At 58.7% G+C, this 91783-nt stretch carries 75 protein-coding genes, 1 tRNA gene and 3 pseudogenes; 26 read left to right on the top strand and 53 right to left on the bottom strand.

What is annotated here, in order from left to right:
* The first annotated feature begins 455 nt into the window (after positions 1-455).
* From nirB to cobA, 4 genes are read left to right on the top strand one after another with little or no spacing between them, the layout of a single operon-like run.
* Positions 456-2924: a nitrite reductase large subunit NirB gene (nirB, locus tag QK293_RS16355; RefSeq protein ID WP_282378732.1), complete on the top strand. Its 2469-nt coding sequence runs from the start codon at positions 456-458 to the stop codon at positions 2922-2924.
* Positions 2921-3238, top strand: a complete 318-nt coding sequence (gene nirD / locus QK293_RS16350; RefSeq protein ID WP_282378730.1) for a nitrite reductase small subunit NirD — start codon at positions 2921-2923, stop codon at positions 3236-3238. The genes nirB and nirD overlap by 4 nt, the downstream gene beginning before the upstream one ends.
* Positions 3238-5955 carry a nitrate reductase gene (locus QK293_RS16345; RefSeq protein WP_282378728.1) on the top strand — a complete coding sequence of 906 codons (2718 nt, stop codon included), beginning with the start codon at positions 3238-3240 and terminating at the stop codon, positions 5953-5955. Before nirD ends, QK293_RS16345 begins: the two co-directional genes overlap by 1 nt.
* Before the next feature lie 10 nt (positions 5956-5965).
* Positions 5966-6730, top strand: coding sequence for a uroporphyrinogen-III C-methyltransferase (gene cobA, locus QK293_RS16340; protein WP_282378719.1), 765 nt, complete (start codon positions 5966-5968; stop codon positions 6728-6730).
* A gap of 85 nt (positions 6731-6815) precedes the next feature.
* Here cobA and QK293_RS16335 read toward each other — a convergent pair whose 3' ends face one another.
* The 8 genes from QK293_RS16335 to ppsA form a co-directional block, all read right to left on the bottom strand.
* Positions 6816-7850, bottom strand: coding sequence for an OmpA family protein (locus QK293_RS16335; protein ID WP_282378717.1), 1035 nt, complete (start codon positions 7848-7850; stop codon positions 6816-6818).
* A gap of 107 nt (positions 7851-7957) precedes the next feature.
* Positions 7958-8548 carry an RNA polymerase sigma factor SigX gene (gene sigX, locus QK293_RS16330; RefSeq protein ID WP_282378716.1) on the bottom strand — a complete coding sequence of 197 codons (591 nt, stop codon included), beginning with the start codon at positions 8546-8548 and terminating at the stop codon, positions 7958-7960.
* An 86-nt stretch (positions 8549-8634) separates the two neighbouring features.
* A complete protein-coding gene (locus QK293_RS16325; RefSeq protein WP_008027407.1) occupies positions 8635-9459 on the bottom strand; it encodes a mechanosensitive ion channel domain-containing protein in 825 nt (274 codons plus the stop codon).
* A 2-nt stretch (positions 9460-9461) separates the two neighbouring features.
* Entirely contained in the window at positions 9462-9710 is a 249-nt protein-coding gene (locus QK293_RS16320) for a hypothetical protein (protein ID WP_045060997.1), read from the bottom strand.
* 63 nt (positions 9711-9773) lie between these two features.
* Positions 9774-10769, bottom strand: coding sequence for a zinc transporter ZntB (locus tag QK293_RS16315; RefSeq protein WP_282378708.1), 996 nt, complete (start codon positions 10767-10769; stop codon positions 9774-9776).
* 27 nt (positions 10770-10796) lie between these two features.
* Positions 10797-11288: a ribonuclease E activity regulator RraA gene (gene rraA / locus QK293_RS16310; protein ID WP_282378706.1), complete on the bottom strand. Its 492-nt coding sequence runs from the start codon at positions 11286-11288 to the stop codon at positions 10797-10799.
* 121 nt (positions 11289-11409) lie between these two features.
* Entirely contained in the window at positions 11410-12399 is a 990-nt protein-coding gene (locus tag QK293_RS16305; protein ID WP_282378704.1) for an alpha/beta fold hydrolase, read from the bottom strand.
* A gap of 91 nt (positions 12400-12490) precedes the next feature.
* A complete protein-coding gene (gene ppsA / locus QK293_RS16300) occupies positions 12491-14866 on the bottom strand; it encodes a phosphoenolpyruvate synthase (protein ID WP_282378702.1) in 2376 nt (791 codons plus the stop codon).
* Positions 14867-15040: 174 nt separating this feature from the next.
* On the opposite strand from ppsA, the gene QK293_RS16295 reads away from it, so the two are divergent.
* Entirely contained in the window at positions 15041-15859 is an 819-nt protein-coding gene (locus QK293_RS16295; protein WP_131062994.1) for a pyruvate, water dikinase regulatory protein, read from the top strand.
* A gap of 95 nt (positions 15860-15954) precedes the next feature.
* Here the strand turns inward: QK293_RS16295 and QK293_RS16290 are convergent, their stop codons facing one another.
* Positions 15955-17364, bottom strand: coding sequence for a PLP-dependent aminotransferase family protein (locus tag QK293_RS16290; protein ID WP_282378695.1), 1410 nt, complete (start codon positions 17362-17364; stop codon positions 15955-15957).
* Positions 17365-17501: 137 nt separating this feature from the next.
* On the opposite strand from QK293_RS16290, the gene QK293_RS16285 reads away from it, so the two are divergent.
* Positions 17502-18413 carry an EamA family transporter gene (locus tag QK293_RS16285; protein WP_282378751.1) on the top strand — a complete coding sequence of 304 codons (912 nt, stop codon included), beginning with the start codon at positions 17502-17504 and terminating at the stop codon, positions 18411-18413.
* A gap of 2 nt (positions 18414-18415) precedes the next feature.
* Here the strand turns inward: QK293_RS16285 and prpD are convergent, their stop codons facing one another.
* From prpD to QK293_RS16255, 6 genes are all read right to left on the bottom strand, one after another.
* Positions 18416-19900, bottom strand: a complete 1485-nt coding sequence (gene prpD / locus QK293_RS16280; RefSeq protein WP_282378693.1) for a 2-methylcitrate dehydratase — start codon at positions 19898-19900, stop codon at positions 18416-18418.
* Between the two features lie 191 nt (positions 19901-20091).
* Complete coding sequence (gene prpF, locus QK293_RS16275) at positions 20092-21282, bottom strand: 2-methylaconitate cis-trans isomerase PrpF (RefSeq protein WP_282378692.1); 1191 nt, start codon at positions 21280-21282, stop codon at positions 20092-20094.
* Between the two features lie 53 nt (positions 21283-21335).
* The gene (gene acnD, locus QK293_RS16270; RefSeq protein WP_282378690.1) at positions 21336-23927 is read right to left on the bottom strand and encodes a Fe/S-dependent 2-methylisocitrate dehydratase AcnD; all 2592 of its coding nucleotides are present in this window, start codon (positions 23925-23927) and stop codon (positions 21336-21338) included.
* A 203-nt stretch (positions 23928-24130) separates the two neighbouring features.
* A complete protein-coding gene (prpC, locus tag QK293_RS16265) occupies positions 24131-25258 on the bottom strand; it encodes a 2-methylcitrate synthase (RefSeq protein WP_282378687.1) in 1128 nt (375 codons plus the stop codon).
* A 200-nt stretch (positions 25259-25458) separates the two neighbouring features.
* Complete coding sequence (gene prpB / locus QK293_RS16260) at positions 25459-26349, bottom strand: methylisocitrate lyase (protein ID WP_282378685.1); 891 nt, start codon at positions 26347-26349, stop codon at positions 25459-25461.
* Positions 26346-27065, bottom strand: coding sequence for a GntR family transcriptional regulator (locus QK293_RS16255; protein ID WP_282378749.1), 720 nt, complete (start codon positions 27063-27065; stop codon positions 26346-26348). The genes prpB and QK293_RS16255 overlap by 4 nt, the downstream gene beginning before the upstream one ends.
* Before the next feature lie 302 nt (positions 27066-27367).
* Between QK293_RS16255 and QK293_RS16250 the strand changes: the two genes are divergently transcribed.
* From QK293_RS16250 to pabB, 4 genes are all read left to right on the top strand, one after another.
* On the top strand, positions 27368-27904 hold the full coding sequence (locus QK293_RS16250) for an ATP-dependent zinc protease (RefSeq protein WP_282378683.1): 537 nt from the start codon (positions 27368-27370) through the stop codon (positions 27902-27904).
* Between the two features lie 5 nt (positions 27905-27909).
* On the top strand, positions 27910-29445 hold the full coding sequence (locus QK293_RS16245; RefSeq protein ID WP_282378681.1) for an inactive transglutaminase family protein: 1536 nt from the start codon (positions 27910-27912) through the stop codon (positions 29443-29445).
* Positions 29445-30431 (top strand): alpha-L-glutamate ligase-like protein, encoded by a 987-nt coding sequence (locus tag QK293_RS16240; protein WP_282378679.1) that lies wholly within the window; start codon positions 29445-29447, stop codon positions 30429-30431. Before QK293_RS16245 ends, QK293_RS16240 begins: the two co-directional genes overlap by 1 nt.
* A 228-nt stretch (positions 30432-30659) precedes the next feature.
* Positions 30660-31997 carry an aminodeoxychorismate synthase component I gene (gene pabB / locus QK293_RS16235; protein WP_282378677.1) on the top strand — a complete coding sequence of 446 codons (1338 nt, stop codon included), beginning with the start codon at positions 30660-30662 and terminating at the stop codon, positions 31995-31997.
* A gap of 87 nt (positions 31998-32084) precedes the next feature.
* Here the strand turns inward: pabB and thrH are convergent, their stop codons facing one another.
* Positions 32085-32702 (bottom strand): bifunctional phosphoserine phosphatase/homoserine phosphotransferase ThrH, encoded by a 618-nt coding sequence (gene thrH / locus QK293_RS16230; protein WP_282378675.1) that lies wholly within the window; start codon positions 32700-32702, stop codon positions 32085-32087.
* 173 nt (positions 32703-32875) lie between these two features.
* Between thrH and QK293_RS16225 the strand changes: the two genes are divergently transcribed.
* The 3 genes from QK293_RS16225 (at position 32876) to QK293_RS16215 (ending at position 36399) form a co-directional block, all read left to right on the top strand.
* Entirely contained in the window at positions 32876-33616 is a 741-nt protein-coding gene (locus tag QK293_RS16225; RefSeq protein ID WP_282378673.1) for a phosphoadenylyl-sulfate reductase, read from the top strand.
* A gap of 454 nt (positions 33617-34070) precedes the next feature.
* Complete coding sequence (locus QK293_RS16220) at positions 34071-35612, top strand: NCS1 family nucleobase:cation symporter-1 (RefSeq protein WP_282378671.1); 1542 nt, start codon at positions 34071-34073, stop codon at positions 35610-35612.
* Between the two features lie 58 nt (positions 35613-35670).
* Positions 35671-36399, top strand: coding sequence for an aspartate/glutamate racemase family protein (locus QK293_RS16215; protein WP_282378668.1), 729 nt, complete (start codon positions 35671-35673; stop codon positions 36397-36399).
* A gap of 16 nt (positions 36400-36415) precedes the next feature.
* Here the strand turns inward: QK293_RS16215 and QK293_RS16210 are convergent, their stop codons facing one another.
* Positions 36416-37030 (bottom strand): YitT family protein, encoded by a 615-nt coding sequence (locus tag QK293_RS16210; protein WP_282378665.1) that lies wholly within the window; start codon positions 37028-37030, stop codon positions 36416-36418.
* Between the two features lie 169 nt (positions 37031-37199).
* Positions 37200-37502: a hypothetical protein gene (locus tag QK293_RS16205; protein ID WP_282378663.1), complete on the bottom strand. Its 303-nt coding sequence runs from the start codon at positions 37500-37502 to the stop codon at positions 37200-37202.
* A 185-nt stretch (positions 37503-37687) separates the two neighbouring features.
* On the opposite strand from QK293_RS16205, the gene QK293_RS16200 reads away from it, so the two are divergent.
* Positions 37688-38434 carry a 3-oxoacyl-ACP reductase family protein gene (locus QK293_RS16200; protein WP_282378660.1) on the top strand — a complete coding sequence of 249 codons (747 nt, stop codon included), beginning with the start codon at positions 37688-37690 and terminating at the stop codon, positions 38432-38434.
* A 70-nt stretch (positions 38435-38504) separates the two neighbouring features.
* Here QK293_RS16200 and QK293_RS16195 read toward each other — a convergent pair whose 3' ends face one another.
* Positions 38505-39200: an HAD-IA family hydrolase gene (locus tag QK293_RS16195; RefSeq protein WP_282378657.1), complete on the bottom strand. Its 696-nt coding sequence runs from the start codon at positions 39198-39200 to the stop codon at positions 38505-38507.
* 263 nt (positions 39201-39463) lie between these two features.
* Between QK293_RS16195 and QK293_RS27600 the strand changes: the two genes are divergently transcribed.
* Both QK293_RS27600 and QK293_RS16170 read left to right on the top strand, forming a co-directional pair.
* On the top strand, positions 39464-43750 hold the full coding sequence (locus QK293_RS27600) for an RHS repeat-associated core domain-containing protein (RefSeq protein WP_348775354.1): 4287 nt from the start codon (positions 39464-39466) through the stop codon (positions 43748-43750).
* Between the two features lie 107 nt (positions 43751-43857).
* Positions 43858-44665: pseudogene (locus tag QK293_RS16170) on the top strand (IS256 family transposase); the annotation flags it as partial.
* A 212-nt stretch (positions 44666-44877) separates the two neighbouring features.
* Here QK293_RS16170 and QK293_RS16165 read toward each other — a convergent pair.
* The 8 genes from QK293_RS16165 to QK293_RS16130 all read right to left on the bottom strand — a co-directional run bounded on the left by QK293_RS16165 (position 44878) and on the right by QK293_RS16130 (position 48313).
* A complete protein-coding gene (locus tag QK293_RS16165; protein WP_282378655.1) occupies positions 44878-45090 on the bottom strand; it encodes a hypothetical protein in 213 nt (70 codons plus the stop codon).
* Positions 45091-45197: 107 nt separating this feature from the next.
* Positions 45198-45374 carry a hypothetical protein gene (locus QK293_RS16160; protein ID WP_282378653.1) on the bottom strand — a complete coding sequence of 59 codons (177 nt, stop codon included), beginning with the start codon at positions 45372-45374 and terminating at the stop codon, positions 45198-45200.
* A gap of 128 nt (positions 45375-45502) precedes the next feature.
* Complete coding sequence (locus QK293_RS16155) at positions 45503-45937, bottom strand: glycine zipper domain-containing protein (protein ID WP_282378652.1); 435 nt, start codon at positions 45935-45937, stop codon at positions 45503-45505.
* Positions 45938-46120: 183 nt separating this feature from the next.
* Positions 46121-46492, bottom strand: a complete 372-nt coding sequence (locus QK293_RS16150; RefSeq protein WP_282378650.1) for a bacteriocin — start codon at positions 46490-46492, stop codon at positions 46121-46123.
* 325 nt (positions 46493-46817) lie between these two features.
* Entirely contained in the window at positions 46818-47003 is a 186-nt protein-coding gene (locus QK293_RS16145) for a hypothetical protein (protein WP_282378648.1), read from the bottom strand.
* Positions 47004-47147: 144 nt separating this feature from the next.
* Positions 47148-47468: a YbjQ family protein gene (locus tag QK293_RS16140; protein WP_282378646.1), complete on the bottom strand. Its 321-nt coding sequence runs from the start codon at positions 47466-47468 to the stop codon at positions 47148-47150.
* A gap of 243 nt (positions 47469-47711) precedes the next feature.
* Positions 47712-47894, bottom strand: a complete 183-nt coding sequence (locus QK293_RS16135) for a hypothetical protein (protein ID WP_282378644.1) — start codon at positions 47892-47894, stop codon at positions 47712-47714.
* A gap of 329 nt (positions 47895-48223) precedes the next feature.
* Positions 48224-48313 (bottom strand) — tRNA-Ser (locus tag QK293_RS16130).
* Between the two features lie 308 nt (positions 48314-48621).
* On the opposite strand from QK293_RS16130, the gene QK293_RS16125 reads away from it, so the two are divergent.
* The 3 genes from QK293_RS16125 to QK293_RS16115 all read left to right on the top strand — a co-directional run bounded on the left by QK293_RS16125 (position 48622) and on the right by QK293_RS16115 (position 51383).
* A complete protein-coding gene (locus tag QK293_RS16125) occupies positions 48622-49311 on the top strand; it encodes a crotonase/enoyl-CoA hydratase family protein (protein WP_282378643.1) in 690 nt (229 codons plus the stop codon).
* A 214-nt stretch (positions 49312-49525) separates the two neighbouring features.
* Positions 49526-50248, top strand: a complete 723-nt coding sequence (locus QK293_RS16120) for a 1-acylglycerol-3-phosphate O-acyltransferase (protein ID WP_056744165.1) — start codon at positions 49526-49528, stop codon at positions 50246-50248.
* A 163-nt stretch (positions 50249-50411) separates the two neighbouring features.
* A complete protein-coding gene (locus QK293_RS16115; RefSeq protein WP_282378637.1) occupies positions 50412-51383 on the top strand; it encodes a magnesium and cobalt transport protein CorA in 972 nt (323 codons plus the stop codon).
* A 51-nt stretch (positions 51384-51434) separates the two neighbouring features.
* Here the strand turns inward: QK293_RS16115 and QK293_RS16110 are convergent, their stop codons facing one another.
* The 3 genes from QK293_RS16110 to QK293_RS16100 form a co-directional block, all read right to left on the bottom strand.
* The gene (locus tag QK293_RS16110; protein WP_282378634.1) at positions 51435-52157 is read right to left on the bottom strand and encodes an amidotransferase; all 723 of its coding nucleotides are present in this window, start codon (positions 52155-52157) and stop codon (positions 51435-51437) included.
* Between the two features lie 94 nt (positions 52158-52251).
* Positions 52252-54396 (bottom strand): 3-hydroxyacyl-CoA dehydrogenase NAD-binding domain-containing protein, encoded by a 2145-nt coding sequence (locus QK293_RS16105; protein ID WP_282378632.1) that lies wholly within the window; start codon positions 54394-54396, stop codon positions 52252-52254.
* A gap of 25 nt (positions 54397-54421) precedes the next feature.
* Positions 54422-55627: an acetyl-CoA C-acetyltransferase gene (locus tag QK293_RS16100; RefSeq protein WP_282378628.1), complete on the bottom strand. Its 1206-nt coding sequence runs from the start codon at positions 55625-55627 to the stop codon at positions 54422-54424.
* A 581-nt stretch (positions 55628-56208) separates the two neighbouring features.
* On the opposite strand from QK293_RS16100, the gene QK293_RS16095 reads away from it, so the two are divergent.
* Complete coding sequence (locus QK293_RS16095; protein ID WP_282378741.1) at positions 56209-57030, top strand: cytochrome c; 822 nt, start codon at positions 56209-56211, stop codon at positions 57028-57030.
* A gap of 43 nt (positions 57031-57073) precedes the next feature.
* Here the strand turns inward: QK293_RS16095 and QK293_RS16090 are convergent, their stop codons facing one another.
* From QK293_RS16090 to QK293_RS16055, 8 genes are all read right to left on the bottom strand, one after another.
* Positions 57074-57883, bottom strand: a complete 810-nt coding sequence (locus QK293_RS16090) for a transglutaminase family protein (protein ID WP_282378623.1) — start codon at positions 57881-57883, stop codon at positions 57074-57076.
* Positions 57880-58830 (bottom strand): alpha-E domain-containing protein, encoded by a 951-nt coding sequence (locus QK293_RS16085; protein WP_282378621.1) that lies wholly within the window; start codon positions 58828-58830, stop codon positions 57880-57882. The genes QK293_RS16090 and QK293_RS16085 overlap by 4 nt, the downstream gene beginning before the upstream one ends.
* Before the next feature lie 12 nt (positions 58831-58842).
* A complete protein-coding gene (locus QK293_RS16080) occupies positions 58843-60252 on the bottom strand; it encodes a circularly permuted type 2 ATP-grasp protein (RefSeq protein WP_074874854.1) in 1410 nt (469 codons plus the stop codon).
* A gap of 396 nt (positions 60253-60648) precedes the next feature.
* Positions 60649-60990, bottom strand: coding sequence for a ribonuclease E inhibitor RraB (locus QK293_RS16075; RefSeq protein WP_059404670.1), 342 nt, complete (start codon positions 60988-60990; stop codon positions 60649-60651).
* A gap of 214 nt (positions 60991-61204) precedes the next feature.
* Entirely contained in the window at positions 61205-61438 is a 234-nt protein-coding gene (locus QK293_RS16070; RefSeq protein ID WP_282378609.1) for a hypothetical protein, read from the bottom strand.
* Positions 61439-61599: 161 nt separating this feature from the next.
* On the bottom strand, positions 61600-62475 hold the full coding sequence (gene speE, locus QK293_RS16065) for a polyamine aminopropyltransferase (RefSeq protein ID WP_282378606.1): 876 nt from the start codon (positions 62473-62475) through the stop codon (positions 61600-61602).
* Between the two features lie 181 nt (positions 62476-62656).
* Positions 62657-62848 carry a PLDc N-terminal domain-containing protein gene (locus QK293_RS16060; RefSeq protein ID WP_282378604.1) on the bottom strand — a complete coding sequence of 64 codons (192 nt, stop codon included), beginning with the start codon at positions 62846-62848 and terminating at the stop codon, positions 62657-62659.
* 82 nt (positions 62849-62930) lie between these two features.
* Positions 62931-63461 (bottom strand): hypothetical protein, encoded by a 531-nt coding sequence (locus tag QK293_RS16055; RefSeq protein ID WP_282378602.1) that lies wholly within the window; start codon positions 63459-63461, stop codon positions 62931-62933.
* A gap of 178 nt (positions 63462-63639) precedes the next feature.
* Here QK293_RS16055 and QK293_RS16050 point away from each other — a divergent pair, with 178 nt between their 5' ends.
* Entirely contained in the window at positions 63640-65121 is a 1482-nt protein-coding gene (locus QK293_RS16050) for a methyl-accepting chemotaxis protein (RefSeq protein ID WP_282378600.1), read from the top strand.
* Positions 65122-65325: 204 nt separating this feature from the next.
* Positions 65326-65541 (top strand): annotated as a pseudogene (locus tag QK293_RS16045) (Mpo1-like protein); the annotation flags it as partial.
* A gap of 12 nt (positions 65542-65553) precedes the next feature.
* Here the strand turns inward: QK293_RS16045 and QK293_RS16040 are convergent.
* From QK293_RS16040 to QK293_RS16030, 3 genes are all read right to left on the bottom strand, one after another.
* Complete coding sequence (locus tag QK293_RS16040; protein WP_282378599.1) at positions 65554-66351, bottom strand: acyl-CoA thioesterase domain-containing protein; 798 nt, start codon at positions 66349-66351, stop codon at positions 65554-65556.
* Between the two features lie 268 nt (positions 66352-66619).
* The gene (locus QK293_RS16035) at positions 66620-67387 is read right to left on the bottom strand and encodes a CHAD domain-containing protein (RefSeq protein WP_282378596.1); all 768 of its coding nucleotides are present in this window, start codon (positions 67385-67387) and stop codon (positions 66620-66622) included.
* A 45-nt stretch (positions 67388-67432) separates the two neighbouring features.
* Positions 67433-67711, bottom strand: coding sequence for a hypothetical protein (locus QK293_RS16030; protein ID WP_282378593.1), 279 nt, complete (start codon positions 67709-67711; stop codon positions 67433-67435).
* Between the two features lie 222 nt (positions 67712-67933).
* Here QK293_RS16030 and QK293_RS16025 point away from each other — a divergent pair, with 222 nt between their 5' ends.
* The gene (locus QK293_RS16025; RefSeq protein ID WP_282378590.1) at positions 67934-68974 is read left to right on the top strand and encodes a patatin-like phospholipase family protein; all 1041 of its coding nucleotides are present in this window, start codon (positions 67934-67936) and stop codon (positions 68972-68974) included.
* Between the two features lie 338 nt (positions 68975-69312).
* On the opposite strand, the gene QK293_RS16020 is transcribed toward QK293_RS16025, so the two are convergent.
* Positions 69313-70305, bottom strand: coding sequence for a diaminopimelate epimerase (locus QK293_RS16020; RefSeq protein ID WP_282378588.1), 993 nt, complete (start codon positions 70303-70305; stop codon positions 69313-69315).
* Positions 70306-70658: 353 nt separating this feature from the next.
* On the opposite strand from QK293_RS16020, the gene QK293_RS16015 reads away from it, so the two are divergent.
* Positions 70659-70892: a hypothetical protein gene (locus tag QK293_RS16015; protein ID WP_282378586.1), complete on the top strand. Its 234-nt coding sequence runs from the start codon at positions 70659-70661 to the stop codon at positions 70890-70892.
* The gene (locus QK293_RS16010) at positions 70889-72040 is read left to right on the top strand and encodes an MFS transporter (RefSeq protein WP_282378584.1); all 1152 of its coding nucleotides are present in this window, start codon (positions 70889-70891) and stop codon (positions 72038-72040) included. Before QK293_RS16015 ends, QK293_RS16010 begins: the two co-directional genes overlap by 4 nt.
* A 38-nt stretch (positions 72041-72078) precedes the next feature.
* On the opposite strand, the gene QK293_RS16005 is transcribed toward QK293_RS16010, so the two are convergent.
* From QK293_RS16005 to QK293_RS15955, 11 genes are all read right to left on the bottom strand, one after another.
* Positions 72079-74502: a TonB-dependent receptor gene (locus QK293_RS16005; protein ID WP_282378582.1), complete on the bottom strand. Its 2424-nt coding sequence runs from the start codon at positions 74500-74502 to the stop codon at positions 72079-72081.
* Positions 74503-74599: 97 nt separating this feature from the next.
* Positions 74600-75583, bottom strand: coding sequence for a FecR family protein (locus tag QK293_RS16000; protein ID WP_282378580.1), 984 nt, complete (start codon positions 75581-75583; stop codon positions 74600-74602).
* Between the two features lie 40 nt (positions 75584-75623).
* Positions 75624-76124: a sigma-70 family RNA polymerase sigma factor gene (locus QK293_RS15995; RefSeq protein WP_282378578.1), complete on the bottom strand. Its 501-nt coding sequence runs from the start codon at positions 76122-76124 to the stop codon at positions 75624-75626.
* A 177-nt stretch (positions 76125-76301) separates the two neighbouring features.
* The gene (locus QK293_RS15990; protein ID WP_282378575.1) at positions 76302-82814 is read right to left on the bottom strand and encodes a S8 family serine peptidase; all 6513 of its coding nucleotides are present in this window, start codon (positions 82812-82814) and stop codon (positions 76302-76304) included.
* 31 nt (positions 82815-82845) lie between these two features.
* Positions 82846-83352 carry a DUF5625 family protein gene (locus tag QK293_RS15985; protein ID WP_282378573.1) on the bottom strand — a complete coding sequence of 169 codons (507 nt, stop codon included), beginning with the start codon at positions 83350-83352 and terminating at the stop codon, positions 82846-82848.
* A 277-nt stretch (positions 83353-83629) separates the two neighbouring features.
* The gene (locus tag QK293_RS15980; protein WP_282378571.1) at positions 83630-84136 is read right to left on the bottom strand and encodes a DUF5625 family protein; all 507 of its coding nucleotides are present in this window, start codon (positions 84134-84136) and stop codon (positions 83630-83632) included.
* A 341-nt stretch (positions 84137-84477) separates the two neighbouring features.
* On the bottom strand, positions 84478-84954 hold the full coding sequence (locus QK293_RS15975; RefSeq protein WP_282378569.1) for a DUF5625 family protein: 477 nt from the start codon (positions 84952-84954) through the stop codon (positions 84478-84480).
* Positions 84955-85499: 545 nt separating this feature from the next.
* The gene (locus QK293_RS15970) at positions 85500-85946 is read right to left on the bottom strand and encodes a hypothetical protein (protein ID WP_282378567.1); all 447 of its coding nucleotides are present in this window, start codon (positions 85944-85946) and stop codon (positions 85500-85502) included.
* Between the two features lie 27 nt (positions 85947-85973).
* Positions 85974-87389, bottom strand: a complete 1416-nt coding sequence (locus QK293_RS15965; protein WP_282378565.1) for an HlyD family type I secretion periplasmic adaptor subunit — start codon at positions 87387-87389, stop codon at positions 85974-85976.
* A gap of 95 nt (positions 87390-87484) precedes the next feature.
* Positions 87485-89623: a type I secretion system permease/ATPase gene (locus QK293_RS15960; protein ID WP_129437111.1), complete on the bottom strand. Its 2139-nt coding sequence runs from the start codon at positions 89621-89623 to the stop codon at positions 87485-87487.
* A 133-nt stretch (positions 89624-89756) separates the two neighbouring features.
* Positions 89757-91169 carry a TolC family outer membrane protein gene (locus QK293_RS15955; protein WP_282378561.1) on the bottom strand — a complete coding sequence of 471 codons (1413 nt, stop codon included), beginning with the start codon at positions 91167-91169 and terminating at the stop codon, positions 89757-89759.
* A 174-nt stretch (positions 91170-91343) separates the two neighbouring features.
* On the opposite strand from QK293_RS15955, the pseudogene QK293_RS15950 reads away from it, so the two are divergent.
* Positions 91344-91537: pseudogene (locus QK293_RS15950) on the top strand (NADP-dependent glyceraldehyde-3-phosphate dehydrogenase); the annotation flags it as partial.
* Positions 91538-91783: the final 246 nt, after the last annotated feature.

Raw genomic sequence — 91783 nt, 5'->3', positions numbered from 1 at the left:
GGGCGAGTCCATACATAGCAGCTGGCGAAGCCTGCGTTCGGCTGCGAAGCAGTCGCGATTTCATTCACCGCGGTGTGCCTGATGCACTGTGTATGTAGGAATTACGACTGCTTCGCAGCCGAACGCAGGCTTCGCCAGCTGCTACAGAGACCGCTCCAATTGCGGGCAACGTGCATTGATTCGGTGCAAAAACATCCCAATCAAATACCGAGACCGCGACCAACCCCAGTAAACCCTGGCATCTGAGGAACTTGGCACAACCACTGCATTACCTCTCTCATCAACTATAAAGCCCAGCCTTCAACGACGAAGGATGCGCTTCCCGAGAGAACGGGACCAGGACAAAGGCGTCCTCGCTAGGCAACTAGCGGGACGCCTTTTTTTGTTTGCGCAAAATGTGTCGAGCAAGACCTGAAAGCCCTGATGAGGCGGGTCTGAGCTCCCCGGAGAACCTGATGAAAAAACTAAAACTGGTGATGATCGGCAACGGCATGGCCGGGGTTCGTACCCTGGAAGAGCTGCTCAAGCTGAGCAATGAGCTGTACGACATCACGGTCTTCGGCGCCGAACCCCATACCAACTACAACCGCATCCTGCTGTCGCCCGTGCTGGCCGGTGAACAGACCTTTGAAGACATCGTGCTGAACGATCTGGACTGGTACCTGGACAACAACATCAAGCTGATGTTGAACCGCAAAGTGGTGGAGATCGATCGGGTCAAACGCCGGGTCATCGCCGAAGACGGCAGCGAGGCCGAATACGATCGCCTGCTGATCGCCACCGGTTCGACCCCGTTCATCCTGCCGATCTCCGGCAACACCTTGCACGGCGTGATCGGCTACCGCGACATCGCCGATACCCAGGCAATGATCGACACCGCGAAAACCCACAAGCACGCCGTTGTGATCGGTGGCGGCCTGCTCGGCCTGGAAGCCGCCAACGGCCTGATGCTGCGCGGCATGCACGTCACTGTGGTGCACATCGGTGAGTGGCTGCTGGAACGGCAACTGGACAAAACCAGCGGCCAGTTGCTGCAAACCGCCCTGGAAGCCCGCGGCCTGCATTTTCGTCTTTGCGAGCAAACCCAGGCCCTGCACGATGCCGGCAATGGCCGGGTCGGTTCGGTTGAGTTCAAGAATGGCGACATCATCCCCGCCGATCTGGTGGTGATGGCCGCCGGCATTCGCCCCAACACCGAACTCGCGGAAAAATCCGGCATCCCTTGCAACCGCGGGATTCTGGTCAACGACACCCTGCAAACCTACGACCCACGCATCTATGCCATCGGCGAATGCGCCAGCCACCGCGGCATCGCCTACGGCCTGGTGGCGCCGCTGTTCGAACAGGCCAAGGTCTGCGCCAACCACCTCGCCCAACTGGGCTTCGCCACCTACAAGGGCTCGGTGACGTCGACCAAATTAAAAGTCACCGGCATCGACCTGTTCTCCGCCGGCGACTTCATGGGCGGCGAAGGCACCGAAACCATCACCCTCTCCGACCCGATCGGCGGGGTCTACAAAAAACTGGTGATCAAGGATGACGTGCTGGTCGGGGCCTGTCTGTACGGCGATACGGCGGACGGTGGCTGGTATTTCCGGCAGATCCGTGAGAATCACGACATCGCGCAGATCCGCGATCACCTGATGTTCGGCGGCTCTTCATCCATGGAGCTGGCTCTCGGCGACGTAGGACATCAAGGCCAGGACAAAGCCATGAGCATGGCCGACACCGCCGAAGTCTGCGGCTGCAACGGCGTGTGCAAAGGCACCATCGTCAAGGCGATTCAGGAACACGGATTATTCAGCGTCGACGACATCAAGAAACACACCAAGGCGGCCAGCTCCTGCGGTTCCTGCGCAGGGTTGGTGGAACAGATCCTGATCAACACCGTGGGCGGCGCGGCGGACGTCAAACCGAAAAGCGAAAAAGCCATCTGCGGTTGCAGCGACCTCAACCACGGGCACATTCGTCAGGCCATCCGCGAGCAGCATTTGCTGACCATCGCTGGCACTCTGAGCTACCTGAACTGGCGCACTCCGAACGGCTGCGCCACGTGCCGCCCGGCGCTCAACTATTACCTGATTTCCACCTGGCCCGGCGAAGCCAAGGACGACCCGCAATCGCGCCTGATCAACGAACGGGCCCACGCCAACATTCAGAAAGACGGCACTTACTCTGTAGTCCCACGGATGTGGGGCGGTGTGACCAATCCCTCGGAGCTGCGGCGCATTGCCGACGTGGCCGACAAATACAACGTGCCAATGGTCAAGGTTACCGGCGGCCAGCGTATCGATTTGCTGGGGATCAAGAAGCAGGACCTGCCGGGCGTCTGGAAGGATCTCGACATGCCATCCGGCCACGCTTACGGCAAATCCATCCGCACCGTGAAGACGTGCGTCGGCAGTGAGTTCTGCCGCTTCGGCACCCAGAACTCCACGCAACTGGGCATCGAGCTTGAGCACGACCTGTTCAACATGTGGTCGCCGCACAAAGTGAAACTGGCCGTCTCCGGTTGCCCACGCAACTGTTCGGAAGCGGGCATCAAGGACGTCGGAATTATCGGCGTGGATTCCGGCTGGGAGATGTACATCGGCGGCAACGGCGGGATCAAAACCGAAGTCGCGGAATTCTTCGTCAAGCTCAAAACCGCCGAAGAAGTGCGCGAGTATAACGGCGCCTTCCTGCAGCTCTATCGCGAAGAAGCCTTCTACCTCGAGCGCACCGTGCATTACCTGCAACGGGTCGGCATGGAGCACATCAAGAAAGCCGTGCTGGAAGACCCGGAGCGACGCAAGGCACTCAACGATCGCCTGCAATTCTCTCTGTCTTTCGAACAGGATCCGTGGAGGGAACGCCTGGAGCAGCCGCTGCTGAAAAAAGAATTCGACGTCATCGCGGTGAAGAACCTGGAGGTGCCGGCATGAACTGGCTGGATATCTGCGCACTGGAAGAAATCAATGCCCTCGGCTCCCGGATCATCGCGGGCCCGACAGGTGACATCGCGATTTTTCGTACAAGCGACGATGAGGTTTTCGCACTCGACGACCGCTGCCCGCACAAGGGCGGTCCGCTGTCCCAGGGTTTGATCTACGGTAAACGGGTCGCCTGCCCGCTGCATAATTGGCAGATCGATCTGGAAACCGGCGAAGCACAGGCTCCGGACATCGGTTGCGCTCACCACCATTGCGCACGGGTCGAGAATGGCCGGGTGCTGCTGGCTCTGCGGGAAGCAAGCTGATGAACAGTCAGATCACCGCTTCCACCTGCTGCTACTGCGGGGTCGGCTGCGGCGTGCTGATCGAGCATGACGGCGAGCGCATTCTCGGCGTCAGCGGCGATCCGGCGCACCCGGCCAACTTCGGCAAACTGTGCAGCAAAGGCTCTACATTGCACCTGACCGGCGACCTGACGGCTCGGGCGCTATACCCCGAACTGCGCCTCGGCAAAGGCTTGGCCCGCAGCCGCACCGATTGGGACACCGCCCTTGATCACGCCGCCAGCGTTTTTGCCGAGACCATCGCCGAACACGGCCCGGACAGCGTGGCGTTCTACATCTCCGGGCAATTGCTGACCGAGGATTACTACGCGTTCAACAAACTGGCACGAGCGCTGGTGGGCACCAACAACATCGACAGCAATTCGCGCCTGTGCATGTCTTCGGCAGTGGTCGGCTACAAGCGCAGCCTGGGTGCCGACGCACCGCCGTGCAACTACGAAGACCTGGAGCTGAGCGACTGCGTGATGATCGTCGGCAGCAACATGGCCTACGCCCACCCGATACTTTTCCGTCGGCTGGAGGAAGCGAAATCCCGTCGGCCGCAGATGAAAGTCATCGTCATCGACCCGCGTCGTACCGACACCTGCGATTTGGCTGACCTGCACCTGGCCATTCTGCCGGGTACCGATGTCGCGTTGTTCCATGGGATTTTGCACCTGCTGTTGTGGGAAGACTGGGTCGACCGGGACTTCATCAAGGCCCACACCGAAGGCTTGGCCGAGCTGAAAAACCTGGTGCGCGATTACACGCCGCAGATGGTTTCGCAGCTCTGTGGGATCAGCGTCGAGCAACTGCAGCAATGCGCCAAATGGGTCGGCACCTCGAAGAGTTTTCTGTCGCTATGGTGCATGGGGCTGAACCAGTCCACCGCCGGCAGCGCAAAGAACAGCGCACTGATCAACCTGCACCTGGCCACCGGGCAAATCGGCCGCCCCGGTGCAGGGCCTTTCTCCCTGACCGGTCAGCCGAATGCCATGGGTGGCCGCGAAACCGGCAGCTTGTCGAACCTGCTGCCAGGCCATCGCGAAGCCGCCAATGCTGAACATCGCGCGGAAGTGGCAGCCTATTGGGGCGTTGAACAACTCCCCGAGAAGACCGGGCTAACCGCCATTGAACTGTTCGAGCAGGTGCGTAGCGGGAAAATCAAGGCGCTATGGATCGCTTGCACCAACCCCGCGCAGTCAATGCCGGATCAAACCGCCGTGCGCGCGGCACTGCAAGCCTGTCCGTTCGTGGTGTTGCAGGAAGCTTTCCGCACCACCGAAACCGCAGCGTTCGCTGACCTGTTGCTGCCCGCCGCCAGTTGGGGTGAAAAGGACGGCACGGTGACGAACTCCGAGCGGCGAATTTCCCACGTTCGTCGAGCCGTCGTCGCACCGGGCGAAGCCCGCTCCGACTGGGCGATCACCGTAGATTTCGCACAACGCCTGGAACAACATCTGCGTCCGGGGCAAACCAGCCTGTTTACCTTTGAAACGCCGGCGCACGTCTTCGATGAGTACAAACAACTGACCCGCGGGCGTGATCTGGACTTGTCCGGCATCAGTCACGCGCTGCTCGACCGCCTCGGCCCTCAGCAATGGCCCTTCCCTGCGGGTGCCAGCGAAGGCACGGCTCGGCTGTACCTGGACGGGATTTTCCCGACTGCCAGTGGACGCGCGCAATTCGTGGCCGACCCGTATCGCGCCGCCAAGGAACAACGCGATGCGCACTTCCCGCTGACCCTGATCACTGGCCGCCTGCGGGATCAATGGCACGGCATGAGCCGCACCGGCACCGCCGCGCAGCTATTCGGCCACGTCAGCGAAGCAGTGTTGAGTCTGCACCCGGAAGAACTGCGTCGGCATCGGCTGCAACCGGGCGACCTGGTCAGCCTGAAAAGTCGCCGTGGCGCGGTGATTGTCGCCGTCGGCAGCGACGACAGCGTGCGCCCGGGCCAGGCCTTTCTCCCCATGCATTGGGGTGACCGCTTCCTCAAGGGTGGCGTAAATGCACTCACCCAACCGGCTTTCGACCCGTTGTCGAAACAACCCGAACTCAAGCACAGCGGCGTGCGCCTCGAACCTGTGCAACTGCCGTGGAACCTTTTCGCCCTGGTCGAGGACGATGTTCAACAGCATTTTGAGACGCTACGACCGCTCTGTGAGGCGTTTTCCTACGTAAGCCTCAGCTTGGCTGGCCGTGAACGCCCCGCGCTGCTGATACGCGCTGCGAGCACCGGCGCACCAGATCCGCAACTGCTGCGTGATATCGATCAATGCCTGGGGCTCAACGAAGGCCCGGTTTTGGCTTACGACGACCCACGGCGCTCCATCGGCAAACGCGTGCGGATCGAGAACGGTCGGATCACCGCGATTCGTCTGGCCGGCGAAACCCTCGCCCAACACTGGCTGCAAAGCCTGTGGCTCGAAGGTCGCGCGGATGAACAACTGCGGCGCTGGCTGCTGGCCCCGCTGAGCGCACCACCGGGCAACGCCAATACACCGGCCGTCGATCACAAAACCCTGTGCAACTGCAAAAACGTCAGCCAGAGCGCGGTCTGTGCGGGCATTAGCCGCGGCCTGGATCTGCAGGGTCTGAAACAAGAATTGGGCTGCGGCACGCAATGCGGTTCCTGCGTCCCGGAAATCAAGCGTTTGCTGGCCGCCACAGCGCAGCCGATCGCCGTCATCTCGTGAGGAAAACACTATGAGCGCAAAAGTCTGGCTGGTGGGTGCGGGCCCCGGGGATCCGGAATTGTTGACCCTCAAGGCTGTGCGAGCGTTGAGAGAAGCGGATGTGGTGCTGATCGATGATCTGGTCAACGACGCAGTGCTCGAGCATTGCCCGCAGGCGCGGATCATTCCCGTGGGCAAGCGCGGCGGCTGTCGCTCTACGCCTCAGGCATTCATTCATCGACTGATGCTGCGTTATACCCGCCACGGTCAATGCGTGGTGCGGCTCAAGGGTGGTGATCCGTGCATTTTCGGCCGTGGCGGTGAAGAGGCGCAGTGGCTTAGCGAACGCGGGGTTGAGGTTGAGCTGGTCAACGGCATCACGGCAGGGCTTGCCGGCGCAACGCAATGCGGTATTCCGTTGACCCTGCGGGGCGTCGCGCGTGGCGTGACGCTGGTCACCGCCCACACTCAGGATGGCAGCAGCTTGAACTGGCAAGCCTTGGCGCAAGGTGGCACGACGCTGGTGGTGTATATGGGTGTCGCAAAACTGAGCGAGATTCGTGAGCAGCTGCTGGCCGGCGGAATGGCGGCGGATACACCGGTGGCGATGATTGAAAATGCTTCCCTGCCACACCAACGGGACTGTCGGAGCGATCTGACAGCGATGGAAGACGATGCCTACGCCTTTGAGTTGAAGAGTCCGGCAATCCTGGTCATCGGCGCGGTCGCGGCCTGCGCAGAAGTATCCCTGTCGGTATCTGATTTTCCCGCGAATGCAGTCAATCAGTCAGCCTGACTCGCCCTGCTTCAACCCTGCCCTCACCAAATCGCTGACAAAGAAAAGCCCGGCCTAAGCCGGGCTTTTCAGAGCTGCGAGCTAATTACTTAGCGTTAGTTTCTACCTGCGCTTCTACGCGACGGTTTACAGCGCGACCAGCGTCAGTTTTGTTGTCAGCAACTGGGCGGGATTCGCCGTAGCCAACAGACTGAACGCGAGTCGATTCAACACCGTACTGGTTGGTCAGAACTTGCTTAACGGCGTTTGCACGACGCTCGGACAGTTTCTGGTTGTAAGCGTCAGGACCGACGGAGTCAGTGTGACCTTCAACAGTAGTGCTGGTGGATGGGTACTGCTTCATGAAGTCAGCGAGGTTTTTGATGTCGCCGTAGCTGTTAGGCTTGACTACCGACTTGTCGAAGTCGAATTTCACATCCAGCTCAACACGAACAACTTCAGCAACTGCTGGGCAGCCATCAGCGTCAACAGTTACGTTGGCTGGGGTGTCCGGGCACTTGTCAACGTTGTCGCATACGCCATCGTTGTCGCTGTCGGCGCAAACTTCAGCTGGTGCAGGAACTGGCGCAGCAGCAGGCTTGGAGCCGCCACCGAAGTTCACACCGATACCGACGCTTGGAGCCCACTCGGTGTCGCCCTGGTCGATGTTGTACTGAGCTTCAACGCCGGCACGGGCGTAGAAGTTGTCGGTGAAGTACAGCTTGGCACCGCCGCCAACGTTGGCGAAGGTGGAACCGTTACGACCGCTTTTGCCGTTCTGGCCGATGCTTTGATCGGAGAAGCCAGCCGATACGTACGGACGCAGCATGTCGCCCGGGTTGTTGAAGTGGTACAGAGCGTCCAGAGCGGTGTTGGAGCCCTTGATGTTACGGCCGTCTTCGGCACGTGCATTGTGCACTTCGTCGTAAGCCAGACGCAGTTCAACGTCGTCGGTCAGGAAGTAACCAACAGAACCACCGAACAGGTTGCCGTTGTTCTTGAAGTTACGAGCGCTGTCGAATTGTTCTTTCTTTGCGAAGCCTTCGATTTCAACTGCGCCTTGGCCTTGTGCCAGAGCGCCGAACGAAGTGGCGGCAATCAAAGAACCAATGGCCAAGCCCAAGGTGTTTTTCAGTTTCATCCGTTAAATCCCCATCTGGTGATTGTGAAGCAGTCCCGCAAACCGGGGGACAACTCGGCGGCAAGTCTATCAGAACTTGCCTACACGTAAGAGATATTTGCGCCGAACTAAGTTTCAGCAATGCCTGCAAATTTCTCACGCAATTTATCTAGAGCACGTTTGTATCGCATTTTTGTCGCACTCAAACCCATGTGCATGATGTCTGCGATCTCCTGAAACTCCAGCTCTGCGACAAATCGTAGCACCAGAATTTCACGGTCAATCGGGTTCACATACACCAACCAGCGATCAAGTCCACCCGTTTCCTCAGGTTTCGGCGCCTTTTCTTCAGACGCTTCCTCGAGGGGGTCCAGACTCAAAGCATCCATCAAGCGACGCTTTCGCCGTTCTTTCCGATACTGCGTGATGCATTCGTTGTACGTGATGCTATATAGCCACGTCTTGAACTTCGATTTACCTTCGAAGTTCTTCAGGCCGTACAGCACCTTCAACATCACTTCCTGACAGACATCGTCTGCATCACGATCGTTCCCAAGATATCGCGCACAGACGTTAAATAATGTTCGCTGGTAACGCCGCATCAGTTCTTCATAGGCGCGCGTTACGTGAAACAGCTCGGTATGCGAGCGCGCGACCAACTCCTCATCAGAGAGCTCGCGGGGGTCGTAGCGCGTGGACAGCGATTGAGCTTTATTCAAAACAAGTCGGGCCGACAGTCAGGTCAATGTCCGCCGCGCCCTTTCAGGGCACTTTGCGGCGGCATACATTAGCAGGGTTTGCCGGATTAGCGGCTACTCACATGCTGCTCCAGGAGGATCCGATTGGAGAGAGAGACTAGCTCACCCTCATCGGTCAGCAATGTGGTTTTAACCGTGCCGATCTCTTCGATCTGGCCTTCGACCTCGCCAACACGCACTTGTTGCCCAACCTGATATAACTCACGCACATAGATTCCCGCAAGAATCTGACCGGCAATTTCCCGGCTTCCCAACCCCATGGCCAGCGCAACCGCCAGACCAACGGTAATCAATACGATCACAATCACATGGTTGAGCAGGTCAGTCTTGACCTCCAACTGGCTGATTGCGACCGAAATACTGATGATAATCACCAGGCCCTGGGCAATTCGCCCCAGACCCGCAGCGTAATCCAGTCCTACGCCCTCTGCCGCCCCACGCACCAGCCCATTGGCCAGTTGCGCGAGCAGTACACCCACCAGCAGCACCAGCGCGGCGCCGAATACTTTCGGCAAATACAGCGCAAGCATGTCAAGCGTAGCCGAAACTCGCTCAAGTCCAAGGGATTCTGCGGCAGAAACCAGAAAAATCAGCAGAACGAACCAATAGACGATCTTGCCGATCAACGTCGAGATCGGCACTTGAAGGCCGGCCCGGGACAGCAATTTAGTCAGACCCGTGCCACCCATCAGGCGATCAAGGCCCAGCTTGGCGAGCAACTTGGACAACAAAGTATCCAAAAGTTTCGCCACGACGAAACCCAACAGCAGCACAACCAGTGCGCCGAACAGGTTCGGGATGAAATTTGCAACCTTGGTCCATAACGCAGTCATGGCAGTGACGAGGCTCTGAGTCCAGAGATCAAGTTCCATATTCAATCAGCCTTATCAGCAGTGCGAACGGTAGGTTTACGGTGGCGGGATACCGGCGAGACGTGGGCCGAGCCGTTGTTAAGGGCAATCATCAGCGCGGGCAGCCAACGGCCCAGCAGACTGAACAGATCACCGGCGCCGACCTGACGGTTGGCGGTTTTCAGTACACGCCCCAGGCACGCATCGTCGTCCCGGGTGGACGGTGATGCCTTGAGCATGTCACGCAAAGACTGTTCAAACGGATCGTGCATACGCACCTCTCGTGATGTCTGTGAAAGACGCGATCAAATTTGGTCGGGTCACATGACTCACCCTCAGACCCAGCGCAAACGTCGGAATAACCACCACTGACCCAGTGCCACCGAGACCATCATCAGGCAGGCAATCGGGAAGCCATAAGGGCTTGCGGAGAACGGAATCCCGCCGACGTTGATACCCAAGAGACCGGCCAGAAAACTCATTGGCAAAAAGATCCCGGTGATGATCCCGAAGCGGTACATCGTGCGGTTCATGCGCACGCTCAAACGTCTATCTTCGGCCTCGAGGACCAACCCCACCCGCTCCCGGGTCAATTCAAGCTCCTCGAGATACCGGGTCAGGCTGTTGTTCAATTCGTTCCAGTAGTCACCGTCATCTTCGACGAACCAAGGCAGTTTTATTCGTGTCAGCTGACCAAAAATATCCCGCTGCGGCGCAAGAAATCGTTTCAGTGCGGCAGCCCTGCGACGGATCTGCAGAACGGCTCCGTGCTCGGGTGTATACCGTTCGTCGGCATCCAGCTTTTCTTCTTCCTCATCGACCACTTCCGAGAGGCAACTCACCAGATCCTGCACCTTGTTGGTGAGGTATTGCGCCATATAAAGGATGAGTTCTGACGCAGTTTTCGGTCCTTTACCTTCGGCGATTTGCACCAGCAATTCATCGGTGGCGCGCAACGGACGCAAACGCAGAGAAATAACCCGCTGGGCCGACGCAAAAATCCGCACCGAGACCATGTCTTCCGGCTCGGCGCCCGGGTTCAGATTGACCCCACGCAAAAATAGCAGCAGTTCGCTGTCCGAAAGCTGTACAAGACGCGGCCGGGTGTTTTCTTCAAGCAACAGGTCACAGCTGAACTCACTCAGACCGCTGGATTTACGCAGCCAGGTCTGGGTTTGCGGGTGACTTCGATCCCAGTGCAGCCACAGGCTTTCATGGGCCTGCAGCTGCAAGTCATCGAGTTCAGTCCGGGCTATCGAACGCGCACCGCCTTTACCGTCCAGCACCAGGGCATGCACCAGCCCCCACTGCGCGTTTTCTTCCTCGAACATCCTCACCCCTTTGTTAGTAAAGCGCTTTTATTCAGGCATCTTCAGCGGGCTAGGCGAGATGATCACGCCGTTATTGTCCGCATAGATGTAGTGACCTGGATGGAAGGTCACGCCAGCAAAGGTCACCGCAATGTTGATATCGCCGAGCCCACGCCTGTCGGATTTCCTCGGGTGGCTGGCAAGGGCCTGAACGCCCAGATCGGTTTGCGCGATGATATCGACGTCACGGATGCAACCGTAGATCACCAGCCCTTCCCAACCGTTTTTCGCGGCTTTTTCGGCCAGCATGTCGCCCAGCAACGCATGACGCAGGGAACCACCGCCATCGACCACCAGCACCTTGCCATTACCCTTGAGCTCGACCTGCTCCTTGACCCGCGAGTTGTCTTCGAAGCACTTGATGGTCACGATTTCGCCGCCGAAGGAATCTCGACCGCCGAAATTGCTGAACATCGGTTCCAGCACCTGCACCAGTTCCGGATAGGCGTCGCACAGGTCAGGCGTGAGGTAATGGTTCATCGAGAAACTCCTGTAAAGAGGAAGACAATCGAGTGTGTCGCAAAGTGACCAGAAAAGCTCAATGCGTCATATCTTAGCCGCAAGCCGAACGGAGCGAAATGCCCTTGTTAGAGCATCCAGCTTAGATCGCCGCCGCCAGATCCGGTTCTTCACCGAGCAATGGCGTCTGCTGATCTACCAACCAGCGCGCCACCAACGGCCAGACTTCAGCCTGGGCGGCTTTGCTGACAAGCATTTGCACATGACCGAAATTATCACCGAAGCCCTGCTCGCGACCCAGGTTGATAAATTGCTTTTGCTCGCAACCGATCTGATCGAACAGTTTACGGCAAGCCCACGTCGGGTCCTGATGATCGCTGGCTGCACTTACCGCCAGTATCGGCACCTGAACATCAGCCAGACCGGCCCACCAATCCTTGTCGGCATCGCCGAAGCGCCCGAACAGGCCATACCAGCGCATGCTTTCCAGGGCCAGGCCAATCGGCTCGTCCTCCGGGCCGCGCTTGAGCCTTGAACCGGACAACTGGGCAAAGCGTTTAAGAATGAAGCGTCCGCTCCACTCCACCGGCGGAATCTTCAACGGCCAGTAGGTGCGACTGACTTGTGTACCAAAAAATGCCGCGGAAGCCACGACCGGCTCGCCGATGTACTTGCCACCCAGCGCCGCCGCCAGCGTAATCCCGCCCAGCGAATGACCGATCCAGTGCGGGACCTGGCCGCTCTGCTCACGCACGAACGCGCCAATGGCCGGCAGATCGTAACGAGCGTAGTCGGCGACGCGGTTCTTGCGGTAGTTCTGGTTGCGCTGGGACAGGCCATGACCGCGCATTTCCGGAATCCATACATCGAATCCCAGACGCGTCAGATAGGCGCCCAGACCCAGGCCTTTTGGGGAAAACCAGAACCGGCGATTGGAAAAGCTGCCGTGCAACAGGATCACCGGCACGCCACGCACCGCAGGCTCGTCGGCCATACCGAGTCGTGTCACAGCCAGTTCGACGGTGCCATCAGGGCTGTTGCCGGGTTTCAGACGATAGACGTCTTCGCTCAGATCGCCGCGCCGCTCGGCGCTGATCAGGGCGACAGGAAATAGGTTGCTGCTGCTTTGCATAATGCTCTTGCACAAAAAAGGGCGGCGTCCAGAGGAGCCCGCCCTACTTGATTCTTAAAACCTCGGCCACTTGACCGAGGCTTCATTCACATCAGGCCGGAGCTTGACCTTCAGCCAGGAAGAACCAGGTTTCCAGTACGGAATCGGGGTTCAACGAAACGCTTTCGATGCCCTGTTCCATCAGCCATTTGGCCAGATCAGGGTGGTCCGAAGGGCCCTGACCGCAAATGCCGATGTACTTGCCAGCCTTGTTACACGCCTGAATCGCGTTGGCCAACAGCTTCTTGACCGCCGGATTACGCTCGTCGAACAGGTGAGCGATGATCCCGGAGTCACGGTCCAGACCCAGTGTCAGCTGAGTCAGGTCGTTGGAGCCGATGGAGAAACCGTCGAAGAACTCGAGGAACTCTTCAGCCAGAATCGCGTTGGACGGCAGTTCGCACATCATGATAATGCGCAGGCCGTTTTCGCCGCGCTTCAGACCGTTCTCCGCCAACAGGTCGATGACCTGGCTGGCTTCGCCCAGGGTACGGACGAATGGCACCATGATTTCGACGTTGGTCAGGCCCATCTCGTTGCGCACGCGCTTGAGGGCACGGCATTCGAGTTCGAAGCAGTCACGGAACGCTTCGCTGATGTAACGCGAGGCACCACGGAAGCCCAGCATCGGGTTTTCTTCTTCCGGCTCGTAGAGCTTGCCACCGATCAGGTTCGCGTATTCGTTGGACTTGAAGTCCGACAAACGCACGATGACCTTTTTCGGCGTGAACGCAGCGGCCAGGGTGCTGATGCCTTCAACCAGCTTCTCAACATAGAAACCGACCGGATCGTCGTAGCCGGCAATGCGCTTGTCGACGCTGTCTTTGATTTCCTGCGGCAGCCCGGCGTAGTTCAGCAGCGCCTTGGGGTGAACACCGATCATGCGGTTGATGATGAACTCCAGACGGGCCAGGCCCACACCGGCGTTCGGCAGTTGCGCGAAGTCGAAGGCGCGGTCCGGGTTGCCGACGTTCATCATGATCTTGAACGGCAGATCAGGCATGGCGTCCACGGAGTTTTTCTTGATGTCGAAGCCCAGTTCGCCTTCGAAGATGTAACCGGTGTCGCCTTCAGCGCAGGAAACGGTCACGCCCTGACCGTCTTTCAACAGCTGGGTGGCGTTGCCGCAACCGACCACGGCCGGGATACCCAGCTCGCGAGCGATGATCGCCGCGTGGCAGGTACGACCGCCACGGTTGGTGACGATGGCGCTGGCGCGTTTCATGACCGGTTCCCAGTCCGGGTCGGTCATGTCGGAGACCAGAACGTCGCCGGGCTGGACTTTGTCCATCTCGGACACGTCCTTGATGATCCGCACCTTGCCGGCGCCGATGCGCTGGCCAATGGCGCGACCTTCAACCAGCACGGTGCCGGTTTCTTTCAACAGGTAGCGTTCCATGACGTTGGCCGAGGTACGGCTCTTCACGGTTTCAGGACGGGCCTGAACAATGTAGAGCTTGCCGTCGTCGCCGTCTTTGGCCCATTCGATGTCCATCGGGCACTTGTAGTGCTTCTCGATGATCATCGCTTGCTTGGCCAGTTCGCTGACTTCGGCGTCGCTCAGGCAGAAACGTGCGCGATCAGCCTTGTCCACGTCGATGGTCTTGACCGATTTACCGGCCGTGGCGATTTCGCCGTAGATCATCTTGATGGCTTTGCTGCCCAGGTTGCGACGCAGGATGGCCGGACGACCGGCTGCCAGCGTGCCTTTGTGGACGTAGAACTCATCGGGGTTCACCGCGCCTTGTACGACGGTTTCACCCAGGCCGTAGGCGCCGGTGATGAACACCACGTCACGGAAGCCCGACTCGGTATCGAGGGTGAACATCACGCCGGCGGTGCCGGTTTCGGAGCGGACCATGCGCTGCACGCCAGCCGACAGGGCCACCAGCTTGTGGTCGAAGCCCTGGTGCACGCGATAGGAAATGGCGCGGTCGTTAAACAGGGAAGCGAACACCTCTTTGGCGGCGCGAATAACGTTTTCGACACCACGGATGTTCAGGAAGGTTTCCTGCTGACCGGCGAAGGAAGCGTCCGGCAGGTCTTCGGCGGTAGCGGAAGAGCGCACGGCCACGGCCATGTCAGGGTTGCCGGCCGACAGCGTAGCGAACGCAGTACGGATCTCGGCGTTGAGCTTCTCGGGGAATTCGGCTTCCATGATCCATTGGCGGATCTGGGCGCCGGTCTTGGCCAGGGCGTTGACATCATCGACGTCCAGGGCGTCGAGGGCGGCATGGATCTGATCGTTCAGGCCGCTCAGTTCCAGAAAATCACGATAAGCCTGAGCTGTCGTGGCGAAGCCACCGGGCACCGATACACCGGCACCTGCAAGGTTACTGATCATCTCGCCGAGGGATGCGTTCTTGCCCCCCACGTGCTCTACATCATGGACGCCGAGCTTATCGAGGGAAACTACGTACTCTACCAAGGTGATCTCTCCACTAACTGTGTTGGAAAAGCTCAGAAGCCGGCTGCTACAGGGAGCGTTTGCCAGCTGTATGGCCTGGACCTGGAAAATAAGTGAGAATGCGGGCCACTGGCGGCCGGCAAATCGCGCCTACTATATCCAAGATTCGTCACTAGCTTAAGGCCCAAGGTGCAAATGAAACGATCTGCTTTCTTTATTTCCGACGGCACCGGCATCACAGCCGAGACCCTCGGCCAAAGCCTCCTGGCGCAGTTCGAAAACATTACCTTCAGCAAATTCACGCGGCCCTACATCGACAACGTGGATAAAGCGCGGGCCATGGTACAACAAATCAACAAAGCCGCCGAAAACGACGGCTTTCGGCCGATCATCTTCGACACCATTGTCAATCAGGACATCCGTGAGATCCTCGCAACGTCCAATGGTTTCATGATCGACATTTTCTCGACCTTTCTGGCGCCGCTTGAACAGGAACTGACCGAGCATTCTTCCTACACCGTCGGCAAATCCCACTCGATTGGCAGCAACTCCAATTACATGGAGCGGATCGAGGCGGTGAACTTCGCCCTCGACAACGACGACGGTGCGCGCACGCATTATTACGACAAGGCGGACCTGATCCTAGTGGGCGTGTCGCGTTGTGGTAAGACGCCGACGTGCCTGTACATGGCCATGCAATTTGGCATCCGTGCGGCCAACTATCCGCTGACCGAAGACGACATGGAGCGCCTGCAACTGCCAGGCACCCTGCGTGCCCACCAGCACAAACTGTTCGGCCTGACCATCGACCCGGACCGCCTCACCGCGATCCGCAACGAGCGCAAGCCCAACAGCCGCTATTCGAGCTACGCCCAGTGCGAATTCGAAGTGCGCGAGGTGGAAAATCTGTTCCGCCGCGAGAACATTCCGCACATCAATTCCACGCATTTTTCGGTGGAAGAGATTTCGGCGAAGATCCTGGTGGAGAAAGGCGTGGAGCGGCGATTCAAGTAGTTCTTTAGCGCCTGTTACACCGCTTTCGCGGGCAAGCCTCGCTCCTACAAGGGCACCTACATCCTGTAGAAGCGAGGCTTGCCCGCGAAGAACGATTACTCGGTCTCCCTGAGTGCCCCCGCCAGCGCTTCAAACCCTCGCAGCAACAACCGATCATCCCCCGCCGAATGACAAACACTCGCCCGAACAAACTGCGGCACCGCCCCATGCCCGATCGCAAACGCCTCGGCGGTGGCGACCAGATAACTATTCTCCTTGAGCTCCGCTGCAATCTGCGACGCCCGCCAAGGCTCAGGCACTTCAATCCAGAAGTGCGGACTATGGGGATGGGTTTTGTACGCCAAACCCTCCAGCAGCCCACTGACCAACGCCTTGCGTCGACTGATCTCAACAATCTGCTGGCCCAGCAACTGCTTGGCAATCTCGTTTTCTATCCACAGACTAGCCACTTCCAGCGACAGCGGGCTGGCCATCCAGCACGTCCCGCGCACCGCTGCGCTCAAACGTCCGATCAACGGTTGCGGCGCATGCAGGTAACCGACCCGCAAACCTGCCGATACGGCCTTGCTCAAACTGCCGATCAGCACCGAGCGCTCCGGGGCGAAATGACTGAGCGGTAACGGGCGCTGTTGCGCCAGCACGGCATGGGCTTCGTCTTCGAAGATCAGCAAATTGTGCTGACGACACAGCTCAGCAATCGCCTCGCGTCGTGCGACGGACATCACTGCAGCCGTAGGATTCTGGATCGTCGGCGTGCAATACAGTGCTGAGACACGATGGTTGCGGCAAACCTCCTCCAGGGCATCGGGCATCAGCCCTTCATCATCCATCCCGACGCCGATGAGTTTTATCCCGAGTTGGCGTGCGACGCTGATCAGCCCCGGGTAGGTCAGGTGCTCCGTCACCAACGTATCGCCCGCCTTGAGCAACCCCATCAAGGTACACAACAGACCGTGCTGGCCGCCGTTCACGCAAACAATCTGCTCGGCGCTCGGGACAAATTCTTGATGGCTGAGCCATTTCGCGCCCGCCGCACGATAGCGTTGCAAACCGACATCGGCGGTGTAGCCGCTGATGTGTTGCAACGCCTCAGGATCTAGGGACAACGCTTGCAGGCTCTGACTCAAAAACAGCGCTTCCTGCCCAGGAATCGGTTGATTGCGGCTCATGTCGAAAAACGGTTGCGGTTCATCGCTGACATTGCGAAAGCCACTGTCCCGTGGTCGTTCCATCCCTCGCTGACGCACATACGTGCCATCTCCTACGCGAGCGACTACCAAACCAACACGTTCGAGTTCCCCGTAAGCACGGCTGATGGTGCCGATGGTCACTTGGAGGCTGTCGGCCAACAGTCGATGAGGCGGCAATTTGCAGCCGGGCTCGATCAGCCCCTCGGCAATGCCTTTTTCGACAGCCTCAGCAAGGCGTTTGTATTTCACACCCAGACCGTTGGCGAGGCCGTCGCGCAGGATTGACACCATGGCAATACTTGTTTTGACAATCATTACAGTCCCGAATAGCGTGCTTAAAACAGGTTCAATCATGGATAAACCTTTTGCAGATGAAGGTCAATTCCGACAACAACAGGAACTCGATCATGTCCATTGCCGTCAGTGCACCTTCAAGTACTGCAACCCCCCGGCTGGCCGCCCTGGTCACCAGCGTGTTGTTCCTGATCGTTTGCTTGAGCTGGGGCACGACGTGGCTCGGGATCAAGATTGCAGTTGAAAGTGTGCCGCCACTCACTGCCGCCGGACTGCGGTTCCTGATCGCCTTTCCATTGTTCCTCAGCTTTGCCCTGCTGCGCCGCGAACCGCTGCTGTTTCCGAGGGGAAGCCGCGGGTTCTTTGTCTTCGTCACGCTGTCGTACTTCAGCCTGCCGTACTACTTGCTCAACTACGGCGAGATGCACGTTTCGTCGGGTCTGACGGCGCTGCTGTTCAGCTGCATGCCGGTGTTCATCCTGATGTTTTCCGCGCTGTTTCTGCGGGAGAAAATCTACCCCTCACAACTGCTCGGCATCGCCATCGGGTTCGGCTCGCTGTTCATGATTATCCGCAGTCAGGGGCTGCATCTGGACCACGCCGAGTTGTTCGGGGTGCTGGCGATTCTCTGTGCCGCCGTGATGCATGCACTGTGTTACGTGGTGACCAAGAAACACGCCAGCGCGATCAGCGTGATTACCTACAACACCCTGCCGATCGGCATCGCCGGATTGATGCTGTTCAGCGCGGGATTGGCTGTCGAAGCCCCGGTGTTCGACGCCATCACCGCGCGGTCGTGGAGCGCCCTGCTCTATCTGGGGCTGGTGGCGTCGGTGGGCGGGTTTATCGTTTACTTCCTGCTGCTCAAGCGACTGAGCCCGATCATTCTGTCGTTTGTGTTCATCATTTTTCCGGTGTTCGCGGTGATCATTGGTGCCTGGTATGAGAGGCAGAGTCTTTCGCCGGAGCTGATGGTTTACTCTGCGGTTCTGCTGACAGGGTTTGCCATTACCAAGTTGCCGGTGGAGAAGTGGCTGGCGCCCGCCCTCGGACATACGCCAGCGCCGTAGGCTCAGATCACAAACAAATCCACAAACCGATTCACCGGTGTCGCCTCAAGCGCCGCCTGGTCCTTGCACAACGCAAAAATCTCAGCGCTGCGCTGGGCGTTGAAGCGGGTCGCCAGGTTGGCCTTGAACTTGTCCTCCAGTAACGGAATGCCGTCGCTGCGGCGACGGCGATGGCCGATCGGGTACTCCACCAACACGTTTTCGGTGCTGGAGCCGTCCTTGAAGAACACCTGTATCGCATTGGCAATCGAGCGCTTATCGGCCTCCAGGTATTCGCGGGTGTAGCGCGGGTCTTCGACGATGACCATTTTTTCGCGCAGCACGTCGATGATCGGATGCGCCGCGTGGAAGTCGTCCTCGTACTGCTCGGCCACCAGATTACCGAACGCCAGCGGCACGGCAGTCATGTACTGAAGGCAATGGTCACGGTCCGCGGCGTTGGCCAGCGGGCCGACCTTGGAGATGATGCGGATCGCTGATTCGTGGGTGGTGATGACGATTTTGTCGATTTCGTGCAGGCGATTTCTGACCTGCGGGTGCAGGGTGACAGCGGCTTCGCAAGCGGTTTGTGCGTGGAATTCGGCCGGAAAGCTGATCTTGAACAGCACGTTTTCCATCACGTAACTGCCGTACGGCCGGGAGAAGCTGAACACGCGTTTGTCTTCAGGCTTGAGCGCCAGATCGTTGTTGGTGTGGCTGAACAGCACGTCGTAGAAGCCCCACTGTTTGGCGGTCAGCACGCCGGGGATGCCCATCTCACCACGCATCGCAATGTCCGCCAGCCGCACGCCGCGACTGGACGCATCGCCTGCCGCCCAGGATTTACGCGATCCGGCATTCGGCGCATGACGGTAAGTGCGCAGCGCCTGACCGTCGGCGAAGGCATGGGATAACGCTGACAACAATTGCTCGCGATTGGCGCCCATCAGCTTGGCGGTGACGGCGGTCGAGGCGACTTTCACCAGGATGACGTGATCGAGGCCCACGCGATTGAAGGAGTTTTCCAGCGCGATCACGCCCTGGATCTCGTGGGCCATGATCATGGCTTCGAGTACCACGCGAACGGTCAGTGGCGCCTCGCCATTGGCCAGGCGTTTTTGCGACAGGTGATCGGCCACCGCAAGAATGCCACCGAGATTATCGGACGGATGCCCCCACTCGGCCGCGAGCCAGGTGTCGTTGTAGTCGAGCCAGCGGACGATGCAACCGATGTCCCACGCCGCTTTGACGGGATCGAGACGGTAAGGGGTGCCGGGGACGCGAGCGCCGAACGGAACGACGGTGCCTTCGACGATCGGGCCAAGATGTTTGGTGCATTCGGGGAAACGCAGGGCCAGGAGACCGCAGCCGAGGGTGTCCATCAGGCAGTTGCGGGCAGTGTCCAACGCTTCTTGGGATTCGATTTTGAAGGTCAGGACGTAATCGGCGATGTCTTGCAGGACCGTGTCGTAGTCGGGGCGGTTGTTCAGGTCGACGTTGGCGCTCATGTTCGATTCACTCTTGAAGTGGTTCGTTGATGGGACCTCGGTTCAGGGGCAATCTCAGTCGGTTACAAGATTCTTATTGTTGAAATGCGGTCCTGTAGGAGCCAGCGGTGCGGCGATCCGACTTGCCGGCGAAGGCGATCTTGAGGACGCCTTCGCCGGCAAGCCGTGCTCCTACAGGGGATAGGTGTCAGTCAGAAAGAGTCGCCCGGCACACGAACAAACCCTTCCATCAACACCCGCGCACTGCGGCTCATGATGGCCTTGTTCACGGTCCATTCGCCGCTCACCTGGCTGGCTTCAGCACCCACGCGCAAGGTGCCGGACGGATGCCCAAAGCGCACAGCATTGCGTTCGATGCCGCCCGCCGCAAGATTCACCAATGTGCCGGAAATCGCCGCCGCCGTACCGATCGCCACCGCCGCCGTGCCCATCATCGCGTGATGCAACTTGCCCATGGACAACGCGCGCACCAGCAGGTCGACATCATCCGCCGCAATCGCCTTGCCACTGGAGGCAACGTAGTCCGCTGGCTTGGCAACAAAGGCAACCTTGGGCGTGTGCTGACGCTTGGCCGCTTCGTCCAGATCCTTGATCAAGCCCATGCGCAACGCGCCGTAAGCCCGAATGGTTTCGAACATCGCCAACGCTTTCGGATCGCTATTGATCGCGCCCTGCAGCTCGGTACCGGTGTAACCAATGTCTTCGGCGTTGACGAAAATCGTCGGGATGCCGGCATTGATCATGGTCGCCTTGAAGGTCCCGACACCCGGCACCTCCAGGTCATCCACCAGGTTGCCGGTAGGGAACATCGAACCACCGCCGCCCTCTTCTTCCGCTGCCGGGTCCATGAATTCGACCTGCACTTCCGCGGCCGGGAAGGTCACGCCATCGAGTTCGAAATCGCCGGTTTCCTGTACTTCACTATTGGTGATCGGTACGTGGGCGATGATGGTCTTGCCGATGTTGACCTGCCACACGCGAACCACCGCAATGCCGTTCTGCGGGATGCGGCTGGCGTCCACCAGGCCGTTGCTGATGGCGAACGAACCCACCGCTGCCGACAGGTTGCCGCAGTTACCGCTCCAGTCGACGAAGGGCTTGTCGATGGAGACCTGACCGAACAGGTAATCGACGTCGTGATCGGCCTTGATACTTTTCGACAGGATCACGGTTTTGCTGGTGCTGGAGGTCGCACCGCCCATGCCGTCGATTTGCTTGTCGTACGGGTCGGGGCTGCCGATCACCCGCAGCAACAAGGCATCGCGAGCCGGGCCGGGAATCTGTGCCGCTTCGGGCAGGTCCTTCAAGCTGAAGAACACGCCTTTGCTGGTGCCGCCACGCATGTAGGTGGCGGGGATTTTGATTTGAGGTACGTGAGCCATGTCATTCCTCTATTGGCCGCCAGGGGATTCGAAATCCCCTGCGGCTCTGCGTTTTAAACGGCGACGGCCGATTCCAGGAAGTCTTGTGCGAAGCGCTGCAGCACGCCGCCCGCCTCGTAGATCGACACTTCTTCGGCGGTGTCGAGGCGGCAAGTCACCGGCACTTCGACGCGTTCGCCGTTCTTGCGATTGATCACCAGCGTCAGCTCGGCACGCGGGGTGCGCTCCCCAATCACGTCGTAGGTTTCGCTGCCATCGATGCCCAAGATCTTGCGGTCGGTGCCCGGTTTGAATTCCAGCGGCAACACACCCATGCCCACCAGGTTGGTGCGGTGAATGCGTTCGAAGCCTTCGGCCGCAATCGCTTCCACACCCGCCAGACGCACACCTTTGGCTGCCCAGTCGCGGGACGAACCCTGACCGTAGTCGGCGCCGGCGATGATGATCAGCGGCTGCTTGCGTTCCATGTAGGTTTCGATGGCTTCCCACATGCGCATGACCTGGCCTTCCGGCTCGACGCGAGCCAGCGAACCCTGTTTGACCTTGCCGTTTTCCTGAACCATTTCGTTGAACAGTTTCGGGTTGGCGAAGGTTGCGCGCTGCGCGGTCAAATGATCGCCCCTATGCGTTGCGTAAGAGTTGAAGTCCTCTTCCGGCAGGCCCATTTTCGCCAGGTATTCGCCGGCGGCGCTGTCGAGCATGATCGCGTTCGATGGCGACAGGTGATCGGTGGTGATGTTGTCCGGCAGCACTGCCAGCGGGCGCATGCCCTTGAGCGGACGAGCGCCAGCCAGCGCGCCTTCCCAGTACGGCGGACGGCGGATGTAGGTGCTCATCTCGCGCCAGTCGTACAGCGGCGTCACTTTCGGGCCGGTGTCTTCGTGGATGGCGAACATCGGGATGTAGACCTGACGGAACTGCTCCGGTTTGACCGAAGCCTTGACCACTGCGTCGATTTCTTCGTCGCTCGGCCAGATGTCTTTCAGGCGGATTTCCTTGCCATCAACCACGCCCAGCACATCTTTTTCGATGTCGAAACGGATGGTCCCGGCGATAGCATAAGCCACTACCAACGGCGGCGAAGCGAGGAACGCGTTCTTGGCGTACGGGTGAATCCGGCCGTCAAAGTTGCGGTTGCCGGACAATACCGCCGTGGCGTACAGGTCGCGGTCGATGATCTCTTGCTGGATCACCGGGTCCAGGGCGCCGGACATGCCGTTGCACGTGGTGCAGGCGAAGGCGACGATGCCGAAACCGAGTTGCTCCAGCTCGCTGGTCAGGCCGGCCTCGTCGAGGTACAGCGCCACGGTTTTCGAACCCGGCGCCAGGGAAGATTTCACCCACGGTTTGCGGGTCAGCCCGAGCTTGTTGGCATTGCGCGCCAGCAGGCCGGCGGCGATGACGTTGCGCGGGTTGCTGGTGTTGGTGCAACTGGTGATGGCGGCGATGATTACCGCGCCGTCCGGCATCTGGCCGGGTACTTCGGTCCACTGGCCGGAGATGCCTTGGGCGGCGAGGTCCGAGGTCGCAACGCGCGCGTGCGGGTTGCTCGGGCCGGCCATGTTGCGCACCACCGACGACAAGTTGAAGGTCAACCCACGCTCGTATTGCGCATTCTTCAAGCTGTCAGCCCACAGACCTGTGGTCTTGGCATATTGCTCCACAAGCTGCACCTGCTCGTCTTCGCGGCCGGTGAGTTTCAGGTAGTCGATGGTCTGCTGGTCGATGTAGAACATCGCCGCCGTAGCGCCGTATTCCGGGGCCATGTTGGAAATGGTCGCGCGGTCGCCGAGGGTCAACGCGGAGGCGCCTTCGCCGAAGAACTCCAGCCACGCACCAACCACTTTTTGCTGACGCAGGAACTCGGTCAGCGCCAGCACCATGTCGGTGGCGGTGATACCCGGCTGCAGCTTGCCAGTCAGCTCGACGCCGACACTTTCCGGCAGACGCATCCACGACGCGCGGCCAAGCATCACGCTTTCCGCTTCCAGACCGCCGACACCGACGGCGATCACACCCAGTGCATCGACGTGCGGAGTATGACTGTCGGTACCGACGCAGGTGTCGGGGAACGCCACGCCGTCGCGCACCTGGATCACCGGAGACATTTTCTCCAGGTTGATCTGGTGCATGATCCCGTTGCCCGGCGGGATCACGTCGACGTTTTTGAAGGCCTTTTTGGTCCAGTTGATGAAGTGGAAACGGTCTTCGTTGCGACGGTCTTCGATGGCGCGGTTCTTCTCGAACGCCTCTGGATCAAAGCCACCGCGCTCGACGGCCAGGGAGTGGTCGACGATCAATTGCGTCGGCACCACCGGGTTCACTTGCGCCGGATCGCCACCTTGCAGTGCGATAGCGTCACGCAGGCCGGCGAGGTCGACCAGCGCGGTCTGGCCGAGAATGTCGTGGCACACCACGCGGGCCGGGAACCACGGGAAATCGAGGTCGCGTTTGCGCTCGATGAATTGCTTCAGGGATTCGGTGAGCGTGACCGGGTCGCAGCGACGCACCAGGTTTTCCGCCAGTACACGGGAGGTGTACGGCAGAGTGTCGTAGGCGCCGGGCTGGATGGCTTCGACTGCCGCGCGGACGTCGAAGTAATCCAGATGGCTGCCGGGCAACGGTTTGCGGAATTCAGTGTTCATCGTCAGGACTCGGTCACGGTGGTTACAAAAGGTGGGGCCTGGCACAGTCCTGAATTGAAACCGTCCCCTGTAGGAGCGAAGCTTGCTCGCGAAAGCGGTGTATCAGTCGACATCAATCTTGAATGTCAGTCCGTCTTCGCGAGCAAGCTTCGCTCCTACAAGGGCTTTCGGTTCCTTCAGTTGCCAGCGTCAGCCCCCACCATTCAGCGTTGTTCGATTGGCACGAACTTGCGCTGTTCGACGCCGACGTACTCGGCGCTCGGGCGGATGATGCGGTTGTTGGCACGTTGTTCGAACACGTGCGCCGCCCAGCCGGTCAGACGCGAGCAGACGAAAATCGGTGTGAACAACTTGGTCGGGATGCCCATGAAGTGGTACGTCGACGCATGGTAGAAGTCGGCGTTCGGGAACAGCTTTTTCTGCTCCCACATGGTCTTGTCGATGGCTTCGGAGACCGGGAACAGCACCGTGTCGCCCACTTCGTCAGCGAGTTTTTTCGACCAGCCCTTGATCACCTCGTTGCGCGGATCATTGTCCTTATAGATCGCGTGACCGAAGCCCATGATCTTGTCCTTGCGCTCAAGCATGCCGAGGGTGCCTTTGATCGCCTCTTCCGGCGAGCTGAAGCGCTCGATCATTTCCATCGCCGCTTCGTTGGCGCCGCCGTGCAGCGGGCCACGCAGCGAGCCAATGGCTGCCGTGACGCAGGAATACATGTCCGACAGGGTCGAGGCGCACACCCGTGCGGTAAACGTCGATGCGTTGAACTCGTGTTCCGCGTAGAGGATCAGCGAAACGTTCATCACTTTGACGTGCAACTCGCTCGGCTTCTTGTCGTGCAGCAGGTGCAGGAAGTGACCGCCGATGGATTGCTCGTCGCTCACGCAGCTGATGCGTTTGCCGTCGTGGCTGAAGCGATACCAGTAGCACATGATCGCCGGGAACGCGGCCAGCAGGCGGTCGGTAATGTCGTGTTGTTCGGAGAAGTCTTTCTCCGGCTCGATGTTGCCCAGGAACGAGCAACCCGTGCGCATCACGTCCATCGGATGGGCGTCGGCGGGAATGCGTTCCAGCACTTCCTTCAACGCTTGCGGCAGGTCACGCAGCTTGCCCAGTTTGCTCACGTAAGCAGCGAGTTGTGTTTTGGTCGGCAGTTCACCGTAAAGCAGCAGGTAAGCCACTTCTTCGAATTGTGCGTCAGCCGCCAATTCGCGAACGTCGTAGCCACGATAGGTCAGGCCTGCGCCCGACTGGCCCACGGTGGACAGTGCGGTTTGCCCGGCAACCTGGCCACGGAGCCCGGCGCCACTGAGTACTTTTGCTTCGGCCATTGCTGTCTCCAGTTTTTGAATTTGTTAGGGAATCGGCAATTTCTACACGGTTATCTTCTTTTTGTAGCAGCTGCCGAGCCTGCGAGGCTGCGTCAGGCTGCGAAGCAGTCGTAAAACCTGCTTGCGCGGTCTGCCGGTTTTGCGAGTCCTTCGGCCTCGAACGCAGCCTCGCGGGCTCGGCAGCTGCTACAGGAACCTCATTATTTCTTTGAAGCAAACAACGCATCGAGCTTCTGCTCGAAGATGTGGTAGTCGATGCGATCGTAAAGCTCCATGCGCGTTTGCATGGTGTCGATGACGTTCTGTTGCGTGCCGTCGCGGCGGATCGCGGTGTAGACGTTTTCCGCCGCCTTGTTCATCGCGCGGAACGCGGACAATGGGTACAGCACCAGCGACACGTCGGCAGCAGCGAGTTGCTCGGTGGTGTACAGCGGCGTCGCGCCGAATTCGGTGATGTTGGCCAGGATCGGCGCTTTCACGCGACTGGCGAACAGCTTGTACATGTCCAGTTCGGTGATGGCTTCCGGGAAAATCATGTCGGCGCCAGCCTCGATGCACGCCGCGGCGCGATCCAGTGCAGATTCCAGACCTTCCACCGCCAGGGCGTCGGTGCGGGCCATGATCACGAAGCTGTCATCGGTGCGCGCATCGACAGCTGCCTTGATGCGGTCGACCATTTCCTGCAGGGACACGATCTCTTTATTAGGACGGTGACCGCAGCGCTTGGCGCCAACCTGGTCTTCGATGTGAATTGCCGCCGCGCCGAACTTGATCATCGACTTGACGGTGCGCGCGACGTTGAACGCCGAGGAACCGAAGCCGGTGTCCACGTCCACCAACAGCGGCAGGTCGCAGACGTCAGTGATGCGGCGCACGTCGGTCAGCACGTCGTCCAGGCCGGTGATGCCCAGGTCCGGCACGCCGAGGGAGCCGGCAGCCACCCCGCCACCCGACAGATAAATAGCCTTGAAACCAGCGCGCTTGGCCAGCAGTGCGTGGTTGGCGTTAATCGCGCCGACCACCTGCAAAGGATGCTCGCTGGCGACCGCATCGCGGAAACGCTGGCCTGGAGTGCTCTTGTTCAAACTCATGACTCACCTCGTTCAGTGGCTGTCGGGTTAGCGCCGCCCTGGTAGTGACGGGCAATATTGCGTTTGGAGGCGCCGATGTGACGGCGCATCAACAACTCGGCCAGTTCACCGTCACGGTCGGCAATGGCATCGAGAATTCGGTGGTGCTCGGCAAAGGCCTGACGCGGGCGATTGGGCGTGGTGGAAAACTGGATGCGGTACATGCGCACCAGTTGATAAAGCTCGCCGCAGAGCATCTGCGTCAGGGTGCGGTTGCCGCTGCCCTGGATAATTCGGTAGTGGAAGTCGAAATCGCCTTCCTGCTGGTAGTAGCCGACACCGGCCTGAAACGCCGCATCACGCTCATGGGTTTCGAGGACCCGGCGCAGTTCGTCGATTTCTTCGAGGGTCATGCGCTCGGCCGCCAGACGGCAGGCCATGCCTTCGAGGGATTCGCGAATTTCGTAGAGTTCCAGCAGTTCGGCATGGCTCAACGAAACCACCCGCGCCCCGACGTGCGGCACGCGAACCAGCAGGCGCTGGCCTTCCAGACGGTGGATCGCCTCGCGCAACGGCCCGCGGCTGATGCCATAGGTGCGCGCCAGTTCCGGCTCGGAGATCTTGCTGCCCGGGGCGATCTCGCCCTTGACGATGGCCGCCTGTATGCGTCGGAAGACGTTCTCGGAAAGTGTTTCCGATTCGTCTTGGGCAATCACCGGGGGATCGAGTTGATCCAGCATATTGTCGACACCTTGAAAGCTGATGCCGCAAAAACTAGCGAATACAGACCTTTTAGTCAAAGGATAAATAGGTATTGTCGACAATCGTCTAATAACCGACAGCACCATAACAACGCAGCGCCTCTGTTTATCGCCGCCTCCCGGCGCTGGCGCCATAAAACCACCGTGCTAGAATGCCGGCCGCATTTGTTTGTGACATCTGCACTGCCTGTCATAAATAGTTGATAGGCATACGAGGGAGCTTGCGCAGCGATGCCAGGGCCTTGAATAGAAGTACGGACCGCTGCGCACCAGGATTTATGAGACTCAAGCCCTTCCCCACCTTCCTTTATCTTCTTTGCCTGCCAGGTGTTGCCGCGGCGGGGGAAAAGACCGTGTACGGCCTTAACGAGTACGCCTCCCTGGGGGGCATCGACCTGGAAGTCGCCGCCAAACTCGACACCGGGGCGAAAACCGCTTCCCTGAGTGCCCGCGACATCAAACGTTTCAAACGCAATGGCGAGTCCTGGGTGCGCTTTTATCTGGCGATTGACGCTGCGCACTCGCATCCCATCGAACGGCCACTGGCCCGGGTCAGCAAGATCAAGCGCCGGGCCGGCGACTTCGACCCGGAAGAAGGCAAGAAGTACACCGCCCGTCCGGTCATCGAGCTGAATATCTGCATGGGCTCGGCTTTACGCAGTATCGAAGTGAACCTGACCGACCGCAGCGCTTTCCAATATCCGCTCCTGATCGGCTCCGAAGCACTGAAACGCTTCGATGCGCTGGTCGACCCCAGTCTTAAATACGCTGCTGGCAAACCCGCCTGCGCCACCGACGCTCATACCGCAGAGTAATTCCAATGCGCTCTCTTACCCTCCATCTGAAATTCCTGATTGCCATCCTGGTGGTGCTGGGTATTTCAGTCACGGCCTATCAGATCTTCGTGCTCGGCATCCCCGTGACCGAAGACGCCACCGACGACTTGTGGAACATCGACGCCAAAGTCGAGTTCGTCGCCAGCGCCAAGGACCCGGTCAAGATCCAGATGTTCGTGCCGCCGCTGAGCCGCGATTACGTCAGCCTCAACGAGAGTTTCATTTCCAATAACTACGGCGTGGCCGTGAACCGCGTCGACGGCAACCGCAAGGTCACCTGGTCGGCGCGTCGGGCCAAGGGCAATCAGACGCTTTATTACCGCTTGGTGCTGACCAAACGCTACACCGGCGAAAAATCCAAGGTCAAAGGCCCGACCTTCCGCGACAGCATTGCGGTTGAAGGCGCGGAAAAAGTCGCCGCCGAAGCCCTGCTTGCGCCCATTCGCCAGCACTCGGCCGACGTCGAAACCTTCATCGGCGAAGCCATCAAGCGTGTCAACAATCTCAACGACGACAACGTGAAGCTGCTGCTGGGTGGCGATCCGTCCGCCGGGCACAAGGCCAAGATCGTCGAGCTGGTGCTGTCCATCGCCCACGTGCCGGTGGAAAAGGTCCACACCATTCGCCTGGTGGCCGACCAGCCGCAAACGCCGGAACTCTGGCTGCGCAGTTTCAATGGCACTGACTGGTTGTATTTCAACCCGGAAACCGGTGAGCAAGGCCTGCCGACCGACCGTCTGCTGTGGTGGACCGGCGACGAAAACCTGATCACTGTCGATGGCGGCAAGAAAGCCAACGTGACCTTCAGCCTGAACAACAGCGAGATGAATGCGATTCGCCTGGCCAAGCTGACCGACGAAAACACCGATGCCAACTTCCTCGAATACTCGCTGTACGGTTTACCGCTGCAAACCCAGCAGACCTTCATGATCATGGTGATGATCCCGATCGGCGTGCTGGTGATCCTGATCCTGCGCAACCTGATCGGCATTCAAACCCTCGGCACCTTTACTCCCGTGCTGATCGCCCTGGCGTTCCGGGAAACCCAGCTCGGTTTCGGTATCGTGCTGTTTACCATCATCACGGCGCTGGGCCTGTCGCTGCGTTCCTACCTTGAACACTTGAAGCTGCAAATGCTGCCGAGGCTGTCGGTGGTGCTGACCTTCGTGGTGGTGCTGATCGCGGCGATCAGCCTGCTCAGCCATAAACTCGGCCTGGAACGCGGGTTGTCGGTGGCGTTGTTCCCGATGGTGATTCTGACCATGACCATCGAACGCCTGTCGATTACCTGGGAAGAACGCGGTTCCGGCCACGCCATGAAAGTGGCGATCGGTACGCTGTTCGCCGCGTCGCTGGCGCACCTGATCATGAGCGTTCCGGAGCTGGTTTACTTCGTGTTCACCTTCCCGGCGATCCTGCTGATCCTGGTGGGCTTCATGCTGGCGATGGGTCGCTATCGCGGCTACCGCCTGACCGAACTGGTGCGCTTCAAGGCTTTCCTGAAGAAGGCTGACGCCTGATGTTCGGCTTCTGGAAGACCTGGAAGGCCCTGGAAGCCCGGGGCATCATGGGGATCAATCGGCGTAACGCGGATTACGTGCTCAAGTACAACAAGCGCAGCCTGTACCCGATCGTCGATGACAAGATCATCACCAAGGAGCGCGCCATCGCCGCCGGCATTCACGTGCCGGAACTGTATGGCGTGATCTCCACCGAGAAAGAAATCGACAACCTCAACGAGATCATCGGTGGGCGCAACGACTTCGTGATCAAACCGGCCCAGGGCGCCGGCGGCGACGGCATTATTGTGATTGCCGACCGTTTTGAGGGCCGCTATCGCACGGTGTCCGGCAAGATCATCAGTCATGAGGAAATCGAGCACCATATCTCCAGCATCCTCACCGGCCTCTACTCCCTGGGCGGTCACCGGGATCGGGCGCTGATCGAGTACCGCGTGACCCCGGACCAGATCTTCAAGAGCATCAGCTATGAAGGCGTGCCGGACATTCGGATCATCGTGCTGATGGGCTATCCGGTGATGGCCATGCTGCGCCTGCCGACGCGCCAGTCCGGCGGCAAGGCCAACCTGCACCAGGGCGCCATCGGCGTCGGTGTCGACCTCGCCACCGGTCTGACCTTGCGCGGCACCTGGCTGAACAACATCATCACCAAACACCCGGACACCACCAACGCGGTGGATGGCGTGCAACTGCCCTACTGGGACGGTTTCATGAAACTCGCCGCGGGCTGCTATGAGCTGTGCGGGCTGGGTTACATCGGTGTCGACATGGTGCTGGACCAGGATCAAGGGCCGCTGATTCTTGAGCTCAATGCCCGGCCTGGGCTGAACATTCAGATTGCCAATGATTGCGGGCTGACGTTGCGCACCCATGCGGTTGAAGCGCGGCTGGAAGCGTTGAAGGCTCGCGGTAGTGTTGAGACGGTTGAGGAGCGGGTTGAGTTTGTTCAGGAAATGTTTGGGCATATTCCGGCGGTTGAGGGTTGATCCAAGATCGAGTCGCGGCATTCGCGGGCAAGCCTCGCTCCTACAGATCTAGCGTCGCTCACATTCCCGGCGAACGACACAAATCTGTAGGAGCGAGGCTTGCCCGCGAAGACTGACTGACAGTCACCGAAGCTCTCAACCTGCCAATCCCCGACATCCCCTCTAGGAGCAATTCCCCGAGGGGACTACAATCGCCACCCCCGCCTCGATGGCTGATCTGCCCCGCCCATGTTGACCTGTTCCGTACACCCGCTCCCCTATCGCGCCAACCCCGCCGAGTACTTCGCGGCGATTCGTCATGCCCCCGGTGCCGTGCTGCTCGACAGTGGCCGACCGACTGCCGAGCGTGGGCGTTATGACCTGCTCAGCGCTTGGCCGCGGGAACAACTGGCGGTGTTGCCTGACGAAAGTGGCAGCGATTTCCTGCAACGTCTTCGCGACCATCTGACACGACTCGGTGAAGCGACGGTGCCTGTTGACCTGCCCTTCGCGGGTGGTTTGATCGGTTACCTGAGCTACGACTTCGGTCGGCATCTGGAGAATCTGCCGACTCAGGCGCAGGACGACCTGCAATTGCCCGACGCACGTTTCGGCCTGTACGCCTGGGCATTGATCAGCGATCACCAACTGAGTACCAGTCAGTTGGTCTTCCACCCGTCGCTGGTCGACAGCGAACGTCAGCGCCTGATCACGCTATTCAGTGAACCTACGGGTGAAGCGGTCGAGCCTTTCAAGTTGAAAGCCCCGATGAAGGCCGACCTGAGCGCTGATGAGTATCGCCACGCGCTAGAACGCATTCAGCACTACATCCAGGCCGGCGACTGCTATCAGGTCAACTTCGCCCAGCGTTTCCGCGCGCAGTGCCAGGGCGATCCATGGGCTGCGTATTGCGCACTGCGGGCGGCGTGCCCGACGCCGTTCTCCGGTTTTCAGAGCCTGCCAGACGGCGGCGCGGTGCTGAGTCTGTCGCCGGAGCGTTTCGTCAAAGTCAGTGAACGCCATGTGGAAACCCGCCCGATCAAAGGCACCCGTCCTCGCGGACTGACCGCTGCCGAAGATGCGGCAAACGCCGCCGAACTGCTGGCCAGCCCCAAGGACCGCGCAGAAAACCTGATGATCGTCGACCTGCTGCGCAATGACCTCGGCCGCACCTGCCGTATCGGTTCGGTTCGGGTGCCGGAGTTGTTCAGCCTGGAAAGCTACCCGAATGTGCATCATTTGGTGAGCAGCGTGACTGGGGAACTGGCGGATGACCGGGATCCGCTGGACCTGATCGCTGGCAGCTTCCCCGGCGGCTCGATTACCGGAGCGCCGAAGATTCGCGCAATGCAGATCATCGACGAGCTGGAGCCGACGCGTCGGGGGTTGTACTGCGGGTCTTTGCTCTATCTGGACGTGCGCGGCGAGATGGACAGCTCCATCGCGATTCGCAGTTTGCTGGTCAAGGATGGGCAGGTGTGTTGCTGGGGCGGTGGCGGAATCGTCGCGGATTCGGAATGGCAGGCCGAGTATCAGGAATCGATTACCAAAGTGAAGGTGTTGCTCGATACCCTGCAAAACCTTTAAAAGCTTCGCGGGCAAGCCTCGCTCCTACAGGGTTCGACGATCCTCTGTAGGAGCGAGGCTTGCCCGCGAAGGCGTCCTCGAAAACGACTACAAGCTCAACGCACGATTCGAAGCCTTGATGAATTCCTGCTTCAGCGCTTCAAAGCTGTGCACCGCTGGAAATTGCGGAAACTCGCGAATCACATTGTCCGGCGCATGGAACAGAATCCCCACATCCGCCTCACCCAGCATCGTGGTGTCGTTGTAGGAATCCCCCGCCGCGATCACCCGGTAGTAAAGGCTCTTGAAGGCTAATACCGACTGGCGCTTGGGATCTTTCTGACGCAACTGATAGTGGGTCACCCGCCCTGAATCGTCAGTAATCAGACGATGGCAAAGCAAGGTCGGGAAGCCCAGTTGACGCATCAGCGGCTGGGAGAACTCGTAGAACGTGTCCGACAGAATCACGACCTGAAAGCGTTCTCGCAGCCAGTTGACGAACTCGATGGCACCGTCCAGCGGCTGGAGCGTGGCAATCACTTCCTGTATGTCAGCGAGTTTCAGACCATGCTCGTCGAGAATCCGCAGGCGCTGCTTCATCAGCACGTCGTAGTCGGGGATGTCCCGGGTGGTAGCCCTCAAGGATTCAATCCCGGTTTTTTCGGCGAAGGCGATCCAGATTTCCGGGACCAGTACACCTTCAAGATCCAGACAGGCAATTTCCACAAGACACTCCCATTGGTATTGATTATTGAGTCAAGCGAGCAAAAGGACTGCCGAACTCTAGCGACTCAGGCTAGCCTGCGCAACGCAGAGTGCGCACCAGCGGCTGCAGGATTTTGTTACCATCAGAGCCATATAGAGCGCCCAGCGCCACCGACCTGTAGGAAGCCGCCCTGATGAGCCCATCGTTCGATGTCGTGGAACTCGCCACGACTTATGCCAACAAATCCGCCCAGGACATCCTGAAACTCGCGTTCGCCGAGTTCGGCGATGACCTGTGGATATCTTTCAGCGGCGCCGAAGACGTGGTGCTGGTGGACATGGCCTGGAAGCTGAACAAGAACGTCAAAGTGTTCAGCCTCGACACCGGCCGCTTGCACCCCGAGACCTACCGCTTCATCGATCAGGTGCGTGAGCACTACAAGATCGACATCGAACTGGTGTCGCCGGACTACACGAAACTGGAACCGTTCGTGAAGGAAAAGGGCCTGTTCAGTTTCTACAAGGACGGCCATGGCGAATGCTGCGGCATCCGCAAGATCGAGCCGCTTCGTCGCAAGCTCTCCAGCGTGACGGCCTGGGCCACCGGCCAGCGTCGGGATCAAAGCCCTGGCACTCGCAGCGCCGTCGCGGTGCTGGAAATCGACAGCGCGTTCTCCACCCCGGAACGCACCCTGTACAAATTCAACCCGCTGGCACAAATGACCAGCGAGGAGATCTGGGGTTACATCCGCATGCTGGAGCTGCCGTACAACAGCTTGCACGAACGCGGGTTCATCAGCATCGGCTGCGAACCGTGCACCCGTCCGGTGTTGCCGAACCAGCACGAGCGCGAAGGTCGTTGGTGGTGGGAAGAGGCAACGCAGAAAGAATGCGGCTTGCACGCAGGCAACATCATCAGTAAATCCAAGGCCTAACCCCCCCTCTACAAAAAATGTGTACACACGACTGTCACCATAGGTGCCATTTGTGTGTGCACTTTTCATTTCTACGCCCCCAAAAGTTACACACTCCCGCCCTGACTTCCTCAGTCGACCTTTCGTACAAACTCTGCTGAAAAATAAATACCTGTTCAAGTGGTCAATTTATATCGCCTTTATTTCAGCTACTTATCGACAACTGATAACAAAACGAAATTAGCGATGAAATTCATAGATCGGGATCTGGCATGGATTTGGCTTAAGTGCATACATGTTTTGTATACAATCATGTCAAAACATACACACACTTTAGATCCGCAAGCCTGAAGCGCCCTATCCCGTACAGGCTGCAGATGCCCCGTAACCAATGATGCTGACTGCCCGCGACGAAGATTTGTCGAGCCAACGCTCATGCACAGTCATCGCGGTGCCAAGCTCGGAGCCTGCCGGAATGCGTACTAGCCTCTCCAATAACAACATCGCGCTGGATCTGCCCTCCTTCCCACCTACTTCTACCACTCCCGACCAAACGTTTGAAGAACCCGTCGTGCTCAGCCCTCGCCTGCACAACAAGGACCTGGCGCCCACCAAGGCCGAAGGTCGACGCTGGGGCCGCTACAGCATCTTCGCCCTGTGGACCAACGACGTTCACAACATCGCCAATTACTCTTTCGCCATAGGGCTGTATGCGCTCGGGCTGGGCGGCTGGCAAATCCTGCTGTCCTTGGGGATCGGCGCTGCGTTGGTGTACTGCTTCATGAACCTCTCCGGTTACATGGGGCAAAAGACCGGCGTGCCATTCCCTGTCATCAGCCGGATCAGTTTCGGTATTCACGGGGCGCAGATTCCTGCGCTGATCCGCGCCGTTATCGCCATCGCCTGGTTCGGGATTCAGACCTACCTGGCCTCGGTGGTCTTTCGAGTATTGCTGACAGCGGTTCATCCAGGCTTCGCTGACTACGACCACAACTCGATCCTCGGGCTATCGAGCCTGGGCTGGGTGTGTTTCGTCGCGATCTGGTTCGTGCAACTGGCGATTCTCGCCTACGGCATGGAAATGGTGCGGCGCTACGAGGCGTTCGCCGGGCCGGTGATTCTGCTGACCGTTGCTGCCCTCGCCGCCTGGATGTACACCCAGGCCAACGCGACCATCGCCTGGTCGATCCGCGAACCGCTGACCGGTGGCGAGATGTGGCGCAACATCTTTGCCGGCGGTGCGTTGTGGCTGTCGATCTACGGCACGCTGATCCTCAACTTCTGCGACTTCGCCCGTTCTTCACCGTGCCGCAAGACCATCAAGGTCGGCAATTTCTGGGGCCTGCCGGTGAATATTCTGGTGTTCGCCTGCATCACCGTCTTGCTCTGTGGCGCGCAATTTCAGATCAATGGACGGATTATCGAAAGCCCGACCGAGATCATTGCCTCGATCCCCAACACCTTCTTTCTGGTGCTCGGCTGCCTGGCGTTCCTGATCGTCACCGTGGCGGTGAACATCATGGCCAACTTCGTCGCCCCGGCCTTCGTGCTGAGTAACCTGGCGCCGAAGTACCTGACGTTCCGCCGCGCCGGGCTGATCAGCGCGACCATCGCGGTGCTGATCCTGCCGTGGAACCTCTACAACAGCCCGCTGGTGATCGTGTATTTCCTGTCCGGCCTTGGCGCCCTGCTCGGCCCGTTATACGGAGTGATCATGGTCGACTACTGGATCGTACGAAAAGGCCAGGTCAACGTGCCGCAGTTGTACAGCGAGGATCCCAACGGCGCTTATTACTACAGCCGCGGAGTCAATTTACGCGCCGTCGCGGCGTTCATTCCTGCCGCGCTGATCGCCATCGTCCTGGCGCTGGTACCGGGCTTCGACAGCGTATCGCCCTTCTCCTGGCTGATTGGGGCCGGAATAGCCGGGATGCTCTACCTGATCATCGCCAAACGGCAGCCCCATTACGCAGACGTCAGCGGCGAAGCCATCGCCGTCGATAACGTCTGCCATTAATCCCTTGGCGGCCCGGCACCGGCGGGCCGCAGCCCCCCCCCCGCTATAAGGACCTCCCATGCGAATTCTCGTGGTCAACGTCAACACCACCGAATCCATCACCCAGGCCATCGCACGCTCGGCTCAGTCCGTGGCCGCGCCGGGCACGGAAATCATCGGCCTGACGCCCTACTTCGGTGCTGACTCCATTGAAGGCAATTTCGAAAGTTATCTGGCCGCCATCGCGGTGATGGACCGAGTAATGTCCTACGACCAACCCTTCGATGCCGTGATCCAGGCCGGTTACGGCGAGCACGGCCGCGAGGGTTTGCAGGAGCTGCTCAACGTGCCGGTGGTGGACATCACCGATGCGGCGGCCAGCACCGCCATGTTCCTCGGCCATGCCTACTCGGTGGTCACCACGCTGGACCGCACCGTACCGCTGATCGAGGATCGCCTCAAACTGTCCGGGCTCTGGGACCGCTGCGCATCGGTACGGGCCAGTGGCCTGGCGGTACTGGAACTGGAATCCGATCCCGAGCGTGCGCTGGAGGCGATTGTTCGTCAGGCGGAATTGGCAGTGCTTGAAGACAAGGCCGAGGTGATTTGCCTGGGCTGCGGCGGCATGGCCGGGCTGGATGAACAGATTCGTCAGCGCACTGGCGTGCCGGTGGTGGATGGCGTGACGGCGGCGGTAACGATTGCCGAGTCGTTGGTGCGGTTGGGCTTGTCGACTTCCAAGGTGCGGACTTATGCGACGCCGCGGCCGAAAAACATCATTGGTTGGTCGGGGCGGTTTGGGCGCTAAGCCTTCGCGTCTACAGTCACGCTGCGTAGCGATTAGGCCGATGATTCATCGCGATGATCAGATTCAACACCACCGCTCCTGCGATTGAAATGATGAGCGCTGGCACAGTCACTACGTACAGCGAAGCGAACATGACCATAACGTCCACGATCAATTGCAGTTTACCGGCACGTATACCGAGTCGGTCCTGCAGGTAGAGTGCGAGGATGTTGACCCCACCCAGGCTCGCCTTGTGCCTGAACAGCACAATGAACCCCAGCCCCATGATCAGATTGCCGAACAAGGTGGCATAGATCGGCTGGAGTTGATCGATATGGATAAAGCGCAAATGCAGGTCAGTGAACAGCGACACCAATGCGACGGCACAAAAGGTCTTGAGGGTGAACGCCCAGCCCATGCGCCGAATGGCGAGGTAATAGAACGGCAGATTGATGAAGAAGAAGGCCGTACCGAATGAAACACCCGACGTGTAATGAATGAGGAAGGCTATCCCTGCCGTACCGCCGGTGAGTGCACCCGCCTGGCGAAGCAACATGATCCCGAACGAGACCATCAATGTGCCGACCAGCACGGCCAGAACATCTTCTAGCAGGGTGTGTTGCACACAGGGAATTGGAGTGACTTGGACCATACAGAATGCTCAATCGCTGGAAGTTTCGCGGCAAGAATGATCCTCGGTATCCGAAACAGAATCCGGCCACATATGGCTGATTCACGGCAGACAACTCAAGATCAACAACTCACGCAAGAACAATAAAAACCAAGGCAATTGGACACATATAATTATTATCGATACGCCATTAACGCACATATAAGTAAACAATACCCACATCAAGCATTGTCAGCACGCAAGCGACGATGCCTGCCCGTTGCAGGCCGGCCATCGACCAGGAATTCCTCAGACCTGAACAAGTATCGTCCACGTCGACCGGGCGTTTGGGGTCAGCAAGATAGGCCGCAAAACACTCGGTACTTTGTTCAAGGTTGCCACCGAATACTTCAAACATAAAAATCGTCCCATGGGTGCGGTACGGCCTCAGCGAAAGACGACTTTGATTCGTTTCGCTGAAGGAAGGCTTGAACTTATATAGGTCATCATTCATGCCAACCATAAACTGGCTATATATCAATAGATTGAAATTCGTAGGGTGATTTGAACTACGGCATAAGGGGTAAAATTAACCCTGACCCGGGGTAGTAATGACCCTGATATAGCTTGCAGCGGGTTCCCGAATCGATACTAGGCTCTATCAACCGACGCATCCCGCCTCGAGACTTGGAGATCGATATGACTACTCAGAACCTCAGCGGCAAAGTGGCTTTGATTCAAGGCGGATCCCGCGGTATCGGCGCCGCCATTGTCAAACGCCTGGCTGCTGAAGGCGCGACAGTCGCCTTCACCTACGTCAGCTCAACGGCAAAAGCCGAAGAATTGCAAAACAGCATCACCAGTAACGGCGGCAAAGCCCTCGCCATCAAGGCTGACAGCGCCGACGCCGAGGCCATCCGCAACGCCGTGACCGCCACCGTTAAAGCCTTTGGTCGCCTGGACATTCTGGTCAACAACGCAGGCGTTCTGGCCGTTGCACCCTTGGAAGACTTCAAACTTGAAGACTTCGACCAGACCCTCGCGATCAACGTGCGCAGCGTATTCATCGCCACCCAGGCCGCTGCCAAACACATGACCGAAGGCGGCCGCATCATCAACATCGGCAGCACCAACGCCGACCGCACGCCCTTCGCCGGTGGCGGCCCCTACGCCATGAGCAAATCGGCGCTGGTCGGCCTGACCAAAGGCCTGGCTCGCGACCTCGGCCCGCGCGGGATCACCATCAACAACGTGCAACCGGGCCCGGTTGACACTGACATGAACCCGGCCAGCGGTGACTTCGCCGAAAGCCTGATCCCGTTGATGGCGGTGGGTCGGTATGGCAAAGCGGAAGAAATCGCCAGTTTCGTCGCCTACCTCGTCGGCCCCGAAGCCGGCTACATCACCGGTGCCAGCCTGACCATCGACGGAGGTTTCGGCGCCTGATGTTCTGAATCTCGCATAAAAAACGCCGGCAACCCTGATCAGGGTTGCCGGCGTTTTTATGTACGCAGCTTTAAGCCCATTCAAGCGCCGGCAGGCCGAAGGCGCTCGGTTTGAACGCTGTCAGCGTACGAAGAATGCCATCGGCGTGTGCGTACTTTTCGTCAGCCATCGCCGCATCCGGGATCGCAATCGCCGTCATCCCCGCCGCTTTCGCCGCTGTGACACCAAACGGCGAATCCTCGAACACCAGGCAATCCTCGGGCGCGACACCCAGGCGCCGCGCCGCCGTGAGGAAGATGTCCGGCGCCGGTTTGGCCGCGCCGACTTCCGGATCATCGGCCGTCACAATGAAATCGAACAGCGCGAACCAGTCGCGGTGCAAGGTGGTTTTCTGGCCGAACGACTGACGCGAAGAACTGGTGCCCACCGCGATCGGAATATTGTTGGCCTTCAAGTGCCGAACCAGCTCCTGTGCGCCAGGCATCGCCAACGCTGTAGGAAAACGCTCGCGCATCAGCGGTTCGCGGATCACCAAAAACTCTTCGGCGGTGATCGGCAAGTCCAGCGCCTCGACCACATAGCGCGCCAGATCTCCTGCACCACGACCGATGATGTTCTGTTTGACGCTCCAGTCGAAGACCCGACCGTAACGCGCGGCAATCATGGACGTGACCTCGGTGTAAATGCCCTCGGTGTCCAGCAACAGGCCGTCCATATCGAAAATCACGGCCTTGATCGGGCCGAATTCACTCAGCGGTGCATTCATCGCATCTGATCCGTTTTCTAATGACATCCCAGAGGCGGCTCAGGTACGGCCGGGTCCGCGATCGATTAAAGGTTTCAGCAGCATAGCGAGCGCGACTGGCATAGGGCAACGGGCAATGCCTGATCGCTACTAAAACCTGCGCCGAAGTGCTCTCCGTCATTTAACGATTCCCCCTACACCAAACACCTACTTTCCCGACTTCTTTCCACGTCGATCCCCCGCAAAGTCCCGCGTTCTGAATTGATCCGCGCGAGAGACTGTGAATGTTCGTACCTGACAAGGTCCTGGCCTTGAATAACACCATCGGGCTGCTGGTGGTCGCCGCCATGGACCCTGAGCAGCCCGATGTCGAAGCGCTGCTCGGTGAGTTTCGACTGTGTCTCAATGACTACGACGCCTGGGCTGAAAATTTCTGGACCGGCAGGACACTGGATGTCGAGCAAGTGTTCAAGGTCGGCAACGAAGTCCGTCTTAGCGCACCGAAGAATTCCACCACGCCAGTCAGCTCGACAGTCGCTTCGTGCTCGGCCAGTGGTTCTTTGACCCTGGTGCACATGTTCGATGCCGCGCGGTTTGTGCCGATCGGCAATACACCGGTGATGCTTGAACCCTACCTCTCTGAAGGCACGTTTGGCGAGCCGATCTACCGCGAGATTGGTCCCAGCGGCATCCTGGAAATCCCCGATTGCGAGCGCAGTCTGCGTTATCGCATCACCTTTTTCCCCCATGTTTGCGCTCATCACGTCAAAGCGCTGTACGACTCGTATCAGGGCGTGATCGGCGAACTGGAAGGCTGGCTGCGCAACGAGCTGAACGCTTCGGCCGAGACCATTGCCAATGTGTTGCTGATGCTGAGCGACGAGCCGTTGATGTTCATTCATCTCGCGGCGATCACCCGTTGGCTGAGGATGTTGCCACCGCAACATATCGCTGAGGTCGTGGCGCAAATTCGTACAGGAATATTGATCGGATTGCTGTTCGCGCGCTTCACAGGTCCTACAGGACTGACACTTGGCATAAGCGCCAAGGTGCTGAACAAGGTCAAGTCGGAGCGAGCACGGAGCTGGCTGGCGGCCTCGAGTTTGCGGCTGGCCGAACTGACCGCCAAGTCCGACCTGACAACCCACGCAGGTGTACTCAAACTCCTCGCAGTCAGCGCCCGGAATGTTCCGCTGAACCCCGCACCCGCGGTGTCACTGCAGATCAGCGCGGGGGCTGCACCGGTTGTGCTGGTAAAGAACCCGGTCGCAATCGCTCGCGACAAGTCCGAGGCCATGACCCGCTTGGTTCGTCAGGAACATCGCGCCGATGCTCCCTATCAGGCGAAACCCCCCAACGGCGACAGCGCCGATTGCGGACCGCTGACCTGTACCCATGGCTGTCCGGTGTCGATGGTCACGGGCGAAGAACTGCTCACGCTGACCGATGGTTCGCTGGACGGGATTTTGCCGTTCGACTTCACCCGGCTCTATCGCACCAGTGCTGTGGAGATCGATTGTGGACTTGGGTTCGGCTGGAGTCATTCCCTCGCACATCGACTGGATATCGATGGCGACACCGTCATTTGGGTCGACCACGAAAACCGCCGTACGATTTTTCCGCTACCGAGTAGCGAGCGCCCGACGATTCACAACAGCCTGTCGCGAGCAGCGATTTATCTAGGTGATGAGCACGAAGAACTGATCCTCGCTCTGCCCGGCGAAAAAACGCGGTTCTTCCACTTTCGTACAGGGCGACTGACGGCGATCAGCGATGCCTATGGCAATCGGCTGACGGTGCAGCGGGACACTTCTGACAGGATCAAGCGCCTCGACAACGGCGCCGGGCGTTCCCTGCTGTTGCGCTATGCGCGCCGACACATAGTTGCCGTCGAGTATCAACGCTTTCATCCGGCCGAGCCCCAGGAAGACGCCTGGCGTACCGAGCAAACACTGGTTGCCTACCGCTACGACGCGTGTCAGCGCTTGATCGAAGCGACCAATGCCGACGGCGACATCGAACGGTACGACTATGACGATCAGCACGTCATTCTCCAGCGACAACTGGCCGGTGGGGCAAGTTTCTTCTGGGCGTGGGAAAGGTCCGGCAAGGCTGCCCGATGCGTCCGCCATTGGGCGTCGTTTTCGCAGTGGGACGCGCGGTATGTCTGGGATGACAACGGCAGTGTGGTGGTAAAAAACGCCGACGGCAGCGAGGAGATTTACGAGCACGACGAACAGGCGCGACTGGTGCGTCGGGTCGAACCCAATGGCGCAGAACACCTGAAGGCCTACGACGACAAAGGCCGGTTGCTGACCGAACAGGACCCGTTGGGGGCGATTACCCACTACCGCTATGACGAGATCGGGCGGCTGATTGCCCTGATCTCACCCGAAGACGAGCCGACGTCCTACGAATATCGCAATGGTTTCCTGCTCGCGCGGTATCGCGGTAAAGCGGTATGGACCTATCAGCGCAATGTTCAGGGTGACGTCACGGAAGCGACCGATCCTGACGGTCATGTCACCCGCTATCACTACGACGCTCAAGGACGGGTGCTGTCGATCCGTTATCCAGACAACAGTCGGCATGTCTTCGGGTGGAATTCATTAGGACAGCTGCTCGAAGAAACGTTGCCAGACGGAGGTCAGCAGCGGTTTTCCTACGACGCTTTGGGTCGGCAGATTACCCGTCAGGACGAACACGGCGCTGTCACTCAATACCAATGGGACGCTGTCGGGCGTCTGAGTCAGACGATTCTTCCTACGGGCGCCAGTCGAGCGTTCAGCTACAACGCCTACGGCAAGATCACCGCCGAGCGCGATGAACTGGGGCGCGTCACTCGTTTTGAGTACGACGATGACCTGCATCTGGTCAGTCGCCGGATCAACCCTGACGGAACGCAATTGCGTTATCGCTACGACAACGCGCAGCTACTGCTGACGGAAATCGAAAACGAATCCGGCGAACACTATCGACTGGACTACACACCCAACGGATTGATCCGACAGGAAACCGGCTTCGATGGCCGACGCACGGCGTATGCCTACGATCTTAACGGCCACTTACTGGAGAAAACCGAGTTCGGCGATGACGGCTCGCAACTGGTTACGGGTTATCAGCGGGATTCGGCTGGACGCCTGCTGGTTAAAAACCTGTCCGATGGCGTTAACGTCGAGTATCGCTATGACAGCCTTGGCCGGTTGGTCAGCGTCGACGATGGTCACGACCATCCACTGGAGTTCGAGTATGACAAACACGACCGACTAATCACCGAACATCAGGGCTGGGGCACCCTGCGCTATGGCTACAACGTCTGCGGCCAGCTCAATCGCCTGCGCCTGCCGGACAACAGCAAGCTCGACTACCACCACGCCAAGGGCGGTGCGTTGACGGCGATCGACCTCAATGGCGCCCGGCTGACGTCACATACCTTCTTCGCCGGTCGCGAACTAAACCGCCAACAAGGCCTGTTGCTCAGCGAATACCAGCACGACGACCAGGGCCGTCTGAAAGCTCACGCTGTCAGCCAAGACCTCCAATCGCTGTATCGCCGCGACTATGCCTACAGCGCCAACGGCAACCTCGACTCCATTGCCGACACCCGTCACGGCCAACGCAGCTATCAATACGATCCACTCGACCGCCTGATCCGAATCCGCCACTCCCGCGATCACCAACCGGAAAGCTTCGCCCACGACCCGGCGGGCAACCTGCTGATGCAGGATCGTCCAGGCCCGACCACCGTCAAAGGCAATCGCCTATTGAAGCAAGGCGACCGCCATTACGATTACGACGCCTTTGGCAATCTGATCCGCGAGCGCCGCGGCACCGCACAAAAACTGCTCACCGAATACCGCTACGACTGCCAGCACCAGTTAGTAGGCGTCACGTTGCCGGATGGACGTTGTGCCAGTTATCGCTACGACGCCTTCGGCCGCCGCATCGCCAAAACCGTCGACGGCAACTCCACCGAATTTTTCTGGCAGGGCGACAACCTCGTCGCTGAAAGTAGTCGCGAACATTACCGCAGCTATGTCTACGAGCCGGGCAGCTTCCGCCCACTGGCGATGCTTGACGGCAAAGGCCCACGCCAGGCTTGTCCGTTTTACTACCAACTCGACCACCTCGGCACGCCACAAGAACTCACCGACTACAGCGGCGACATCATCTGGGCCGCCCGATACACAGCGTATGGCCGTCTGACTCGTCTCAACCGCGACACCTATCAAGTGCTTGATCAGCCGTTGAGGTTTCAGGGGCAGTATTTCGATGCGGAAACGGGCCTGCATTACAACCGGCATCGCTACTACAATCCGGATGTTGGACGGTATCTGACGCCGGACCCGAGTAGGTTGGCGGGTGGGTTAAACGGGTATCAGTACACGAGGAGTCCGACGGGGTGGGTTGATCCGCTGGGGTTGAGTGAGTGTCCTGGGGGGGATGGGTGTAAGAAGCCGGCGTTTGGGGATGAGGATCCGGATGGGAAGGTGGAAGTAACTCCCCCCGTACCTGGCGTCAAAACCGAATATCGCTATCGCGGAGCACCCCCGAGGAGAGGGTGTAATTAGTTTTGTGTAAACGGTCATTTGGCAGGAGACTGCCTACCCCAAGGAAATCCAATGACCGAGCCAAACGAGTCAAACCTGATCCTGAACTGGTTAAACTGGCCGACAGTCTGCTGGCCAATTACAAAAAGCCCGAAGATCTCATCGGCGAAAACGGCCTGCTCAAACAGCTCACCAAGATGCTGGTCGAGCGGGCCCTTGAAGCCGAGATGACCGAACACCTGGGGCACGACAAAAGCGCGACGATCACCAACACCGCCGCCAATGCGCGCAACGGTCACAGCGGTAAAACCCTGAAGGGCGACTTCGGCGAACTGCCGCTCGACATCCCTCGCGACCGGCAGGCGTCCTTCGAGCCGCAGTTGGTGGCCAAGCATCAAACCCGCTGGACGGGCTTCGATGACAAAGTCATCTCGCTCTACGCTCGCGGTTTGAGTGTCAGAGAAATTCAGGCGCACTTGCAGGAAATGTACGGCACCGAGGTCTCTCCCAGCCTGATCTCGGCGATTACCGACGCGGTGAGTGATGAGGTCAAACTCTGGCAGGCGCGGCCGCTGGACGCGCTATACCCGATCCTCTATCTGGACTGCATTCACGTCAAAGTGCGCGATGCCGGCGCCGTGCGCAACAAGGCGGTTTATCTGGCCATCGGCGTCAACATGGCGGGTCACAAAGAAGTGCTGGGCTTGTGGATCGCGCAAACCGAAGGCGCAAAATTCTGGCTGCAAGTGGTGACCGAACTCAAGAATCGGGGCGTGCAGGACATCTTCATCGCCTGCGTGGACGGCCTCAAAGGCTTCCCTGAGGCGATTGAAACGGTTTACCCAAAAGCCGTCGTTCAGCTGTGCATCGTGCACATGGGTGCGCAACAGTTTGAACTTCGTGTCGTGGAAACGGCAGAAGGAAGTCGCGGCTGAAGCAAAAAGTGGACAATGCCGATCCGGGACTGGAAAGCGGCTTTGAATCGCTTCAGTATCCAGTTTGAAGATCGGCTGTTAACGGTTTAATAGAAATCCCGTTTACACAAAATCAGGGACACCCTCGGGGGCGTGGATTTCAAACCACCCAAACCACTCATACCAGCTTCCCCCGTCCTTCCTCCCGAACTCCCGCCACTCCCACTCATATGTTCAGCTCGGTTCGTTTGAGCGGTCATCACCGGCAATGTCCGGATCTTCAGGGTCAGCTTCCACGTCCCCACGCTTCACGTCATCAGACGGCAATTGCTCCACAGCAGTGTCGTCGTCAGGCGGACGTTGATCGCGACTCAGGGAATCGGTCGGTGAAGGCAATGGATACTCAGGGGTTTCGTCGATGTCGGCGTCTTTCGGATCAACGTTCATAAAGCACCTCTCGAGGGGCCTGAAAAGCAGGCCCTGACATTTCGAGGATTGCGCCATGCAAGCGTTCGATCAGAGAGACGATCGGTCAAGCCTGTCGCAAAGCATGGTCAATCGTCGCCCTCATCCTCGTCTTCGATATTTCCGACATCGCCTGCATCATCGGAATCGTTGAGCGGCACCGTTGCGTTATCCATCAGCGAGCCAGGGTCTTCGTTACCGGGATCGTTAATGAACGGAAGCCCGCTCGGGCCTTTTTCTTCCTTGCCTTCGGTTTCAGGAGTCATGGCATGCCTCACAAGGTTCTGGGGTGTATGAAGTTCGAGGCGACCTACGACCAAACGTTCCAGAGTCCTACTACCAGAAACGAAAAACCCGACGCTGAGGCCGGGTTTCTGGTGTAGCTGATGTCGAATCAGTGATGTTTGTTTTTATGCTTATGCTTATGCTTATGCTTATGCTTGTGGCCGCTACCGGAGTGCGAACTGCCGCTGTCGCTACCCAAGTTGTTGCCGACTGCCCCACCCGCCGCGCCGCCCAAACCTGCGCCAATGGTCGAGCCGGTAGAACCGCCGAGGCTGTTGCCGATCACCGAGCCACCCGCCGACCCCAAACCACCGCCAATCGCCGCTTCTGTGCGACTGCCTTTGTTTGCGCCGACCGCGCTACCTGCCGCGCCGCCCAATCCGGCGCCAATCGCGGCACCCGTGCTGCCGCCCATTTGCTGGCCGACCACGTTACCTAGCGCACCGCCAATACCACCGCCCACTGCAGCGGTGCCGTCACCGGCTGCCATTGCACCTTGAGCGACCAAAAGTCCCAGAACCAACGTGGACAATGTCAAACGCATGATATGAACCTCTAAATTCCGTATCGGGGGTAAGAGAACGCGTTACGGATGGCGTGAGTCTAGCTTTTTCCCCACGTCAGCGCTGATCGTTGGACAGCTGTAAACCCGAAGAGCGTGAAGTAGAAACATCCAGATACGAAACGCCCAGCATCAAGCCGGGCGTTTTGAACTTATCGATCAGGATCAGTGCCGCTTGTGACCTTTGGCCAGGTTGCTGCCAACGCCGCCACCCAATGCGCCGCCCAAGCCTGCGCCGAGGGTGGAACCGGTCTTGCCGCCCAGGCTGTTGCCGATCACCGAACCGCCTGCTGCGCCGACACCACCACCAATGGCTGCTTTAGTGCGGCTGCCTTTGCGTGCGGCAACAGCGCTGCCGGCCGCGCCCGCGACACCCGCACCAATCGCTGCACCGGTGCTGCCGCCCATACTCTGGCCGACCACATTGCCCAGCGCGCCACCCAAACCACCACCGATCGCGGCAGTGCCGTCACCAGCAGCCATCGCACCTTGAGCAACCAAAAGCCCCAGAACCAGAGCAGGCAGTGTTAAACGCATGACAAAAACCTCAAAAAATAGGGGTAACCGAAAGGGGCGAGATTGAATGCTTTAGAGGACCAGACACGCACGGGTTCAACCTCGCTATAGGCGACGGTTGGACAGCGTTTATAGAAAAGGTTTTATGACAGGCAAAAAAAAGCCCGCTGGGGAACGGGCCAGGTACTGCTTTCTAACGGATGAGTTGAGCCTACGTAGGTAGGTGTGAAAAGTTTGTGAAATAAAATACCAACAGCTAATGATGTACCTGTAGTCCAAATCCCAAGAACCAACCTCATGAAAATAAAAACCCCGCTCAATGGCGGGGGGGCTGTACGGTAGATAGTTACTTCCTGGTTGGCGCCACCCTGGGCATAAACTTCGCCTTGGGCCCTCGGCGCACCGCAGATTTCAATTTGTTGTTTTGGACCGGGTCTTCACCAAAGCCTGCCACATACTCCGTTTGGCCACACTGAACGCAATTGTTGATCGGAAACTCTGCCCCTTCCTCTTCGATATACGGATTAGCCATACCTTTCCCCTCTCAAAAGGGTCGACACCGGCAAGCCCTATTTGCCTGAAAAATATCGACCACCCAGGCTTTTGAGACTAGCCGGTCATTACTGGACTTGTGATTCAGATTGTTGCATGCCCGACGAATGGCCCCTCGCGTCACTCACCTCAGCTTGACCGCCGTCCCGGTCACAAACACCACTACCATCCCGCCCTTCCCGGCCGGCATGCTAATCTCAAAATCAAGCCCCACCACCGCATCGGCCTGAAGACCCCGTGCCCGCTCCTTGAGCTCGTCGGTTGCCTGAATCCGTGCTTCCTTCAACGCCCGCTCCAATGTCTGAGAGCGCCCACCGAAAAAATCCCGCATCCCGGCGAACATATCGCGGATAACATTGACACCCTGCACCGACTCGGCACTGACGATGTCCAGATAAGCAGTGATTTGCCGGCCTTCGATGGTGTGGGTTGTGGTGGTGATCATTAAACTTCCTTCCTCATACTCGGGATATTGACTCAAGGCAGTCTGGACAGATACGGCAGTGATGCAATAGCTATGCGGCGGGAAGCGGCGCGAGGGTGAGACATGGTGTCGATTCCATTCGAGGGGGATTGAACAGGTCGTACCTAAAAAGGAGCCAAGAGATGCAAAGTCGTCAAACAGAATTCAAGTCCGTTGCACAGCCGTGAGGCGGAGTTCTTTGTTCATCGACTACGGCCCAAAGTATTAGAGCAGCTTGATCAACACTGCGGTGACAGTGGCGACCGTACCGATCAGGCCAATAGCAATGGCCACCGGATACCAAAAAGTTTCATGGGTCATCTTCCCGGCTTCGGCGTTCAGCTTGCGCTGCTCAGCCATCAGCTTGACGATCTCCACCTGAACCTTTTCCAGTTCGGCCTGTTTCATGGTGAATTCCTGCACAACGCGCGTGCGTCCATCCAGATAATGGGCCGCGTCATGTGCCTTGCCCGTTGATTCATTTTGTACCCTAAAGGCGCAAACCGAATACCCCTTCCGAAACGACTCATGTCAGGTGCTAAAACCTATGAAAGCACCCAGCCACCTGGCTTTCCAGCATTACTTCCCACATGCCTATCACACGTCCTACATAAATTTCGGAAGCGCCTCCGCCGATAGGCTTGGGTCAATAACATTGCCAGCCACGAAATCCAGACGCCAGAAACCACAAAACCCCTGACTTCTCTCAAAGTCAGGGGTTTTGGTTACATCGAATGTGGCGGTGAAGGAGAGATTCGAACTCTCGATACAATTTCTTGTATACACACTTTCCAGGCGTGCTCCTTAAGCCACTCGGACACTTCACCGTATCTCTTCAAACATGTTCTGTCTGTCGAGGCGCGCTAATGTAGTCGAAAGCTTTTCCGATGGCAAATATTTTTTTCAGAATTTTCATGCGGTTAGCGATTTAGTCGTTCCGGTGAGTTCCGGGCCATGGCAAACCGGCCAATCTCCGGCGTCACGCCCCGCTTCTATATAGAGGGGAGTGCGCGGCTGGCGTGGCGGGCGATGCTCGCCGGGCGGGAAAAGGGTGACTGGGTGGTCAGTCACGGCACTTTACCTGGCCTACGGCGGTGGGTAACGTCTACCCTACTTAATTCAAAGGAATAGCGTCATGAGTGAGTTGATTTCCTACCATCTCGAAGACGGTATCGCGACCCTGACCTTGAGCAATGGCAAGGTCAATGCCATCTCCCCGGACGTGATTACTGCGTTTAACGCTGCGCTGGATCAGGCGGTGACTGATCGTGCGGTGGTGATCATTACCGGTACGCCCGGAATTCTGTCGGGCGGTTATGACTTGAAGGTGATGACCTCCGGCCCTAAAGAGGCCGTTGCGCTCGTGACTGCCGGTTCGACGCTGGCTCGTCGTCTGTTGTCGCACCCGTTCCCGGTGATCGTGGCGTGCCCTGGGCATGCGGTGGCCAAGGGTGCGTTCCTGCTGCTGTCGGTGGATTACCGCATAGGTGTCGACGGCCCGTTCAGCATTGGTCTGAACGAAGTGCAGATCGGCATGACCATGCACCACGCCGGTATCGAGCTGGCCCGTGATCGCCTGCGCAAGTCGGCGTTCCACCGCTCCGTCATCAACGGTGAGATGTTTAATCCGCAGAGCGCCGTGGATGCCGGCTTCCTCGATCTGGTGGTGTCGGCCGAAGAGTTGCAGGGCGCGGCGCTGGCGGCGGCTCGTCAGTTGAAGAAGATCAACATGACGGCTCACAAAAACACCAAGTTGAAAGTGCGCAAAGCGCTGCTGGAGACGCTGGACAACGCGATCATCCAGGATCAGGAGCTTTTGGTTTAAGCCTATATCTGGAAAACCGAAAAGCCCGACCGTCGTGTCGGGCTTTTTCTTACGCGCCCTGTTGAAAAGCCTACAACCGCTCTAGGTCGCGTCTGTCTCATAAGTCGGAAACATGCGCTCAAACATCGCCTATCTCCCACCTCTATAGCGGCAATTGCCGAAAACAGTGCACATCCGTACACTGCGCCACCTTTTGTTCCGGTGGGGTCTGTAGATGCTCTTTGTGTTTCGTATGTTATTGATGGGCCTGCACTTTATTCTGGCCGGTGTGCTCGGGGTGATTCTCGGTCTGTGCCGACCATTTAATCCGGACAACAGCCGTTTGTGCGCGCGTCTTTATGCATGGCCGGCGATGTGCATTTTGCGTCTGCGGGTGAAGGCCGACGTCGGACCGTTGATGGATAAACCCGACAGCTGCGTGATCATCGCCAACCACCAGTCCAACTACGATCTGTTTGTGTTCGGCAACGTGGTACCCCGCCGCACCGTGTGTATTGGCAAGAAGAGTCTGAAGTGGGTACCGCTGTTTGGTCAGTTGTTCTGGCTGGCAGGCAACGTGCTGATCGATCGCGGCAATGCGCAGAAAGCGCGCCAGTCGATGTTGACCACGACCCACACGCTGCAGAATGAAGACACCTCTATCTGGGTCTTCCCGGAAGGTACGCGCAACCTGGGCGAAGAGTTGCTGCCGTTCAAGAAAGGTGCCTTTCAAATGGCCATTGCCGCCGGGGTGCCGATCGTTCCGGTGTGTGTCAGCAGTTACGTTAAACACATGCGATTGAACCGCTGGCGCAGTGGGAAGATTCTGATCCGTTCGCTACCGGCGATTCCTACGGCTGGATTGAGCCTGGATGACATGCCGCTGCTGATTGCCCAATGCCGCGAGCAAATGCGCGAGTGCATCGCGTCAATGGATCGGCAACTGCAAGCCGCGTAAAAGAAACCCGCCCAGTGCGGGTTTTCTTTTGCCTGCGAACTCTGCAGACTTTGCTGACTCTCAAGCAGCAGACAGGGCTAAGCTGAGCACTGCCTGGCACTGCCATTCTTTACCAATAGAAAGCTGCCAATAAACAGCTGCCACTAAGAAGTGAACCACCATCATGGGTAGAGTTGTTGCTGCTGCGGTTTACAGCGCCGGTAAGAAAGTCACCAATATCACCCTCGACGAAGGCGCTGCCTGGGCTGCCAAGCCTGACCACTTTGTGTGGATCGGCATGGAAGAGCCGAACGCGCAGGAGCTGGCCAGCCTGCAACGCCAGTTCAACCTGCACGAACTGGCTATCGAAGACGCCCTGGAAAAACACAGTCGACCGAAACTGGAAACCTTCGGCGATGCGCTGTTTATCGTCACGTATTCGCCGATCCGGCATGAAGGCAAACTGCAATTCATCGAGACTCACATCTTTGCCGGCAACGGTTACATCATTACCGCACGCAACGGCCACTCGGCGTCCTACGCTCATGTCCGACAGCGTTGTGAGGCGCGTCCGCTGTTGCTCGAACATGGGGAGGATTTCGTACTTTATGCCCTCCTCGACTTCGTGATCGAAAACTACCAGCCGGTGGGCGAAGCGATCCATGCCGAGATCGATGCGCTGGAAATCAACGTGCTGTGTAGCCACCTGAATGAACACGATATCCAGAAGCTCCACAGCTTGCGCCGCGATGTAGTGCGTTTGCGCCGGTATGCGGCGCCGATGGTGGAGATCAGTGAGGAACTGCAGAAACTGAACTTCCCGTTCATCGACAAGAACATGCGGCCGTACTTTCGCGATGTGCAGATTCACGTGACGCGGCAGATGGAAGACCTGACGACCTTGGCCGATATTGCCAGCCAGACCATCGAGGTCGGGGTGTTGCTGGAGGCGTCACGCCAAAGCGTGGTGCAGCGCAAGTTTGCGGCGTGGGCGGCGATTCTGGCGTTCCCGACGGCGGTGGCCGGGATATACGGGATGAACTTCCAGAACATGCCGGAATTGACGTGGCATTACGGGTATTTCGGGGTGCTGGGGTTTATCGGTGTTGGGTGCGTCAGTTTGTGGGTGAGCTTCAAGAAGTCCGGGTGGCTGTGACGCGGAGCGTCGGGGGATGCATTCCCACGCAGAGCGTGGGAACGATCAGTTTCAGACACTCTGAGGCTTGTGCGCCACAAACCGCATCATCCACTCGGCAACGGTAGTGCCGTGATGCTCGTGCTCTAGGCTCGCCATACCTTTCGAATAAATCTGCTCGCCCAGCGCTTGCTGACGAATATCCAACAGCGCGCGCGAGTAATCGTGAATGAACTCCGGATGCCCCTGGAAGCACAGCACCTGATCGTTGATGTGGTACGCGGCAAACGGGCAGAAATCGCTGGAAGCGATGACCGTGGCATTTTCCGGGAGCGCGGTGACCTGATCCTGGTGGCTGATCAGCAAGGTCAGCTCTTCCCTCACCGGGCTCATCCACGGCGCCTTGGCGGCGAGTTTGTAGTTGTGGGTGCCGACGCCCCAGCCTTGGGGCGCACGCTCGCTCTTGCCGCCCAGCAGCAGCGCCAGCAGTTGATGGCCGAAGCACACGCCCAACAGTTTGTCGCCGCGCTCGTAGCGGGTCAGCAGGTACGTCCTGAGGGTTTCAATCCACGGGTCGGTGCCGAAGGAATCGGCCTTGCTACCGGTGACCAGGTAGGCGTCGAACGTCAGCTCTTCGCCGGGATACTCGCCCTGCATCACGTTGTAGACGGTGAACTCGGCAGCGATGGGTTGCTGCGAAAACAGACGCTGGAACATCTGCCCGTAACCCTGATATTGATCGACCAGTTCCGGACGCAGGATGTCAGTTTCCAGAATGCAGATGCGTAACGACATAAAAATACCTGACACGTGATGGGAGTAATGCACACCCCAGAGCCTGCCTTGAAACACGGTGGCAAGGCAAGCCCCAGAATGCGTCTCCCGTCCCCTAGAACGCCTCCCCTTTGGCCGCTTTTTCCAGCAGCAGCGCAGGGGGGGCGAATCGCTCGCCATATTGCTCCGCCAGGTACTGGGCACGGGCGACGAAGTCTTTCACCCCGTACTGGTTGATGAACTGCAGCGCGCCGCCGGTCCAGGCGGCGAAGCCGATACCGAAGATCGAACCGACGTTGGCGTCCGCCGTCGAGGTCAACACACCCTCCTCCACACAGCGCACGGTTTCGATGGCTTGCACGAACAGCAGCCGATCACGCACGTCCTTCGGCGAAATCTGCCCGTAAGCCTTCTCGAAACGGGACTTCAACTCCGGCCACAGATGCTTCTGGCCACCGGCCGGGTAATCGTAGAAACCGCCACCTGCGGCTTTACCGGGGCGCTTGTATTCATTTAGCAGCACGTCAATCACGGCAAACGCTGGATGCTCAATCAGCGCTTTCCCTTCTGCTTGCAGGTCTTTGGCGGTTTGCTGGCGGATATGGCTCATCAGGCTGAGGGAAACTTCGTCGGAGATCGCCAGAGGTCCGATCGGCATGCCCGCCTTGCGCGCTTCGGTCTCGATCATCGGCGCGCTCACGCCTTCGCCCAGCAGGGCGATGCCTTCGTTGGTGAACGTGCCGAACACCCGCGAGGTGAAGAAGCCACGGCTATCGTTGACCACAATCGGCGTTTTCTTGATTTGCAGGACGAAATCGAACCCGCGAGCCAGGGTTTCGTCGCTGGTGTGGGCGCCTTTGATGATTTCCACCAGCGGCATTTTCTCCACGGGGCTGAAGAAATGCAGACCGATGAATTTCGTCTGATCCGGCACGGCGGCAGCGAGGCCGCTGATCGGCAAAGTCGACGTATTGGAAGCAATCACCGCGTCCGGGCCAACGACTTTTTGCGCAGCCGAAGAGACGTTGGCCTTCAGATCGCGATCTTCAAACACCGCTTCAATGATCAGATCGCAACCGTCCAGATCAGCATCGCTTTCAGTGGGGTGAATTCGCGCCAGCGTTGCATCGCGCTGATCAGCACTCAATTGGCCCCGAGCGACCTTCTTGTCCAGCAGCGCCGCCGAATGCGCCTTGCCCTTCTGCGCTGCCGCAAGATTGATGTCCTTGAGCACCACGTCGATGCCGGCCGACGCGCTGACAAAGGCGATACCGGCGCCCATCATGCCGGCGCCCAGCACACACACGCGACGCGTCACGTAAGGCGCAAAGCCCTGGGGCCGCGAGCCACCAGCATTGATCTCATTGAGCTGAAACCAGAACGTGCCAATCATGTTTTTCGCCACCTGCCCGGTGGTCAATTCGGTGAAGTAACGGGTTTCGATCAGGTGCGCGGTGTCGAAATCCACCTGAGCACCTTCCACTACGGCGCAGAGGATTTTCTCTGGTGCGGGCATGCAGCCATTGGTTTTGCTGCGCAGGATCGACGGCGCGATGGCCAGCATTTGCGCGACTTTCGGGTTCGACGGCGTACCACCCGGAATCTGGTAACCCTTCACGTCCCAGCGCTGCACAACCGAAGGATTGGCGATAATCCAGGCGCGAGCCTTGGCCAGCAATTCATCACGATCCGCCGCCAGCTCATCAATTAACCCTGCCCGCAACGCCTGCTGCGGCCGGACTTTCTTGCCCTCGAGCAGGTACGGCAAGGCTTTTTCAATGCCGAGCATCCGCACCATGCGCACCACCCCGCCGCCGCCCGGCAGCAGGCCGAGGGTCACTTCCGGCAAGCCGAGTTGCACCGAAGCATGGTCCAGCGCAACCCGGTGATGGCACGCCAGGCAGATTTCCCAACCGCCGCCCAACGCGGCGCCGTTGATGGCCGCGACCACCGGTTTACCGAGGGTTTCCAGGGTGCGCAGTTGCCCTTTGAGGGACAGCACCCTGTCATAGAAGGCTTTGGCTTGGGGCTTGCCGACTGTGATCAGTTCATTGAGGTCGCCGCCGGCGAAGAAGGTTTTCTTGGCCGAGGTGATGATCACGCCGGCGATGGAATCCTTGTCGGCAACGAGTCTGGCGACACAAGCGGCCATGGCGTCGCGGTAGACCGCGTTCATGGTGTTGGCGCTCTGCCCCGGCATGTCGATGGTCAGGACGACGATCTGGTCCTGTCCTTTTTCGTAACGAATGGCTTCGGTCATGTCACTTGTTCCTTAAGGTCGGGGCTCAGAGGCGTTCGATGATGGTGGCAATGCCCATGCCGCCGCCGACACACAGCGTCGCGAGGCCATAGCGCAGACGCCGGGTTTCCAGTTCATCGAGCAACGTGCCGAGGATTGCGCAGCCGGTGGCCCCCAGCGGGTGGCCCATGGCGATAGAGCCGCCGTTGACGTTGACCTTGTCCGGGTCAATCGCCATGTCCTTGATGAATTTCAGCACCACCGAGGCGAAGGCTTCGTTGACCTCGAACAGGTCGATGTCGTCGACCCGCAACCCGGCCTTGGCCAACGCCTTGCGGGTAGCCGGTGCGGGGCCGGTGAGCATGATAGTCGGATCGGTACTGGTGACTGCGGTGGCAACGATCCGCGCCCGTGGCTGTAAGCCCAACGCCCGACCCTTGGCCTCGGAACCGATCAACATCAGCGCCGCGCCATCGACGATGCCGGAGCTATTGCCCGGCGTGTGCACGTGGTTGATCCGCTCGACATGGCTGTAGACCCGAATCGCGGTGGCGTCGAAACCCATTTGCCCGATCATTTCGAAGCTCGGCTTGAGCGTGCCCAAGCCTTCCAGGGTCGATTCGGCGCGGATGAATTCATCGTGATCGAGCAGGATGATGCCGTTCTGGTCCTGCACCGGCACCAGCGACTTGTTGAACGAACCGTCGGCCCTCGCCCGCGCAGCCTTTTGCTGGGAGTGCAGCGCATAGGCATCGACGTCCTGACGGCTGAAACCCTCCAGCGTCGCGATCAGGTCAGCGCTCACGCCCTGAGGGGTGAAATGGCTGTGAAAGTTGGTTTGCGGGTCCAGTGCCCAAGCACCGCCATCGCTGCCCATCGGCACGCGGGACATGGACTCGACGCCGCCGACCACCACCAGGTCTTCGAAGCCGGAACGCACTTTCATCGCGCCGAGGTTCACTGCCTCCAGCCCCGATGCGCAGAAGCGATTGATCTGTACACCCGACACACTGACGTCCCAATCGGCCACCTGGGTCGCGCTTTTGGCAATGTCTGAGCCTTGGTCGCCGATGGGCGTCACGCAGCCAAGCACCACATCGTCAACCTGACGGGTGTCAAGGGAAGTGCGCTGTTGCAGCGCCTTTAGCAGCCCGGCGACCAGGTTCACCGGTTTGACGCTGTGCAAGGCGCCGTTGGCCTTGCCTTTGCCGCGGGGCGTACGTAACGCGTCGAAAATCAAAGCTTGGGTCATGACGTCCTCGAACCTGGGCGGGGAGCAAATACAGAGTTCCCACCTTAGGCCGAGCGCCCATGGATTCAATGACCGCAGCGCTCACTGACGTTGACGGACGCGCTCAGACGGACGGTAGTCAACCACCGCTTTAACCGATTCAGGACACCAAGCTGTCTAGCAAACGGGCGCCCAAGAAGCTGGCAATAGGCCTCATGCCATTTTAAGAGCAATTTGTATGACGCCCATACGAAATGGATCTAAACCAAGCGTGACGCGGGCTCTAAGGTGAACTTGTACGAAGTTGTCGTCGGGTTTTGCCGAGGCGCTCGTCAAACAGGAAGTGCAACGCTCTGCCGTCATGGAGAAATGCAGGCAGGCATCAGGAAATAACAATAAAGGCGGTCAAGCCATGTTCAAACAATCGAAAGTACGTCAAGCCGGGCTCATTCTATTCGCCACTACGCTGTTGTTGATTTTGCCGAACCTGACCAAGGTGATCGGCTGACTTAGCGACAGATTTTATATCGCCCTATTAAAATGTGACGGGCTCGCTACCCGGGCCAGCGTGGGTGTGCCAACCTTTGCGGCACTTCCACGACATGGACGGCGATCACTTGAAAACGCTCATTCTTTTCGGGGCCTTGCTGCTCAGTACGCCTCTGTCTGCTGCACAGCTGGACCTTGAGTTGGGCGCTAGCAGTCGCACCTGGCAAACCGAGGAATTGCTCAAGCATCCTCAGGTTCAGACCATCACGATCAGCAACGACGTTTCCTACAAACGGGACATGAGCTATCACGCTGTTCCGTTGGCTGCGTTGTTGACCGGCATCAAGCCTGAAGATCATCTACAGGCTGTTGCCCTGGATGGTTTTGCCGCAGAACTGTCGGCTGCGCCGTTGCTCAATACCCAGGGTGCGCGCGCATGGTTGGCAATTGAAGAGTCCACCAAGCCGTGGCCAGCGCTGTCGGAAGGCAAGCCCGGCGCCGGACCGTTCTATCTGGTCTGGACCGATCCGCAGGCGGGCGACATCAGCCCCGAGCAATGGCCATTTCAGGTGGCGAGCATCAAGCGCATGGCACCGGTGGCCGAGCGCTTCCCTGCCCTGCTGCCCGATCCGGCGCTTAAAGCCAACGATCCGGTGAACAAGGGCTTTGCGCTGTTTCAGAAGAATTGCCTGGCGTGTCATCGATTGAATGGTGCCGGGGATGCGCAGTTTGGGCCTGATCTGAATATTCCGTTTAACCCGACCGAGTACTTTGGTGCGGATTTCCTTAAGCGCTACATTCGTGACCCGCAGAGTTTGCGTCAGTGGCCGCAGGCGAAAATGCCCGGGTTCTCGGCGACGGTGTTGCCGGACGGGGATCTGGAAATGTTGGTGGGGTATTTGAAGCATATGGCTGGGCGCAAAGTTAAACCCTGACCGATCGTTCCCACGCTCTGCGTGGGAACGATCGTGTTAGGGATTATTGCTGCTGGACGGAGATCACCGGCATCGGTGTCGGTGACACAAACACTTTCGCATGCATCTGCTCGCAACCTCCGCCCCGCCGCATGCCTCGCACCGGGCAGGCATCCAGGTAATCCAGACCCACCGCCAGTTTCAGATGACGCTCAGGCCTCGCCAATTCATTGGTCACGTCGAAGCTGTACCAGGCGTCATCGAGCCAGGCTTCCGCCCAGGCGTGACTGGCCAGGTGTTCGCTGTTCTCGCTGTACAAGTAACCCGACACATAACGCGAAGGAATGCCCAGGCTGCGAGCGCAGGCGAGAAACGCGTGGGTGTGGTCCTGGCAGACGCCCGAACGCCCGGCGAAGGCCTGAGCAGCGCTGGTGTCCACTTCGGTGGAGCCCGGCGTGTAGGTCATGTGCTGGTTCAAGCCATGCATCAAGTCGATCAGCGCCGTGCGATTCCGGCGTTGCTTGCATTCTTTCTCGGCGAACGTACGCAGCGCTTCATCGGCTTCGGTCAAGCGCGTGAAACGCAGGAACGGCAGCGCCGACTGGCTTTCATGCTCCGCCTCACGCAATTCGTCGATGTCCACCTGCCCACGCGCGCCGATGATGATCGCCTCGTGGGGCTCATCCAGGGTCAGCACGTGCAGGATGTTGCCGAACGGATCGAGTTGCGCGCGCACCGGGCGCGGCAGGTCGAGCTGCCAGCTGAGCACATGCTGGCGCTCGCTGTCGTGGGGTGTCAGTCGCAAGTACTGGATGCTCGCCCGCACCTGATCTTCGTAGTGATAGGTGGTCTCGTGGCTAATGGAAAGTCTCATGCAGCCTCCAGGTAGGAACTGTGTATGGCGTTACCCAGCTGGCGCACCAGCGGGATGAACTCGGTCAGCCAGGCGTGCAGGCCTTCGTCGAGAATTTCGGTGATACCGGTGTAGCGCAAGCGTGCGTCTATTTCCGCGGCCAGGCGTTGCGCAGGACGACCGTTGGCCCCCGGCAGTTGGGCGAGGATCTGGTCAATTTCTTCGGTGCAGGCGCGCAGGGAACGCGGGACATCGGCCCGCAACAGCAGCATTTCTGCCACATGCCGGGCGCTGGGGGCGTCGCGGTAGATTTCGGTGTAGGCCTCGAAAGAGGACAACGCCCTTAGCAAAGCACTCCACTGGTAGTACGCGTGCGCCGTGCCATCGCTGACCGCTTCGGCCTGATCGCCGGCCATTTCGTAGCGGGCATCCAGCAGGCGCAACGTGTTGTCAGCCCTTTCGATAAACGTCCCCAGACGAATGAAGCGGAACGCGTCGTTACGCATGATGGTGCCGTAGGATGCGCCGCGAAACAGGTGGGAACGTTCCTTGATCCACTCGCAGAAACGGCTCATGCCGTAGCGACTCAACCCCTGATCGGCTATCCCGCGAATTTCCAGCCAGGTGGCATTGATGTTTTCCCACATGTCGGCGGTGATTCGCCCACGTACCGCATGGGCACTGGCCCGCGCGGCGCCGAGGCAGCTGTAGATACTCGCCGGGTTGGCCGCGTCCAGGGCGAAGAAATGCAGCAGCCGTTCGGCGTGCAATTCGCCGTGGCGCTCCAGGTAATCGTCCAGGGTGCCGGTAATCAGCAATGGCATGGCAAGTTCATGCAGGCCATCACCACGGCCATCCTGCGGCATCAGCGACAGCGAATAACTGATGTCGAGCATCCGTGCGAGGTTTTCCGCCCGCTCCAGGTAACGCGACATCCAATACAAATCCGAGGCAGTTCTACTTAACATGGCTGGCGTCCTTCAATCCTCAACCACCCAGGTGTCCTTGGTTCCGCCACCCTGGGACGAATTCACCACCAGAGAGCCTTCGCGCAGGGCAACACGGGTCAAACCGCCGGGCACAACCCGGGTTTCGCGGCCAGACAATACAAACGGACGCAGGTCGATGTGGCGTGGAGCGATGCCGTTTTCGACAAAGGTCGGACAGGTCGACAGTGACAGCGTCGGTTGCGCGATGTACGCATGGGGCTTGGCTTTGATCCGCGCGCGGAAAGACTCGATTTCCGCCGCCGTCGCCGCCGGCCCCACCAGCATGCCGTAACCGCCGGAGCCCTGGGTTTCCTTGACCACCAACTCTGGAAGATTGGCCAGTACGTGGGAAAGTTCGGAGGGATTACGACACTGCCACGTCGGCACGTTTTTCAGAATCGGCTCTTCATCCAGGTAGAAACGGATCATGTCCGTGACGAATGGATACACCGACTTGTCATCCGCGACCCCGGTACCGATAGCATTCGCCAGCACGACGTTGCCGGAGCGGTACGACGACAGCAGCCCTGGAACGCCGAGCATCGAGTCCGGGTTGAACGCCAGCGGATCGAGGAACGCATCGTCGAGGCGACGGTAGATCACGTCGACGGCTTTCGGCCCGTCCGTGGTGCGCATGAAGACCTTGTCGTCCCGCACGAACAGATCCGCGCCTTCCACCAGCTCAACGCCCATTTCCCGCGCCAGGAATGCATGCTCGAAAAACGCGCTGTTGAAACGGCCCGGCGTCAGCACCACCACGCTGGGGTTATCGATCGGGCTGGAGCTTTTCAGGGTATCGAGCAACAGGTTCGGATAATGGTCGATGGGGGCAATGCGTTGCGCCGCGAACAATTCGGGGAACAGGCGCATCATCATCTTGCGGTCTTCGAGCATGTAGCTGACGCCGCTCGGTGTACGAAGATTGTCTTCGAGCACGTAGTACGTGCCGTCGCCATCGCGTACCAGATCGACACCGGAGATGTGGGAATAGATATCCCGGTGCAGATCGAGCCCTTGCATCGCCAACTGGTATTGCTCGTTGGCCAGCACTTGCTCGGCCGGGATGATGCCGGCCTTGATGATGCGCTGCTCGTGATAGAGGTCGGCGAGGAACATGTTCAACGCCTTGACCCGCTGAATGCAGCCGCGCTCGACGACTCGCCATTCACTGGCGGGGATGCTGCGGGGGATGGTGTCGAAGGGAATCAGGCGCTCTGTCCCTTGCTCATCACCATAGAGCGTGAACGTAATCCCGGCGCGATGAAATAACAGATCGGCCTCGCGTCGCCGTTGTGCCAAAAGTTCGTCAGGCGTTTCGGCCAGCCAACGGGCAAACTCACGATAATGCGGGCGGACCTGGCCGCCGGCATCGTACATCTCATCAAAATAGGTGCGGATCATGCCGTACTCCTTGTCACCCGGACATCTGGGCTTCGCAAAGCCCGTGCCATCGGCATAAACGCTTTGATATCAATCAGTTGGATAATCGCACTGCACGCACCGCACCAATCCTGTGCGGTAAATGCCCGCACCTGATCGCCCCCGCTTCATTGCGAAGCAATGTTGTCGTCTATCTCCAGCATAGCCAGCGTTGATTTCACTGCTCGGGAGTCGATGCGGATAATCCGCGCATTCGCTGGAAAACTGATCGTTCTTCCCTTTAGCCGCCTGCTCAGGCGGCTTTTTTGTGCCGGATTCTTGTTTCAGGGTTTTGCCTGGTACGTTTTCTGCCCCGCGAAAACGAAAACGGCCAACCCTGAGGTCAGCCGTTGCTGAGTGTTGTTACTGTTCATAAGGTTATGCGAGTAGCCCTCGTACCTCCTGCTTGACGCCCCATCCTTCGATGATGCCGCCCAAAGGCTCGACCACCGCCTCGAAATCCTGCTCAAAGTCGCCGATGCCGTCATAAGTGGCGTACATCACTTTGCTCAGTTCCAGGTACCACGCGCCGTCGTCGCGCACGCTGATTTGTGCATTCAAGGATTCACCACAGTAATGCCCCGCCGCCCTGCGCGCCCGCTCCTCGTCCGGGAAAATGGCGTAGAACTCGATGGGATGAAATCGTGAAAAGTCAAAACCGCCTTCTTTCATGCGGCGCAACACGCTGCTGCTGATGTCTTCTTGATAGGCTGTGCTCATGAAACGTCCCCCTCAGACTGATGGATAGACTTTCCGTATTCCCGGCACTCGCCACCGAATGGGGCGAGCGATGCGGCAACAACATTGCCGGTGGGAAGCAAGCATGTAGCTGACAAGACCAGACCTTAGCGATCCGTTCGCTGATCTCGCTTGCAGAGTAGCCCCAAGATAGAGCCGCTGCCAAGGCCTGGTTGTGAATGTGACAACGTGAGTGTCAGACGGGAGTAATGCTGAGGATTTCAATGCTGTTCTGGGTTTTCAGACTTTTGACAGTCGGATCATCGGCGCGCCCTTCCAGATCGTTGAGGTCCAGTTCGGCAGCCACAGGCAGACGCCGGGCGCGAATGAGTTTCGCGGCTTGCTCGTTGTTCGGGCATTCATCGCTCTCGAACACCTCGTCAACTTGCTCACCGTGATCATCAACGAAAGTGACTTTCCACTTTTGCATCGGTGCCTCCTCGATAAAACCCGCGGATGGGTTTACCACTATCTCGACCTTGTACCCCGGCCAATCGTTCAACCGGACCCTCTCTCTATAAGTGAAGCATGAAAAAAGGGTCGCCTCCGACGTGTTTTACACCGGGGCGACCCTTTCCGACCTGCGTGCCATTAGTCGTTGCTAGGTTTGTTCACAGCCTGCAGGACGTATTGCGGCAAGGCGAAGGCGCCGATGTGGATTTCCGGGTTGTAGTAGCGGGTGATGATGCCGCTGCCGGCGAAACGCTGCTGCAGGGTTTCGCGGGACAACTTGCGATAGGCGGTATTCGTCGCACCCCAGGCGAAGGTCATGGCGCCGCCGATGTAGGTCGGCACGGCCGCCTGATAGAAGTGCCAGTCCGGGAACAGACTGCGCAGGCGCCCCGCGGTGGTTTTGACTTCTTCGATTTGCATGAACGGCGTGCCGTTCTGGGTCACCAGAATGCCGCCTTCGTTCAGGCAGCGACGGCAGGCCTGGTAGAAGTTTTCCGAGAACAGCACTTCACCCGGGCCAATCGGGTCGATGGAATCGGAAATGATCACGTCGAATTTTTCGGTGGTGGTGGCGACGAAACGCATGCCGTCGTCGATCACCAGGTTCAGTCGTGGATCATTGAACGCACCCTTGGAGTGGTTCGGCAGGTACTCCTTGCACATGTCGACCACAGTGCCGTCGATCTCGACCATGGTGATGTGCTCGATGCTGCGGTGCTTGGCCACTTCACGCAGCATGCCGCCGTCGCCACCACCGATGATCAGCACGCGCTTGGCGGTGCCGTGCGCCAGGATCGGCACGTGGGTGAGCATCTCGTGGTAGATGAATTCATCGGCTTCGGTGGTCTGGATCACGCCGTCCAGCGCCATCACCCGGCCCATGCGCGGGTTTTCGAAAATCACCAGGTGTTGGTGTTCGGTGCGCACTTCGTGCAGCAGTTTTTCCATGCGAAAACGCTGGCCGTAGCCTTCGTAGAGGGTTTCCAGGTATTCGCTGGTTGGTGAGTTGCTCATGGGAAGTGCTCCGATGAATGCGGTGCCAACGGACGGTTACCCGCCCATGAGGGTCAATCGATCACCTCGATTGCCCGGGAAGGCGCGAATTCTACGTCGCGGGATATGACAGGTCGAACCTTGGTCAAGACGTGATCATTCGGATATCCACAGGGGAAATGTGTCGGCCTTGAGTGCGTGCTCAGATTCGCACGTTTCCCCGTGGCCCGGCGATGGCCCAGATGATCAGCCCCAGGACCGGCAGCAACAGGATCAACAGCACCCAGATGATTTTCATCCCGGTGGTGGCGCCACTTTTCAGCACGTTGATGATTGCCCAGATGTCCAGGGCAAGAATAATCAGGCCAATCAGACCATTGAACGTGGAACCCATGGTGACGCTCCCTAAGAGTGGTATGCACTCTTAGGATAGCCGGCCATTGCGAGGGTTCCGTTTTATTAGCCCCTTGTAGGCTTCAGACGTGGATCGCCACTTTCAGGGCTTCCAGGGAGGGTGCGGCAGCGATGCCGACTTCGGCGCACAACTCGAGCACGCGCGGCATGTCGTTGCCGTAGACCAGCACCACTTGCTGTTCGTCGTCGAGCAGCTGACTGAAGTTCATCAGCACGTAGCCGCCGTTTTCCTTGTTCATGCTGCTCATCTGCACTTGAATGCGATTGAGCGCGGTCAGGGCTTCGGTCTTGGCCAGTTGCTTGGGTTTAATGTTGAAATCAACGCCAGGCCCGAACGAGGCGACGATCTGGGCGAACAGGTCCATGTAGGTGTCAGCCTGAAACAGCACGGTTTCCGGCAGGCTGCCCACGACCACCCACTCACCCAGCGGAATCGGGAACGTGTCGTCGTAGTTGATGTCCGGATTGGCCGTCAGAAAAGCCTCGGGATTGGCGTAGGCCTGGGACGCTTCGTCAGCGACTTTCAGGATTTCGTCATCGCTCATGCACCCGGCGCTTATTTTGCTGATGAGTTCGACGAGTGCGGCTTTCATGGGGCGGAATCCTGTAGCGAGGGAATTTTGAAGCCACGAAGGATAGCGCATTACGCCCCGCATTTCCTGTGCGCGAGCAGGGTCGGGATTGTTGACACACATCAAAGTCTGACGCACTGAGTAGCGGCAAAATACTGGCACCTTGCCGAAACTGTTTCCGCTATCAGAGAAGACCTCCATGGGTGCCTGGCTTAGCAATATCTCACTGAAATACAAATTCTGGGCGGTCAACGCCGTCGCCTTTGTCACGACCTTGTTGCTGGTGATCTATGCCGTGCAACTCGAACAACAGGCCCGCAGCCATGCCTCCCAGGCATCGGCACAAGCCCAGGCGCGACTGCTCGGCGCCTGGCCCGCCGGGCAACCTCTACCCAAAGCCGATAACGTGCTGACTTACAGTCGCGGGCAGGCACCGTTGCTGAACGGGCAGCCGGCACTGGACCTGGCCGATACCAACGGCTGGGTCGGGATCAATGCCATGCCGCTGTTTGGCGACAACCCGTTGATGGGCGCCGAAGTGTTTACGCGCACGGATGGCAATCAGGTCGCGGTGATTGCCCATGGCCCGAGCCTGACCCAGGTATTTGGTGAGCGTTTTCCCAACTATGCAGTGGCGGTAGCGATCCTGATGCTGGCGATGCTCGGCGCTTCGCAGTTATTGATCCGCTTCCTGCTCAGCCAGCTCAATACGTTGAAGGACGTCATGCTTCACGTCGAGAAAACCGGTGACCTGTCGGCCCGTGTGCCGCTGGCCTGCACTGACGAAGTCGGGCAGATGGCCAATGCCTTCAACGCCATGCAGGCCGGTTACCAGCGGGTGGTCAACACCGTTGCCAGCACCGCCCGGCAACTGGATATCGGCGCAGCGCGGATGGCGTCGAGCATGAACGAGGTGCGTCACGGCATGCTCGGCCAGCAAAGCGAAACCGATCAGGCCGCCACGGCGATCAACGAAATGACCGCCACGGTCCATCACATTGCCCAGCACGCCGGCGCCACTCGCGACCTCTCGCAAACCGCCGACACCCTGGCCGGCAGCGGGCAGCAAGTGGTGAGTCGGGTGCAGAAGTCGATTGCCGGGTTGTCCAGCGGGGTGCAGCAGACTGCCGAGATGATTCAGCGTCTGGCCGAGGACAGTCAGAAGATCAACAGTGTGGTCAGTGTGATTCACAGCATTGCCGAGCAGACCAATCTACTGGCCCTGAATGCGGCCATCGAAGCGGCCCGTGCCGGTGAAATGGGTCGCGGCTTTGCGGTGGTCGCTGATGAAGTGCGCAACCTGGCCAAGCGTGTCCAGACGTCCACCGACGAGATCACAATCATGGTTTCGGCGATGCAGGCCGGGACACGGGACGCAGTGGACTTCATGCAGGAAAGCTCGTTCAAGGCCGACGATTGCGTGCAGCAGGCTCAGGAGGCCGGCGCAGCGTTGGCGGAAATCACCAGCGCAGTGGCGCAGATGCGCGAAAGCAATACGCAGATCGCCGTGGCCGCCGAGCAGCAGAGCCACGTGGCGGAGGAGATGAACCGGTCGATCGTGAGCATTCGGGATGTGACCGAGACCACTGTGCAGCAGACTGTGAATTCGGCGACCACCAGTCATGAATTGGCGGCGTTGGCCGGGGAATTGAGCAAGGCTATCGGGCAGCTCAAACTTTGACGGCCCCTTCGCGGGCAAGCCTCGCTCCTACAGGTCGTGCGCAGCCCCTTGCAGGAGCGAGGCTTGCCCGCGAACGCGTCAGCCCGGTCGCCATCAATATTGACCATGACACCTATCACTTCGATAGCCAACCTTGATTCGCCGCCCGTAAGTGCCACGCCTATTCTTCAATCATGTGTTCAACATGGATCGAGGAGTACCATCATGGGCAAACGTCACCCCAACCTGCCCGCCTGGCAATGGCGAGCGTACCCGAACAATCACCAGCACCCGACCAATCGGGTGCTGCACCTGATGGCCGTGCCGCTGTTCATCGTGGCGTTTCTGCTGATTGTTTCGGGGGTATTCAGTCTGAGCTTCGCCAATGTCGCGATCGGTGTGATCGGCCTGCTCGCAGCGCTCGGCCTGCATCGCCATGGCCAGCGTCACTGATCAGGCGAAAATCGTCACCGTCTGCCGGCTCATGGCAATCAACTGACCGTCCGCGCTCCACAGCTTCGCGGCCGCATGACCGTAGCCGTCAGCGGCATGCTCGATGTCGACGAGGTATTTGCACCAGTCCAGCGTGCTCAGTTCAAGCAATGGCTGAACGAATTCGAGGGTCCAGGTCAGCGTACTGCCCATCGCCGGTTTCTTCAGGTGCGGTAACAGCGCCGGTGGCCAGGCGTCGACCAACGCCAGGATATGCGACTCGCTGACCGCCTCTTCCTTAACGTCCCCGCGCAAGCGCACCCAGCCGCCCATCTCGCGGGATGTGTTGCCAGTGAACGGCAGACCGCCGACGCTCCAGCGCATTGCCAGATGCCGCATGAATTCCGGGGTCACACCTTTGATGTAAGGCAACTCCTGGCAATCGTCCCAGTGCTTCATCTCGGGTGCCGGTTCGGCGGTTACCGCCACTTCCGACGGTCGCGAGGCGCCGAAGCTGCCCTGGACCAACGTCACCACTTGGCCCTTCTGCATCGCCCGGCCCAGCACCTGACTGACCGCTTTGCCTTCGCGCAGCACATCGACTTCAAAGCTGACCGGCACATCAGGCTCGACAGGGCCGACAAAGGTGATCGCCAGCGAACGCACCGGACGATCCGCCGGGACTTTTGCGCGCATCGCTTCGTATTGCAAGGCAGCCACCAGGCCACCGAAACTGGCACGCCCCTGAGCCCATTCGGCCGGGATAGACAGCTCCAGCGGCTGGCTGCGAACAGCGTCGAGCAGATCGGAAAAACGCATGAAAACCTCGGTGCGGGAAAAGATGAAGAGATCTTAACCAGCCTGCGAGGACGGCACAGCGCTTATTCCGGCCAAAGAGGCGGACAGATAGGCCGGATAGTACCGCCGCCCCTTGTAGCAGCTGCCGAAGGCTGCGTTCGGCTGCGCAGCAGTCGTAAAACCTGCCAATTCGATTTTACAGCTATCACCGAGATAACCGGATTAGCGACTGCTGCGCAGCCGAACGCAGCCTTCGGCAGCTGCTACATAGCTCTAATATGTGGTGGTTTCAGGATTTGAAACAGGCGGCACTGAGTTTGTCGAGGACGCGGTCGGCGCGGTCTTCGGCCTTGGCCATGGTGGTTGTCCAGATTGCGACGCAGGGCTGCAAATCGGCCTCCTGTTCGGACCGGGCCAGCCATTGCCAGCAATCGTGCCAATCGCCCAAAGCACCCTGGGCCGATTTGAGTCCGGGCAGCGCCGGTTTCGGCAATCGATCAAGCTCGGGATAGGCTTCGATCCCATAGCGCACACGCTTGATCAGCAAGCGCAAACGATGACGATCATGGGCAGGATCGTGCAGGGCCTTATCGAGTTTTTTCCATTGGTTGGCCAGACGTTTTTCGATGCGCTGACGCAAGCCCTTGAGCAAGCCCTGACGCTGGGAGGCCCGCAAAAAACGCGGAAAGGCGTCGAGGATCATCAGCAACTGCGCCACTTCAGGACTTGCCGCCACCGCCGGATAAGCCTTGGCCATTTGCGCCATGCGCCGATGGGCAGCCTCGGGTTGGTCATGCTGGAGCAAGTACGCCGCCAGCACTTCGCGATCGCGCAACGGCGTGGTCAGGTCGCCGACCCGGGACGCCGCCGCTTCCAGCTGTTCGACCCCGGGTAAGCCGCGCAATGGCCGCAGCAGACTGCGCAAACGGCGAACCGTGGTGCGCAGATCGTGCAACGCTTCAGGGTCGGTGCAGGCACTCAAGCGTGCCTGACAGGCCAGCAGACGAACTTCCAGGCCCACGACATGAGCCACCAACCGATCAATCAAGGCAGACATCGCTTGCTCCCTGAATCGAATTCCCCCAATTGCCTACATCATGCCTCAACGGCCCGCGCGTGACTCACGAATATAGAAGCGCGCCTTCTCGGCCTTCTTGGCGCAGCCTTCGAACGCTTCGAATTGCTGCTGGGTCTTGGCGCCGGTCAACAGCGACAGCGCCTTGGAGTAACTGACATTCCCGGCGAAACCTTCAGCCTTGGCCAGGTCCAGCTCATGCCACGCGGCATCGATCCCGTTGGCGCAGCTGTCACGATAAGCGGTTTTGCCGGCGCAACCGGCGAGTGCCAGGGCAATCAATGGCACACAGATCCAGGTTTTCATCACTCACACCTCAAAAATAGGTCAACAGTCGTGCAGTTAAGACGGTCTGGCGCGTGAAAAGTGCCTTGGTCCCACCGCGGAAACTTTAGCGCTCGCGAGAATACCCATCTGCCGCCACGGAGTGTCGAAAAAACGACGCACCCGCCTCACGAAACGACCTTAGCGATTGAAGCGCGCCCCTCGATGGGTGCATTGTTGAACCTTGTCAGACGAGGGCGATTCATGAAAAAGCGTGTCGCACTGGTGCTGGGCTCAGGTGGAGCCCGGGGCTATGCCCATATCGGTGTCATTGAAGAGATCGAGCGGCGTGGCTACGACATCGCCTGCATCGCCGGTTGCTCCATGGGCGCGGTGGTCGGCGGGATTTATGCCGCCGGCAAACTCGACGAATATCGCGACTGGATCGAAAGCCTGGACTACCTCGACGTCTTGCGGCTGGTGGACGTCAGTTTTCGCTTGGGCGCGATTCGCGGGGAGAAGGTTTTCGGGCAGATCCGCAAGATCGTCGGCGAGATCAATATCGAAGACCTGCGCATCCCTTACACGGCGGTGGCGACCGACCTGACCAACCAGCAGGAAATCTGGTTCCAGGAAGGCTGCCTGCATCAGGCCATGCGCGCCTCGGCGGCGATTCCCAGCCTGTTCACCCCGGTAATGCAAGGCAATCGCATGCTGGTGGACGGCGGCATCCTCAACCCTTTACCGATCGTGCCGGTGGTGTCGAGTCATTGCGACCTGATCATCGCGGTCAACCTCAACTCCACCAACCAGCGCCACTATCAATTGCCGGTGATCCAGCGCCCGGCGGCGTTCAAGAGTCGTTTCGACAGTCTGATCAACTCACTCGGTTCAAAATTGCCATTTCGCCGCAAACAGGCGGAACAATTGCTGCTGCTGGAGAAGGAAGCGTTGATGGCAGAAGCGGCCGAGATCAACCCGTGGATCGAATCCGCCGAACCCGAAGCCCAGCAACCGGCAGCCGCCCCAGAACGCGCGGGCGCCCCGAAATCTGCGACAGGCTCGTTCATCATCGACAACGTCGGCCCGGCCTCTTTGCTGGACCTGATCAACCAGAGTTTCGAGGTGATGCAAACCTCATTGGCGCAGTACAAGATCGCCGGTTATCCGCCGGATATCTTGATCAACGTGCCCAAACGGGTGTGCCGGTTTTTCGAGTTCTATAAAGCGCCGGAACTGATCGCGCTGGGGCGGGAGATTGCGCGGGATACGATGGATCGGTATGAGAATGAGCGGGATTCCTGAGATTCTTGAGTGAAGCAACTGGCCTCATTGCGGCATAGGTATCTACACGTCTCTAAAGTCTTCGGCTGGCCCTTACCGGCTGCGAGCGTTTCATTTGTCGATCAGACAGATGGACCAAAAAGTCCCTTGTTTGCTCGGCAAACTTACCCTTTGCCCGCATCAGACGCCCACTTACTGCACACGCCTGACTCGCTCATTTGCAGGCGATCAGCCTTGCTGTGGCGGTGCATATAATTGAGCCGAGACCAATCGTGCATGACCATTGCGTAATCATCGCAGTTATCGCGACAACCCTCGTGGGCCAGCTAGATACCTATGCCGCGATGGGGGTCTCGAACTCACTCCATCAACCGCGCCGTGCCGAACAACCTGACCCGACTCAACTCGCCGTCTTGTTCTTCCAACAAAATCGGCGCCGTACCGCCGGGCATCACCACCTTCACTTCCCCGGCACTGACCCAACCCACCCGCCATGCGGCGCAAGCCACCGCACTGGCGCTGGTGCCCGACGACGCCGTCGGACCTTCTGCGCGTTCAAATACCCGCGCGACGACTCGCCCTTCAGACTCAAGCATCGCCCATTGCAGATTGACGCCAGCAGGACACGGTTCCCCTGCCCCGGTCGGCATGGCGTAAGCGATACGCGTCAGCCCTTTGGACAACCCCGGCTCGCGCATCTGCTCATTGCTCGGCAATGCAGCGACGTTATCTAAAAGTGTCACGCAATGTGGATTGCCGATGCGCACGAACTGGCTTCGAGACCCTGCGGGATCAAGTGATGACAACGCCAGCACATGGCTGACCTCGCGACCGTTCAGCACCTCCTTCGCAACCCCTCGGGCACCCACCGCCGCCGGCCCGAACGACGGTTGCCCGAGATCCAGCCAGAACCCCTGCACGTCATCGACCTGCGCCGGCTTAACCGATGTTTCCACCGGCGAAACAGCATCCGTCTTGTCGTGATGAACCCTGAGCAAACAAGCGTCCTCGCTCGGCAGCAGTCCTTGCTCGCTCAGGGCCTGAGAGAAAACTGTCAGCCCATTGCCGCTGCGCTCAGCCAGGGTACCGTCAGTGTTGACGATCAGCAGATCGAAGGGTGGCGCCGCTTGAAACGGACCGACCAGCAAGCCATCGCAGCGATGGTCCTTGCTGCCGGACGGTTGTGTACCAGGCGCCCAGCCGCAGAACGCCTCGATGGCCGGCAGCGCCCATGCCTCGCGGGTTTGCGCTGCCGGATCGGCCCGCTCAGGTAAATCGATACCCGCACCGCGCGCGGCCTCGGGCGCTACAACCGCGTAGATATTGCCTCGAGCATCGTAAAACGGCGTCATGGATCGGTCCTGAAATCAGCCAGAAAAGAACCTGTACTTTAGGGGCTCCCGGAAGAAGACCGCAACGATCCGGTTATTTAACCCCCCGCTTCTTATCGCAAAACAATTACTGCAACCTGCCAGTTGTGACAGCAGACAGCCCATCCAACTGCTGCAAGGCTTTCACTGGTACTCCAGTCGCAACACCCCGAAGAAATGGTATGCGGTACTGGAGGGTACGGCCGGTCAGATCGGACGGGACGGGTTCACCACCATCTGGATGCTGCCGAATTCATCAATCTGCGCGACCATTACGGTGCCCAGGGTCTGCGCTTCGATTTTGTCAGAGGCTATGCACCGGAGAACGTTAATCGTTGGATGAACACTTGTTTGGTAATCAGCAGTTTTGTGTCGGCGAAATGTGGAAAGGTCCCAAGGAATATGCCGAGGGTGATCGGGGCTATAACGCCAGCTGGCAGGACGCACTCAAGGATTGGTCCGATCGTTCACGCTGCACCGTGTTCGACTGGGTCGCGACACGCTGTCTGATATGCAAGGATGCTCCTCTGCCATTGTCAGCAACCCGCAACGCCAAGGATTTTTCATGACTGCCCTCAACACACCTGCGCCCGTCATCCCCGGACGCCTGGAGCAAATGTCCACGCGCATCGCCTTTTTCATTGCCGGTTTAGGCATCGCTGCGTGGGCGCCACTGGTGCCCTACGCCAAGGCTCGGGCCGAGCTGGATGAAGGGACGCTCGGTTTGCTGCTGTTGTGCCTGGGGGTGGGGTCGATTCTGGCGATGCCGATGGCGGGGATGCTGGCCACGCGTTTCGGCTGTCGCCGGGTGGTGAGCGCCGGGGTGTTGCTGATCTGTGCGGCCCTGCCGCTGTTGGCGACGGTGTCGACGATTCCGGCGTTGATTGTCGCGTTGTTCATGTTCGGCGCGGGCCTTGGCACCGTGGATTCGACGGTGAACCTGCAAGCGGTGATCGTAGAACGGGCCAGCGGCAAGACCATGATGTCAGGCTTTCATGGGCTGTTCAGCCTCGGCGGGATTGTCGGTGCGGCGGGTGTCAGCGCCCTGCTCGGCTTCGGGGTTTCACCGCTGGGGGCGACGCTGGTGGTGATCGTGATGCTGTTGATCGCCCTGTTCAAGGCCGCGCCACACCTATTGCCTTACGGCAGCGAAAGTTCGGGGCCGGCGTTTGCCGTTCCCCATGGCATCGTGCTGTTCATCGGCGGGATGTGTTTCATCGTGTTCCTCGCCGAAGGCGCGGCGCTCGACTGGAGCGCGGTGTTTCTGGCGCAGGAACGGGGAATCGACACAGCGTATGCGGGGCTGGGTTATGCAGCGTTTGCGTTGACCATGACCGTCGGACGCTTGACCGGTGATGTGATCGTGCGTCGCCTCGGCGCTACGCGGGTGATTGTGTTCGGTGGGTTGACGGCCGCGACGGGCCTGTTTGTGGCGACCTTCGCACCGAGTTGGGAAGCGGCGCTGGTGGGTTATGCATTGTTGGGGGTTGGCTGCTCGAACATTGTGCCGGTGCTGTACACCGCGGTGGGCAAACAGACGGTGATGCCCGAAAGCATCGCCGTGCCGGCCATTACGACGCTGGGGTATGCGGGAATTCTTGCGGGGCCTGCGTTGATCGGGTTTATCGCCCATGGCAGCAGTTTGAGTTTTGCCTTTGGGTTGATGGCGGTGTTGCTGGTGGCGGTGGCCATTGGCGGGAAGGTGTTGAAAGTCTGAATTGTGGCGAGGGGGCAAGCCCCCTCGCCACAGATCTATCAAAACCCGACGCTGGCCTGCACAAAGAACGTGCGCGGTGCGCCGACGTACATCCCCGAGTTGTTGTCGCTCGAGCGGGTGAAGTACTGCTTGTCGAAAACGTTCTTCACCCCCGCGCCGACTTTCAGGTTCGACAGCTGTTCGCCGAAGTCATAGCCGCCGCGCACGTTCCAGGTGACGTAGCCCGGGATGTCGCCGTACTGGCCGTCCGCGGTGCCTTCGGTGATGTAGTTGCCGCTGAAACTGCCATCAGCGTTCACTGCCACGCCCGGTGAGCGCTGCTTGGACTGGGCAAAGGCATCGAGGTTGTAGGTCCAGCGGTTGATGTCGTAACGCAGGCCGGCAGTCGCCACTTGACGCGAATAGAACGGCAGGTCACGGCCCTTGAAGCCAGGGATCTCGCCTTCATAAACGGCGCGGGTGTAGGTGAAGCCGGCATTGGCGGTCAGGCCGTCGAGCCGTGGGTCCAGTGCCGCCATGTCGTAGTGCACCGAGGCTTCAAGGCCCTGGTGCGTGGTCGCGCCGAGGTTGGTCCAGCCCGCATCGTTGCTGATGTACTGCAACTCTTTATCAAAGTCGATGTAGAACAGCGTCACTTCCCCGCCCCACACATCATTGTTGTAGCGCGTGCCGACCTCGTAGGTCTTGGCCTTTTCCGGCTCCAGGCCATTGGCCGGTTCGTCACCCGTGCCACCCTGGCCGAGCTGGAAATACTGCAGGCTGCCAAACGAGGTTTCGTAGTTGGCGAACAGCTTCCATTCTTCCGACACGTGATACATCACGCTCAAGGCCGGCAGCGGCTCGTTGCTTTCGATGCTGCGGTTCTTTTCCGGCACGGGTCTGCCGGCGGTGTCGAGCACCGGGCGATCGTGCCAGTCGGTGCTGATGTGTTCAAAGCGGATGCCGGGGGTGATGGTCCAGTTACCGACGTCGATTTTGTTATCGACATACACCGAGTTGGCTTCAGTGCCGCCGGTGCGGTCCTGATAGACATGGCCGTCCGAGCTCCTGGTCACGACCGGCTCGTTGTTGACCAGCGCCAGGCGGCTCGCCTCTTCGTGCATGCCTTCCTTGAGGTAGCGATAACCGACACTGACTTCCTGGGTGGTCGGGCCGACATCAAATACACGGGACACCCGCGGTTCAATCCCGAAGGTGTAGTAAGTACGCGGGAACGAGCCGAGGGTTTTCTGATCGCGAGCAGCGATGTTGCTGCCACGGAAGCTGTCGGAATAGTAAGTCAGCACTTCGGCCTGAGTGCGGTCGTCGATCTGCCGTGCCCACTTGAACGAGACGTCCTTGCGGCGTCCGCTGAAGTTGTCGTTGTTGCGATCGGACTGAAACGGATCGGCGTCGAACTGCGCCTGGGTCAGGCCGCCGGGCATGTCGGCGCTGGCGTCGTAGTAGTGAAAATTGAGGCTGAAATCGTCCACATCGGTGGGTGCCCAGTGGGTCTTGAGGATCACGTCTTCGATGTCGTTGCCGTTGTTGCGCTCACGGTAACCGTTGCCGTTCACGCCCGAGTACAACAGCGCCATACCGATGCCGTTGTCTGTGGTGCCGCCAAGAAACGCCGTATCGATGTGCTTCCAGCCACCGTGCTGGGAGGTTTCCAGGGTGGAGCCGATTTCACCGGTGGCTTTTTCCGGAATCGCGCGAGTGACGAAGTTGATCACGCCACCGACGTTCTGCGGCCCGTAACGCACGGAACCGGCGCCGCGAACCACGTCGATGCTGTCGAGATTGCCGGAGGAAATCGGTGCCATGGACAACTGCGGCTGGCCGTACGGGGCGAAGGCTGCCGGCACGCCGTCGATCAGCACGGTGGAGCGTGGCGACAGCCGCGAAGTCAGGCCACGCACGCCGACGTTCAAGGAAATGTCGCTGCCGCCGGTACCGTTGGCCTCTTGCACTTGCACACCGGGCACGCGTTTCAACACATCGCCGACGTTCATCGCGCCCTGCTCGACCATCGCCTCGCGGCGAATCACCGTACGCGCGCCGGGGTGGTTCTGCACCACGGCGGCATCGGCGTCACCCAGCCAGTCGCCGACCACTTTGATGTCGGTCACGCCCAGTTCCAGCGGGCCGTTCGCAGCAGAAGGCGGTGCTGGCATCAACGTGACCGAACCTTCATCGATCTGGTATTGCAGACCGCTGCCTTGCAGCAGCTGGCGCAACGCGTCTTCTGGCGAGAGGTTACCGTCCACCGCAGGGGCCCGTTTGCCGGCGACCAGCTCAGGGCTGAAGAACACCTGCAGCGAGGTTTGCTGGCCCAGTTGACTCAGGGCCTGACCCAGGGGTTGCGCCGGGATGTGAATCGCGTCGGCGGCAAAGACCTGGGGCAGCGCCGTGCAGACGGCCAGGGCGAGAGCGAGGTGCAACCAAGAAGATCTGTTGTTTTTAGCGGTGGATTTTTTCACGTCGAACGTAGTCCTGTGGATCGCAAGAGTGTGCGCTTGTTAATGCAAACCAGTTGCAGCTGGACAAGAAGACGATGAACTCGAAAAAAACCTGAATCTATTTTGAAATTATTTCCTGACTGCCGTCATCGAGGGTGCGCACGGCTACCGGCAGAATGCTCGGCAAGGCCTTGAGCAACGCGTCGGTGTTGTCGGATTTGAACACGCTGGTCAGGCGCAGATTGCCCACGTTGTCGTTGCCGACGGTGAGCGGTTTCTCCCGATAGCGCGAGACTTCCTCGGCGACGTCGCTAAGTCTGGCGTTGTTGAACACCAGTTTGCCGCTGCGCCAGGCGGTCAGCTCGGCAGGATTGACCGCGTAGGCGGCCGCGACGTTGCCTTGTGCATCGATGTGCGTGCCGAGGCCGGCAGTCAGGCTGATGAAATCGCTGTCCAGCGCTGTACGGCCCTGAACCTTGACGGTGCCCTGCTCCACCGCGACCCGGGTTTGGGCGGTGTCACGGCGCACATCAAAACGGGTGCCGGTGACCGTGACCTTGCCGCTGCCCGCCTCGACCACGAAGGGCCGCCGGGTGTCGTGCTCGACGCTGAACATCGCTTCGCCCTGGATCAGCTCGATGCTGCGACGGTCGTTTTCATAGCGCACCTGAACGCGGCTGCGGCTGTTCAGGTCGATCACCGAACCGTCCGGCAACGCCACATGACGTCGCTCACCCAGCGCAGTGGAAAATTCGGCGGTGTAGATCGTCGGAGGATTCAAGCCGCTGAACAGCCCCAAACCGAGCGCGACGGCCAACACACCGGCGGCCACCGCATAACGCATCAGCGGGCGGCGCTTGCTGCGCGCCGGCACGGTTTCACACAAGGCTTGCAGACGCGCCGCCGGCAGCAAATCAGCCGCCGTCCACACGCCCTGCAATAACTGGAATTCGTCGCGATGCTGAGGGTGTTCGTCCAGCCAGGCTTCGAAATGCCGAGACTCTTCGACATTCATCGCAGGTTCCTGCAAACGCACAAACCAGCACGCCGCAGCGTCGCGAACCGTTGTTTGCCCGCACGCACAATCACGAGTATCCATCATGGAAGTTCCTGTTTGGCTGGGGAGGAGAAGGCACGGCCGATCATGGCTGCAGTCCGTCCAGGCGGTCACGCAGATGCCGCAGCGTGCGGATCATGTACTTTTCCACCATGTTCTTGGACAGCCCCAGGCGGTCGGCGATTTCGGCCTGAGTCAGGCCTTCGATCTTCTGCCAGACAAACACTTTGCGGCAATTGATCGGCAGCTCGGTGAGCGCCCGTTCGATGGAGTCCGCCAACTGGATCGCATGCATGAAATGCTCCGGGTCGCCGGACGACGACACACTGTGATCGATCGCCTCCGACGCCATCGCGCCCCGCCGATCCTCACGCCGATAACCATCCACCGCGATGTTGCGTGCGGTCTGGTGCAAATACGCCCGAGGTTGTTCCACCGTCGCCGAATCGGACTCAAGCACCCTCACAAAGGTGTCGTGGGCCAGGTCCTCGGCCTGCTGACGATTTCTCAGGCGACGGGTCCAGGTCCCGACCAACTCTTCGTAGTGCTCGAAAAAGCCGTGTCTGGGGGGCAGCTTGGGGGTCATTGCGGTGTGCTGTGGGGATAAGGCGTGAATAGTAATGCTTCCTATTAACTGGAAGCAATGAATTCCAATGCCTGGGGTACCGGCGGCGAATCATGAGGCCATGACCGGTCTCGAACGAGACGGTCGAAGGCCCGCGATAACCATCGCGGGCCGTGTTACCGAGTCAACGTGTGGTGGTTACATCCAGTTGGCCGCCAGCACAGGCTGCAATACCTGTTGCTCGGCAGCACCGAAGGTCATGGTCGCCGGTGCCGCCGGCGCGAACGCCGCCATGGCCTGGACCAGGTGTTCGACATCATTGCCCATCAACCGATGGCGGTCTCCGGTCATGATGTCGCGTGGACGCTCAGGGGTACTGGCATACCAGTTATGCAGCGTGACCTCCTGCTTGCTGCCAATGACCGAGATCTGCAGGTCCTGCCCTTCGTGCTGGAACCACAGACGATCGGGACTGATGTCTTTGCCGAACACCAACTCTCCCATCCCGCCGCTGAACTCAATGTCGTTGACTCCGTGCCCGACTTCCACTGTCGGCATGTTGCCGCTGACCAGCACCTTGTTATTGCCATCCCCCAGTTTCACCGTGGTGAAAGAGCCGGAGTCGGTAATGGTGTTATTGCCATGGCCGACGGTGAGTTTGTTGACGTCACCTGTCACAACGTTATTGCCGTTGCCCAGGGTGATATCTCCCCGGCGGCCCGTCACGTTCACCTTGTTGTCACCGTTGCCGGCAACCACTTTGGCATTCGAGGCCTCGACGTTGATGGTCTTGCTCTCGTCACCCAGCGTGACATCGGCGAAGAAGCCTTTGACCGTCATGACGTTGGGGTCGGTGGCGGGCGGCAGAGGGTCCGCTGTCGAAGGTGTTGAACCGCCACGGATTCTGTCTCGAATTGATGCAAACGTGGTGTCTGCCGTTGATGCGGCCCCGCCGAACGTGTCATCAAACTTCAGCCGAGGATCTTGCGCACCGATGACGTCAGGAACGGTTACCGGTCGACGAGTCGGGAGATCAAGGTCTCGATGAGCGATATCGACCGTCGGGATATCCGGGATGACAATCGGCCGTGGGCTCGGAATATCAATCGGCGTGCGCCCAGCCACATCACGTCCGACCGGGCCGATGTCTGGCACTTTCGACGGTTCCAGCGAACCGACACCGCGCTCGGCGAGAATCTGCTCGATGGTTTTGCGTTCAGGGACCGTCGTCGCACCGCGATTCGCATCACGCTCGGCAAGGATCTGCTCAACAGTTTTACGCTCCGGCACTTTCGGGTTCAGGTCGACACCGCGTTCTGCCAGGATCTGCTCGATCGTCTTGGTCTCCGGCAACTTGAAGACCGGAATCGTGACTGACGGTCGCAGGACCGGGTCGGGAACGACAATGGTCGGATGCAGATCAATCGGCGGCAGCGGTCCGACCACCACAGGTTTGTCGATGCCAGGGCGATCGATAATCGGCGTCAATGTACCCGGCACGGTGATCGTTGGCGGCACGACCACTGGCGGCACCGGTCCGACCGGCGTCACCACAGCCGGCGCATGATCGGCAAAAAGGAAGTCCGAAGCGCTGACCTGTGCCACATCCAGCGCATCCAGATACAACAGCTTGGTGTTCGAATCGCTGCGCGTCACGTACACACCATGAATCTGCGTCAGGCCATTGAAGGTGGCGCGGTTCTGGTGTTCGACGGTCAACTGGCTGAAATCGGTGACGCCGGTCTGGCGCAGGTCGATCTTGTCGACGCCATGCCGGAACCCGCGCAAGGCGTTGCTGTAATCCTTGGCGCCGGGTTGAGCCGACACCACAAACACATCCGACGTTGCGCTGTCATGGCTGTAGATCGTGCCGTTCAGCGAGGCCACGGTTTTGCCCTGAGCGTCGCTGCTGTACATCACGCCTTTACCGCCACCGTTGAGCACCACGGTGCCCAGGCCTTCTTGCGGCTTGACCGCCGAAGCATCGCTGTTGACGTAAGCCGTCGGCGCCACAAAGCTGTCCTGGAACTTGAAGTTCGCTGCGGTGATGCCAGCGAGTGCCAGATTTTTCAGGACGATGCTCTGGCCCTTGCCCAGATCAACCTTGACGTCCGCCCCCTGCTGCGTCAGCTGCAGATCGGCGAATTTCTTTCCGGCAAACCCCACCAGATCGACGATTTCGCCACGGGCAGCTTCGAAGTTGCTGATGGTATCGCTGCCCGCGTCACGGCGATGGACCACAAAAAAGTCCTTGCCCGCACCGCCCGTCAACGTGTTGTTGCCACGCCCGCCGTCGAGCAAGGCATCGGCCTTGCCGGCCACCAGCGTGTCGTTGCCATCGCCGGTGACAATGTTCTGAATGCCCGACGGATTTTTCACCGTCAACGCCGCGCCGCCGATGCTGGCGACACCGGTCAGCAGGTTGACCGAGGTGTCCCCCGAAACAGCCGCCGCATTAAGGGTATTACGCCCGCCCGCCACGCCATTGACCGCGTCATCCAGCACCGCACGGTTGGCCTGCCCGACCACCGATTTGAGGTATTCGTCGGTGTAGAAATAGGTGTCGTCCGAGGTGGTCTTGCTGCCGTACAAACGCAGCGACCAAGTGTTGAGTGTGACCGGCAGACCGGAAGCCGAATCGGTCACCTGCAACGTCCAGTTACCCGCCGAGCGCTCACCGAAGTCATGGGTCGACATGAAGGTGTACTTGAACGACCCGGACTGCGTGCTGCCGACGTCGGTTGCACTCGCGCCCGGCATGCCATCCGGGACTTTGCCCTGACGGTTGAGCAGGATGCTCTGCGTGCCATCGGGAGAAATCAGCTTGAGCGTCAGATCGCCAAGACGGCCAACCTGAGCGTCGAAATCGATCTCGACGTGTTCGACATTCAGACCGGCATTCATCGCGATGGACGACGTCAGCGTCGCACCCGCCGCCAACGGTTTCCCGAGGGCACCGCTGGAAGCTCTATAGACGTATTCGTTGGCGCCGGTGCTTTGGGTCATCCAGGCTTCGGACAACCGAACGGCGGCGCGCGCATCGACTTCACCAAAGCCATAGTCGTTGCTGGTGTGCATACCGCCACCGTTCCAGCCGTGGGCGGCGTTATCGCTCCATTGGGTGGACGGGTCGTTGATCTTGCGCGCCGACAGCGCCAGGATTTGCTGCACATCGCGATAACCCAGGTTCGGGTTGGCTTCCAGCATCAGCGCGACGATACCGGAAACGATCGGCGCGGCAAAACTGGTGCCTTGCATGCTGGTGTAGTCGTTGCCGAAGGTGGAACCGCGTTCGGTTTCCAGCATGTGGCTGGTGGACACGACATTGCTGCCCGGCGCCGAGACCAGAAGGCTCGCGCCCGGGTTGGAGAACGGTGAAGAGCCGATCTGCAAGGTCGACAAATCGCCCTGTGCGTTGATCGCGCCGACTTCCACCGAAAAGCGATTGTTGTTGGTTAGCGACCCCTGGGCATTGCCGCCGGTTGCACGGCTATTGCCGCCCGCTGCGACGATGATCGTACCCAATCCGCCACGGCCGTTACTCGCCGCGTACTGCGCATTCATGCTCAGGGCCGTGGCGGTTGTGAACGTGCCGTCCTGAAAACTGCTGAGGGCGAAGTCATTGGTGAAACCCCAGCTGTTGTTGGCAATGTCAAAACTGACCATATGCCCCAGCCCCGCCAAGTCATCGCCCTTACCGGCCAGGTAGTAACCGCCCAGCGTCGCGCCGTAGGCGACGCCCACGCCGCCGATGCCATTCTTGGCCCCGACCATGACACCCGCCACCATCGTCGCGTGGTTGGACACCAGACCCGGCAAGGTGCGATTGGTCTGCTGCGTTTGCAGCCAGGCCTTGTCGACATTCGGCGCAAGGTCGGGGTGGGCGATATCAAAGATTTCCGGCGCGGTGGCGAACTGGCCACCCGGCTCGAACTGACCGATGCGTACGCCCTTGCCGGTGTAGTCCTTCCAGACCGGCAGCACGTTGGTATCGCTCAAGTACCATTCCTGAGCCGCCAGCGGATCAAGCGGCACTTCCGGCGTCAGCAACGTGACACCGGCCCGCATCGGTGCGGTCTGCCCGCTACTGAGGTCCACCACCGACGCCGAAAGATTGCCGGATGCATCGGCCACACCGTATTTGAAGCTGATCAGACCGGTGTAACGCGCATCCGGGGTAAACAGCACATCGCCCTGGGCGGTGAGACTGACCGAGCCGCCGACCGCGTCACCCACGTTGGCAATATGCAGCGCGCCCTGACTATTGAGGCGCTGATCGTTGGCCAACAGGCTGTCGGCGCTGATCATATGCACCTGCGTGCGATCGAAGGCCTTGCCAGCCTTGTCGAGCGTGAGCACATCCGCCACTGGCATCGCGTTCGGGGTCAGCAGATCTACAGCCGAAATGTCCGAGAAGTTGAGCTTCTGGATGTTGGTCAGCGTGACCGTGCCATCACGCCCGGCGACCTTGTCGGCCACTTCATAACCGGTCGCGGTGCGAGTGATCCGGTAGTCGCCATGGTTGCCGTGCAGCGTCACCAGGTTGATCCCGCCGTCACCGTCGATGGTCGCGTTGCCGTGGCCGACTTCGATGATGTCGTTGCCGGCACCGCCGTAAATTTTATCGGCACCGCCACCCGCATGGATGATGCTGCCGGCTTCGGAGGCGTAAATGGTGTCGCCCTGTGGCCCGGCATAAATCACCGCTTTGCCACTGCCGCCGATGATGGTGTTGTGGCCAGTGCCGCCGACCAATACGTCGTTGCCTGACCCGCCCACCAGGGTCGAATTGCCGGAGCCGCCCTTGATGAAGGCACTGCCGGTGCCGCCGCTCATGATCGTGTCGTTGCCGCCACCCCCTTCGGCGATGGTCAGACCGGCGCGGGCCATGTTCAGCACCACCCCTTTGTCACCGACGATGATCGCCGTGTCATGACCGCCATTGCCGTGGATGTTCACCGGATTGTCCGAGGCACTGATGACAAATACGTCATCGCCCACGCCGCCGTTATAGGTGTTGCTGCCCGCACCGCCCACCAGCCAACCGCCAGCAGGCGCCGCGATCAAGGTGTCGTCGCCGCTGCCGCCATACAAATTGTTCACGCCCAGTTTTGCCGCATCCAGGGTTTCACCCATGGTGCTCTGGCTGGCATACGCGCTAGTGGTTCTGCTGTTGATGCCACTGGTGGTCGAAGTCACTCGCGTACCGGTGCCCTGACTGGTCAGGGTATTGCTGACCGGATCGCCAAGGAAATCCACCGCCAGCGCTTCCTGGCTTTTGCCATTGATGGTGAACGAACCGGTGGCGAGCACCCGGTTGCCGTCACGCATTTCAGCTTGAGTAGACGTCGCCGCGCGCACGTTGATCTGGGTGATGCCCAACTCGGTCAGCGTCTTGAGCTCACCAGCATCGACTTTCGCGTCATGCGTACCGTCAACCCAGACCCGCAACTTGCTCCAGATCGGATCGCGTTGATCGATCACGCCATCCTTGTTCGCGTCTTCACTGGCCAATGCCGCGAAACCGTCCTTGAACCGCGTCTCGCCAGCAGCGCCGTTGACGCCAGCCTTGCCACCGTAATACTCGGAGAACATCTGGCTGACGTCTTTGATCTGGCCACTGCCATCGTCGATCACCAGCATGCCGGTGCTGCGATCCGCCCAGCCGCTGCGCTTGACCGTACCGCTGTGGTCGGTATCAAACAGCACACCGTCGCGGATGTCGGTCATGTGCACGCCATTGCCGGTCAGATCCAGCAACAGCGGGTCAACGTAAGTGTTGAACGTCGACATCGCCGACAAACCGTTCAGGGTCACGGCATTGCGCAGACTGAAATCCGGTTTGGTACTGTTTGGGGCTTGGTAGAAATTCGACAGATAGGTATTGGGCCGAGCGTTGGGATCGAGTTGCATTTCACCCGGACGAATACCGCCCGAGGCCAGGCTGGCCATTTGGGTGGAGGTGAAATCGGTTTTGTTGAGAATCCCGCCGACGGCGAAGATGTTGTGCGTTGCGGCGTTTTGGATGAAGCCGTTGGCGACGTCTTGCTGGGCTTTGCTTTCGCCCTGGATGTGTTGTTGGGGTTGGGGGGATGGGTTGATGTCGATGTTGATCAGGTTGGATGTATGAGTGGCCGTAGAAATGTCACCCACGCCAAGCCACAAGCATTGCTGGCCATCTTTTGCTTCATAGTACTCACCATGCCGTGTTAAATCGTCACGAATGATTTGGGCGCCATAAGTATGCAGTAAATCATTTACATGACTAACGTTATCAGCAGGAAAAAAAGCACCTTCGAATCCCTTACCGTTATAACCGACGGTCTTCAAAGACGCGTATACAAAATCCACACAGCTATTAGTAAGTAGCCTGTAGCGCGTATTATCAAACCCGCCTGATTGGGGGTCTTCCGAGAAATTTTTTAGCTTATTAAATTGATCTTCAGTCAATACAACACTTACTTCATACACTGTCTCCTTGTACCCAGCATCATCATAATTACCCACCTGCCCTAGACCACGCATCTCGCCGTAAACGGATTCGAAGCCGTAACTTTTCCTATTTCCTGCACCATCACTCAAGGAATACCACATATGTCCGCCAGACGAAGCATGCGTATCGCCCGCTTTGTGATCGCCTTTATTTTGTTGGTAAACGTACTCCGCGTCCGTCTTTGCAACCTTATAAATGACACTATACTTCTTTTCCAATGTGACGCTCCTTCACCAACTTAAAATTGCTTCAATGCTTTGGATTATAGTAAGAAAAACTCACAAACCCCTCTATACTCCGAAACGCATCCAGCTTATCAAGCGTATTAACCTCAACAAAATAACTTCCAGGCACCAGCTCTAGTATTTTAATTAATCGAACTGCTGCATTTACATATCGCCCCTCATAATCAATTCCCTGCCCCCATTGCACACCTGCTGTCACTAATACCTCATCAAAGTAAACCTGACCATCTTTCAAGATCCGAAGATGTATGGGAATAGCTACACCTTCATTATCTAAATCACCCCACACCTCAATTTGTTTATTTATTTCGGTTAAACCATGCCCCTTGGCAAACAGCAAAGCAATTCTGTAGTCTCCGGATTTCCTTACCATAAACTGCGTACTCGCGGACTGGTTAGCCTGGGAGACATCCAAAGGCTTTACTATTGACACAGGTGCTGAACAGGCTGCCAACAAAAACCACACAGCACTTACAACGCCATTGCGTAAAGCATTCATCATTCCACACATAAAAACTCCGTTTTCGACACTAAAAACAAATACATTAAAAAAGCCATGTTAGTGCCAGGGGTTATAGTAACAAACCTCTACGAAGCCTTCGATATTCAGGAACGCTCCAAATCATCAAGAGTGCTGACTTCAACCGACTAACTTCCAGGCAAAACTCCCACTAAAGGGGAGCACTAAAGAGGACAGATTTATTTTCTGAAGCCAGAACCATTCAGAAAAATAAATCTGTCCCCTTTCTCCTGTTGCCCCCTTTCTCCTCCTTACTAACAAAAATGCTTCAATGCTTTGGCTTATAATAAGCAAACTCTATATAACTTTCGACTCCACGAAACGCCTCTACATCTTCGAGGGTGTTGACCTGAACGGAATAAGCTCCAGCAGGTAACTCGTAAGTCTTGATGAGTCTGACCGCTGTATTCAACGTTTTACCTTGATACTCAAAGTCCTGCCCCCAAAACACCCCATTGGTACTAATGTTTTCGTCAGAAAAAATCTTTCTATCTTTAAAAATTCTAACGTGCACGGGTATTGAAATGCCTTTTCCGCCACTTTCGCCCCATATCTCACTTTGCCTGTTCATTTCCACCAAGTTCTTACCTCGAACAAACAACAATGCAAATCTGTACTCACCCACCCTCTTGACCACGAAATCCATAGATACCTGTTGATTGTCTCGAGAGACGTCCATAGGTTTAACTATCCATAGAGGATCTGAACAGGCCACTAACAACACACAAAGCAGAGCAATAGCCCCTTTGCGCAATATATTTATAACTCCATGCACAACCAACTCCTTTTTTTAGATTGCCAACAACATAAGACCACTAAAGGACCGGCTAAAAGAAAAGCGGGGACGAAAAGCGGGGACAGACCACGATTAAATCGATGGCTTACAGCTGCGCAGTTTAAAAAACGTGGTCTGTCCCCGTTTATGTGTCCGCCAGACGAAGCATGCGTATCGCCCGCTTTGTAATCGCCTTTATTTTGTTGATAAACGTACTCCGCATCCGTCTTTGCAACCTTATAAGTCACACTGTACTTCTTATCCACTTTGACGCTCCCTGATCAACTTAAAAAAATCGCTTCAATGCTTTGGGCTGTAATAAGTAACTTTCACAAACCCCTCTATACCCCGAACGCTTCCCGATCCTTAAGAGTACTAACTTCGACGGTACAACTTCCAGGCACCAACTCTAAAACCTCAATCAACCGAATTGCTGCATTAACATACCGCCCCTCATACTCAATCCCCTGCCCCCACTGCACACCTGTTGTCACCAATTCCTCATCAAAGTAAACCTGTTCATCTTTCAAGACCCGAAGGTGTATGGGAATAGCTACACCTTCATGATTAAGATCACCCCATATTTTAATTTGCTTATTTATTTCAGCCAAACCATTTTCCTTTGCAAATAAAAAAGCGAATCTGTAATCGCCGAACTTGTTAACCACAAACTGCGCACTGGCGGACTGGTTAGCCCGAGAGACATCCAAGGGTTTGACTACCGATATCGGCGCCGAACAGGCTACCAACAAAACACACATGCCACCTACAACCCAATTGCGCAGGAGACTTATCACTCTAAGCATGACTAACTCCACTTTTTATCCTCAACAAACGCCACTTAAATCTTACCAACCCACAGACAATTTTTTTTCAACCAAAACCTTATCGAGACCACTAAAGTGGACAGATTTATTTCCTGAAGCCAGAACCACTCTGAAAAATAAATCCCCCCCTTTATCAGCCCCTTTATCCAACGCCTAGTTCCATTCATCTTGAATTAGCCGACAGACAACCAAGACAACACCCAGTAAAAAACCCAAATAATTAAAAATTCAACAGCACATATAAACGAGCAAAACAAACGATCAAAACTTCCTCCCTACCCGACAAATACAACCCAATAAAAATATTCACACAAATCAACGCCCTCCAATCAGTATAAAGGTCACCAAAGAACGTACCGGGCATTCTCACGACGAATTTGAGCAGTAAAAATACGCAGACGCCGGAAAAAACCGCCATCAAAAAATACTTGCTGTAAAAAGCGCGCTGCTCCTGCCTTAAAACTCCATTCCTACTTCCTGTATTGACTCTGATTGGCCGACAGTCGCTTTACTGCGCACAACACACCACTCGTTCTTCAACGATAAGCCGCAAACCTGACCTGCACGTTCCCCGAGGCATCCGTCCCGCGAAGATCTACCTTGCGGCTAAATACCCGCGTTTCCCCAATCGCAACATCAATTCGCAAATCGTCATCAGATTCCCACTGCACGTTGGGCGAGAGCGCGTGATCAAAAAAGCTGCCGCACTCACTCGAATAAACCTGGTAGTTATCGTTCTTAACCACGTCATTTACATCCAACAGGCGGTTAAATACGACCACCGCGTCAGAACAGAATGGAGCTACCCCGCCTCCCGAGCGGGAGACATGGGCGGCGCTGTACTGTCCAGTCGGTGAGGGATAAACCTGGATAGTCACCTCTTCATCGGGATCAAAGGTCACGCCCAGTAAGGTGATGACGCCATACTTCAACACGGTAAGAAAACCGATCGCCGCCAATACAAACTTCAATAACCGCATCACTCGCACGCTCCTCCTTTGCAGCAACATTCAACGCTCTCGCAAACTCTCATCCATATGCTGCTGCAACGGACTCAAGAAGTACTCGATCACCCGACGCTGATCCGTCTTCACTTCCGCCGTCACCGACATCCCCGGCGACAGCGCCACTCGCTGACCATTGACCATCAAGTGATCGGACTTCAGGCGAATGCGGCTGCTGTAGATCAACCCGCGTTTTTCATCTTCGATGGCGTCGTTCGAGACGCTGAGCACTTCGCCGGCGACGGTGCCGTATTTGGTGAAGGTGAAGGTTTCTACTTTGACCGTGACCGGTTGGCCGGCGCGGACGAAGCCGACGTCCTTGTTTTCCAGCATCGCTTCCACTTCGACCGGCTGATCCGCCGGGACGATGACCATCAACGGCTGGGCCGGTGTGACCACGCCGCCGACGGTGTGGATGGCCAATTGTTGGACGGTGCCGTCCACCGGGGCTTTGAGGCTGGTCAGGGTTTCCTGGTAGCGGGCCTTGGCCAGTTCCTGAACCAGGCTCGCGGCTTTTTGGTTGGCCTCTTGTTGCAGGTCGAGCATGGCGCGGCGATTCTGCGCAACGACGCCTTCGCGTCGACGCCGCGCCTCACCCTGGGCGGCAGTGGATTGCAGCACGCTGGCTTGCTGCACACTCAATTGACGTTGCAAGTCGAGTCGGGCCTGTTCCTTTTCCAGGTATTCATGACGCGCCACGTACTGTTGCGCCAACAGCCGCTGGTAGTCCTCGGCCAGTTGCGTGGCGATCGGCACGGTTTGTCGCAGGCTGGCCACCTGGGCCTGGGCAGACTGGATTTCGGCGCTGCGCTGAAGGATTTCCGCGTCTACCAACTCAAGGTTACTGCGGTATTCCTGATACTGCCCTTGCAGCCAACGCTGGGCGCTGAGCACCTGCTCTGGGTTGGCGTTGGCAATCGCTCCGATCAGCGATGCCGGTGGCTTTTGCTGATTGATCGCATCGAGCATCGCTGCACTGCGGGCACTGTCGATACGTGCTGCCAGCAGGTCACTCTGAATCCGTCTGACATCGGCGTCCGCTGCCGTCGGGTCGAGCTCGACCAGCAACTCGCCGACTTTCACGGCCTGACCATCACTGACATGGATCGCCCTGACCACCGCCGTTTCGCTGGATTGAATCAGCTTGGTTTTGCCATTCGGAACGATCTTGCCCGGCGCGACCGCCACCACTTCGATCTTGCCGATGCAGGCCCACAGCAGCGCCAACACGGCGAACCCCATGATGCTCCAGACAAAGATTCTCGGTGCCGGATGCACGGGGGTGTCCTGCAACTCCAGCGCGGCGGGAAGAAACTGCGCTTCATGTGGCAGGCGCTGCACGCTGTCCATCTGTTTGCGCTGGCGCCAGGAGTCTCGCCAGGCGTGGCGGTAACGCTGCAATAACGAAGGCGTTGCGCTCATGGGAAATCGGTCCTTGAATCCGGAATACAGTGAGTGCCGCCGCGCCCGATATCAGGCGCGGTCGACAAACCAATGACGAGTGAGTGAAGGGCTGCTCAGCCCTGTTGCATACGGTGCAGACGCGAATAGTGGCCGGCCTGATGCGTGAGCAATTCGGCATGGCTGCCCTGCTCGACGATTTGCCCGCGATCGACCACCAGAATGCGATTGGCATCGCGAACCGCCGACAATCGGTGGGCGATGATGATCACCGTGCGGCCGGCGCAGATGCTTTGCATGTTCTGCTGGATGATCCGCTCGGACTCGTAGTCCAGGGCGCTGGTGGCCTCATCGAAGATCAGAATCCGCGGGTTGCCGATCAAGGCGCGAGCGATGGCGACCCGTTGCCGCTGACCGCCGGAGAGCGAGGTGCCGTGCTCGCCGACCATGGTGTCGTAGCCCTCGGGCAGCTCCAGAATGAATTCATGAGCGCCAGCCATGGTGGCGGCATGCATCACCGCTTCGAGCGGTGCGCCCGGATCGCTCAGGGCGATGTTTTCGCGGATGCTGCGGTTGAACAGCATGTTGTCCTGCAACACCACGCCGATCTGCCGGCGCAGGGAGGAAACGTCGGCCAGCGCCAGGTCCATGCCATCGACCAGCACCCGTCCGCGCTCGGGCACGTACAGGCGCTGAAGCAGTCGCGTCAGAGTGCTTTTGCCGGAGCCGGAACGCCCCACGACACCAATGACCTCACCGGCCGCGATCTGCAGACTGACCCCGCGCAAGACTTCCGAGCCGTCGGCACGATAACGGAAATGCACCTGGTCGAACTCGATCTGCCCCCTCAGTGGCGGCAACGCACTACGAGTGGCCTGGGACAGCTCGGTGCGGGTGTTGAGAATGTCGCCCAGACGCTGCACCGAAACCCCGGTTTGCTGGAAGCTGGTCCACAACTGCGCCAGGCGCATGATCGGGCCGCTGACGCGACCGGCGAGCATGTTGAAGGCAATCAGCTCGCCCACCGACAGCTGACCGTCAATCACCAATCGAGCCCCCAGCCAGAGAGTCGCTACCGTGACCAGTTTGCCGATCAACGACACACTTTCGTTGGCAATGGTGGACAAGGTCTGGGTCTTGAAACCGGCAGCGACATAAGCCGCCATCTGGTTATCCCACTTACGGATGGCCTGAGGCTCGACGGCCATGGATTTCACGGTATCGATACCGTTCACGGTCTCAACCAGAAACGCCTGGTTCTCCGCGCCACGGGTGAAACTGTCCTGCAACCGGGCACGCAACAGTGGCGTGATGAGCAACGAGACCAACACGTACAACGGCAACGACAGCAGCACGATCAGAGTCAGCCAACCGCTGTAATAAAACATCACCAGGACGAACACCACGGAGAACAGTACGTCCAGCAACAAGGTGATGGCGTTGCCGGTGAGGAAGCTGCGAATGTTCTCCAGTTCACGCACTCGGGCGACCGAATCACCAACCCGCCGCGCCTGAAAGTACGCCAGTGGCAGGTTGATCAAATGTCGGAACAATCGCGAACCCAGCTCCACGTCGATACGGCTCGCTGTATGGGCAAACACGTAGCTGCGCAGACCGCTCAAGGCGGACTCGAACACCATGATGCCCAACAACCCTGCTGCGATGACATCGAGGGTGGTCAGACCGTGATGCACCAGCACTTTGTCCATGACCACCTGGAAAAACAACGGCGTCACCAACGCAAACAGCTGCAAGGCAAAGGACACCAGCAGCACTTCGCCCAACAGCTTGCGGTATTTGACGATGGCGGGAATGAACCAGGTGAAGTCGAACCGCGAGGTTTCACCCGGCAACCCGGCCTCGGAACGCACCAGCAGCAGTTCACCGGTCCAGCGCGCCGCCAGGGCCTCGAAGGTGATGACTTCAGGACGCTCCGATCGCGGGTCCTGAATCAGCGCCTTCCCTTGGTCCAGCTTGGCAATGATGAAAAACGTCCCGTCGCCATCGGCCGCAATCGCAGGCATTGGCGTACGGTCCAGACGGGGGATGGTGGTGTTGACCGATTTGGCCTTGAGTCCCAGCTTGCGTGCGGCGAGCAGCAGTTCACGTTGCGTGAATGGCTGATTCGCCGGAGCGAATTCGTGAGCCAGTTGCTCGGCGGATGCCACCACCGAATGAAACCGGGCCAGCATCACCAGACACACGAGACCGGTGTCTGGCGTGGGCGACTCGGCGCCCCTTCCTTGATCACTCATAAGCTTCCATGCGTGCCGCATAGCGGCAATAAATTCATAAATCTTTCAAGAGGTTATATCAAACCCGAAACAATTAGTATCAATACGACATCATCGCCTGAGATTTATTTCACTCAGGCGTATGAATCGATGATCAGAGCGCCTTGCGCTCCTGAGGCGGCAGAAAATCCCGATCCGCGTCGTAGTCCTTTGTCAGGTACATCGCCAGATCGGTCAGGTCGGTGGGGCTCAACGTTCCGGCTGCTTGCTTGAGTTTGAGCGTGTCGATGATGTAGTCGTAACGAGCGTTGTTGTATTCACGTACAGCGCTATACAGCTGGCGCTGGGCATTGAGCACATCAGCGGTATTACGCGAGCCCAGATCACGACCCACCTGATTGGCATTGACCGAAGCCTGGCCGGAGCGAATCGTCTGTCGGCGGGCAATCACCTGCTCGATATCGGAATTGACGGCGCGGTAGAAGTTGCGGGTGTTCTGCACCACCTCGCGGCGCCGGTCTTCTCGCTCATCTTCGCTCTGGGCCAGCCGTTCGGTCGCTTCGCGCACTTGCGAGCGAGTCATGCCACCGGCGTACAACGGAATGTTCAGCTCCAGGCCGATGCTGCCTTGCGCGACATTTCCTCGATAGCCGTTACGCCCGAAGTCGGTGGGGTTGCTATAACCGAAGCTGTCGTTTTCGCCCTTGCGCCAGGACGCCACCGCATCGACGGTCGGTGCATAGCCGGCCTTGCGCTGGCGATTGGTTTGCTCGGCAGCAATCACCGCGTAGCTGCTGGCCTGCAATGCAAGGTTCTGACGTACCGCGCGGCTGACCCATTCGTTGGCATCGTTGGGGACCGGAAGCTCCACGGGCAGTTGATGTTGAATGCCCTCGATCGCCGAATAGTCCTGACTGGTCAAACGGGACAGCCCTTCATATGCATCGTCGACCTTGCGTTCGGCGAGTTTGCGATTGGCATTGGCGTTGTCGTAGGCGGCCTGGGCGTCGAGTACATCGGTGATGCTCGACGCACCATTTTCCAGACGCGCTTGGGCCTGTTGCTGTTGGCGCTTGAGCGCGGCTTCCTCCGCTTTGGAGGCAGCCAGCAAATCCAGCGCACGCAAGGTTTCGAAATAGGCCTGGGCCGTGGTCAGGACCAGTCCCTGTTCCTTGGCACCCAATTCAAGTTCGGCCTGCGAGACACTGGCATGCGCCGCTTCGAGTTGAAACCAGCGATCGGCACGAAACAGCGGCTGGTTGAGGTTGGCCTGAAATACCGCGGTGCTGCGAGTGCGTGTCAGACCCGGCTCATCACGTTGCAGACGCACTGACTCCACCGTGCTGCCGGCGTTGAGCGTTGGCAGTAACCCGGCCTGGGCTTGCGGAACACTTTCGCGCCGGGCCTGGTAATCATGGCGCGCCGCAGAAAGCTGAGCATCGTGCTCGACCGCCTGACGGTAAACCCCCAGCAAATCGGCGCGATCGGGACTTGCATCGGCAATAACCGGGATCGTCACTATCGTAAGAATGAGCAGCGGTGAAAAAAAACGGGTGGGGTGAGTCATAACAATCCGTGTCGAGTCCGGGTAAAACGATTCAGCCATGCTGATCAGGGCGCGCATCCTACGCCGAGCCCAAGGCAGCAACAAGACCGAACTGTAGCCACTAACCATCATCTCGAGAAAAGCCCTGCTCGCACGCCTTGACCTCACGGCAGTGGCGATAACACCCTTATCCGCATCACCCAAAACATCCTTGGCAACCTGTTCTCTCACGCTCGCGACATCCCGGAAAAATACCGCCTCGACGCGAAGACCGAGCAACGCGAATACCTCGTCGACGGTGAACTGAAAACCTGGAACGGCCCCCTCGCCGTGGTCCGCAGCCCGGTCTACGTGGCCGGCGAAAATGGGGCGAACAAGTGATCCTCGGGATGGAAACAGACCCGGCCCGAGCGGTTCATTTATTTCGAAAGTTTCATATGTTTTTATCAGTAAATCTGAAAAGTCTACGGTGCTGATCCTTCAAAAAAATGCGTAACTCATTGATTTTATTAATAACAAATAATCATCTTTTTTGAAGCCCTTACAGTAGCCAGCCGTCGGAGCCGATCAGTTAACCCGTAACACGATCTCTGCTACAGATCGTCTTACGGCTTAACTGATCGGCAATACGCCGA

Origin of the sequence: Pseudomonas sp. AL03 (genome assembly GCF_029960815.1) — a bacterium.
Classification (GTDB): Bacteria; Pseudomonadota; Gammaproteobacteria; order Pseudomonadales; family Pseudomonadaceae; genus Aquipseudomonas.
The sequence above is the reverse complement of the archived record's forward strand: the minus strand, read 5'-3'. Positions and strand labels throughout refer to the sequence as shown.

Bases quoted from the DNA above. Each gene is read 5' to 3' on its own strand.
- QK293_RS16345 (WP_282378728.1), top strand. From the start codon at position 3,238: ATGAACAGTCAGATCACCGCTTCCACCTGCTGCTACTGCGGGGTCGGC.
- QK293_RS16200 (WP_282378660.1), top strand. From the start codon at position 37,688: ATGACTACTCAGAACCTCAGCGGCAAAGTGGCTTTGATTCAAGGCGGA.
- QK293_RS16290 (WP_282378695.1), bottom strand. From the start codon at position 17,364: ATGATTGTCAAAACAAGTATTGCCATGGTGTCAATCCTGCGCGACGGC.
- QK293_RS16320 (WP_045060997.1), bottom strand. From the start codon at position 9,710: ATGCACGATCCGTTTGAACAGTCTTTGCGTGACATGCTCAAGGCATCA.
- QK293_RS16195 (WP_282378657.1), bottom strand. From the start codon at position 39,200: ATGAATGCACCGCTGAGTGAATTCGGCCCGATCAAGGCCGTGATTTTC.
- QK293_RS16120 (WP_056744165.1), top strand. From the start codon at position 49,526: ATGCTCTTTGTGTTTCGTATGTTATTGATGGGCCTGCACTTTATTCTG.
- QK293_RS16295 (WP_131062994.1), top strand. From the start codon at position 15,041: ATGAAACGATCTGCTTTCTTTATTTCCGACGGCACCGGCATCACAGCC.
- QK293_RS16145 (WP_282378648.1), bottom strand. From the start codon at position 47,003: ATGGCTAATCCGTATATCGAAGAGGAAGGGGCAGAGTTTCCGATCAAC.
- prpB (WP_282378685.1), bottom strand. From the start codon at position 26,349: ATGAGTTTGAACAAGAGCACTCCAGGCCAGCGTTTCCGCGATGCGGTC.
- QK293_RS16335 (WP_282378717.1), bottom strand. From the start codon at position 7,850: ATGAAACTGAAAAACACCTTGGGCTTGGCCATTGGTTCTTTGATTGCC.
- speE (WP_282378606.1), bottom strand. From the start codon at position 62,475: ATGAGCAACTCACCAACCAGCGAATACCTGGAAACCCTCTACGAAGGC.
- QK293_RS16040 (WP_282378599.1), bottom strand. From the start codon at position 66,351: ATGCGTTTTTCCGATCTGCTCGACGCTGTTCGCAGCCAGCCGCTGGAG.
- QK293_RS16305 (WP_282378704.1), bottom strand. From the start codon at position 12,399: ATGCAAAGCAGCAGCAACCTATTTCCTGTCGCCCTGATCAGCGCCGAG.
- QK293_RS16025 (WP_282378590.1), top strand. From the start codon at position 67,934: ATGAAAAAGCGTGTCGCACTGGTGCTGGGCTCAGGTGGAGCCCGGGGC.
- QK293_RS16095 (WP_282378741.1), top strand. From the start codon at position 56,209: ATGGACGGCGATCACTTGAAAACGCTCATTCTTTTCGGGGCCTTGCTG.
- QK293_RS16245 (WP_282378681.1), top strand. From the start codon at position 27,910: ATGCGCTCTCTTACCCTCCATCTGAAATTCCTGATTGCCATCCTGGTG.
- nirB (WP_282378732.1), top strand. From the start codon at position 456: ATGAAAAAACTAAAACTGGTGATGATCGGCAACGGCATGGCCGGGGTT.
- QK293_RS16055 (WP_282378602.1), bottom strand. From the start codon at position 63,461: ATGAAAGCCGCACTCGTCGAACTCATCAGCAAAATAAGCGCCGGGTGC.
- QK293_RS16210 (WP_282378665.1), bottom strand. From the start codon at position 37,030: ATGGTCCAAGTCACTCCAATTCCCTGTGTGCAACACACCCTGCTAGAA.
- rraA (WP_282378706.1), bottom strand. From the start codon at position 11,288: ATGAACCATTACCTCACGCCTGACCTGTGCGACGCCTATCCGGAACTG.
- QK293_RS16010 (WP_282378584.1), top strand. From the start codon at position 70,889: ATGACTGCCCTCAACACACCTGCGCCCGTCATCCCCGGACGCCTGGAG.
- QK293_RS16315 (WP_282378708.1), bottom strand. From the start codon at position 10,769: ATGTTCGAGGAAGAAAACGCGCAGTGGGGGCTGGTGCATGCCCTGGTG.
- QK293_RS16085 (WP_282378621.1), bottom strand. From the start codon at position 58,830: ATGTTAAGTAGAACTGCCTCGGATTTGTATTGGATGTCGCGTTACCTG.
- QK293_RS16060 (WP_282378604.1), bottom strand. From the start codon at position 62,848: ATGGGTTCCACGTTCAATGGTCTGATTGGCCTGATTATTCTTGCCCTG.
- QK293_RS15985 (WP_282378573.1), bottom strand. From the start codon at position 83,352: ATGTGTGGAATGATGAATGCTTTACGCAATGGCGTTGTAAGTGCTGTG.
- QK293_RS16105 (WP_282378632.1), bottom strand. From the start codon at position 54,396: ATGACCGAAGCCATTCGTTACGAAAAAGGACAGGACCAGATCGTCGTC.
- QK293_RS16030 (WP_282378593.1), bottom strand. From the start codon at position 67,711: ATGAAAACCTGGATCTGTGTGCCATTGATTGCCCTGGCACTCGCCGGT.
- QK293_RS16070 (WP_282378609.1), bottom strand. From the start codon at position 61,438: ATGCAAAAGTGGAAAGTCACTTTCGTTGATGATCACGGTGAGCAAGTT.
- QK293_RS16250 (WP_282378683.1), top strand. From the start codon at position 27,368: ATGAGACTCAAGCCCTTCCCCACCTTCCTTTATCTTCTTTGCCTGCCA.
- QK293_RS16215 (WP_282378668.1), top strand. From the start codon at position 35,671: ATGCGAATTCTCGTGGTCAACGTCAACACCACCGAATCCATCACCCAG.
- QK293_RS16220 (WP_282378671.1), top strand. From the start codon at position 34,071: ATGCGTACTAGCCTCTCCAATAACAACATCGCGCTGGATCTGCCCTCC.
- QK293_RS16090 (WP_282378623.1), bottom strand. From the start codon at position 57,883: ATGAGACTTTCCATTAGCCACGAGACCACCTATCACTACGAAGATCAG.
- QK293_RS16140 (WP_282378646.1), bottom strand. From the start codon at position 47,468: ATGATCACCACCACAACCCACACCATCGAAGGCCGGCAAATCACTGCT.
- acnD (WP_282378690.1), bottom strand. From the start codon at position 23,927: ATGAACACTGAATTCCGCAAACCGTTGCCCGGCAGCCATCTGGATTAC.
- QK293_RS15955 (WP_282378561.1), bottom strand. From the start codon at position 91,169: ATGACTCACCCCACCCGTTTTTTTTCACCGCTGCTCATTCTTACGATA.
- QK293_RS16125 (WP_282378643.1), top strand. From the start codon at position 48,622: ATGAGTGAGTTGATTTCCTACCATCTCGAAGACGGTATCGCGACCCTG.
- pabB (WP_282378677.1), top strand. From the start codon at position 30,660: ATGTTGACCTGTTCCGTACACCCGCTCCCCTATCGCGCCAACCCCGCC.
- prpD (WP_282378693.1), bottom strand. From the start codon at position 19,900: ATGAGCGCCAACGTCGACCTGAACAACCGCCCCGACTACGACACGGTC.
- QK293_RS16205 (WP_282378663.1), bottom strand. From the start codon at position 37,502: ATGAATGATGACCTATATAAGTTCAAGCCTTCCTTCAGCGAAACGAAT.
- QK293_RS16080 (WP_074874854.1), bottom strand. From the start codon at position 60,252: ATGATCCGCACCTATTTTGATGAGATGTACGATGCCGGCGGCCAGGTC.
- QK293_RS16000 (WP_282378580.1), bottom strand. From the start codon at position 75,583: ATGATGGATACTCGTGATTGTGCGTGCGGGCAAACAACGGTTCGCGAC.
- QK293_RS16020 (WP_282378588.1), bottom strand. From the start codon at position 70,305: ATGACGCCGTTTTACGATGCTCGAGGCAATATCTACGCGGTTGTAGCG.
- QK293_RS16050 (WP_282378600.1), top strand. From the start codon at position 63,640: ATGGGTGCCTGGCTTAGCAATATCTCACTGAAATACAAATTCTGGGCG.
- QK293_RS16325 (WP_008027407.1), bottom strand. From the start codon at position 9,459: ATGGAACTTGATCTCTGGACTCAGAGCCTCGTCACTGCCATGACTGCG.
- QK293_RS16035 (WP_282378596.1), bottom strand. From the start codon at position 67,387: ATGTCTGCCTTGATTGATCGGTTGGTGGCTCATGTCGTGGGCCTGGAA.
- QK293_RS16150 (WP_282378650.1), bottom strand. From the start codon at position 46,492: ATGCGTTTAACACTGCCTGCTCTGGTTCTGGGGCTTTTGGTTGCTCAA.
- QK293_RS16100 (WP_282378628.1), bottom strand. From the start codon at position 55,627: ATGACCCAAGCTTTGATTTTCGACGCGTTACGTACGCCCCGCGGCAAA.
- QK293_RS16135 (WP_282378644.1), bottom strand. From the start codon at position 47,894: ATGAAACAGGCCGAACTGGAAAAGGTTCAGGTGGAGATCGTCAAGCTG.
- QK293_RS27600 (WP_348775354.1), top strand. From the start codon at position 39,464: ATGTTCGTACCTGACAAGGTCCTGGCCTTGAATAACACCATCGGGCTG.
- QK293_RS16160 (WP_282378653.1), bottom strand. From the start codon at position 45,374: ATGACTCCTGAAACCGAAGGCAAGGAAGAAAAAGGCCCGAGCGGGCTT.
- cobA (WP_282378719.1), top strand. From the start codon at position 5,966: ATGAGCGCAAAAGTCTGGCTGGTGGGTGCGGGCCCCGGGGATCCGGAA.
- QK293_RS16165 (WP_282378655.1), bottom strand. From the start codon at position 45,090: ATGAACGTTGATCCGAAAGACGCCGACATCGACGAAACCCCTGAGTAT.
- nirD (WP_282378730.1), top strand. From the start codon at position 2,921: ATGAACTGGCTGGATATCTGCGCACTGGAAGAAATCAATGCCCTCGGC.
- QK293_RS16225 (WP_282378673.1), top strand. From the start codon at position 32,876: ATGAGCCCATCGTTCGATGTCGTGGAACTCGCCACGACTTATGCCAAC.
- QK293_RS16075 (WP_059404670.1), bottom strand. From the start codon at position 60,990: ATGAGCACAGCCTATCAAGAAGACATCAGCAGCAGCGTGTTGCGCCGC.
- QK293_RS15965 (WP_282378565.1), bottom strand. From the start codon at position 87,389: ATGAGCGCAACGCCTTCGTTATTGCAGCGTTACCGCCACGCCTGGCGA.
- QK293_RS16155 (WP_282378652.1), bottom strand. From the start codon at position 45,937: ATGCGTTTGACATTGTCCACGTTGGTTCTGGGACTTTTGGTCGCTCAA.
- QK293_RS15960 (WP_129437111.1), bottom strand. From the start codon at position 89,623: ATGAGTGATCAAGGAAGGGGCGCCGAGTCGCCCACGCCAGACACCGGT.
- prpF (WP_282378692.1), bottom strand. From the start codon at position 21,282: ATGGCTCACGTACCTCAAATCAAAATCCCCGCCACCTACATGCGTGGC.
- QK293_RS16110 (WP_282378634.1), bottom strand. From the start codon at position 52,157: ATGTCGTTACGCATCTGCATTCTGGAAACTGACATCCTGCGTCCGGAA.
- prpC (WP_282378687.1), bottom strand. From the start codon at position 25,258: ATGGCCGAAGCAAAAGTACTCAGTGGCGCCGGGCTCCGTGGCCAGGTT.
- QK293_RS15995 (WP_282378578.1), bottom strand. From the start codon at position 76,124: ATGACCCCCAAGCTGCCCCCCAGACACGGCTTTTTCGAGCACTACGAA.
- QK293_RS16115 (WP_282378637.1), top strand. From the start codon at position 50,412: ATGGGTAGAGTTGTTGCTGCTGCGGTTTACAGCGCCGGTAAGAAAGTC.
- QK293_RS16240 (WP_282378679.1), top strand. From the start codon at position 29,445: ATGTTCGGCTTCTGGAAGACCTGGAAGGCCCTGGAAGCCCGGGGCATC.